General features: G+C 39.9%; 100 protein-coding genes, 1 rRNA gene and 1 pseudogene (1 of these 102 running past the window's edge). 49 read left to right on the plus strand and 53 right to left on the minus strand.

All coding sequences use genetic code 11. The features are described from left to right. The first annotated feature begins 3 nt into the window (after positions 1 to 3). The 5 genes from rrf to GM920_RS18760 all read left to right on the plus strand — a co-directional run bounded on the left by rrf (position 4) and on the right by GM920_RS18760 (position 4,642). Positions 4 to 115 (plus strand): 5S ribosomal RNA (rrf, locus tag GM920_RS18740). A gap of 235 nt (positions 116 to 350) precedes the next feature. Next, positions 351 to 1,457: an N-acetylglucosamine-6-phosphate deacetylase gene (gene nagA / locus GM920_RS18745; protein ID WP_182960355.1), complete on the plus strand. Its 1,107-nt coding sequence runs from the start codon at positions 351 to 353 to the stop codon at positions 1,455 to 1,457. Between the two features lie 38 nt (positions 1,458 to 1,495). Then, positions 1,496 to 2,203 (plus strand): UMP kinase, encoded by a 708-nt coding sequence (pyrH, locus tag GM920_RS18750; RefSeq protein ID WP_062550771.1) that lies wholly within the window; start codon positions 1,496 to 1,498, stop codon positions 2,201 to 2,203. 40 nt (positions 2,204 to 2,243) lie between these two features. Next, the gene (gene frr, locus GM920_RS18755; RefSeq protein ID WP_182960357.1) at positions 2,244 to 2,807 is read left to right on the plus strand and encodes a ribosome recycling factor; all 564 of its coding nucleotides are present in this window, start codon (positions 2,244 to 2,246) and stop codon (positions 2,805 to 2,807) included. Between the two features lie 86 nt (positions 2,808 to 2,893). Further along, a complete protein-coding gene (locus tag GM920_RS18760; protein ID WP_182960359.1) occupies positions 2,894 to 4,642 on the plus strand; it encodes an ABC transporter ATP-binding protein in 1,749 nt (582 codons plus the stop codon). Positions 4,643 to 4,679: 37 nt separating this feature from the next. On the opposite strand, the gene GM920_RS18765 is transcribed toward GM920_RS18760, so the two are convergent. The 6 genes from GM920_RS18765 to GM920_RS18790 form a co-directional block, all read right to left on the minus strand. Further along, complete coding sequence (locus tag GM920_RS18765) at positions 4,680 to 5,954, minus strand: MFS transporter (protein WP_182960361.1); 1,275 nt, start codon at positions 5,952 to 5,954, stop codon at positions 4,680 to 4,682. A 62-nt stretch (positions 5,955 to 6,016) separates the two neighbouring features. Further along, entirely contained in the window at positions 6,017 to 6,649 is a 633-nt protein-coding gene (locus GM920_RS18770) for a thiamine phosphate synthase (RefSeq protein ID WP_182960363.1), read from the minus strand. A 6-nt stretch (positions 6,650 to 6,655) separates the two neighbouring features. Next, positions 6,656 to 9,085, minus strand: a complete 2,430-nt coding sequence (locus GM920_RS18775; RefSeq protein ID WP_394367965.1) for a TonB-dependent receptor — start codon at positions 9,083 to 9,085, stop codon at positions 6,656 to 6,658. A gap of 444 nt (positions 9,086 to 9,529) precedes the next feature. Continuing rightward, on the minus strand, positions 9,530 to 10,060 hold the full coding sequence (locus GM920_RS18780) for an AAA family ATPase (RefSeq protein ID WP_182960367.1): 531 nt from the start codon (positions 10,058 to 10,060) through the stop codon (positions 9,530 to 9,532). After that, positions 10,044 to 10,661: a nicotinamide riboside transporter PnuC gene (pnuC, locus tag GM920_RS18785; protein ID WP_182960369.1), complete on the minus strand. Its 618-nt coding sequence runs from the start codon at positions 10,659 to 10,661 to the stop codon at positions 10,044 to 10,046. The genes GM920_RS18780 and pnuC overlap by 17 nt, the downstream gene beginning before the upstream one ends. A 58-nt stretch (positions 10,662 to 10,719) precedes the next feature. Then, positions 10,720 to 11,244, minus strand: coding sequence for a hypothetical protein (locus GM920_RS18790; protein ID WP_182960371.1), 525 nt, complete (start codon positions 11,242 to 11,244; stop codon positions 10,720 to 10,722). A 355-nt stretch (positions 11,245 to 11,599) separates the two neighbouring features. Here GM920_RS18790 and GM920_RS18795 point away from each other — a divergent pair, with 355 nt between their 5' ends. Next, the gene (locus GM920_RS18795) at positions 11,600 to 11,917 is read left to right on the plus strand and encodes a carboxypeptidase-like regulatory domain-containing protein (RefSeq protein WP_182960373.1); all 318 of its coding nucleotides are present in this window, start codon (positions 11,600 to 11,602) and stop codon (positions 11,915 to 11,917) included. Between the two features lie 233 nt (positions 11,918 to 12,150). Continuing rightward, on the plus strand, positions 12,151 to 14,967 hold the full coding sequence (carB, locus tag GM920_RS18800) for a carbamoyl-phosphate synthase large subunit (RefSeq protein WP_182960374.1): 2,817 nt from the start codon (positions 12,151 to 12,153) through the stop codon (positions 14,965 to 14,967). Between the two features lie 84 nt (positions 14,968 to 15,051). On the opposite strand, the gene GM920_RS18805 is transcribed toward carB, so the two are convergent. From GM920_RS18805 to GM920_RS18835, 7 genes are all read right to left on the minus strand, one after another. Continuing rightward, positions 15,052 to 16,011, minus strand: coding sequence for a DUF3137 domain-containing protein (locus GM920_RS18805; RefSeq protein WP_182960376.1), 960 nt, complete (start codon positions 16,009 to 16,011; stop codon positions 15,052 to 15,054). Further along, the gene (locus GM920_RS18810) at positions 16,011 to 16,568 is read right to left on the minus strand and encodes a LemA family protein (protein ID WP_182960377.1); all 558 of its coding nucleotides are present in this window, start codon (positions 16,566 to 16,568) and stop codon (positions 16,011 to 16,013) included. Before GM920_RS18810 ends, GM920_RS18805 begins: the two co-directional genes overlap by 1 nt. A gap of 164 nt (positions 16,569 to 16,732) precedes the next feature. Then, positions 16,733 to 17,200, minus strand: a complete 468-nt coding sequence (locus tag GM920_RS18815) for a DUF4920 domain-containing protein (protein ID WP_182960379.1) — start codon at positions 17,198 to 17,200, stop codon at positions 16,733 to 16,735. Between the two features lie 394 nt (positions 17,201 to 17,594). Continuing rightward, positions 17,595 to 18,971, minus strand: a complete 1,377-nt coding sequence (radA, locus tag GM920_RS18820) for a DNA repair protein RadA (protein ID WP_182960381.1) — start codon at positions 18,969 to 18,971, stop codon at positions 17,595 to 17,597. Between the two features lie 125 nt (positions 18,972 to 19,096). Continuing rightward, complete coding sequence (locus GM920_RS18825; RefSeq protein ID WP_062550759.1) at positions 19,097 to 20,647, minus strand: Rne/Rng family ribonuclease; 1,551 nt, start codon at positions 20,645 to 20,647, stop codon at positions 19,097 to 19,099. A 250-nt stretch (positions 20,648 to 20,897) separates the two neighbouring features. Beyond that, positions 20,898 to 21,770, minus strand: coding sequence for a tetratricopeptide repeat protein (locus tag GM920_RS18830; protein ID WP_182960383.1), 873 nt, complete (start codon positions 21,768 to 21,770; stop codon positions 20,898 to 20,900). 6 nt (positions 21,771 to 21,776) lie between these two features. After that, the gene (locus tag GM920_RS18835; protein ID WP_062550757.1) at positions 21,777 to 22,079 is read right to left on the minus strand and encodes an HU family DNA-binding protein; all 303 of its coding nucleotides are present in this window, start codon (positions 22,077 to 22,079) and stop codon (positions 21,777 to 21,779) included. 172 nt (positions 22,080 to 22,251) lie between these two features. On the opposite strand from GM920_RS18835, the gene mutY reads away from it, so the two are divergent. Both mutY and GM920_RS18845 read left to right on the plus strand, forming a co-directional pair. Continuing rightward, positions 22,252 to 23,304, plus strand: coding sequence for an A/G-specific adenine glycosylase (mutY, locus tag GM920_RS18840; protein WP_182960385.1), 1,053 nt, complete (start codon positions 22,252 to 22,254; stop codon positions 23,302 to 23,304). A gap of 11 nt (positions 23,305 to 23,315) precedes the next feature. Next, positions 23,316 to 23,744: a single-stranded DNA-binding protein gene (locus GM920_RS18845; RefSeq protein WP_182960387.1), complete on the plus strand. Its 429-nt coding sequence runs from the start codon at positions 23,316 to 23,318 to the stop codon at positions 23,742 to 23,744. A gap of 256 nt (positions 23,745 to 24,000) precedes the next feature. Here GM920_RS18845 and glmS read toward each other — a convergent pair whose 3' ends face one another. The 3 genes from glmS to GM920_RS18860 form a co-directional block, all read right to left on the minus strand. Continuing rightward, positions 24,001 to 25,839, minus strand: a complete 1,839-nt coding sequence (gene glmS, locus GM920_RS18850; protein WP_182960388.1) for a glutamine--fructose-6-phosphate transaminase (isomerizing) — start codon at positions 25,837 to 25,839, stop codon at positions 24,001 to 24,003. A gap of 74 nt (positions 25,840 to 25,913) precedes the next feature. Further along, entirely contained in the window at positions 25,914 to 27,389 is a 1,476-nt protein-coding gene (locus GM920_RS18855; protein WP_182960390.1) for a DUF4270 domain-containing protein, read from the minus strand. Between the two features lie 23 nt (positions 27,390 to 27,412). Next, positions 27,413 to 28,237, minus strand: a complete 825-nt coding sequence (locus tag GM920_RS18860) for a glycogen/starch synthase (RefSeq protein ID WP_235964579.1) — start codon at positions 28,235 to 28,237, stop codon at positions 27,413 to 27,415. Between the two features lie 154 nt (positions 28,238 to 28,391). On the opposite strand from GM920_RS18860, the gene panC reads away from it, so the two are divergent. The 3 genes from panC (at position 28,392) to GM920_RS18875 (ending at position 30,865) form a co-directional block, all read left to right on the plus strand. Beyond that, positions 28,392 to 29,231, plus strand: coding sequence for a pantoate--beta-alanine ligase (gene panC, locus GM920_RS18865; protein WP_182960394.1), 840 nt, complete (start codon positions 28,392 to 28,394; stop codon positions 29,229 to 29,231). 46 nt (positions 29,232 to 29,277) lie between these two features. Further along, complete coding sequence (gene panD / locus GM920_RS18870; RefSeq protein ID WP_062550751.1) at positions 29,278 to 29,628, plus strand: aspartate 1-decarboxylase; 351 nt, start codon at positions 29,278 to 29,280, stop codon at positions 29,626 to 29,628. A 97-nt stretch (positions 29,629 to 29,725) separates the two neighbouring features. Further along, complete coding sequence (locus GM920_RS18875; RefSeq protein ID WP_182960396.1) at positions 29,726 to 30,865, plus strand: acyl-CoA dehydrogenase family protein; 1,140 nt, start codon at positions 29,726 to 29,728, stop codon at positions 30,863 to 30,865. Between the two features lie 293 nt (positions 30,866 to 31,158). Here GM920_RS18875 and GM920_RS18880 read toward each other — a convergent pair whose 3' ends face one another. Continuing rightward, entirely contained in the window at positions 31,159 to 31,506 is a 348-nt protein-coding gene (locus tag GM920_RS18880; RefSeq protein WP_182960398.1) for a phage holin family protein, read from the minus strand. 18 nt (positions 31,507 to 31,524) lie between these two features. Here GM920_RS18880 and GM920_RS18885 point away from each other — a divergent pair, with 18 nt between their 5' ends. The 5 genes from GM920_RS18885 (at position 31,525) to GM920_RS18905 (ending at position 38,283) form a co-directional block, all read left to right on the plus strand. Continuing rightward, positions 31,525 to 31,959, plus strand: coding sequence for a hypothetical protein (locus GM920_RS18885; protein ID WP_182960400.1), 435 nt, complete (start codon positions 31,525 to 31,527; stop codon positions 31,957 to 31,959). A 175-nt stretch (positions 31,960 to 32,134) separates the two neighbouring features. Next, a complete protein-coding gene (gene rimP, locus GM920_RS18890) occupies positions 32,135 to 32,599 on the plus strand; it encodes a ribosome assembly cofactor RimP (protein ID WP_182960402.1) in 465 nt (154 codons plus the stop codon). A gap of 2 nt (positions 32,600 to 32,601) precedes the next feature. Beyond that, positions 32,602 to 33,837, plus strand: a complete 1,236-nt coding sequence (nusA, locus tag GM920_RS18895) for a transcription termination factor NusA (protein ID WP_182960404.1) — start codon at positions 32,602 to 32,604, stop codon at positions 33,835 to 33,837. Positions 33,838 to 33,953: 116 nt separating this feature from the next. Continuing rightward, positions 33,954 to 37,019, plus strand: coding sequence for a translation initiation factor IF-2 (gene infB / locus GM920_RS18900; RefSeq protein ID WP_182960406.1), 3,066 nt, complete (start codon positions 33,954 to 33,956; stop codon positions 37,017 to 37,019). Positions 37,020 to 37,134: 115 nt separating this feature from the next. Continuing rightward, positions 37,135 to 38,283: a glycosyltransferase gene (locus GM920_RS18905; RefSeq protein ID WP_182960408.1), complete on the plus strand. Its 1,149-nt coding sequence runs from the start codon at positions 37,135 to 37,137 to the stop codon at positions 38,281 to 38,283. A 5-nt stretch (positions 38,284 to 38,288) separates the two neighbouring features. Here GM920_RS18905 and GM920_RS18910 read toward each other — a convergent pair whose 3' ends face one another. Together GM920_RS18910 and GM920_RS18915 are read right to left on the minus strand one after the other, a co-directional pair. Further along, on the minus strand, positions 38,289 to 39,080 hold the full coding sequence (locus GM920_RS18910) for an alpha-1,2-fucosyltransferase (protein WP_182960410.1): 792 nt from the start codon (positions 39,078 to 39,080) through the stop codon (positions 38,289 to 38,291). 117 nt (positions 39,081 to 39,197) lie between these two features. Continuing rightward, a complete protein-coding gene (locus tag GM920_RS18915) occupies positions 39,198 to 40,217 on the minus strand; it encodes a glycosyltransferase family 2 protein (RefSeq protein WP_182960412.1) in 1,020 nt (339 codons plus the stop codon). A 213-nt stretch (positions 40,218 to 40,430) separates the two neighbouring features. Here GM920_RS18915 and GM920_RS18920 point away from each other — a divergent pair, with 213 nt between their 5' ends. Together GM920_RS18920 and GM920_RS18925 are read left to right on the plus strand one after the other, a co-directional pair. Next, a complete protein-coding gene (locus GM920_RS18920) occupies positions 40,431 to 41,165 on the plus strand; it encodes a hypothetical protein (protein WP_182960414.1) in 735 nt (244 codons plus the stop codon). A 10-nt stretch (positions 41,166 to 41,175) separates the two neighbouring features. Then, on the plus strand, positions 41,176 to 41,988 hold the full coding sequence (locus GM920_RS18925; protein ID WP_182960416.1) for a glycosyltransferase family 2 protein: 813 nt from the start codon (positions 41,176 to 41,178) through the stop codon (positions 41,986 to 41,988). Between the two features lie 6 nt (positions 41,989 to 41,994). On the opposite strand, the gene GM920_RS18930 is transcribed toward GM920_RS18925, so the two are convergent. Genes GM920_RS18930 through GM920_RS18940 form a run of 3 tightly spaced genes read right to left on the minus strand, consistent with a single transcriptional unit; the run spans position 41,995 to position 45,752 of the window. Beyond that, positions 41,995 to 43,110 carry a glycosyltransferase WbsX family protein gene (locus GM920_RS18930; protein WP_235964580.1) on the minus strand — a complete coding sequence of 372 codons (1,116 nt, stop codon included), beginning with the start codon at positions 43,108 to 43,110 and terminating at the stop codon, positions 41,995 to 41,997. After that, positions 43,103 to 44,923, minus strand: a complete 1,821-nt coding sequence (locus GM920_RS18935) for an ABC transporter ATP-binding protein (protein ID WP_182960418.1) — start codon at positions 44,921 to 44,923, stop codon at positions 43,103 to 43,105. The genes GM920_RS18930 and GM920_RS18935 overlap by 8 nt, the downstream gene beginning before the upstream one ends. A gap of 31 nt (positions 44,924 to 44,954) precedes the next feature. Then, positions 44,955 to 45,752 (minus strand): glycosyltransferase family 2 protein, encoded by a 798-nt coding sequence (locus tag GM920_RS18940; RefSeq protein WP_182960420.1) that lies wholly within the window; start codon positions 45,750 to 45,752, stop codon positions 44,955 to 44,957. Between the two features lie 185 nt (positions 45,753 to 45,937). On the opposite strand from GM920_RS18940, the gene meaB reads away from it, so the two are divergent. Next, positions 45,938 to 46,828: a methylmalonyl Co-A mutase-associated GTPase MeaB gene (meaB, locus tag GM920_RS18945; RefSeq protein WP_182960422.1), complete on the plus strand. Its 891-nt coding sequence runs from the start codon at positions 45,938 to 45,940 to the stop codon at positions 46,826 to 46,828. A gap of 6 nt (positions 46,829 to 46,834) precedes the next feature. Here meaB and GM920_RS18950 read toward each other — a convergent pair whose 3' ends face one another. Together GM920_RS18950 and GM920_RS18955 are read right to left on the minus strand one after the other, a co-directional pair. Next, positions 46,835 to 47,710, minus strand: a complete 876-nt coding sequence (locus GM920_RS18950; RefSeq protein ID WP_182960424.1) for a glycosyltransferase family protein — start codon at positions 47,708 to 47,710, stop codon at positions 46,835 to 46,837. 66 nt (positions 47,711 to 47,776) lie between these two features. Then, entirely contained in the window at positions 47,777 to 48,439 is a 663-nt protein-coding gene (locus GM920_RS18955; RefSeq protein ID WP_182960426.1) for a glycosyltransferase family 32 protein, read from the minus strand. A gap of 445 nt (positions 48,440 to 48,884) precedes the next feature. On the opposite strand from GM920_RS18955, the gene GM920_RS18960 reads away from it, so the two are divergent. The 5 genes from GM920_RS18960 to recG all read left to right on the plus strand — a co-directional run bounded on the left by GM920_RS18960 (position 48,885) and on the right by recG (position 53,857). After that, positions 48,885 to 50,210, plus strand: a complete 1,326-nt coding sequence (locus GM920_RS18960) for an OmpA family protein (RefSeq protein ID WP_182960832.1) — start codon at positions 48,885 to 48,887, stop codon at positions 50,208 to 50,210. Between the two features lie 79 nt (positions 50,211 to 50,289). Then, entirely contained in the window at positions 50,290 to 50,424 is a 135-nt protein-coding gene (locus GM920_RS23940; protein ID WP_316822084.1) for a DUF6728 family protein, read from the plus strand. 22 nt (positions 50,425 to 50,446) lie between these two features. Next, positions 50,447 to 50,833: a RidA family protein gene (locus GM920_RS18965; protein ID WP_182960428.1), complete on the plus strand. Its 387-nt coding sequence runs from the start codon at positions 50,447 to 50,449 to the stop codon at positions 50,831 to 50,833. Between the two features lie 3 nt (positions 50,834 to 50,836). Then, positions 50,837 to 51,748 carry an EamA family transporter gene (locus tag GM920_RS18970; RefSeq protein WP_182960430.1) on the plus strand — a complete coding sequence of 304 codons (912 nt, stop codon included), beginning with the start codon at positions 50,837 to 50,839 and terminating at the stop codon, positions 51,746 to 51,748. Positions 51,749 to 51,751: 3 nt separating this feature from the next. Further along, a complete protein-coding gene (recG, locus tag GM920_RS18975) occupies positions 51,752 to 53,857 on the plus strand; it encodes an ATP-dependent DNA helicase RecG (RefSeq protein WP_182960432.1) in 2,106 nt (701 codons plus the stop codon). Between the two features lie 8 nt (positions 53,858 to 53,865). Here the strand turns inward: recG and GM920_RS18980 are convergent, their stop codons facing one another. Then, positions 53,866 to 55,083, minus strand: a complete 1,218-nt coding sequence (locus GM920_RS18980; RefSeq protein ID WP_182960433.1) for a serine hydrolase domain-containing protein — start codon at positions 55,081 to 55,083, stop codon at positions 53,866 to 53,868. Between the two features lie 279 nt (positions 55,084 to 55,362). Between GM920_RS18980 and fumC the strand changes: the two genes are divergently transcribed. Genes fumC through GM920_RS19005 form a run of 5 tightly spaced genes read left to right on the plus strand, consistent with a single transcriptional unit; the run spans position 55,363 to position 59,148 of the window. After that, positions 55,363 to 56,760, plus strand: a complete 1,398-nt coding sequence (gene fumC, locus GM920_RS18985; protein ID WP_182960434.1) for a class II fumarate hydratase — start codon at positions 55,363 to 55,365, stop codon at positions 56,758 to 56,760. Positions 56,761 to 56,779: 19 nt separating this feature from the next. After that, the gene (locus GM920_RS18990) at positions 56,780 to 57,274 is read left to right on the plus strand and encodes a fumarate hydratase (RefSeq protein WP_235964581.1); all 495 of its coding nucleotides are present in this window, start codon (positions 56,780 to 56,782) and stop codon (positions 57,272 to 57,274) included. Between the two features lie 37 nt (positions 57,275 to 57,311). Further along, positions 57,312 to 58,118, plus strand: a complete 807-nt coding sequence (locus tag GM920_RS18995) for a S1/P1 nuclease (RefSeq protein ID WP_235964582.1) — start codon at positions 57,312 to 57,314, stop codon at positions 58,116 to 58,118. A gap of 5 nt (positions 58,119 to 58,123) precedes the next feature. Next, the gene (locus tag GM920_RS19000; protein ID WP_182960436.1) at positions 58,124 to 58,573 is read left to right on the plus strand and encodes a low molecular weight protein-tyrosine-phosphatase; all 450 of its coding nucleotides are present in this window, start codon (positions 58,124 to 58,126) and stop codon (positions 58,571 to 58,573) included. A gap of 11 nt (positions 58,574 to 58,584) precedes the next feature. Then, positions 58,585 to 59,148: a DUF1543 domain-containing protein gene (locus GM920_RS19005; RefSeq protein WP_182960438.1), complete on the plus strand. Its 564-nt coding sequence runs from the start codon at positions 58,585 to 58,587 to the stop codon at positions 59,146 to 59,148. Positions 59,149 to 59,281: 133 nt separating this feature from the next. Here the strand turns inward: GM920_RS19005 and cphA are convergent, their stop codons facing one another. Further along, a complete protein-coding gene (cphA, locus tag GM920_RS19010) occupies positions 59,282 to 61,897 on the minus strand; it encodes a cyanophycin synthetase (protein ID WP_182960440.1) in 2,616 nt (871 codons plus the stop codon). Positions 61,898 to 62,168: 271 nt separating this feature from the next. Between cphA and GM920_RS19015 the strand changes: the two genes are divergently transcribed. The 4 genes from GM920_RS19015 to GM920_RS19030 all read left to right on the plus strand — a co-directional run bounded on the left by GM920_RS19015 (position 62,169) and on the right by GM920_RS19030 (position 66,954). Further along, positions 62,169 to 63,044 (plus strand): cyanophycinase, encoded by an 876-nt coding sequence (locus tag GM920_RS19015; RefSeq protein WP_182960442.1) that lies wholly within the window; start codon positions 62,169 to 62,171, stop codon positions 63,042 to 63,044. 28 nt (positions 63,045 to 63,072) lie between these two features. Beyond that, entirely contained in the window at positions 63,073 to 63,915 is an 843-nt protein-coding gene (locus tag GM920_RS19020) for an isoaspartyl peptidase/L-asparaginase (RefSeq protein WP_182960444.1), read from the plus strand. 20 nt (positions 63,916 to 63,935) lie between these two features. Continuing rightward, positions 63,936 to 64,619, plus strand: coding sequence for a hypothetical protein (locus GM920_RS19025; RefSeq protein WP_182960446.1), 684 nt, complete (start codon positions 63,936 to 63,938; stop codon positions 64,617 to 64,619). Between the two features lie 172 nt (positions 64,620 to 64,791). Then, positions 64,792 to 66,954: a carboxy terminal-processing peptidase gene (locus tag GM920_RS19030; protein WP_317171569.1), complete on the plus strand. Its 2,163-nt coding sequence runs from the start codon at positions 64,792 to 64,794 to the stop codon at positions 66,952 to 66,954. A 66-nt stretch (positions 66,955 to 67,020) separates the two neighbouring features. Here the strand turns inward: GM920_RS19030 and GM920_RS19035 are convergent, their stop codons facing one another. Continuing rightward, positions 67,021 to 67,956, minus strand: coding sequence for an SPFH domain-containing protein (locus GM920_RS19035; protein ID WP_182960450.1), 936 nt, complete (start codon positions 67,954 to 67,956; stop codon positions 67,021 to 67,023). Positions 67,957 to 68,104: 148 nt separating this feature from the next. Between GM920_RS19035 and GM920_RS19040 the strand changes: the two genes are divergently transcribed. Next, complete coding sequence (locus GM920_RS19040; protein ID WP_182960452.1) at positions 68,105 to 68,290, plus strand: hypothetical protein; 186 nt, start codon at positions 68,105 to 68,107, stop codon at positions 68,288 to 68,290. 1 nt (position 68,291) lies between these two features. On the opposite strand, the gene GM920_RS19045 is transcribed toward GM920_RS19040, so the two are convergent. Together GM920_RS19045 and GM920_RS19050 are read right to left on the minus strand one after the other, a co-directional pair. Beyond that, positions 68,292 to 69,395, minus strand: a complete 1,104-nt coding sequence (locus GM920_RS19045; protein ID WP_182960454.1) for a CapA family protein — start codon at positions 69,393 to 69,395, stop codon at positions 68,292 to 68,294. A gap of 79 nt (positions 69,396 to 69,474) precedes the next feature. Next, positions 69,475 to 70,029, minus strand: coding sequence for a C40 family peptidase (locus tag GM920_RS19050; protein WP_182960456.1), 555 nt, complete (start codon positions 70,027 to 70,029; stop codon positions 69,475 to 69,477). Positions 70,030 to 70,256: 227 nt separating this feature from the next. On the opposite strand from GM920_RS19050, the gene pdhA reads away from it, so the two are divergent. From pdhA to hisS, 3 genes are all read left to right on the plus strand, one after another. After that, entirely contained in the window at positions 70,257 to 71,252 is a 996-nt protein-coding gene (pdhA, locus tag GM920_RS19055; protein WP_182960458.1) for a pyruvate dehydrogenase (acetyl-transferring) E1 component subunit alpha, read from the plus strand. Positions 71,253 to 71,282: 30 nt separating this feature from the next. Further along, positions 71,283 to 72,926: a 2-oxo acid dehydrogenase subunit E2 gene (locus tag GM920_RS19060; RefSeq protein ID WP_182960460.1), complete on the plus strand. Its 1,644-nt coding sequence runs from the start codon at positions 71,283 to 71,285 to the stop codon at positions 72,924 to 72,926. A 75-nt stretch (positions 72,927 to 73,001) separates the two neighbouring features. Beyond that, positions 73,002 to 74,387 (plus strand): histidine--tRNA ligase, encoded by a 1,386-nt coding sequence (hisS, locus tag GM920_RS19065; protein WP_182960462.1) that lies wholly within the window; start codon positions 73,002 to 73,004, stop codon positions 74,385 to 74,387. On the opposite strand, the gene GM920_RS19070 is transcribed toward hisS, so the two are convergent. The 6 genes from GM920_RS19070 to hutU all read right to left on the minus strand — a co-directional run bounded on the left by GM920_RS19070 (position 74,377) and on the right by hutU (position 80,728). Further along, positions 74,377 to 74,862, minus strand: a complete 486-nt coding sequence (locus GM920_RS19070) for a nuclear transport factor 2 family protein (protein ID WP_182960464.1) — start codon at positions 74,860 to 74,862, stop codon at positions 74,377 to 74,379. The genes hisS and GM920_RS19070 overlap by 11 nt on opposite strands. A gap of 11 nt (positions 74,863 to 74,873) precedes the next feature. Further along, positions 74,874 to 75,266: a response regulator transcription factor gene (locus tag GM920_RS19075; protein WP_182960465.1), complete on the minus strand. Its 393-nt coding sequence runs from the start codon at positions 75,264 to 75,266 to the stop codon at positions 74,874 to 74,876. A gap of 265 nt (positions 75,267 to 75,531) precedes the next feature. After that, positions 75,532 to 76,977: an SDR family oxidoreductase gene (locus GM920_RS19080; protein WP_182960467.1), complete on the minus strand. Its 1,446-nt coding sequence runs from the start codon at positions 76,975 to 76,977 to the stop codon at positions 75,532 to 75,534. Then, positions 76,974 to 78,278: an ABC1 kinase family protein gene (locus tag GM920_RS19085; protein ID WP_182960469.1), complete on the minus strand. Its 1,305-nt coding sequence runs from the start codon at positions 78,276 to 78,278 to the stop codon at positions 76,974 to 76,976. Before GM920_RS19085 ends, GM920_RS19080 begins: the two co-directional genes overlap by 4 nt. Before the next feature lie 5 nt (positions 78,279 to 78,283). Continuing rightward, positions 78,284 to 78,937 carry a TetR family transcriptional regulator C-terminal domain-containing protein gene (locus GM920_RS19090; RefSeq protein WP_182960471.1) on the minus strand — a complete coding sequence of 218 codons (654 nt, stop codon included), beginning with the start codon at positions 78,935 to 78,937 and terminating at the stop codon, positions 78,284 to 78,286. 138 nt (positions 78,938 to 79,075) lie between these two features. Beyond that, positions 79,076 to 80,728: a urocanate hydratase gene (gene hutU, locus GM920_RS19095; protein ID WP_182960473.1), complete on the minus strand. Its 1,653-nt coding sequence runs from the start codon at positions 80,726 to 80,728 to the stop codon at positions 79,076 to 79,078. Between the two features lie 48 nt (positions 80,729 to 80,776). On the opposite strand from hutU, the gene GM920_RS19100 reads away from it, so the two are divergent. Both GM920_RS19100 and GM920_RS19105 read left to right on the plus strand, forming a co-directional pair. Next, positions 80,777 to 81,136, plus strand: a complete 360-nt coding sequence (locus GM920_RS19100) for a hypothetical protein (RefSeq protein WP_182960475.1) — start codon at positions 80,777 to 80,779, stop codon at positions 81,134 to 81,136. A 285-nt stretch (positions 81,137 to 81,421) separates the two neighbouring features. Then, positions 81,422 to 83,764: a TonB-dependent receptor gene (locus GM920_RS19105; RefSeq protein ID WP_182960477.1), complete on the plus strand. Its 2,343-nt coding sequence runs from the start codon at positions 81,422 to 81,424 to the stop codon at positions 83,762 to 83,764. A gap of 81 nt (positions 83,765 to 83,845) precedes the next feature. On the opposite strand, the gene hutH is transcribed toward GM920_RS19105, so the two are convergent. Continuing rightward, positions 83,846 to 85,351, minus strand: a complete 1,506-nt coding sequence (gene hutH, locus GM920_RS19110; protein WP_182960479.1) for a histidine ammonia-lyase — start codon at positions 85,349 to 85,351, stop codon at positions 83,846 to 83,848. Positions 85,352 to 85,436: 85 nt separating this feature from the next. Between hutH and GM920_RS19115 the strand changes: the two genes are divergently transcribed. Continuing rightward, a complete protein-coding gene (locus GM920_RS19115) occupies positions 85,437 to 86,426 on the plus strand; it encodes an alpha/beta fold hydrolase (RefSeq protein WP_182960481.1) in 990 nt (329 codons plus the stop codon). Here the strand turns inward: GM920_RS19115 and GM920_RS19120 are convergent. Together GM920_RS19120 and GM920_RS19125 are read right to left on the minus strand one after the other, a co-directional pair. Beyond that, on the minus strand, positions 86,421 to 87,200 hold the full coding sequence (locus GM920_RS19120; protein WP_182960483.1) for a M90 family metallopeptidase: 780 nt from the start codon (positions 87,198 to 87,200) through the stop codon (positions 86,421 to 86,423). The genes GM920_RS19115 and GM920_RS19120 overlap by 6 nt on opposite strands. Before the next feature lie 3 nt (positions 87,201 to 87,203). After that, a complete protein-coding gene (locus tag GM920_RS19125; RefSeq protein ID WP_182960485.1) occupies positions 87,204 to 88,217 on the minus strand; it encodes a Gfo/Idh/MocA family oxidoreductase in 1,014 nt (337 codons plus the stop codon). 117 nt (positions 88,218 to 88,334) lie between these two features. Between GM920_RS19125 and GM920_RS19130 the strand changes: the two genes are divergently transcribed. Beyond that, the gene (locus GM920_RS19130) at positions 88,335 to 88,703 is read left to right on the plus strand and encodes a hypothetical protein (RefSeq protein WP_182960487.1); all 369 of its coding nucleotides are present in this window, start codon (positions 88,335 to 88,337) and stop codon (positions 88,701 to 88,703) included. A 76-nt stretch (positions 88,704 to 88,779) separates the two neighbouring features. On the opposite strand, the gene GM920_RS19135 is transcribed toward GM920_RS19130, so the two are convergent. From GM920_RS19135 to GM920_RS19165, 7 genes and pseudogenes are all read right to left on the minus strand, one after another. Then, positions 88,780 to 89,460 carry an OmpA family protein gene (locus GM920_RS19135; RefSeq protein ID WP_182960489.1) on the minus strand — a complete coding sequence of 227 codons (681 nt, stop codon included), beginning with the start codon at positions 89,458 to 89,460 and terminating at the stop codon, positions 88,780 to 88,782. Between the two features lie 181 nt (positions 89,461 to 89,641). Continuing rightward, positions 89,642 to 90,340 (minus strand): ABC transporter ATP-binding protein, encoded by a 699-nt coding sequence (locus GM920_RS19140; RefSeq protein ID WP_182960491.1) that lies wholly within the window; start codon positions 90,338 to 90,340, stop codon positions 89,642 to 89,644. After that, positions 90,337 to 91,815, minus strand: coding sequence for a DUF5687 family protein (locus GM920_RS19145; RefSeq protein WP_182960493.1), 1,479 nt, complete (start codon positions 91,813 to 91,815; stop codon positions 90,337 to 90,339). The genes GM920_RS19140 and GM920_RS19145 overlap by 4 nt, the downstream gene beginning before the upstream one ends. Before the next feature lies 1 nt (position 91,816). Next, complete coding sequence (locus GM920_RS19150; RefSeq protein ID WP_182960495.1) at positions 91,817 to 93,097, minus strand: replication-associated recombination protein A; 1,281 nt, start codon at positions 93,095 to 93,097, stop codon at positions 91,817 to 91,819. Between the two features lie 249 nt (positions 93,098 to 93,346). After that, a pseudogene (locus tag GM920_RS19155) lies at positions 93,347 to 94,558 on the minus strand (DEAD/DEAH box helicase); the annotation flags it as partial. Between the two features lie 122 nt (positions 94,559 to 94,680). Then, on the minus strand, positions 94,681 to 95,463 hold the full coding sequence (locus GM920_RS19160) for a DUF4197 domain-containing protein (RefSeq protein ID WP_182960498.1): 783 nt from the start codon (positions 95,461 to 95,463) through the stop codon (positions 94,681 to 94,683). Continuing rightward, the gene (locus GM920_RS19165; protein WP_182960500.1) at positions 95,450 to 97,402 is read right to left on the minus strand and encodes a YfbK domain-containing protein; all 1,953 of its coding nucleotides are present in this window, start codon (positions 97,400 to 97,402) and stop codon (positions 95,450 to 95,452) included. Before GM920_RS19165 ends, GM920_RS19160 begins: the two co-directional genes overlap by 14 nt. 99 nt (positions 97,403 to 97,501) lie before the next feature. Between GM920_RS19165 and GM920_RS19170 the strand changes: the two genes are divergently transcribed. Beyond that, a complete protein-coding gene (locus GM920_RS19170) occupies positions 97,502 to 98,080 on the plus strand; it encodes an RNA polymerase sigma factor (protein ID WP_182960838.1) in 579 nt (192 codons plus the stop codon). After that, positions 98,073 to 99,305 (plus strand): carboxypeptidase regulatory-like domain-containing protein, encoded by a 1,233-nt coding sequence (locus tag GM920_RS23945; protein ID WP_182960502.1) that lies wholly within the window; start codon positions 98,073 to 98,075, stop codon positions 99,303 to 99,305. Before GM920_RS19170 ends, GM920_RS23945 begins: the two co-directional genes overlap by 8 nt. A 157-nt stretch (positions 99,306 to 99,462) precedes the next feature. Here GM920_RS23945 and GM920_RS19180 read toward each other — a convergent pair whose 3' ends face one another. The 6 genes from GM920_RS19180 to GM920_RS19205 form a co-directional block, all read right to left on the minus strand. Then, positions 99,463 to 100,473, minus strand: coding sequence for an inorganic phosphate transporter (locus GM920_RS19180; protein ID WP_182960504.1), 1,011 nt, complete (start codon positions 100,471 to 100,473; stop codon positions 99,463 to 99,465). 12 nt (positions 100,474 to 100,485) lie between these two features. Then, positions 100,486 to 101,127, minus strand: a complete 642-nt coding sequence (locus GM920_RS19185; RefSeq protein ID WP_062550694.1) for a DUF47 domain-containing protein — start codon at positions 101,125 to 101,127, stop codon at positions 100,486 to 100,488. 146 nt (positions 101,128 to 101,273) lie between these two features. Further along, positions 101,274 to 102,299, minus strand: a complete 1,026-nt coding sequence (locus GM920_RS19190) for a sensor histidine kinase (protein ID WP_182960506.1) — start codon at positions 102,297 to 102,299, stop codon at positions 101,274 to 101,276. Between the two features lie 34 nt (positions 102,300 to 102,333). Beyond that, positions 102,334 to 102,981, minus strand: a complete 648-nt coding sequence (locus GM920_RS19195; RefSeq protein WP_182960508.1) for an HD domain-containing protein — start codon at positions 102,979 to 102,981, stop codon at positions 102,334 to 102,336. Positions 102,982 to 103,041: 60 nt separating this feature from the next. Next, entirely contained in the window at positions 103,042 to 103,302 is a 261-nt protein-coding gene (locus GM920_RS19200; protein WP_182960510.1) for a helix-turn-helix domain-containing protein, read from the minus strand. 118 nt (positions 103,303 to 103,420) lie between these two features. Then, positions 103,421 to 104,605: a THUMP domain-containing class I SAM-dependent RNA methyltransferase gene (locus GM920_RS19205; protein WP_182960512.1), complete on the minus strand. Its 1,185-nt coding sequence runs from the start codon at positions 104,603 to 104,605 to the stop codon at positions 103,421 to 103,423. 72 nt (positions 104,606 to 104,677) lie between these two features. Here GM920_RS19205 and GM920_RS19210 point away from each other — a divergent pair, with 72 nt between their 5' ends. The 3 genes from GM920_RS19210 to GM920_RS19220 all read left to right on the plus strand — a co-directional run bounded on the left by GM920_RS19210 (position 104,678) and on the right by GM920_RS19220 (position 107,889). Beyond that, on the plus strand, positions 104,678 to 105,043 hold the full coding sequence (locus GM920_RS19210; protein WP_062550689.1) for a DUF3127 domain-containing protein: 366 nt from the start codon (positions 104,678 to 104,680) through the stop codon (positions 105,041 to 105,043). A 312-nt stretch (positions 105,044 to 105,355) separates the two neighbouring features. After that, positions 105,356 to 107,194, plus strand: coding sequence for an ATP-binding protein (locus GM920_RS19215; RefSeq protein ID WP_182960514.1), 1,839 nt, complete (start codon positions 105,356 to 105,358; stop codon positions 107,192 to 107,194). Then, the gene (locus GM920_RS19220; protein WP_182960516.1) at positions 107,194 to 107,889 is read left to right on the plus strand and encodes a response regulator transcription factor; all 696 of its coding nucleotides are present in this window, start codon (positions 107,194 to 107,196) and stop codon (positions 107,887 to 107,889) included. The genes GM920_RS19215 and GM920_RS19220 overlap by 1 nt, the downstream gene beginning before the upstream one ends. Here GM920_RS19220 and GM920_RS19225 read toward each other — a convergent pair. Next, entirely contained in the window at positions 107,886 to 108,659 is a 774-nt protein-coding gene (locus GM920_RS19225; protein ID WP_182960518.1) for a GLPGLI family protein, read from the minus strand. The two genes, GM920_RS19220 and GM920_RS19225, sit on opposite strands and share 4 nt — an antisense overlap. 82 nt (positions 108,660 to 108,741) lie before the next feature. Then, entirely contained in the window at positions 108,742 to 111,549 is a 2,808-nt protein-coding gene (locus GM920_RS19230) for an outer membrane beta-barrel family protein (protein ID WP_182960520.1), read from the minus strand. Between the two features lie 208 nt (positions 111,550 to 111,757). Between GM920_RS19230 and GM920_RS19235 the strand changes: the two genes are divergently transcribed. Continuing rightward, entirely contained in the window at positions 111,758 to 113,281 is a 1,524-nt protein-coding gene (locus GM920_RS19235; RefSeq protein ID WP_182960521.1) for a sulfatase family protein, read from the plus strand. A 222-nt stretch (positions 113,282 to 113,503) separates the two neighbouring features. Next, positions 113,504 to 115,343: the 5' portion of a helix-turn-helix domain-containing protein gene (locus GM920_RS19240; RefSeq protein ID WP_182960523.1), read on the plus strand. Its footprint extends 443 nt past the window's final position; 1,840 of the gene's 2,283 nt are visible here — the first part of the coding sequence; it begins with the start codon at positions 113,504 to 113,506; its stop codon lies off the right edge, out of view.

Raw genomic sequence — 115,343 nt, forward strand, 5'->3', positions numbered from 1 at the left:
TATTTAGGTGCCTATATCGGCGGTGTCTACCTCTTCCCATTCCGAACAGAGAAGTCAAGCCCGCCAGAGCCGATGGTACTGCGGTAACACGTGGGAGAGTAGGTCGGTGCCAAATCTTAAAGTAAGCCTGTAGGAAACTACAGGCTTTTCTTGTATATAACCTTTTTTCTATCGGTTTAGTTCCCGGCTGTTTTATTCGATAATCTGTTAGCCTTTGAATTAGCTGATTCCAGTCGGGTGTTCCAGCATATCTCAGATAGTGCTTTTTAGCTCATTCCTTTTTTCTTGTTTCAATTCTATTGATATCTAAAGTCAGCGCTTATCTTTGGTAATCCTAAATACATCCAATTATGATTGCAATAACCAATAGTCAGTTTTTTAGTGACGATCTCCTCATAAAAGGTCAAACCATTTTTATTGAGAATGGAAAGATTAGTCGGATTTCAGATGAGATCATACCAGAAAGCTATCAAATTATAGATGCCTCTATGAATTATGTCTGTCCTGCGTTTATTGACCTTCAGATTTATGGGAGTGGTGGAAATCTCTTTTCCGCTTATCCCACAGCAGAAACTTTAAGACAGATGGACGAAGACCTTTTGTCTAAAGGAACAACCAGTTTTTTGGCCTGTGTCGCAACAAATAGTCCGGAAGTAGTTTATCAATGCTTAGATGCAGCAAAAGCTTACCGTAATGAGGCTAAGGGCTTCTTAGGACTCCATCTGGAAGGACCTTACATTAATCCTAAACGTAGAGGAGCACATATTGAAAAGTATATTTACAAAGCGACTTTGGAAGAAGTAAAGGAATTGTTGGACTATGCTGATGGTACGGTTAAAATGATGACCATAGCGGCTGAGTTACAAGATAACGAGGTAATTAATTATTTAGTGGATCAGGGAATCATTTTGTCATTAGGGCACAGTGACGCTGATTTTAAGCAGGCTACAGCGGCTTATAACAGCGGATTTAAGACAACTACACATTTGTTTAATGCAATGCCTTCAATTCATCATAGGGCTCCTAATTTGCCTGTAGCGGTGATGAATCACCCAACTGCAATGGCTAGTATTATAGCCGATGGCTGTCATGTTGACCTGGAGGTGGTGAAGATGACTTATAAGGCTATGAAAGATCGTTTGTTTCTAATTACAGATGCAGTAACGGCATGTGGAATTGGACCTTATCAACATGAATTGAGAGGAGATAAATTCGTTACCGCTGATGGGACTCTGTCCGGCTCAAATATCACGCTCTTACAAGCGGTTCAGAACTGTGTCAAACATTGCGATATTCCAGCAGGAGAAGCCTTTAAGCTCGCTTCAAAAAATCCGGCACTATTAATGGGTATTTTAACAGAAAAAGGGACATTAGATGTAGGTAGCGATGCTGATTTGCTGTTTTTATCTAGCGAGCTTGACCTAAATAAAGTTTTTGTAAAGGGATTGCACATTTGAACCCTGATTAATTAAAACAAATAGTTATTTTTGGACTCATGAAGTATAAACGGATTCTCCTGAAATTAAGTGGCGAGTCGCTGATGGGCGATAAACAATATGGCATTGACAATGAGCGGGTTAGACAGTACGCTGAAGACATTAAAGCAGTACATGATGAAGGCCTTGAAATAGCAATAGTTATTGGAGGTGGTAATATTTTTAGAGGTTTAAGTGCCGAAAAATCCGGCATGGACCGTGCACAAGCTGATTATATGGGAATGTTGGCGACTGTAATCAATAGTATGGCACTTCAAGATGCATTAGAAAAAGTGGGGCTTAAAACCCGCCTGCTTACCGCAATTAAAATGGAACAAATTTGCGAGCCATTTATCCGTAGAAGAGCAGTGCGTCACCTTGAAAAAGGCCGTGTAGTAATCTTTGGTGCTGGAACTGGTAACCCTTATTTCACAACAGATTCTGCGGCAGCTTTAAGAGCAATCGAGATTAAGGCAGATGTAGTCTTGAAAGGAACACGCGTTGATGGTATTTATACTGCTGACCCTGAAAAAGATCCAACAGCTACTAAATATGAAAAGATTTCTTTCAAAGAAGTTTACGATAAAGGATTAAATGTAATGGATATGACAGCCTTCACCCTGTGTGAAGAAAATGAACTTCCAATTATCGTTTTTGATATGAATAAGACAGGTAATTTTATGAAAATTGCCAAGGGTGAAGAGATTGGTACACTTGTTAAGGTCTGATTCTAATAAATTTTATATTTTTGGTTAAATTTTACAAAACATGAATGACCTCATAAAGAAACAACTACAAGATGCTCAGGCAAACATGGACAAGGCTATTGACCATTGTGAAGCTGAATTGACAAAAATCCGTGCTGGAAAAGCCTCCGCAGGGATGTTAGACGGCATATTTGTAGATTACTATGGTAGTGCTACTGGCTTATCTCAAGTGGCAAGTATCAACACGCCAGATGCACGTACTATTCTCGTTCAGCCTTGGGAAAAAAACATGTTAGTTCCTATTGAGCGCGCCATCATGGAAGCAAACATTGGAATTAATCCTCAGAATGATGGTGTAGTGATCCGTCTGGTTGTTCCTCCACTAACGGAAGAACGTAGAAGAGATCTTGTTAAAAAGGTAAAAGAAGAAGCGGAACGCGGGAAAATTACTATACGTAATATCCGGAAAGATGCCAACGAGAAAATTAAGAAACTAAAAGGTGAAAGCGTCTCTGATGATGAAATCAAAACTGGAGAAGGTGAAGTACAGAAAATAACCGATGCATACATAATCAAAGTTGATAAACATGCAGAAGCAAAAGAAAAAGATATCATGACGGTTTAAGACCAGATTTATAATTTACTTGTAATTTAAAGGGAATGGGGCGAATGCTTCACTCCCTTTATTTATTTTTGGCTAGATTTAAATAAATGAAATTACTACTTGAATATTTACATGGCCATAAATGGGTGGTTGCATTAGCGCTTTTATTGGCTGCAATCAATATTGGCTTTTCCTTACTAGACCCCTACATCACAGGAAGAATAGTGGATGAGTTTATTCAAAAGAAGGATGTGCTGAATAGAAGTGAGTTCGTTTGGGGAGTACTCGGATTAGTTGGCCTAAGTGTAGGTGCAGCTATGGTGTCGAGAATCGCCAAAAATTTTCAGGATTACTTTACTAGTATTGTTGTACAAAAAGTTGGCGCAAGTATGTATGCCGATGGACTTAAACACTCTCTTGAATTGCCTTATCAGGTATTCGAAGATCAGCGAAGTGGAGAAACACTTGGGATCTTACAAAAGGTAAGGCTTGATTCTGAAAAATTTATTACAGCGTTTATTAGCATTCTCTTCGTCAGTCTGATTGGGATGGTATTTGTAATCGTTTATTCGGTTACAGTAAGTTATAAGGTGACACTAGTCTATTTCTCTGCAATTCCAATCATCAGTTTCGTGAGTTGGTACTTAAGTAGAAAAATCAAAACTATTCAAAAGACTATTGTTGCTGAAACAACTGCCTTGGCAGGTTCAACCACAGAATCTTTGAGGAATATAGAACTGGTGAAAAGTCTCGGCCTTGCCAACCAGGAGATAGAGCGGTTGAATAGAACGACTTATAAGATTTTGGGATTGGAATTAAGAAAGGTTAAATATGTAAGAAGCATGAGCTTTGTGCAGGGGACAACGGTCAATTTTGTCCGTAGTACTATGGTCGTGGTTTTATTGATTCTTATCTTTGAAAATACAATTTCTGCAGGGCAATATTTTTCTTTCTTATTCTATTCTTTCTTTCTCTTTGGGCCTTTACAGGAACTTGGAAATGTAATTCTTTCCTGGAGGGAAGCAGAGGTTTCTCTTGGAAATTTTAAGAAAATTTTAAGTACACCAATAGATGAAAAACCCATAAATCCAGTTCAATTAGGGAAAATTACCAGTCTTGAGTTTAAAGATGTAAACTTTAGACACCTAACAGGTAAGCATAATGCCTTGAATGATATTAATTTCCGTACCCATAATGGGGAGACAATTGCATTTGTGGGACCGTCTGGATCTGGAAAAACTACCTTGGTTAAGCTATTGGTTGGTCTTTACCAGCCAATAGAGGGTGATGTTTTGTATAATGATACCTCCAGCAAAGCAATTGATTTGGATATGCTGAGAGAAAAGATCGGTTTTGTAACTCAGGATACTCAATTGTTTTCTGGAACAATTCGTGAAAACCTACAGTTTGTGAGACCCGAGGCAACTGATGAAGATTGCTTGAGGGTGATGAAACAGGCTGCCTGTAATAACTTGTTGGCACGTGCAGATAAAGGTTTGGATACCGTGATTGGTGAAGGTGGGGTGAAGGTTTCCGGAGGAGAAAAACAAAGGTTATCTATTGCCAGAGCATTATTGCGAAGACCAGATATTCTGGTTTTCGATGAAGCGACCTCTTCTCTAGATTCTTTAACAGAGGAAGAGATTACCGCAACGATTCGTGATATTTCGTTACAAACGAATCATATTACGATTTTAATCGCCCACAGACTTTCTACGATTCGCCATGCAGACCGAATTTTTGTTTTGGAACGTGGACATATTATTGAGCAGGGTAAACATGAAGACTTATTGGCCGAAACAGGGTTGTATTATGCCATGTGGAGACAACAAGTTGGTGAAAGGGTAGAATACTAGCTTCATGGAATATCCATAAGCTTAGAAAGGGATGTGGTTAATTTTGTTGGTCATTTATCTCCTGTAAAGTTAACTTCATCATTCCTTTGGTTTTCATGTAGGTGATTCCGGCTACTAAGATGGTCATGCTTCCTCCGAACACAACTGCAGGGACAGTTCTCATAAGCTTCGCTGTTAGACCTGATTCAAACGCTCCAATCTCATTAGAAGAGCCAATAAACATACTGTTTACTGCGGATACCCTACCGCGCATTTCATCAGGGGTGAGTAATTGCATAATTGTAGAGCGAATAATAACACTGATGCTGTCGAAAGCACCTTCCATGAATAAAAACACAAGGGTAAGGTAGAAATTTTTTGATAAGCCATAGCAGATAATACTTGTTCCAAATCCAGTTACTGCAATCAGTAGGTTTCTCCAGGGTTTGTTCATTGGAGAGAAACGGGTCATGGCCAACATAGTGATCACTGCACCACTGGACGCAGCTGCACGCATAAAGCCCAGTCCTTCGGAACCAACATTCAAAATGTCATTGGCAAATACAGGAAGTAAAGCCACTGCTCCGCCGAAGAAAACGGAGAAGAGATCTAAGCTCATCGCGCCCAACATCATTTTATTTTTAAAAACAAAGTGAACGCCCTCAGTTAGACTTTTCACGATGCTCTCTTTAGGGATATAGGTAGGATGATGAGGTCTTAAGAAAAAGATGCAGATAAGGGCAATGCCGATTAAAGTAAGTATAACACAGTATGTCGCAGTAATGCCATAGAATCCATAGATCAAACCACCTACGGCTGGGCCTAAAATGGATGCGGCCTGCCAGCTGGAGCTGTTCCAGGTACTGGAATTTGGGTAGAGTTTTTTAGGGACGATTTGTGCCATCAGTGAGAAGGTTGCCGGACTGAAAAACCCTCTGGCAATACCAATTCCAAATACCATCAAATACATAATGGGCACGATATAGTCTACTGGGACATAAGGATGCATCCGATTGGTGGTCACGACCAGCATAATCAGTGAGCAGAGAAATACGCAGCTAAATATTTTTAGTAATATCCCTCTTTTCTCAGATTTATCGGCTACATAACCACCGTAAAGAGCAATTCCTATTGCAGGGATGGCTTCACAAAGGCCGACTAGACCGAGGGCCAATGGATCTTTGGTTAGGTGATAAATATGAAATCCAATGATGACAGCTTGCATTTGATATGCAAACGTAAAAAAGAAACGCATTCCGAGGTAAGATCGAAACTCCCTGTATCGGAGTGCGGCGTATGGATCTGGTTTTTCTAAGGGTTTATGAGCTTCCAAGAAGGTTTTTTTAACAAATGTATGTTATGATGTTTCAATAACATACACTTGCCAAAAAAATATTACATGATACTGTCATAAAATGCGCTGTAGGCAGCGCGCATATCTTCTGCTTGATTGATCGCAGAAGATGCCGCTATTCCAAAAATGCCAGTCAGCATTAATGGATCTATATCACTTAAGGTGACTCCGCCAACAGCAAGTACAGGTAGATCAATTTCTTTCGCTTTTAGCGCTTTTATTGCCTTTTCATATCCTGAAACTCCTAATAATGGAGCATTGTTCGGTTTTGTTGTGGTTGTGAAAAATGGTCCGAATCCGGCATAATCAACCCCTTCTGAAGCTAATCTGATTAAACCTTCTAGTGTGTTAGATGATCCACCAATAGTGATCGCTTCTCCCAATTGCTTACGAATCTTCACAAAATCAGCATCCATATCTTCTATGTGAAAACCTTGAATGTCTGCTTTTCCATTTAGATGAATATGATCTGTAACGATCAGGGTAGCCCCCCAATCATCACAAATTGCTGCAATTGCATTTATATCGTTTAAAAGTTCCTCATCGTTTTTAGTTAGACAACGGTACTGAATCCATTTTGCCCCGGCGCTGCAGGCAATATTTGCCTGCTCAATATGGCTATGCTGATGGATATCGTGAGTTATGAATTGTAGCTTTTCGATGAATTTCTTCATAAGGTGTTAAAATTTGAAATTTAGCGAAAGTAAAAAATTAGTTCCGGCCTGGGCGTAATAAAAATTCTCTGTAGTGATATTACCTTGGTAAGCACTGCTATAGGTATAACCATTACTTTCGTATTTTTCATTGAAGATGTTGTTCACCAGTAGCCCAATATTGATGTTTTTAATGCCTTTAAGCTGGAAATCATAACCTATTCTTGCATTGTTTACCCAATAGGCATCTAGTTTTCTACTTTCATTCTGCGTATTGTCCAGGTATTGTTTACCCACAAATTTGCTTTGTAAAGCGGCCGCAAAACCTTTAAATGGTTTATAAACCAGCTCTCCTGCAATGACAGATTTTGGAGAGAAAGAGATATCTGTGTTTTTGTAGTTGGAAGTGATCAGGGTTTCTGAACCATCATCTTCATATTGGGTTACATAATTAATATAGTTCTGGATTTTATTCCTGCTAAATGCGGCATTGGCATTGATGGCAAATTTTGAGCTTAGGATGTAAGAAGCATCTAATTCAACCCCTGTACGGTAACTTTTATCTACATTCTGACGGTAAGCATCTGCAAATTCATTGATCTCTCCTGTAAAGATCAATTGATCTTTATAGAACATCCCATATGCATTCAGGCCCAGGTTAAGCCTGTTTTCTTTATAACGGTAACCTACCTCGAGATCATGAAGGCGTTCTGATTTTGGCGAAGGTAAACCTACTTTTAAGTTGGTGAAATCATCACGATTAGGTTCTTTATTTGCCACACTAAAGGAAGTGTAAACATTGCTTTTCTCATTTAAGAAATAAGTAGCCCCTACTTTAGGGTTGAAAAAATGGTAGGTATTGTTGAAATCAAGTTCTCTCAAGTTTTTATCTTTTCCAGTGATTTTATAGTCGACAGTCCGGTATTGGAGGTCGGCAAAAAGACTCAATTGATCAATTGGGCTATAGCTGACTTTACCAAAGGTGTTAAAATCATTTTTGTTTCCTTTACCATCATAATAGTGGTCGGTATTGTTGCTGGTGGAAGGATATTTCGCCCATATTACTTCTCCGAAATGTTTTCCTCTATATTCATTATAGGCTCCTCCAAGCGTGAAATTCAAGTTAGCTTGTGGCTTATAGCTGAATGCATAAGTAGCGCCATAGAAATCATTATCTAACCAACGGCGGCGAATCAAATCCGTTCTTTTTTGAAGCGCTCCATCTGCATTCATCGGGGGTAAACCGTATTTACTTAGTTTTTGATCGAATTTAAACTCTTCAAAATAACCTTTCCCATCGGTATAATGTAGGGCTGCATTGAATGAGAACTGTTCGTTAATCTGTTTGGCATAAAGTGCCTGATAATGATTTTGAGCGTAGTTATCGGTCTGATCTTTATAGGTGAACGAGTTGTAGGTTCTGTTTCCGGAATTTAATAGATTCTGTTTTTGTATTTCATTAAATCCCTGGCGATTGCTGAAGTCGAGCATTCCCTGTACATCACCTTTTAATCGAGCTTCAGGAATACCATCCCAGGCCTGGTAAGTCTTTTCTATTCCGGAGAAAACGTTCAGGCGAAGTAATTCATTTTTACCATAGTAAGCACCGGAAAGGTAGTAAGATTTTAAATTTGAGGCTGCACGGTCAATAAACCCATCAGATATGATTCTGGAAAGGCGGCCATCGAAACTCCATTTATTGTCAATCAGTCCTGTTCCCAACTTTACGGTATTTTTTAGCGTATTGAATGAACCGTATGTATTGTTTAATTCTGTGTAAGCGACTTCTGAGGGAGCGCTGGTCTGAATATTTAAGCTTCCACCAAAAGCTCCGGCACCATTTGTAGAAGTACCTACACCACGCTGGATTTGTACATTTTCGATAGAAGAAGCAAAATCCGGCATATTTACCCAGAATATGCCCTGACTTTCACTGTCATTGTAAGGAATCCCATTAATAGTCACATTGATTCTGCTGGCATCACTACCTCGAATTCTGATGCCAGTATAGCCTACACCGGCACCGGCATCGGAGGTTACCACTACTCCGGGGGTATTGTTTAAAATAAACGGCAGATCTTGTCCAAAGTTGTTCTCTTGAATTTCAGCTTTGCTGATGTTTTTATAAGTAGTGGCAGATTTATCGTTGGCACGCGTGGCGGTAACGATCACTTCATCTGCAAGAAAAGCAGCGGGTTTAAGGCCGATGTTTTCCAGCATATCAGATTTTAGTTCCAGGTTTTTCTCGGTCGTCTGATAACCAATAAAACTTACCAACAGCGTATAACTTCCTGCTTTAAGATTTTTTAGCTGGTATTTTCCCTGACCGTTTGCGGTGACCCCAAAAGATTTTCCTTTAAGTCGGATGGTTGCACCCGGTAATGCCTGATGGTTTGTTTCGGACACAACTCCCGAAATCGTAAACTGTGCCTTTGTTAAAACAGGCAACAACAACATAGCTAGCGCTATGGTCAATAATTTTTTCAATTTTTTGTTTTTTTAGTTAAACCACTGTAAGTAGGGGCACTTACAGCCCAGTTAAACTCCATAACTCCAATCCCTCCGCCGGCATTATCCGGATCAGGTGCATATATCGGTTTTTCGATATAATGGGTATGCTCTCAGCCTGTTTTTGTGTTTTTTACAAAACAAGGCACCCCTTTTTGATGAGGCAAAGGTATTGATAAAAATTGAATCTCTTATAGTGGAAGACTTGTTACGGATTTTTATCCTGGATTTTTGCTGAAAGAAGGGTTAATTATGGCAATCTGACTGGGTTGGGAAGTAAGAGGCAGAGGACTGAAAAACAAATGATAGCATAATGAAAATTACAGTCCACATAAATGAAAAGTTCTCTTTTGAAATGGCTCTAGAAAGATTCAGCTACCTTTTAGAAAAGATCTACTGTTCTTTTAAAAAAGACGCCACAGCGGCAATGGCATTGCTTAATCTTTCCTCTGTTCCATTAATCACGACATAATTTGCAGTTAAGTTTTGTAGTTCCTGATGCCATACCTGCATGAAATGTTCCCGTTTATGGGGGAAATCACGAAGTGGATCTTCTTGCCAGGGCAGGTCAATGTCCATAAGAAGATATAAATCATAGGTATGAAGGGGCAGTGCATTTAGCACTATTTCCGGCGTGTTTCCAAATACCTCATCACTCCAGACTTTTACCGTAATAAAAGTAGTGTCACAAAAGATCAGGTCTTTTTCTGCGATGGCGAGTATGGATTCTTCCAGAGCTAATTGTCCGTGATACATATTTACTTCATCCTGTAAGTTGCAGGGGTTCGTTAAAGCAGCACAATAATAACGTGCATATTCGGGTACCCAAAGCGTCTGGTAATGTTTGGCAAGTTGTTGTGCAATAGTTGATTTTCCTGTGCTTTCCGGGCCAACGATGGCGATTTTTTTAATTTGTTTGTTCACGGTACGTTTTCCTCCAGTCTATATATCCTTTGATGGCAATGACGACCAGGAAAGCATAAAATATGGCACTTAAATTTAGATTTTTGTAAATGTATAATGGGATATAGCAAAGATCGACGACAATCCAAAGAATCCAGTTTTGCAGGATTTTTCTGGTCAGCATTAGTTGTGCGACAAAGCTTAGTGCGGTACAAAATCCATCTTCGTAAGGCACATTGGTATCTGTAAAATGGTTCAGAAACAGTCCGAGCGCAAAAGATAAAATGATCACGGATCCAATGGCCAGCCACCAACCTTTTTTCGATAGCTTGGTTACGGGCTTATCATGAACCTGCTTTTTTCTGATCCAGAAATACCAGCCATAGAAGGCGGTAAAAAGGAAGTAGAACTGTAAGGCCATGTCACCATACATCTTCGCGTCTAAGAATACCCAGGCATAAGCGATGACACTGATGATCGAAATAGGCCAGCTCAGGACATTTTCTTTTGTGGCTAGGTAGATGCAAATAAATCCGGATACTACCCCAAGCCATTCCAGCCAGGTGGTATGAATAAATTGATCAGCAATTAGCTGAAAAAACGAAGACTCAAGAAGTAACATGAACCAAAAGTAGTTATCCTAAAATTATTTGCATCATAAAAGCTGTACAGGAATGCCGTTAATTGTTTGTTTTTGGAGAAGTGTTAAAGCTCAAAGACACACGAACGCTAACATCGGTTGTCGTTTTTTCTCTTAATACATACTCCATTCTGATACTCAGATTAGTTCCTTTCACATAATTATCCAGGAAACGGGAATTGTCAATATCCAAAACCAAACCTGTACCAATATTTTGTTGTACATCAGTCCTGGAGGCAACCATTACTTCTTCGCCTTTTTCATTGGCTACATAAAGTTTCACAGATTTGAACATGCCTAAACTTTTGCTGGCAGGATTACTCGCTTCCATTTTTGCAGAGGCGATTCTGATCTCTTTTACATAATTTGTGCCGTTTTGATTTCCAAAAACCTGGTCGAAGCTCGTTGCGGCAGAGCTTGTAGAGATCGTTGAATTGCTTTTTGTGCCTGCTGGAATAACTACCGTTGCATTATAAGGGAACGAAGATTTTATCAGGGATTGTACTGTAGCACAGCTGGAAAGCATGACAACTGCTGCGACTACTACAGGGAATAATTTTTTCATTGGATTATACATTGTTCTCATTTGATATGGCATATTTCAGATAGGAACGGCAAATGTTGTTCCAAATTGCGAGACAGGGCATTTTATGGCTCCAAATAAGAATAGAATAGTGACTATTGATTGTCGAAGTTTATCATAGACCGCTGTTTATTTCATGAGAACATACACTAAAATAAGGATAAACCGTTTAAAATAAATGGGGGAATTATTAGTTTAGTATTTAAACTACTATAATGACATGTTAATCCAGAAAATTCATTCAGCTCTTGGCGGATTAAAACATAATTCTGTACCACTTGTAGTTATCATAGTATAAAAGTAAAATCTATATATTTTAAATCTAAAATTGATCATAATGAAGAGGCTTAAATTGAATTTTATCGTATTAGCAGGACTTTCATTTGGTTTACTGGCATTCAACGCCATCAGAGAAGGCGGCATTCAGGGGAAAGTAAGTCCTGCTGAAGGAGCTTCTCAGGTATTGGCCATTGCGGGGAGAGATACTTTGCGCGCAACAGTTAATAATGGAAGTTTTATTTTTAGTAGGGTTAAACCACAAACTTACACCATAATGGTAAAGGCAAATCCACCTTATAAAGACACTTCTGTGGAGAATGTTGCAGTGGTGGATAGTGCTACAACAGATGTTGGAGAGATCAAATTGCTGCAGTAATTTATAAGTAAATGATTAAAGGGGCTTTAGGCTAATTTCTAAGACCCTTTTTTATTTGAACTGTTTTTTTAAAAACAGCATAATTTTAAGGAGTAAAAACGTAACTTTGCATCCCGACGGAAGAGTCGGGATATTCCCCTCATACAGCAGAGAAAATCTCTAGACTATTCTGGTCTTTTAGAATGCAATTTTTACCAATTTCACTTATATAACTTTAGACTTTTTAAAGCCTTATGCCTAAAGACACCTCCATACGCTCAGTATTAATTATCGGATCGGGACCTATTATCATTGGTCAAGCCTGTGAATTTGATTATTCAGGATCTCAAGCTGCCTTATCCTTAAAGGAAGAGGGGATTGAAGTTTCGATCATCAACTCTAATCCTGCAACCATCATGACCGACAAGGTGATTGGGGACCATGTGTACCTTTGGCCTTTAACGGTAGACTCCATTGAGCAGATACTGATCGAGAGAAAAATCGATGCAGTTTTGCCTACCATGGGTGGACAAACCGCTTTGAACCTTTGTAAAGAAGCAGAAGAGCGTGGTGTCTGGGAAAAATATGGTGTTAGAGTAATCGGGGTAGATGTTGCCGCGATTGAGAAAACTGAAAACAGAGAAGCCTTCCGTCAGTTAATGATTGACATAGGTGTCGGTGTTGCTCCGTCTAAAATTGCAAACTCCTTCCTAGAAGGTAAAGAAGCAGCTCAGGAAATCGGTTATCCACTGGTAATTCGTCCTTCTTATACATTAGGGGGTTCAGGTGGTGGTTTCGTGCACAAGAAAGAAGAATTCGACCATGCTCTACAACGTGGATTAGAAGCTTCTCCAACGCACGAAGTATTGGTAGAGAAAGCGGTAATCGGATGGAAAGAATATGAATTGGAATTGCTTAGAGATAGCAATGACAATGTGATCATTATTTGTTCTATTGAAAACTTTGATCCAATGGGAATCCATACCGGAGACTCGATCACAGTAGCACCAGCAATGACTTTATCTGACCGTTGCTATCAGGACATGCGTAACCAGGCCATTAAAATGATGCGTGCCATTGGTACTTTCGCTGGTGGCTGTAACGTTCAGTTCTCTGTAAATCCTGATAATGATGATATTATTGCGATCGAAATCAATCCAAGGGTATCACGCTCTTCGGCATTGGCTAGTAAGGCAACAGGATATCCGATCGCAAAAATCGCTTCTAAATTAGCCATTGGTTATAACTTAGATGAGATCGAAAACCAAATTACAAAAACAACTTCCGCATATTTCGAGCCTACATTGGATTATGTAATCGTGAAAGTACCTCGTTGGAACTTTGATAAATTCAAAGGTGCGAACATGGAACTGGGATTACAAATGAAATCAGTAGGAGAGGTAATGTCTATCGGACGTACCTTCATCGAAGCACTACAAAAAGCTTGTCAGAGTTTAGAAATTGGCAGAGCTGGACTAGGTGCAGACGGTAAACATAACAGAAGCATCGAAGAGATCATGCACGGTTTGGAGCATCCAAGCTGGAATCGCTTGTTCTTAATTAAAGATGCGATGACTATGGGTGTTCCTTTGGAATCTATTCGTAAGGTAACAAAAATCGATAAATGGTTCCTTTCGCAAATTCAGGAATTAGTACACCTTGAAGTAGAGCTAAAAAGATATTCTCTGAATAACATTCCTAAAGATTTCTTCTTCACGTTGAAACAAAAAGGATTCTCTGATATCCAGATCGCTTACCTATTAGGTAATGTGACGGAAGATGAGGTATATGACCGCAGAAAATCTTTAGGCATCAAACGTGTATATAAGATGGTTGATACTTGTGCAGCAGAATTCGCAGCGCAAACACCATATTATTACTCAACATTTGAAGAGGAAAACGAATCGATCCCAACAGATAAAAAGAAAGTAGTTGTATTGGGTTCAGGACCTAACCGTATCGGTCAAGGGATTGAATTTGACTACTCATGCGTGCATGGTTTACTAGCTGCTAAAGAAAGCGGTTTTGAAGCGATCATGATCAACTGTAACCCTGAGACAGTTTCTACTGACTTTAATATGGCTGATAAGTTGTACTTTGAGCCGGTATTCTGGGAACATGTTCGTGAGATCATCGAATTGGAGAACCCGGTTGGGGTGATCGTTCAGTTGGGTGGCCAGACAGCTTTGAAAATGGCTGAAAAGCTTCATGAAAACGGCATTAAAATTATCGGTACCTCTTACAATGACATGGATGTTGCGGAAGATAGAGGTCGTTTCTCAGATTTGCTTAAAGAATTAGAGATTCCTTATCCAAGATACGGTGTTGCTGAAAACGCAGAAGAGGCGATTATTGTTGCTCAGGAAGTTGGATACCCAGTATTGGTAAGACCAAGTTACGTGTTGGGTGGACAAGGAATGAGTATCGTGATCAATGACGAAGACCTGGAGAAAGCTGTAGTTAAATTACTTGGTGATCTCCCTGGAAACCGCGTATTGATCGATCATTTCTTAGATAGAGCAGAAGAAACAGAGTCAGATTCCATCTGTGATGGTGAAGATGTGCATATCATCGGTTTGATGGAGCATATTGAGCCTGCAGGTATTCACTCTGGTGATTCTAGTGCAGTATTACCTCCATTCAGCTTATCAGAAAAGGTAATGAACGATATGGAAACTTACTCTAAAAAAATCGCGAAAGCACTTAATGTAATCGGTTTACTTAACATTCAGTTTGCAGTAAAAGATGAGAAAGTTTATGTGATCGAAGCGAATCCAAGAGCTTCAAGAACAGTTCCTTTCATTGCAAAAGCTTATGATGTTCCTTATATCAATATCGCTGCTAAAGTGATGTTAGGTGTAAACAAATTGAAAGACTTTACGATTGAAAGAAAACTGAAAGGTTATGCGATCAAAGAACCTGTATTCTCTTTTGACAAATTCCCTGAGGTGGTGAAGGAATTAGGTCCGGAGATGAAATCAACAGGAGAAGCAATCAGGTTTATCAAAGACCTGGAAGATCCTTACTTCAGAAAGTTAGTTAAAGACAAATCGATGTACTTATCGAAATAAAATAAAAAAGTCCCGAAAGGGACTTTTTTATTTTACATGATTTTTAAGGTAAGATACTTTGATTGCCTTACTTTAAAAATCATGTTAATCTCTCCCCCAGATTCGGGTATTCAAATCTAAAGTTTCAATAACCTTGTAGATATGGCGTACCAAGTCCAGGTCTTCCTTCATCAAGCCTTCGGTCATCAAGCTTTCAAATAATGGGGCTTCGAAATAATTCCTGGATAAAGGAAAGGCGATGGTTATTACATTTCCGACAAAGGAAAGGCTGATGCTATCTTCACACCTGTCATTTAGCAGGGATATAGATTCCATCATCAACGGTGTCAGAATGTACCTCGCTTCTATCTGATCCGAAGAATAGGTAGCAAAATGCTTTTCAAATTCGGGATTTTCTAATCTAACACGCTCTTTTGCGCCTGAAAAAAACGGAGTATTGCTCCCAAACCATTCCGCAACATCACTTCCAAAGGCTTTGGATTGAACCACTGTTAGCTCTTTAAAGTTCTTGTTAAAATCGGCTTGAAAGATCACGCCGCAAAAAAGTTCATGCCAGGTTTCTTGGGTCGTACCTTTTTTAGTGATTGTGAGTTCTTTATACTGCGCGTGTACTTCCGAAAAGCTAAATCTCGTTTTTCCAGAATTACCAGATACCCGGTCTTCACTCCTATACTTATCAGGCCTTTTCTTGAACAATAAAGAACCGAAAAATTCATCTTCAGACAATCCTCTTTTAGGGTCTATTTCCAGGCTTTGGTCTATCATTTTTATCGCCTGTGCGACTAACTTTTGTTTAAAATCCAGGCGATATTGATCTACTGCTCCCGAATTTACCGATATTGCTATGAAACCAGCAAAAAAACAAATGATGCCAATAGCGATAAGGGGGAGTATCGTAAACGTAAAGCCGAGTATAGCGATCGGTATGCCGGTAAGGCAAATTGCGAGATGAATCACTCTTTTCTTACGTAAGTTTATTCTGGTCGCTTCTAAAGCAGTCAGCACCTCCATTGTAGCGGAATCTAGGTGCGATATATTCTCCATTAGCTATTAAAGAGATCTTTTGCGTTAACGTTATTACGTTCGGTTTCTGAAATAGATAGCAATGGTTTGGCAGTATAGTTCATCATTCCTGCAATGATGCTACCGGGGAACATCGTAATTGAATTGTTGTAATCTGTAATCGATGCATTATAACTCCTTCTGGCAGCCGCAATTTGTTCCTCGCTCTCTCTCCAGGTAATTTGTAGGTTTGAAAAGCTCTGGTCTGCTTTCAAATTAGGGTAATTTTCAACATTAACCATTAGCCCTTTTATTTCATGGCTGAGTTCCTGATCTATGTTGAATTTTTCTTCTTTACTTAAGCCAGGATTGCTGATGCGGCTACGTAGGGACACAATTTTGGTCAGTATATCGCCCTCGTATTGCATATATTTTTTCACAGTTTCAACGAGGTTTGGGAGCAGGTCAAAACGCTTTTTTAGCATCACATCAATTGCCGAAAAGGCATTGTCTGTTTGATTCTTTTTGACGATAAGCGAATTGTAGATCGAGATGCAAGTAATTGCGATGACAACAAAAATGATAAGCGCAATGATCATAAAACAAAGTTAAGAGGTTGAATAAGAATGGAAGATATAAATTTTCCCTTAAGTATCCCTAATTTCAATTTTAAAGAGGATAAAAAAGACAAGCCCTGCTCTTATAGGAGCAGGGCTTGTCTTCATATTAAATAAGGTATTGGAAATAAGAGCTAAGCAATAATCTACTCCAATATGACCACCCCTTTAGCTTCAAAAGCCAATTCTTTTTTAGGCGCGGTAATTTTAGCAACCTCTGCAGCAGATTTATGCGCATCTTCTGCATAGTGGCGTAAGGTTTCCACTGAAATTGTTTGTTTTTTTGCAATTCCATCAAGAGCTACTTTTTTTCCTACGATGTCCATTGGCATAAAGAATCCATAATCTTTGAAGGTAATGCGCATGGCCTCACCTGTAGGAGTTTTTAGTGTCATCCAGCAGCCTTTCTTTTTACAAACTTCCACCACCTCTCCTGTGATTTTCATTTCTGCTGTTTTTTGATCACCCATAGCTGCATCTATTTTCGAAACGGGTAGTAAATTTCCAGTGGTCACACCCGTGCCAAATGATTTGCCGGGGATTCCTGCTGTGTCCTGTGCTATTGCCCAAAAGGACAACGCACAAAAGCCCAGGCTTAAAAGTATTTTTTTCATGAGGTAAGATTAAAGTATTGAAATTCTATTGGTTAACCGTAAAAATATCAAATTTTATTTGGAATGGAAATGATTCAGAAAGATTCAAAACAAAAAAATCCTCGTTATCTATCGATAACGAGGATAATCATCCCTATTGTTGTTAAATCATAAATGATTAACATTTTATATTAGACAACTTATAGGCCGAATTTTTAAAAACCGCACCTATCTGGTTAACTGTCTGAAAATCAGTATAATTATAATTGATCTTTGTTTTTTCTACCAATCGTAGGTGAGGAATAAAATCCCCAATATGTAGAAAAAGTACCGATGTTTTCTACATATTGGGGAAATTTATCCATGTTTGGAAAATTTATGAGCCGGGAATATATGGCCTATCTGCAAGATTTGTTTATCCAAATAGCAAAGAAAATACATCCTCAATTTTGCTTACCGGGCTTAATTCAATTTTATACCTTTCGGTGATCAGACCTTTCATATTGTAATTAGAGATGAAAATTCTTTCAAATCCTAATTTTTCTGCCTCGGATATCCGTTGCTCTATCCTGTTAACGGCTCTGATTTCGCCGGAAAGTCCAACTTCAGCGGCAAAGCAAATTTTGGAAGAGATAAAGATGTCTTCATGAGAGGAGATGATTGCCACTAAAATTGCGAGGTCAATTGCAGGGTCTTCCACTTTAATTCCACCCGCGATATTTAAAAATACATCTCTGGTGCTTAATCGGAATCCACATCTTTTTTCCAATACTGCAAGAAGCATATTCATCCGCTTGGTGTCAAATCCATTAGATGAGCGCTGAGGCGTTCCATAAGCCGCGGCACTCACTAAGGCCTGGGTTTCGATTAACATTGGCCTGGCGCCTTCTAAAGTGGCAGAAATTGCAATTCCACTCAGCTCCTCATCCCTTTGTGATAATAAGATCTCTGAAGGATTGGAAACTTGCCTTAGCCCGGTGCTGTGCATGGCATAAATGCCTAATTCTGCAGCTGCGCCAAATCGGTTTTTAATAGAGCGTAGAATGCGGTATACATGGTTACGATCACCTTCAAATTGTAGGACGGTATCGACCATGTGCTCCAGTATTTTAGGGCCCGCAATTGCACCATCTTTTGTGATGTGACCAATTAAAAATACTGGGGTATCAGTTTCTTTAGCAAATCTTAGCAGTTCGGAGGTACACTCCCGTACCTGGGACACGCTTCCTGGCGTCGCTTCAATATTTGCGGAATGCAGGGTTTGAATAGAATCTACAATGAGCAGGTCTGGTTCGAGTTCTTCAATCTGTTTGAAAATATTTTGGGTAGAAGTTTCTGTAAGGATATAGCAGTCTGAAGTAGGATTGGAAGTGATCCTTTCCGATCTCATTTTAATCTGTTGTTCACTTTCCTCTCCAGAGATGTAAAGAATCTTTTTACCCGGGATATTTAGTGCCAGTTGGAGCATCAATGTCGATTTTCCGATCCCTGGTTCTCCGCCGATTAGAATTACGGAACCGGCGACTAAACCACCACCCAATACTCGATCCAACTCCTGATCACCGGTTAAAATCCGTTCCTCGCTGATGGAAATAATATGATCTACTTTGTTCGGTTTGTTGACTCTTGTACTGGTTGTAGATGTTTTCCAGGCCGGTACTTTAGAACTGGCCTTTTCGATTACTTCTTCTACAAAGGTATTCCATTGATTACATGATGGACATTTACCGAGCCATTTTGCGGCTTCATGTCCGCAATTCTGACAGAAATATGCTGATTTAGTTTTAGCCAATTGATTGGAGTTTTAATGAGGTACGAATTTAGGATAATTCAGTATAAATTGGGTTTAAAAATCCCTTTAAAGCAAACAGGCCTGTTCCAAGAGGAGCAGGCCTGTTTAAAGAAATTTAACCGTGATTATAATTTAATCTCTTCGTCTTTAGACGAGATAAAATGGAATTCAGTGAGGTTATAAGAAGGAACCGCTTTGATTTTGATTCTTTGTCCGAATTTAAAGAACCATTTCCATTGTAAAGATATGAACCCTTTTTTGATGTAAGCCTCAATATAAGGGTGTACACAAAGTGTAATATTTTTTTCGTTTTGCTCCTGCAAAATATAGGTCAGATTGTTCTCGATGTCATCCATCAATACAATACTTGCCTTAATTTCACCCGTACCGTCACAGGTTGGGCATTTTTCACTGGTTACGATGTTCATCTCCGGTCTAACGCGCTGACGTGTGATTTGAACAAGGCCAAACTTACTTGGAGGAAGAATGGTATGTTTCGCACGATCCAGGAGCATTAGTTCCTTAAGGTAGTCAAACAACATCTTACGGTTAGCAGGCTTGTGCATGTCGATAAAATCGATCACTACAATACCACCCATGTCACGTAAGCGTAATTGTCTCGCAATTTCTTTTGCCGCTTCTTTATTTACCTGAAGGGCATTTTCTTCCTGGTTTTCTTTGCTTGCAGTTCTGTTACCGCTATTCACGTCAACAACATGCAATGCTTCGGTGTGTTCTACCACAAGGTAGGCACCACCCGCCAGGTTTACTGTTTTTCCGAAAGCATTTTTAATTTGCTTTTCAATACCGAAATGTTCAAATATTGGTTCTTTATGCTTGTAGATCTTAACGATCTTCTCCATCTCCGGAGAGATTTCATGCACATAGGAGCGAATGTCTTCAAACAAGTTACTGTCATTCACATAAACGTTAGTGAAGTCGGTACTTAAAATGTCACGGATAAGCGTGGAAGTACGGTCCATCTCTCCCCAAACACGTTTTGAAGGCTCTGCATCGGGCAGCTTCTTAATGAAGTTCTCCCATTTAGTAACAGAGTCCAAAAGGTCTTTTTGAAGTTCGGCAACGCCTTTACCTTCAGAAACCGTTCTAATAATCACTCCAAAGTTTTTCGGCTTGATACTTTCAATAATCTTTTTCAGGCGATTACGTTCCGTATTGCTTTTAATCTTTTTGGAAATCGAGATGACATTAGAGAAGGGAACCAGCACAATATAGCGTCCTGCTATAGATAAGTCTGAACTTAAACGTGGCCCCTTTGTTGAAATAGGTTCTTTGGCGATTTGAACTGGTAAGACAAGATTCTTGCTGACCACTTCAGAGATCTTTCCAGCTTTGTTAATGTCTCCTTCTAGCTTGAAATTATCTAATAAAGTTCCGCTAACAGAGCCATTACGCTTGATTTTAGTAAGCTTAATTAAAGATTGTACTTGTGGACCAAGGTCGAAATAATGCAAAAAAGCATCTTTTTCGTAACCCACATCAACGAACGCAGCATTTAGACCGGGCATAATTTTCTTTATGCGGCCCAAATAAATATCACCTACGGCGTAGTTGTTATTGATGTGTTCCTTATGAAGTTCTACAAGCTGTTTGTCTTCAACTAAAGCTATGGTTACTCCCGAGGGAGATGAATCTATAATGAGTTCCTTTACCAAAAGCTACAGATTTTAAGGCTATTCGCCTTATTAACACATGGACAATAAAAAAAATATTGCTACCAACAATTAAGGCTACGATCAAATCCTAGCCTTAGTTGTTGAGCAAAACATGAAGAAAAATTATTTTTTCTTATGTCTGTTTTTTCTTAAACGTTTTTTGCGTTTGTGAGTAGCCATTTTATGTCTCTTTCTTTTCTTACCGCTTGGCATAATTTTTGGGTTTTAAATATTTTCGTAAATCTGTTTATTATTTTTTATTCTTTAACGCATTCACTTTATCATCGATAAATTTTGACAATGTCGCGTTTGCAGCTAATTTTTTACTCTTTTCGTAAGCTTCAATAGCTTCCGTGTTTTTTCCAAGGTTTTCATAGGCCGTTCCCAAATAGAAGTAAGCTTCTGGGGAAGGTTTCATGGCAATAATGTTTTGGAACCTCGTTATTGCTTTATCAAATTGTCCCGACTTCATCGCAAAAGTACCTAAGCTCATATTTGCTTTTAAGTTCTTAGGGTCTTTCTTTACAACGTCCATTAACATTGCTATTCCTGACATTGGAGCGCCCATTCCATTAACGATGGTAATTCCAAGACCTGTTTTAGCATCATTACTGTTCGAGTCTATTTTTACCGCATTGGTATAAGCGAAATTCGCTTTTTGCAATAAGGCAGGTAATAATACACTGTCACGGGTATTGTCAAATGCCTTCATAAATGTATCTCCGGCAGTCAACCAATTATTTAATGTGGGTTCTTTGCTCGCAACAATTTCCAAATATAAGGCACTTGGAACCGTTTGCTCTAAATCATCCCATTTCTTTGCTAACAATTTTGCCTCTGCAGCTTTTTTATCTTCAGAAGCGCTGGTATATGCATTTTCAAGGGTAACGATTTCAGCGGCTAAACTCGCATTGATGGTGTTTTTAGCGACAGTTGAGACCTCTTTAAGATTGATTTCTGCTGTTGCCGGGGCTTGTGAAGCCATTGGTCCACCTGCAGCTTTACTGTTGGTTTCTTCCTTTGGTTTTACTAAGCCTTTAATATCCCTTGTAAACAAAAACGCTACAAGCAGTACAACTGCTCCTATCAATATGGCTTGTTTAGTTCGGATATTTTTTATCATAATGAATTAAGCTTCTACGCTAACTATTTTTGAATTATTTTTCACTTTATCAACAAATACTTTTGCTGGTTTAAAGCTTGGAACGAAGTGTTCCGGGATAATAATTGCAGTGTTTTTAGAAATATTCCTTGCAGTTTTTTGTGCTCTTTTTTTAACAACAAAACTACCAAAACCCCTAACATATACATTTTCTCCACCAATCATGCTGTTTTTGATGACCTTGAAAAATGCCTCAACGGTTTCTTGTACATCTACCTTTTCAATTCCTGTTTTCGTTGATATTTCTGAAATAATATCTGCCTTAGTCATATTCTCTGTTATTAATTTATAGTGTGTTATATACTTTATAAGTGTTTTGGGGTTGCAAAAGTATTGCTTTTTAATGAGATAGGAAAATAAAAGATGATTTATTTGCAGCCGATCGTATCACTGAATTGCAAGTTTTAGTAAAAATAAATATTTAGGGTGTATTTTTGTGGTTATGAGTTTTCAGAGAGAAATCGTTAAATGGTATACCATCAATAAAAGGGAACTTCCCTGGAGAGACACTACCGATGCTTATGTGATTTGGCTGTCTGAAATTATTTTGCAGCAAACGCGCGTAGAGCAGGGGCTCCCTTATTTTCAGCGGTTTTTACAAAACTATCCTACGGTTAATGATTTTGCCAATGCTACAGAGGCTCAGGTGCTTAAGCTATGGCAGGGATTGGGGTACTATTCCAGAGGCAGAAACATGCTGTTTACAGCAAGGTTGATTCAAGAAAATTATGCTGGTGTTTTCCCAACAAAATATGAGGAACTGATTCTATTAAAAGGTGTAGGCGAGTATACCGCAGCTGCGATTTCGTCCTTTTCCGCCAATGAATCCAGAGCGGTTTTGGATGGCAATGTTTTTCGCGTATTGTCCAGGTATTTCGGCATCGAGACTGCCATCAATAGTACGGATGGGAAAAAGGAGTTTACAGCGCTGGCTAATGCTTTAATCATCGATCAGAATCCTGCTATATACAACCAGGCCATCATGGAATTCGGTGCACTTCAATGTAAGCCGAAATCTCCGGACTGCCTGAATTGCCCGGTACAGTCCGGTTGCTATGCGAGGGCGAACGCTCGCGTAAATGTATTGCCGCTGAAGTTGAAAACGTTGAAAAAGAGAATCCGTTATTTCAATTATTTTGTGTGTCAGGAAGGCGAAAATCTACTGGTGAAAAAACGGATAGCTGGAGATGTATGGCAGGAATTATATGATTTCCCCTTAATAGAAACGGAAAAAAATTACCTTAAAACCCAAGAAAGTTTTCTGCCGGAATTAAAAAATAACTTTGGCCCGGACTGTTTAATTACTCCAATATCAGAACAAAAGCATTTATTGACTCACCAAACTATATATGTTCAATTTTTTGGTTTAGACAATTATATCATTAACTTTAATAAGAATGCAGAAATAAAATGGGTTTCCCTGGCAGAATTTGAGGAGCTGCCTCAACCTAAAGTAATTGCAAATTTTATGAATTCCAATTCAATTAAACAGTAAAAATAGATTCCATGTCAGGTATTAACAAAGTTATTTTAGTCGGACATTTAGGCAAAGATCCTGAAGTTAGACATTTAGAAGGAGGGGTAACTGTAGCTAGTTTTCCATTGGCAACATCAGAGACCTATAACAAAGACGGTAAGCGTATTGAGCAAACGGAATGGCATAACATTGTTTTATGGAGGGGGCTGGCAGAAGTAGCCTCTAAATATTTACAAAAAGGGAAATTGGTCTATATTGAAGGAAAACTACGTACGCGTTCTTTTGAAGACCGTGAAAAGGTAAAAAAATACGTGACTGAAGTGGTGGCGGAAAACTTCACTATTTTGGGGAGAAAGAGTGATTTTGAGCATACGCCAGTGACCACCGAAAACACTACGCCAAAGAGTGAAACAGAATATCTTGATCCGAATGAGGTATCAGGAGATCTGCCATTTTAAATGGCGCGCTTAACCGGTTAGGCGCAAAAAGGGCAATACTGGATGTTTATGAAGATGCAATTCAAGAATTGCGTCAGGTGATTGAATGCCTTTCCGACGAAGCGCAGCATATGGCGCTGGAGCCGCCATTTTACAGGTGTTACAGCATATCCGACAAATTGAAAAGCTTAAAATCCGATTGGGTATCTTATAAAAAATGGCTGGACGCTTTCCTAAATAAAGGAAGCATCCAGCCATTTGCTATTCGTGGCTTAATTTATTCTACGGTTACTGATTTCGCCAGGTTTCTTGGTTGATCAACATTACAGCCACGCATTAAAGCGATGTGGTACGACAACAACTGCAATGGTATTGTCGCTAATAAAGGTAAGAAAGCCTCGCTAGAGTCCGGAATCTCAATGCAATAATCTGCCATCTTCCTTACTTCTGTATCTCCTTCGGTAACAATTGCAAGAACAATTCCTTTTCTTGCTTTTACCTCCTGAATATTGCTGATGACCTTCTCATAGGAAGAATTTTTAGTCGCAATCACGACTACAGGCATTTCTTCGTCAATTAAGGCGATAGGACCGTGTTTCATCTCAGCAGCAGGATAACCTTCGGCATGAATATAAGAGATCTCCTTAAGCTTTAAAGCGCCTTCTAGAGCCACAGGAAAACCACTACCTCTTCCAAGGAATAGGCAGTTTCTTGAATCTTTGAATTTCGCAGCAATTTCCTTGATTAAATCATTGGATTCTAGTGCTTTTTGAATTTTATCAGGAATGCAATCAAGTTCTGTTAAAAGTTCCACCAATTGAGAATGGGTGATGGTGCCTTTTTGTTGTGCCATGTAGAAAGCCATTAAGGTCAGTACAGTTACCTGAGCAGTAAAAGCTTTGGTCGAAGCTACCCCGATTTCTGGTCCGGCGTGAGTATACACACCTGCATGTGTTAACCTTGGGATAGACGAGCCTACCACATTACAAACGCCAAAAATGGTTGCGCCTTTTTCTTTTGCCATTTCAATTGCGGCCATGGTATCTGCCGTTTCACCAGATTGAGAAATGGCAATTACGATATCTTTTTCGGTGATGATTGGATTTCTATAGCGGAATTCAGAGGCATACTCTACTTCCACCGGGATCCTTGCATACTCTTCAATCAGATATTCTGCAACCAGACCGGCATGCCATGACGTGCCACAGGCCACAATGATAATACGGTCGATATTTTTCAGCTTATCGGCATATTCTTTAATTCCTCCTAGTTGTACAATACCTTCATTTGGATAGATCCTACCGCGCATACAATCACGGATAGAGCGGGATTGTTCAAAGATTTCTTTGAGCATAAAATGCTCGTATCCACCTTTTTCCAGCATCTCCAGCTTCAGTTCCAATGCCTGGATGTAAGGCGTTTGGATCACATTGTCCAGTCTTTTGATCAACAATTCGTCGCGTTTAATGAGCGCAACTTCATTGTCATTCAGGTAAATCACGTTTTTAGTATACTCAATGATTGGCGTTGCATCAGAGGCGACAAAATATTCATCCGTGCCTACACCAATTACCAGCGGACTACCTTTTCTTGCTGTAATCAATTGATCTGGCTGATCCTCGTCCATTAAAACAATGGCATAAGCACCAGTAACCTCATTTAAGGCAAGTCTTACTGCTTCAAAAAGATCCGTGTTTTCATTCTTGTAAATCTCTTCGATCAAGTGTACGAGTACTTCTGTATCTGTATCACTTTTAAATATATGTCCTCTATGAATCAATTCTTCCTTTAAGGTGGCATAGTTTTCTATGATCCCGTTATGGATAATTGATAATTTCCCGCTGTTAGAAGTATGGGGGTGAGAATTACGATCAGAAGGGGCGCCATGTGTTGCCCATCTGGTATGTCCGATACCGATAGTTCCGGAAAGATCTTTCCCTACGGAGAAATTTTCCAGTTCCTGGACCTTTCCAGCTTTTTTATAAATATTTAACCCGGTTTCATTGATGAGTGCAATTCCTGCACTATCATAACCACGATACTCTAATCTTTTCAGTCCTTTTAGGACGATTGGCCAGGCTTCCCGATGACCAATATAACCAACAATTCCACACATAAAAATTATGTTTTAAAAAATAAATCCCCCGAAATTAACGAATCTCGGGGGATATGAATATGGTTGTTGTTAAATTATTTTAATTTGGTATAGAAGATATTAAGCTTCATTCGTTTTGTTCCGGATGCTGCATCTTTTATTGGGCTGAGTAGGATGGAGCGTTCTGCGGTGGTAGCGAAAGGGCTTACAGAAAAATCAGCATCTAAATTTGAGGCTGGTGAGATGAAAGTGCCATAATCCTGGGTTTTTCCATCTACTAAATCCTGTATGTAAGCCGTGATGCTAAAAATATAGCGTCTGTTGACAGAATCAAAATACCCGCCAAATAAGATTGGAGATTGAAGCGCTCTTAGGTCGCCATAATAGGCTGGACTTGAGTTTGTTACCGAACGGTCATTGTCAGGAACATTTACCAATAGTCCTGCAGCATTTAATCTAGCTAGCCTTAATCTTGGTGCAGGTTTAAAGTAGGTGTCATCTTCTGGAGTAACATCAATAACGAGTTCTGCTTTGTTGATGGAAACCTTTGAGCCGCCAAGTAAAGCCTTAAAGCCACTAAAATCAAAAGAAATCTTGTTTTTTAAACCGGTTAAACCTTGAACATATGTTTTTGAGTATGCTGTGGCTGAAGGGTTATCGAGTTGTGTTTTAATTGCTGTTGCATTTGAATAATCATGCTTTACAGAAGCTGCAATTGGAGCTGTGGTAGAATTAATCGGGAAAATGGCAGAAACAGTGTCTCTCGTTAAAGCAACAGTCCCAGCTTTTCTGTAATAGATCTGAAGTTTAGCCCCATTGTCTGCGTTTCCATCTGAAGGAGCGGCAAGATTGAAAAAAGACATGGCTCCTGATCCCGATGCACTGGTTACATTTACATATAAGCCATTAAAGTTACGCACGAATAAGTCATTTCTGGAGTAAGCACTGGTGTCCAGGTTGACAATTCTATTTTGAATCTTTTGAGCATCTAACCTGATCCTCAATTGAGGGGCTACTGTTGCTGCTGTATCCGGCTTGCCGGTAACGATATTGGTTACTTTAAAGGGAGTTGTTGGGCGTTGCTGATGATTGATACTTTCTCCTAGAAGGCCATTGGCGCCGGTAATTGTTTTTGCTCCCCAGTCTACAGAGGTTAGAAAGCTGCTTTGCAAGCTTAGATCCACGTCCATTTGTTTCACTGTAAAAGTGAAACTCTGCGTAGAATCTCCGTAAAAATTTTTGGAATAAGGCAATACCAAAACAGCCGAATCTACTTCTACTCCTATTCCAAAGCGATAACCTGTCGAAGGAATGTTTACTGTCATGGCCGTACCAGCTTCAGTTTTTCCAAAAACAGGATCATTCATGAGGCCTATTGGAAATCTACTTAGACCAACGCCGGAAACAGGATCGTCTACAACTGTTTGAGAAGTTAGGGAGGTATTCTCGTACAAATCTCCGGTAATGGTTGAGCCATCTGGTGACAGACCAATCGTGTTGTTATCTTTACACGAAGAAAAAAGAAAAAGACCTATCAACATGGTTAATAAGTCTTGTTTTGTAAATTTCATATTTAAATTAATAATACCTGAGTTTATGCTATAGAAACCAATTCTTCATCCGATATCTCTTCATATAATGAATAGAAGTTTTCGAAATCCTCGGTTAAATTAAAGGCTAAAGTTGGTTTATTAGAATCTTTAACAAATTTTAACACATTTGCATCAATCTTATCATGTGCTAATACCACTGCGTCTGAGTAAGTAATGGCGCCAATATGTAAGGTGTTACAATCTGCATTTTCGAACATTTTCGTGTCCTCAAGTGTCATCGCATTCATTACTGCTTTCTTATGTAAATCAGCATGAAGCTTTTCTGTAAAGCAGTTCTCATAGATAGAGTAGACTACTTTAGCATTTTTGAAAGTAGGGTCATTCTTGTAAGAAGTCTTGATGTAAGCAGGGACTAATGAAGTCATCCAACCATGACAATGAACGATGTCTGGTGCCCAACCTAGTTTCTTAACAGTTTCCAATGCGCCTTTGCAAAAGAAGATTGTTCTCTCGTCATTGTCCGCATAGAATTTTTCTTCTTTGTCTCTGAAAACGTATTTGCGTTGGAAATAATCTTCATTATCCAGGAAATACACCTGCATACGAGCAGCTGGAATAGAGGCAACTTTAATAATTAACGGGTTGTCATTATCATCAATGATAATGTTCATTCCTGAAAGGCGTATCACTTCGTGCAATCTGTTCCTTCTTTCATTAATGTTCCCGAATCTAGGCATCAAAATGCGGATCTCAAATCCTTTATCTTGCATCGCCTGTGGTAGTTGACGGGTAATTTCTGAAATTTTAGTGAGTTCAAGGAAAGGCGACATCTCGTGTGTAACAATCAGTAGCTTCGTTTTGGCCATCTCCATATTCTGTAAATAAATAATTATGTTAAAGAAAAGATTATCAAGGGGCAAAGGTAAGCAAAATAATAACATTTATCAATTATATAGGCAAGATGTTTTGTTTGGAATGGATAATTAACCAACTTTGCCCTTTGAAATTTTATAGGCTAGTTTGAAAGTTATAAACACCATCGCAGCGTTAAAGTCGTTGCTTGAACCAATAAAATTGGGTCAACAGAAAATTGCTTTAGTGCCTACTATGGGTGCTTTGCACAAGGGACATGTGTCTTTAATCAAGATTGCACAGCAACACGCTGATGTAGTAGTTTGCAGCATTTTTGTAAATCCAACTCAGTTCACCGATCCAAAGGATCTGGAGAAATATCCCCGCCCCTTAGAACACGACATGCAAATGCTTTTAGCTGCAGGATGCGATGTCGTATTTATGCCTTCTGTAAAGGAAATGTATCCTGAGCAAGAGGAATGGCACATTGACCTGGGCCCGGCAGAGTTTTTACTCGAAGGGGAATTCAGAAGAGGTCATTATCAGGGAGTCACTCAAATTGTGAACAAGCTGTTTAATGCGGTAAATCCTGATGTTGCTTTCTTCGGACAAAAAGATTTTCAGCAGGTGTTGATGATTGAAAATATGGTGGCTTATTTTAAGCTTCCGGTTCAAATCATTTCCTGCCCGATTATTAGAGAAGATGATGGCTTGGCGATGAGTTCGAGAAACATTCATTTGACGGCGGAAGATCGTGAACATGCTTTAGTGTTGAGCGCAGCATTGAACTATGTAAAAGATCATTTTAATGACCTGAGTATTCCGGTATTGCTAGAAAATGCTAAAGACATGATCTCAGCGATTCCAGGAGTGGAGTTGGATTATTTTACCATTGCAAACGGGAAAACCCTGCTTCCAGAAACCGATAAAAATCAACCGGATTTAGTGGCGTTAGTGGCCGCAAAAGTAGGTCAGACGCGGCTTATAGATAATATGCTGCTCAATTGACAATCCATTACTATACAGTATCCACAACATTTTGTAACTTTGTATTATGATTATCGAGATATTAAAATCGAAAATACACCGTGTTAAAGTAACACAGGCAGAATTGAATTATGTAGGTAGCATTACCATCGATCAGGATCTGATGGATGCTGCTCAGATTATTGCCAATGAAAAGGTGCAAATTGTTAACAATAATAACGGAGAACGTTTTGAAACTTATGTAATTAAGGGCGAACGCGGAACGGGTATTGTTTGCTTAAATGGAGCCGTGGCCAGAAAAGTGCAGGTCGGCGATATTCTTATCATTATGTCTTTTGGCTCTCTGCCGATCGAAGAAGCGAAGAAATACCATCCTGTTCTTGTTTTTCCAGACGACAATAATCGCCTTTTAAAATAGCAGGAAAGTATATCGTGTAAAATAATACTATGCAGCCATAGTAATCTGATCTAGAAATACTAAATTTGGCAGTACGTATATTTTTATCTATATAATTATGCTATTTCAATTAAGTGAAGAACAATTGATGATTCAACAGGCTGCAAGGGATTTCGCACAGAATGAGCTTAAGCCCGGAGTTATCGAAAGAGATGAGCACCAGAAATTCCCTGCCGAGCAAGTAAAAAAACTAGGCGAACTTGGATTTCTTGGAATGATGGTTTCAGAAAAATATAATGGCAGCGGGCTAGACGCGCTATCTTATGTCCTGGTGATGGAAGAATTGTCGAAAGTTGATGCTTCTGCCTCCGTGGTTGTTTCCGTAAATAATTCCCTGGTTTGTTATGGACTGGAGTCTTACGGTTCTGAATTTCAAAAAGAGAAATACCTGAAACCTTTGGCTTCAGGTGAAAAAATCGGCGCTTTCTGTTTATCAGAGCCGGAGGCCGGGTCAGATGCCACCTCACAGCAAACCACTGCTGTCGATATGGGCGATTATTACTTGTTAAACGGTACGAAAAACTGGATCACGAACGGGAATACCGCTTCTACCTACCTGGTGATTGCGCAAACCGACCGCGCTTTAAAACACAAAGGAATCAATGCTTTTATTGTGGAAAAAGGGATGGAAGGCTTTACTGTTGGTCCGAAAGAAAATAAAATGGGAATTCGTGGTTCTGATACGCATTCACTCATGTTCAATGATGTTAAAGTGCCTAAAGAAAACAGGATTGGCGAGAATGGATTCGGTTTTACTTTCGCGATGAAAACCCTGGAAGGCGGGCGTATTGGTATCGCTGCACAAGCCTTAGGGATTGCTGCAGGTGCCTATGAACTTGCTTTAGCTTATTCCAAGGAACGTAAATCTTTTGGTAAAGCGATTGCAGAGCATCAGGCAATAGCCTTTAAATTGGCAGACATGGCGACCAGTATCGAAGCGGCAAGGATGTTGGTGTATAAAGCGGCATGGTTGAAAGATCAGGGTCAGTCTTATACCCTGGCGGGTTCTATGGCTAAGGTCTATGCTTCGAAAGTAGCAATGGACGTTACCGTTGAAGCTGTTCAGATTCATGGAGGCTATGGCTTTGTGAAAGAATATCATGTGGAGCGCATGATGCGGGATGCTAAAATTACCCAAATCTATGAGGGGACTACTGAAATTCAGAAAATGGTGATCTCCAGGGAGATTTTGAGATAAAATTTTTCCGATTAAAATAGAAAAAGGACGGCCATGATGGGCTGTCCTTTTTCATTAAAACTGTTTTTCCTGCTACCAGGCTGTTGCCTGGTTGCTACTCTGGAAAAGGCCGGGTAGTGGTTTGGTACTGGTCGGGTTTCGGATAGGGTTCAGTAAGAGTTCACAGGGAACATGTCCGGCCTTGCTTAGGGGGATTGGTACGTCAAGTCTATCGGAACCCTTTCGATAGGCCCTGATAGATGCGCGCGCTTCCCAACCACAACCAGGATATCATCTAAGTGTTTTTACCCGAATTAATTGTCCTTGGTTCCAAGTATGCTGCCCAGTACTCCCTTAACTACCGCCACCACAATGGCCAATAATGCTGCCGCCCAGAATCCACTGGTATTAAAGGTGGTCATCATGTTGTCTACCAGCAAAATCATAAGAACGGTGATGATGAAGGAAACCAGTCCGAGGGTTAAAATATTAATAGGAAGGGTGAAGATCCTTAATATGGTTCCAATGGTGGCATTGGCCAAAGAAATCAACACTGCAGCGAGGACGGCAGTCCAAAAGCTATCTACATGTACACCCGGAATAATTTTTGCGCCCAGAAATACTGCGAGTCCCAATAATAAAATTTCTACAATAACCTTCATAATGCTTAATTTAGTAAGATGTTTAAATACTTTGTCAGGCCAATCATGCTGGGCTGTGCCAGTCTTTTCTTTGCCGGATGTTCCGATGCAAATAATAAGCCACTTTCTATAGATTTCTCTAGAGACAGTTCAACGATTGTATTTTCCAACATTGATCCCCGGGGCTTATTGGAGTTGAATGAGCTGAAAAACCGGGATTCCGTTTTGGCGGACTTAGTTTCGGTCTTGCAAACCCCTTCAGAAAAAGATTCGCTTATCCGGGAACAAGCAATCCCTGGAAAGTTCATGCTGAGTGACAGCAGTCTTGTGTTCAGTCCGATACAGCCTTTTGTAAAAGGACGCGAATATCTGGTCATTACCCATTTGAATATTCAATTCGCTAAGCCGGAAGAAATTGTCAAAGGAAAATTAAGCTATACCATTAAGCCACAACAAAAGGTGTTGAATAGGTAATAGACTGCCTTGTTGCCCTTGGTTTCGCTCTCGTATCTTGCTGAAAAAGTTGCACATACCTTACACTTAACATCATTTCCATTTTTATTATGTGAAAATATTTCATACCTTTGCACTGTAATAGAGGGCAAGAGGGGACAGGAGTCCCCTCTTTTCTTTTATTAGCAAATTGGTTATGCAAGCAGAAAAAAGAGTAACAGAGTTAGTTGAAGAGAAGATTTCGGATAGGCCGGAGTTGTTTTTGGTAGAAGTTAAAATGCTTCCAAACAATAAGCTTATTATTCATGTTGATGGCGATGAAGGGATTAGTATCCAGGATTGTGCAGCGATCAGCAGACATGTAGGTTTTCATTTGGAAGAAGAAAATACCATCGATAAAGCTTATAATTTAGAAGTATCCTCACCGGGTGTTGGTGAACCACTAAAACTTAAAAGACAATATGTGAAAAATATTGGCAGAGATTTAAGTGTGAAGCTAAATGGTGGAGAGATTAAAGAAGGCAAGTTGCTTTCTGTTGAAGATAACGGCATAACCATCGAAGCGAAGGTTAAAGAAAAAGGTAAAAAGGCGACGCTGGAAGAAACCAGTATCGACTTTAGTAGTATAACAGAAACAAAGGTTTTAATTTCATTTAAATAAAAATGAGCAATATTAATTTAATCGATTCATTTCAGGAATTCAAAGAATTCAAGAACATCGACCGTCCTACAGTGATTAGTGTGCTGGAAGAGGTATTTCGCAGTATGTTGCGTAAAAAATACGGTACAGATGAGAATTGTGACGTCATCGTTAACCCGGACAACGGGGATTTGGAAATCTGGCGTACTAGAAAGGTGATGGAGGATGGTTTTTCTGAAGATGATGACCTGGAGATCGAACTTGCTGAAGTAAAGCGCTTAGATCCTGATATGGAAGTTGGCGACGATTACATTGAGCAAATCACCTTAGAGAGCTTTGGACGTAGAGCAATTTTAGCTGCACGCCAGACGTTGGTGTCTAAAGTATTAGAATTAGAGAAAGACGAGATCTTCAAAAAATATAAAGATAGAGTTGGTGAGATTGTAACCGGAGAAGTTTATCAGGTTTGGAAAAAAGAAACATTGGTGCTGGATGATGAAGGCAACGAGTTGATGATGCCAAAAACGGAACAAATCCCGGCTGATTATTTCAAAAAAGGGGATACTGTTCGCGCGGTAATCCTTAAAGTAGATATGATCAATGCAACTCCAAAAATTATCATTTCAAGGATTGCCCCTGAATTCTTACAACGTTTGTTTGAAATTGAGGTTCCTGAGATTTTTGACGGCTTAATTACCATCAAGAAAATTGTGCGTGAGCCAGGAGAAAGAGCGAAAGTTGCAGTAGAGTCTTATGACGACAGAATTGATCCTGTTGGTGCATGTGTGGGTATGAAAGGTTCAAGGATACATGGTATCGTTAGAGAACTGAAAAATGAAAACATTGATGTGATTAACTTCACCAACAACGTTTCATTATATATTACCAGAGCATTGAGCCCGGCAAAAATCACTTCTATTAAGTTAGATGATGAAACGAAACATGCTTCGGTATATTTGAAACCAGATCAGGTTTCTTTGGCAATCGGTAGAGGTGGTCATAATATTAAATTAGCTGGTAAATTAACCGGTTATGAGATCGATGTTTATCGTGAAGCAGGCGAAGAAGATGAGGATGTGGATATTGAAGAATTCTCAGACGAAATCGACAGCTGGATCATTGATGAATTGAAATCAATCGGTTGTGATACCGCAAAAAGTGTGCTTTCACTTTCCATTGACGAGTTGGTAAAACGTACCGACCTTGAAGAAGAAACCGTCAAAGAAGTGATGAGTATATTAAAATCAGAGTTTGAATAAAACGTTAACTTGAACAGTCAAAATTATGTGGCCATTAAAAACAAATCACATACCCATGAAATAAACAAGAATAAACGTTACTTTTGTATAAGAATTAAAGAAAAAATAGGATATCAATGTCAGACGACAAACCAATAATTTTATTTAAAGCAGTTAAGGAACTTAACGTAGGCATCGCTACGGCCGTTGAGTTTTTAGAAAAGAAAGGCTTTTCTGTTGAGAATAAACCCACTACTAAGCTCTCCCGCGACATGTATAATGCGCTGTTGAAAGAGTTTCAGGGCGATAAGATCGTAAAAGAAGAAGCCAATCAGATTGTTATTGGTAAAATTCGTCGTGATGAGCCGGAAGCAGCTGAAAAAGCTGCAGAAGCACCTAGAAAAAATGTAGAATTCGAAAATGAAGGCATCTTAATTAAGAACCTTCATTCGTATACTCCTCCTGTAGAGAAAGCTAAAGAAGAAACTCCGGCAAAACCGGTGGCTCCTGTAGTGGAAAAAACAGAAGAGAAACCTGAAGAGGGAGCATTGCCGGGTGTGAAAATAGTAGGGAAAATCAATTTAGATGATTTAAACACTAAAACCCGTCCGGTAAAGAAAGACGAAGCACCAGAAGTGCCTCAGCCAGTGGCTGAAGTACCTAAAGTTGCGGAACCAACACCAGCACCTGCTCCAGCGGAGAAAGCACTTGTAGAAGAGAAAGCAGTTGAGAAACCAGTAGAAGCTCCAAAAGTGGAAGTGGTTAAACCTGTGGAACAACCTAAGGTGGAAGAGACTCCAAAGCCTGTTGAGCAACCTGTTGCTAAAATAGAGCCAGAAGTAAAAGAAACTCCAAAACCAGTGGAAGCACCAAAAATAATTGAAACGCCTAAAGTAGCGGAAGCCCCAAAAGTTGAGAAAACTGATGGTGTGGAAGTAATCAAGGCACGTTCTGTAAAACTATCAGGACCAAACATCATCGGTAAAATTGTATTGCCGGTAACACCTGATCGTAAATCATCACCTGTAGCCTCATCGGCAGACAGCAATGATGCAAAGAGAAAGCGTAAGCGTAAAAAGACTCCAGGCCATCCTGGCCAGGGAGGTCATACTTCCAGTGGAAATCAAGCGGCACCTGGAGCTGCAGGTACAGGCACTACAGCGCCTAAACCAGCACCTACTTTTACCAACAGACCTGATTTCAGGAACAATACGAATAACACTGCCAACAGGCCAAACTTCAGGAACAACAAACCGGGATCTCCTGGTAATGGTCCTAAAGAAGAACCTACGGAAAAAGAAATCCAGGATCAGATTAAAGCAACACTTGCACGTTTAAGTGGAGCAGGTAAATCTGGTAAGTTCGCACAACGTGCTAAATTACGTCGTCAAAAACGTGATGATGTGGCACTTTCTGCAGACGAAGCTGCGATGGAATTAGAATCACAATCCAAAGTATTAAGGGTGACGGAATTTGTTACGGCAAATGAGTTGGCTACGATGATGGATGTGCCGGTAACAAAAATTATCGGAACTTGTATGAGTCTAGGTATGTTCGTATCCATTAACCAACGTTTGGATGCTGAAACATTAACTATTGTTGCGGATGAATTCGGTTACGAAATTCAATTCGTGAAACCGGATGATGAAAGCGATATTCTAATCGAAGAAGAAGATAACGAAGAAGATTTGGTCCCAAGAGCACCGGTGGTGACGATCATGGGTCACGTCGATCACGGTAAGACTTCCTTGCTGGATTATATTCGTAAAGCAAACGTAGTGGCTGGTGAAGCCGGTGGTATTACACAGCACATTGGTGCTTATATGGTAACCACACCTACAGGTAAACAAGTAACTTTCTTAGATACTCCGGGTCACGAAGCCTTTACAGCGATGCGTGCACGTGGTGCGAAAGTTGCCGATATTGCCATCATTGTGGTTGCAGCGGATGATGCAGTAATGCCTCAGACTAAAGAAGCAATCCAACATGCTCAGGCAGCAGGCGTACCATTGGTATTTGCCTTTACCAAAATTGATAAACCGGGTGCAAACTCAGAAAAAATACGCGAGCAATTATCAACAATGAATATCCTTGTAGAGGATTGGGGAGGTAGTTTCCAATCTCAGGAGATTTCAGGTAAGAGCGGACTAAACGTAGACCTGTTATTAGAAAAGGTATTATTAGAAGCAGAAATGCTGGATCTTAAAGCCAACCCTAACAAACGTGCTACAGGTAGTGTAATTGAAGCAACCTTAGATAAAGGTCGTGGTATTGTAACTACGGTTCTTGTTCAGGCAGGTACTTTGAAAATCGGTGATCCGATCTTAGCGGGTAGTTATAGCGGACGTGTGAAAGCGTTGTTTAACGAACGTGGTCAGAAAGTTGATAAAGCAGGCCCATCAGTACCAGTACAGGTATTGGGTATGCAAGGAGCGCCTACTGCTGGTGATAAATTCAATGCATTAGAAAGCGAAGTTGAAGCAAGAGAAATCGCTAACAAACGTCTGCAGTTAATGCGTGAGCAGGGTCTTCGTACTCAGAAACACATTACCTTGGATGAGATCGGTCGTCGTTTGGCTATCGGTAACTTTAAAGAGCTGAACCTGATTGTTAAAGGTGACGTGGATGGATCAATCGAGGCATTATCTGACTCATTATTGAAACTATCTACAGAAGAGATTCAAATCAATATCATTAGTAAAGCGGTAGGTCAGATTTCTGAATCTGATGTATTGTTAGCTTCTGCTTCTGATGCGATCATCATCGGTTTCCAGGTTCGTCCTTCCCCAGGAGCGCGTAAGCTTGCTGAGGCAGAACAAATCGACATCAGACTTTACTCGATCATCTACGATGCAATCAATGAGATTAAAGCAGCGATGGAAGGTATGTTGGCTCCAGAATTTGAAGAGAAAATCACCGCTAACGTGGAGATCAGAGATACCTTCAAAATCACTAAAGTGGGTACAATTGCAGGATGTATGGTATTGGATGGTACGATCACTCGTAACAGTAAGATCCGTATCGTTAGAGATGGTGTAGTAATTTACACAGGTGAGCTGGCTTCATTGAAACGTTATAAAGATGACGTGAAAGAAGTATCAAGAGGCTACGAGTGTGGATTGAACATCCAGAACTTTAACAACATCGAAGTAGGCGATATCGTTGAAGCTTACGAACAAGTTGAAGTAAAAAGGAAATTATAATCCTGAAATTTAATATAAAAAGGTGCTGTCCGCTTATGGATAGCACCTTTTTTTGTTTACAAGAAAATAGATTTTAGTCTTAACTTAGGTAGAAATTTTAGGGGCAAATTTCATCATGAATATCAAAAGAAGCTTAAAAAAACTCTTCAGAAAGCGTTCTGCCGGAGATAACGGATACCTGATTAACCTTTATCAAACTAATTATGAGAGGCGCGTGTTGATTTCCTATATCATTGGTCCATTTTTAGGCGCAAATGGATTCATGCATCAAAACTACATTACTTCACATATTGTAGCGGAAAGTTTTTCAGAGCTAGGTTACGATGTGGATATTGTAGAATATTCTGCCAAGGGACTGAATATAGCTTATGAGAATTATGCGGTGATCTTTGGTATGGGCGAAAATTTTGAGCGTTCATTTTATCATCCTGCAAGGTCTATTCGCAGAATCCATCTGATTACGGGTGCCCATGATGATTTTCATAATGCGATGAGCTTAAAGAGTGTGAAAGATTTTTATGAGCTATCTGGCTTATGGTTAACCAGGGAGGCAAATGTTCAGCCAACTTGTAATTACTATGCGATGTTTAACGCTGATGCAGCTATTATTCTGGCAAGAGGAACCATTTTTGAGGATTGTAATGCGCGATTTGTGAATAAATTATATCCGCTAAATAATAATATTCTGGGTGTATTTAGTACTCTGGCGCCTAAAACAGTCGAATCCAGAACCTCAAGTTTTCTATTTTTAAGTGGGGGAAGGCAAATTACGAAGGGACTTCATCTTTTGATGGAGGTGGCACGTACACGCAAGGATTTGAAATTTTATGTAGTAGTCCCTTCAATAGATGCTGATTTACGGGATCATTATCTGGATCTTTTGGAGGAAGGCTCCAATGTCCGCTTGTTTGAGCGCCTTAGGATGGATTCTGAACAGATTAAAGATATATTAGCGGCTTGTAGCTATTCGATTGCTCCGAGTTATGTAGATGGGCTTCCAGGAGGTACTATTGAGCCCATGTCTGCGGGATTGATTCCAATTGTAAGTAAACATTGCGGTTTTGCATCGGAAAAATTCATTTTTGAAATGGAGGATTTATCAGCTGTTGCTTTGGAGAATACCATCAATAGGGTATTGGAACTGAAAGATCTTGAATTTGCTGAACTGAGCAGGCAGGTGAAAAAGTATGCCATTGATAATTTTTCACCAAGCTGTGTAAAGCAAGAATTAATGGGGATTTTAAAATCCGAGCAATTAAACTAGTCAGTTTATAGCTGAATCCAGTTGGGGGGCAGTATGCTGTTTCCTGCATATTGTGGATCACTTACCCATTTTTTCGGACCTATAATTATCTTATCCGGGTTCTGGTTAAGCCAGGCAGCCCACCAGCTGAAACTGCTGTTTGCAATAATATGATGTTTACACTGACTCATTAGCTGCATATCTATATAGCTATCTTGTCCTTTATTCCAGGAAATAAAGGTAGCATCAGTAAGCTCTAAATTTTCCTTACACCAGCTGATGTCATCTGAAAAGATGAAAAATCGGGGGCTGAGAGTTTTTTTTTGCATGAGTGCAATGGCTTGTTGATAGTATTCCTTTCCACAGCAGCCTCCCAGAAGGGGGTCTTTCAGATAATCTCCTCTTCTGATGTGTACTGCAATACTATTTGCATCCTTTATTTGTTGGAGTACCTGTTCATTTTCTTTGTTTAGTGGTAACTTAAAAGTAAAGGCTGTTTTTATTTCTTCCGCAATATCGATGAAGTAGCCCTGATTTTGCCAATAGCCCCAATAATATAAAAATCCTGAATTTTGAAAGACCTCGGGATCAAATGAAAATGGAAGGTCATCTCTTTTATACGCATTTTTTAAGTTCAATAGCCTCCGTAGTTTTCTCAGTACCCAGTTTCTATTGTCTGTATTATAAAGGTCATTGATAACCGGTGTAAATCTGGTCAGTTGGATATCAAAAATACGTTCTAGCTCCAGGCCATTATGCAGGGCATAATCCTTAAATCCCGTCAGATCAGCGCGAACATCCGGAAATCTTTTTTCCATTGCCTTGTATAGTGCATATTGAAACATTTGGTTACCGAGGCCCCCTAAAAAACGAATGATTTTCATTGATGATCGTATGGTTTATTTGTAATAGGATAAGTTAATAGAAGCGTAATTTTACGATGAGAACCTACCTATGCCTTTAATTGTGAGCTTGAATATTTTTCGAAGTTGCCGGCCATTTACATAAGACCATTTGAAGAGGTTTTTGTCGAATAGCAAGGGAAAAGCATTCATTTTAGCTTTCTTTAAATAAATGACATCAAACCATTTTTCAAACAGCATTTTTTCAAAATCGATCAGCGGGTATTTTTCAAGTTTACGATTTGTAGACTTTAATAGTTGGAAAAATTTTCGATAGTCAGCTAGGTCATAACGCTGGAATTCGCACATTAAAATGCTGAAAAGAAGGTCTCCCATGTGCTGATGATCAGGGATATTCAGGTAGGATAATTGATTTCTTTTAATTTCTTTCAGTTTTAATTTTGCAGTTTCAGCTTTAAGTCCTGAGATGTTGTTTTCATGTATTCTATATTTAACAAGAACCTCGTCCAGGTTTCCAACCGGGTATTTTTCAGCCATTCGCACAAACAGTTCATAATCTTCTGCAGGAGCGTATTCCTGATAACCACCCAGTTCTTTTAAGACTGATGTTTTATACATGACGGAAGAATTGATGAAGGTATTTTCGAATAACAAAGTCATTTTAATTTTATCGGCTCCGATAGGTACCCTCAGCTCATTATTTTCGACTGCTTTACCCTTATTGTTGATGACGGTGCCATGGCTGCCACATAAAGCGTATTGTGGGTTTTGTTGAAAGAAGTCATATTGAAGCTCCAGACGGTTCTTTGCTGCAATATCATCACTGTCTAATATGGCAATAAATTCACCACGAGCCTCGGTCAGGGCCACATTTCGTGTATAAGTCAGGCCCCTGTTTTTATCGTTGTGAACCAATCTGATCCGATCATCATGGAATGTTTCTATGACCTCAATGGTCCGGTCTGTGGATCCATCATTTACAATTAATAACTCAAAGTCATTAAATGTTTGGTCAAGAATGCTTTGTATGGAATCGCTTATATAGTCAGCCGCATTAAAGGCAGCCATGAAAACGGTTATCTTAGGAGTCATGATATTGTATTACTAATTATACCAGATACATTTGGAATCAAATATACAGTTACATTATTTAATGTCGGTTTTTTATCGTTCTTAAAGCGCTGGATGGATATAAATCGCTTAACTACCTAACAATTTTCCTAATTTTGCAGCATTCATTTCTAGCTACTAATAAATAGTGGAACCTGGATATGGATTTTATTTTACTAGTGCAACATTTTTATCATGAAATATAATTATATCTCCTTTAGTTTATGGGGCGATAAGGAAATTTATACTGTAGGAGCGGTAAGAAATGCAGCATTAGCCAGGGAAATTTATCCAGGTTGGAGGGTCATTGTCTATTATGATGATACGGTCCCTGCAATGATTATTCAGAAATTGAATGATCTGGGTGTAATTTTGATGGATATGACTCATTCGGGTATTTATGGGTTGTTCTGGAGATTTTTGGCTGCAGATATATCAGATAGCGGACACGTGATATTCAGGGATACGGATTCTCGTTTATCCTTGCGCGAAAAATTGGCGGTGGAGGAATGGATGAGTAATAACGATCTCATTCATGTGATGAGAGATCATCCGGTTCATGATGTTCCATTTGGTGCTGAAAAGTTGTCAATTCTCGGAGGAATGTGGGGGATAAAAAGTGGAGTTGTGGAAATGACAAAGGCAATCCATGAATTCTGTAAGGAAAGGCCAGATCAATATGGTATTGACCAATCTTTTTTAGAGAACCTTTATAAAGAATTTCAGTATTCCATGACCGTGCACGATGAATTTTTTGATAAAAAACCTTTTCCCTCCAGAAGGGAAGGTTATCGGTTCATAGGCGAAAGAATTGATGAAAATGAGGCTCCTTTTGGTGAGGATTGGAAAGAAATTAGAGCCTGGAATAAAATACAAAATCCTTCTTTGTTCCAAAAGATTAAGACCTGGATTAGAAAAATTTTAAAATAATTTGTTGGAAATGACTTATAGTATTATTGTTCCTACCTTTAATTCTGAAAAAACACTAAGTGCTTGTTTATCCAGTATTATTAACCAAGGATGTCAAGATTTTGAGATTATTATTAGTGATGGGCTTTCTACCGATTCCACTTTAGCTATTGCCCGGAATTTTAATGATGACAGGATCAAGACTTTTTCAGAACCAGATGCTGGTATTTATGATGCGATGAATAAGTCCATAGAAAGAGCGAAAGGAGATTGGTTGTTGTTTTTGGGCAGCGACGATCTTTTGTTTGATGCCGAGGTCCTTGAAAAAGTGAAGAATCATTTAATGGTTACTGATGCAGCTTTTGTTTATGGGGATGTAAAAATGGTTGGGGATACCCCATGGGCAAAAGATGGAACTTTGTATAAGGGAGAAACAACTTTGCCAGGCCTATTTGATGCTAATATTTGCCACCAGGCTATTTTTTATGCAAAAAAGGTTTTTGTGGATCGAAAGATCGGTTATGATCTAAATTATCGGATTTGTGCAGACTATGACCTTAATCTTTTTTGTGCATCCAGGTATCCAATCCAGTACGTCCCGGTTACTATTGCCTATTTTAACAGTGGAGGGATGAGTACGGTGGTTCCAGATGTAGTTTTCAACCGAGAGAAATGGTTAAATATTGTAAGTTATTTTCGTGAAAAGCTATTTGATGAGGATCTGGGATCTAGTACAAAGGAGCTAAAAAAAACCTGGAAACGCTTTTTTAAACGTTTCCAGATTGGTATGTCGATCCTATCGTTTAGGATATATTGGTATCAGCGGTTTAAGAAGCCGCATTAAATGGTTTTATTCTTCTATTCCTTTTTTTAAGGCTTCAAGGTATTGAGTTCCCCACTCTTCATCGGGTTCCAAATGGCAACCTTCTCCCCACTCATTCCAGGCATTTATAAATAGCAACTGCTCCTGTTCAGGAAATTTTTCCCGGGTATGTTTTGCCAGGTGCCTGATCCATTTTTCAAAAAGCTTTGGTTCGGAGCCCAGGTAAATTGTTGCATGGATTTTTCTTCTTGCTGAGTTATCCCAGGAAGGAAAAGCACATCTAAAGTATTTATATGGTCTCTCTGCTTTATTGATCAAACTATTTACCATGGAGGCATAAGAATAAATGCCGTTTTCATGATGAACAGATTTCTTGATCCCTGTTTTGTGCATTAACTTATGCAGCAGGTATTTAGGGTAGTTGTTCTTTTGAACTTTCTTTCCTTTAAATCCTGAGTCCGGAGCGAACTCCATTGCGGCATCAAATCCATGTTCTGCAGGGTCAATATTTTTTAAATGGTTTTCTACCCTGATGAGATAAAGATCATCAAAGCCAGCTTTTTTAGCTTCATCACGCCATAGTTTTGTCGCAGCCTTAATATCTGGATGAAGCTCTGTGCGGTACATTAGAAAAACAGGTTTATTGTCTATTTTAATATATCGCTCATCTTTGAAGAATGGCATGAGATAATCTATATGCTTTTTATCGTCTTCAATAGAATAATGCTGTTCAATTAATACTTGTTTGTCCTGCCCATCCCAAGTACGAGTCCAGTTTTCATTAGCCCAACATAAGCAGAATGGCATATCAGGTTTACCTGCAGCTAACATATTATGTAAGGGCTTCTCCAGTAACAAGTGCCCGCTAAACCAGTAATGATAAAAGCAGAATCCCTCAATTCCATAGGACTTGGCCAACTCCGCTTGTTTTTCCAAAACGCTATTATCGCTCAAGTCATAATAATCTTTATTTACAGGGACATGTGGCTGATAATGCCCTGCGAAATAAGACTTAGATTTTTTTACATTGGTCCATTCTGTAAATCCTTTTTGCCACCACTCATCGTTTTCCGGGATGGTGTGGTACTGTGGAAGATATATGGCAATGGGTTTCAAATGAGACATTTTTTTATTCTTAATCATTAAATGTTTGTAACTCGATCAGTTTATTATAAAGACCTTTTTGTTGTATTAATTCCTGATGACTACCGCGTTCAACAATAGCGCCTTTGTCAATCACAACAATAAGATCAGCATTCTGAATGGTACTCAATCTGTGTGCAATGACGATAGATGTTCTATTTTTCAGTAGTTTGTTGAGCGCATCCTGAACCAGTCTTTCGGATTCGGTATCCAGTGCAGAAGTTGCCTCGTCCAATAACATGATTGGTGGATTTGCCAATACGGCTCTGGCAATACAAATACGTTGTCGCTGTCCACCAGAAAGACGGCCACCTCTATCTCCAACAAAGGTCTGGTAACCATCTGCTGTTTGGACGATGAACTCATGTGCATTAGCAATTTTAGCCGCATGAACTACTTCAGCCTCTGAAGCCTCCGGATTTGCAAAAGCGATGTTATTAAATATGGTATCATTAAAGAGAAAGGATTCCTGATTAACTATACCCATTTTAGCGCGAATGCTCTCCACAGTCAGGTCAGTATAGTTTATCCCATCTATTTTGATTACACCGGATTTGGGGTCATGAAATCTTGGAATCAGATCCATCAAGGTACTTTTTCCACCTCCGGAAGGTCCTACCAGAGCAACAGTCTTTCCTTTAGGAATTTCTAAAGTAATGTCTTTTAATACCGGCGTCTCTTTGTAACTAAAGCTTACCCTTTCAAAAGAAACTGAATGATTGAATTCTTTTAGTTCAATAGCGCCTGGTTTATTAACCATTTCTGGTTTGGTATCAATCAGGGCCAATACTCTTTCTCCAGCAGAAATCCCGGAATGAATTCCGCTAAAGGAATCACTGATGGCTTTTACCGGCTGCATAACCTGTGAAAACACGGCGATATACATGATGAAATCTGAAGCGGTAAACTCCTTACTTCCACTAATGACCAATCCGCCACCATATAATACGATAATGACCACGACCATAATTCCAAGCGTTTGGGAGACAGGTGAGGCGAGCTGTTGCCTTCTAACCATTTTTCTATTCAGGTTAGAATAGAATTGATTTTCAGCATCGAATTTATCTTTGATTCTTTCAGTTGAGTTAAAAGCTTTTATGATTTTGATTCCGCTTAAAGCCTCATCAAGGAAACCGATCATTTTTGCGAATGACTCATGCGCAGCAGTAGCCTGTTCTTTAAGACGTTTAACAATTCTACTGATAATAAAGCCTGATACAGGGATCACCAGCAATGAAAATAAAGTTAGTTTAACCGATATGCTAAATAACACAAAAACGTAGAAAAGTAATTGTACCGGTTCTTTAAAAACAACCTGCAAGGTATTGGTAACCGTGAATTGGACCACTTGGACATCCGAAGAAACCTTTGAGATAATATCCCCCTTTTTCTCGTTGTTGAAAAAACCGATATGAAGGTTCATCACATTGCTGAATACCGTTCTTCGGAGATTCAGTAAAGTATGAACCCTAAGGTCTTCCATGAAACGCTGGGACAAATACCTGAAGAAATTGGCAAGTACCACGGAGACAAAAATTACGGCACATACGATTTTTAAAGCTTCCGGCTTTCCAAGAGTGATGACGGTTTGGTTGATGTAATTTTTAAATTGCGCAAGCAAGTCCCATTGTCCTGCAACCTTCATAACTCCTGTAGAGGCATTCTTGTCAAAAAAAAGCGTGTCTAGCAGTGGGGCTAGGAGGGTGAAGTTAAAGGTGTTAAAAAATATAGCCAGTAGTGTAGCAATAACATATGGGATGGCGAACTTTTCTATAGGTTTCGCAAATGACAGTAATCTAAAGTAAGTCTTCATTTATAAATTTAAATAAAAGGTGTAATCAACATTATACTTGCGCATAGCCGTCATTGTTAGTGGTTGATTTTTCAGCTAGTGTTTTTCGGTAAATAATATCATTGGGAACGGTATTGGCTCTGGAATTTATTTTGTGAAATATATGGAAAGCAAGGGCTGCCATTTTCAAACGCTTTCTTTTGATTCCTGCGTGTAATAAACGTGCTCCAAACTCATAGTCTTCACCTCCCCAGCCTTCGAAACTGTTATAATAACCATTAACAGCAATATAATCTTTTTTCCAGAAGGCTAGATTACACCCTTTAATATGAAATGGATTTGATGGATCTAATACAAAGATGCCACTTAGAAGGGGAAATCTTAAAGCATTGAATTTGCTGTATAACCCAGAGGAGAATATCGAAAAGTTGATGTCTTTGCTCGCTAAGATCTCCTGAGATTTTTCTTCTGTAATCATAGCCCTGCTGCCCTGAACAAAATATCCCGGCTGCGCAGCTTTCAGGTGGTCTTCAATAAATTTAGGATGAATAATGATATCTCCGTCAATTTCTATAATGTACTCTGAATCGATGTTTTTAACAGATTTATTTAAAATCAAGCTTTTTCTGAATCCTTTATCTTCATGCCAAATATGCTTGATTGGAAGATTGAAACTGGTTTTGAACTTTTCTATGAGTTGTCTGGTTTCTTCTTTAGATCCGTCGTCAGCGATAATGATCTCATCTGGCATTCTTGTTTGTCTGACTACACTGGCCAAAACCAGTTCCAGTGCTTCCGGCCAGTTATAAGTAGAAATTAATAAAGCAACGGATATGGATTTATTTTGCATTCAAATATTGATTCTATAACTAATCTGCAAAAATACATGATTTAATTGTTTAATATAAAAGTTTTTATTTGGCAGGATGCTCCTGATTTATGGTTGTTGGAAAGCAGTCCTAAGGGAGATTTAATTTCATGTAATCTTTTGTTAAGGAATTAATATTCTGCTTATTTGCATCAAAAAAATAACAAATGAAAACCATAAGCCAATTCTTATCTGGGATTAAGAAGGGCGATTTCCTTTCTTTAGCCCGGGTATTAACCATGGTGGAAAATGATCTTGAGGGAAGTAAGGAATTGTTGAGCATCATTCAAAGTAATGTGAGCACACCTGTCTTGGGCATCACCGGACCTCCTGGTGCAGGGAAAAGCACTTTGGTAAATGCTTTAATCGATAAGCTTGTCCTTCAAGGGAAGAAAGTCGCGGTATTAGCAGTAGATCCAACTTCCCCTTTTAATTTAGGCTCATTGTTAGGTGATAGGATCAGGATGTCCGCTCATTTTAATAAGCCAGGTGTTTTTATACGATCAGTAGCAACGCGGGGCTCTGTGGGTGGCTTGTCTGCCAGGATTATTGAGATGGTGGATGTTTTGAGGGCTTCGGATTTTGACTACGTAATTGTGGAGACGGTTGGCGTTGGCCAGTCTGAAATAGAAATAGCTGGGTTAGCTGATTTAACAATTGTTGTTTTAGTGCCAGAGGCCGGAGATGAAATCCAGCACATAAAATCAGGCTTGATGGAAATCGGAGATGCCTTTGTGGTCAATAAAGCGGATCGGGAAGGTGCTTCAGGTTTTGCTAATAATCTAACGAAAATGCTGCGTCAGCGTAAACCTGTTATTCCTGTATTTAAGACTGTAGCAGATAAAGCTGAAGGGATTGATGAGCTCTTAAGTTGGATAAATGCGGCCGGACAGGGAGATCATTCCAGGAAAATATTTCTATATACAGAAAAGGCTTTCAGGCTGATTCAGGAGCATAGAATGCGGAATGTAGGAAAGGTTGAACTTCAGCAAAGAATCGCTGAAGCTTTTAGTTCAGATGACTTCAATTTGTATCGGTTTGTTAGCCAATATGATTAACTCGGATTATTTGATCCTTTTATAGTTTTTGTATTCCATTAGGCGGAGGCCGGTTAGCAAGTATATCTTTTCTAGAACTCTCCTGCGGAGACTAAGTTTTTTATGTGCTTTAGTAGGGTCAAAATCAAATTTCCAGTTGACCGTATTTATGCGGTTCTGCATAACCGCAGGGTGTGTGCCTGTGAAATGAATTAATCGATCTGCATTTCCATAATCAAAAGAAGCGGTTTCCGGAATCACTTCTGTTGTTGCATTTTCATCATAGAAAGTATTGAAATTCTGTTTTTTTCTCAGCAGGCCAAAAGGTGGTTTTACCCAGCCATAATGATTGATGTAGGCATCTATTAGTTTGACTTTTATCTTCCTTCCATCAATGCGAAATCCCTGTGCATCTCTATAAGATTGTACTGAGAGATTTCTTCTGACAATCCGAACTTCTCTTCTATACCATCTTCTGGATTCTGCGATGTAATCATATGACCCATAAAAGTGGCGGTAATTAAATAAAAGACCTTCTATCTGTTTGTTTTGCAGATTGTCTTCCATTTCTTTCCGGATCAGGGGTAAATCATCCTCATGGACACATTCGTCACCCTGAATGTAAAATGCCCAATCTACATCCTTAGAGATGGCTGCGAATGCTTTGTCAGTTTCTAAGGCGAAAACGCGTCCACCCGCCCTCAGGTTGTCGTCCCAGACGGTATCGATGATTTTTATTTTTGGAGATTTTATTTCTTCTATGAGCCTTCTTGTACCGTCTTCACAGTTCCCAACGGCAACAACAAATTCATCGCAAATAGGAAGGATTGAGTTAATGGCTTCTACTATTGTATAGTCATTAATCACTGCATTTCTAATAAATGTAAAACCGGCAACTTTCATAGTTTCTTTTATGATCTTCTAATAGGACAAAGGTAATATAATTCCTGGGAAGGTGTTTTCAGGAATTTAACCCTGTTTCGGGCGAAGAACGGGCTTCGTTAACTGCATTTTTTTCCAATGTTCTCCATCCTTATATAAGGAGAATTTACTAAACAGATATTTAAATTTCAGATGACCATCATAGTCTACACCAAGTGTTCTGTACTTTATGGTGGGGTCTTCTTTTAATGATTCAATAATGGCTTTTGTATATACAGTAGGGCCAGTCATCTGATGTACATCATGAGGATAAGTATCATGATCAATGTTTTCGCAAACGAGGTCAATGGTTTTTTGAAGGAAGGGATGGCCTGGTTCAAATATTAATGCCCATTGTACATATAGTGAGGGATTCTTTTCGCGCGAAATGATGGCAGCGTCATCAGGTTTGATAAAATCATCCAGCTTTCCATTGATGGCGCTGTCGATGTCTATATAGACCCCGCCTTTTTTTAATAAAACCGCATATCGAAAGAAGTCTGCCTTAGCAGCACCTATATTTAATCGATGATACTTCTGAAGTAGATCCTGCCCAAACTCCTTCAAAAGGAAGTTTTCTATTCTTTGATCATCATAGAACTCATAAAGATATTCAGGGTTCTTCTTTCTAAATCTTGCAATATGCCATCGGGTTAATAGCGGTAATTTTGAAGATTTGAAGGTTTGATGTATAATTTTCGGAATTGCCATGAATTTGCTGGATGAGGGTTGGACAGCTGGTTTTGCTTTGAAAAGCAAATGTAGGGAATTGTATTGAAAAAAGGACTTGGACAGCAAGTAGGGACAGGACAGTTTTTGTCAAAACTGGAGCGTTTTATGCCATTAATTTTAAAGTGGTGTGTTTTTTACACTTTGTCCTTATTTTTAGGGATAAAGACGTTTTTTGTGTGGTTAAAGTTGTTTATTTCGTTGTTTTACAGCGTGTTTAATTTTTTTAAAACAAAACGATCTGCTCATTTGTATATTCTTATTTGGAAAAACATCAGGTTATAGCAGCTTTAGATTTACCCGATTAGTCATGTCTGGAAACTTTGGAACGGAGTTTGTATATCTATTGTGGGAATTTAAAAAATTGTTTAGTTTTGCTACGCAAAAAATTATACAATTAATTTGTTTAACCTTAAAAAAGAAAATTATGAATTATTCTACTTTAAAAAAGGGTGTTGCAGTCTCTTTCGTAGCATTAATGGGAGCGACGACTCTTGCTAATGCACAAGATGCTCCAGCTACTTCTTCTTCAGCCAAGGTATTTGGTGGAAGATCTCAGTACAGATCATGGTCTATTGGTGTTAACGGTGGTGTTTTATCTCCATTCTTAGCTATCGGTGGTACTAATGATTTTAACCGTGCTGATGTAAACTTAGGTTACGGTTTATCTGTAAGAAAACAACTAGGTCATGCATTCGGTTTAGAAGGTAACATTTTCCGCGGAAAAGTTTCTGGTACAAACAAACAAGTTGCAGGTGCTTTACCTTCGAACATCAAAGGTTTCGAAACTGAAATGCAATATGCTGTTGACTTAAGAGGTGTTGTTAACGTTGCAACTGTAGATTTCTTACGTCGTGAGAACTCAGTAAACTTCTTCGTAACTGCTGGTTACGGTTTAGTTGCTTACAACCCAATCGTTGACGGTCAAGACAACAAAGGTAAATTCGGTAAAGACGGTGATAAAGACTTCGTAAAAGAAGCTTATATCCCAGTTGGAGCTGGTGTTAAATTTAAAGTATCTGACCGTGTGTCATTTAACTTAGGTTACACTATGCACTTCATCGATGGTGATAATTTTGACGGAGTATATGCTAAAGCAACTACTAAAGATAAATTCTCTTACGGATATGCAGGTCTAGAATTCTCTCTAGGTTCTAAATCTAAACCAAACCTTGACTGGGTTAACCCATTAGCGTTAATGTATGATGAATTGAAAGATCCTTCATTACGTCAAGAAGTTGAAGCTTTAAAAACTCGTGTATCTAACGTTGAAAAATCTGTTGAAGATTTGAAAAAAGATTCTGATGGTGACGGTGTTGCTGATCAATTCGATAAATGTCCAGGTACTCCAGCAGGAGTTGCAGTTGACGGTTCAGGCTGTCCTCTACCTAAAGTAGAAGTTGCTGTAGTTGATGCTAGCAATGTAACTGGTTTCGAAAGAATCCAATTTGAATTTAACTCTTCAGTTCTTAAAACTGATTCATACCCTACTTTAGATAAATTATCTTCTGTATTGCGTGATGGTGGTGGTAAAGTAACTGTTAACGGTTATGCTTCAAGCGAAGGTACTGCTGCTTACAACTTAAAATTATCTAAAGATAGAGCTAACTCTGTAAAAACTTACTTAGTTAACTCTGGTGTTAGTGCTAAACAAGTTGTTACTAAAGGTCATGGTGAAGCAAATCCAATCGCTTCTAACGATACTGAAGAAGGTCGTATCCAAAACCGTCGTGTAGAAACTGCTAGAGACTAATTATCTCCAAGTAAATATTAAAAAAAAGAGGGCTTCATTTTTGAAGCTCTCTTTTTTTTATGCCTACATTTGTGGACGTATGTATCTATTTAGAAAAAAAGATCCGAATCGACCAACCAATATCAACCTTAAAATCATGCACGTCATTAACGCCGTTGCAATTGCTGTTTTTGTAGCTGGACTGCTCTATAAGCTGATCAGCTGGCTTTTTTAGAACAAAATAAACCTATATAATTATGAAGCAAATATTCAATACTGACGATGCACCAGCTCCAATTGGACCTTACAGCCAGGCTGTAAAAGCAAATGGGTTCTTATTCTTATCAGGCCAGATCGCAATCAATCCACAAAATGGTGAATTAACCATGACTTCGATCGCTGAAGAAACTCACCAGGTGATGAGAAATATTAAGGCCGTATTATTGGAAGCATCTTATACATTCGGTGATGTCATTAAAACCACTATATTCTTAACCGATATGGCTTTGTTTAATGAAGTGAACGAAGTATATGGTTCTTATTTTGATAGCAAAAGCAACTTTCCAGCACGTGAAACTGTTGCCGTGAAAGGCTTGCCTAAAGGCGTTAACGTAGAAATTTCTATCATCGCTTCTAAAGGATAAGTTTTGGGGAAATCTAATCTCAGGTTCTTCTTTGCTGGCATCCTATCTTTCGCTATCTGGGGTTTTTTCTCCATTCCTTTGAGAAACTTAAAGGCTTTCCCTTCGCAGGAAATTCTTTATTACAGGATCTTTACCTCCCTGGTTTTTCTATGGATCGCGATATTGGTTTTTAGGAAAAAGCAAATTAAAAAAGACCTGGATTACCTGTCCGGTTTAAGCAGAAAGGACAAACGTACGGTAGCCTTGCAAATCGCAGCCTCGACCGTCCTGCTCACCTCAAACTGGTACACTTATATTTATGCAGTAAATAATGTCAGTCTTCAATCGGCAGCCTTTGCTTATATGGTTTGCCCATTGATTACTGCGTTTGGCGGATTTGTGCTCCTTAAAGAACATTTATCGCGGTTAAAACTGATCTCCCTGGCCATTGCTTTAGGGAGTATCATCCTGCTGGCCAAGGGCTCATTTGTGGAAGTCATGTGGTCTGTGAGCATTGCCTCGCTCTATGCTTTCTACCTGATCATTCAGCGGAAAATGCAAAACCTGGATAAGCTCAATGTATTGGCCACACAGATTGGCCTTGCCGTAATCCTGATGCTGCCTTTTTATCTTTTTCAACATGGCGGGGTTCCTGATTCTGCCTGGTTCTGGGGTAATATCATTGTGGTCGCAGTATTCTTTACCATCATCCCTCTTTTCCTCAGCCTGTATGCGCTGATCGGAATTCCTTCTTCCACCTTAGGGATCATCATTTATGTGAACCCAATTATCGCTTTTAACGTCGCGATCTTCTATTTTAATGAACAAGTAGATTCCAATAAACTATTGGCTTATTTTCTACTGCTGGTCTCTGTTATCGTATTTAATTGGAGCATCATTAAAGATATCCTTACCTTTAGGAAAAAAAATATTTAACCTTTGTTTGCTTCCAGTTTAGATACCACCATAGAATATCTTAAAGGCGTAGGGCCGAAACGTGCGGAACTCCTGCAAAAGGAGCTGCGTATTTTCACCTACGATCACTTGCTGAATTATTTTCCTTTCCGTTACATCGACCGAACCCGCTTCTATAAGGTAAATGAGCTGAATAGCGAATTGCCCTACGTACAGGTATTGGGTCGGATTACTGGTAAAGAACAGATTGGAGAGAAGCATAAAAAGAGAATTGTTGCCCGTCTTACCGATGAAACAGGTTCTATTGAGCTGGTCTGGTTTCAAAGTCTGAAATATGTAGACGAGAATGTGCAACGTGGTAAAGTATATATCGTTTTCGGGAAGCCAACCGCTTTTAATGGAGGTTTTAGCATCTCCCATCCGGAATTGGAAAATTACCCAAGGCCAGCCACCATCACCGGAAACCTTAGGCTACAGCCGGTATACAACTCTACAGAAAAGCTAAAAAAATTCTTCCTGGATAGTAAAGGAATTCAGAAACTCCAGACCCTGGTGATCGAGCAGAACCTCGCCGAGGTGAAGGAAAGTCTGCCAGCCTATATTCTGGATAAGTATCAAATGGTGACTAAAAAAGAAGCGATTCTGAGTATCCATTTTCCAAGGGATGTCAAAGCGTTAAAAGGCGCGGAACGCAGATTGAAATTCGAAGAGCTTTTTTATATACAACTTCAGCTGTTGCACAATAAACAAATCAGAGAGTGGAAGTTTAAAGGGCATCCGTTTAACACTGTAGGAGAGAGTGTAAATACCTTTTATAAGGAAATCTTGCCGTTCGAATTAACAGGGGCTCAGAAGCGGGTAATTAAAGAAATCAGGACGGATACGCAACGTGGTGTTCAGATGAACCGCCTCGTACAAGGTGATGTAGGAAGTGGGAAAACAGTGGTCGCGCTGATGAGCATGTTGTTGGCTAAGGACAATGGGTTCCAAGCCTGTATGATGGCGCCTACAGAGATTCTGGCACGTCAGCATTATGAATCTATCACTTCGCTTTTAGATGGCCGCCTGGCCAAAATAGGAATCCTTACTGGGAGTACCACCAAAAAGCAACGTACAAAATTGCATGAAGAACTGGAAGCCGGAGAGATTGATATTCTGGTAGGGACACATGCGCTGATTGAAGATAAGGTGGTGTTTAAAAATTTGGCTTTAGTGGTGATTGATGAGCAACATCGTTTTGGGGTGGAACAAAGGGCCAAACTTTGGCGTAAAAATGCCATTCCCCCTCATATTCTGGTGATGACGGCAACACCTATTCCACGCACATTGGCCATGACTTTATATGGAGATCTTGATGTTTCTTCAATAGATGAATTGCCGGTAGGAAGAAAGCCAATTGAAACCCGTCATTTTGTGGAAGGTCAACGGTTACGGATGTTTGGTTTTATGCGGGAGGAGATCGCTAAAGGCCGCCAGGTATATGTGGTATATCCGTTGATCAAGGAAAGTGAGAAACTGGATCTTCTGAATTTGGAAGCAGGAATAGAGCAAATGAGCTATCAATTTCCCCGACCGGATTTTCAAATAAGTATTGTTCATGGGCAGATGAAGAATGCGGAGAAGCAGTTCGAGATGCAACAGTTTATTGACGGTAAAAGTCAAATCATGGTCGCAACTACCGTGATTGAAGTAGGCGTAAATGTGCCAAATGCATCGATCATGATTATAGAAAATGCGGAACGTTTTGGTTTGTCGCAACTCCACCAGTTACGTGGACGTGTGGGCAGGGGTGCAGAACAGTCTTTTTGCATTCTGATGTCCGGCAATAAGCTAGGTGCAGATGGTCGTCTTCGATTAGATACGATGGTGAAGACCAATAATGGCTTTGAAATTTCTGAGATTGATTTGCAATTGCGCGGTCCAGGAGACCTTACTGGTACGCAGCAAAGTGGTGTATTGGAATTGAAATTGGCCAATCTGGCAACAGATCAATTGATTTTACAGGAGGCAAGATCTACTGTAATTGATATCCTCGCGGGAGATCCACAGTTGGAGCTCCCGGAAAATAGTCTTTTAAAAACATACCTCGCCAAAAGAAGCCGAGGCATTGCTTTAGATAAAATTTCTTAATTCAGCATTTAATCTTCGTCACTGCCAGGTAGTGATCCTGTACCCGAGTAGGCTCCTTTTCTAATAATTGGCATACCAAGATGTTTATAAAGTTCGTCTAAGTGCATTAAACTGCCATTGGTTAGGTTGCCCAGGAAGATAACCACAATGTTTTTTTGCACATCACGTACATAGATGTGTCTGAAACCGTGCCACCATCCAGTATGGTAAACTACTTTTCTTCCTTGCTCACCATCAAACATTCTCCATCCGTAACCGTAATTGAAATGGCCATTGATTGGTTTGTTATGTCCTTGATATGCAGAATCCAAGCTCGGTTTTGTAAGTAAGCGCCCGTTTTTCAAGGCTTTGTCGTACAATACTAAATCATGTAGCGTGCTGTAAATTCCTTTGTCGCCAACTGGTCCATCCAGAAAGTTCTGTACAACAGAATACTTCCAGGTACGATCATGACCTACCACATCAACAGGGATTTTAGGATAAACAGTGGTGGAGTAAACATGTGTATTTTTCATTCCTGCGGGTTTGAAAATATGTTCCATCATATAGTCCGCGTAAGGTTTGCCGGTCACCTTTTCGATGATGGCAGCCAATACCATATAGTTGGAGTTGTTGTAATGAAAACGAGTGTCTGGCTTGGTATAGCGGTTAGGCTTATATTCGGCAATCAGATTCATCACATCATTGTTGCTCATTGGTTTTTTCTTGTCCTTCCAGATGCCATCGGTAAAGTAAACATAGTTCATCATTCCGCTGCGGTGGGTAAGGAGCAATTTAACATTGATCCCCTCATATGGGAAGTTCGGATAAAATTTCTTGACATCATCTGTCAGTTTTAATTTCCCCTGTTCAATCAATTGCAAAATCGCCGTTCCGGTAAATGTTTTAGTGATGGAAGCCAGTTCAAACTCAGAATTGATTTTTAAGCTGTCGCGGTGTAAGTAATCAGCCCATCCGATTGCTTTTTCATATAAAATCTTGCCGTCTTTTGCAACCAACATATTGCCATTGAACCCATATTTTTTATGTAAATTTTGTACAAAGTCGGCAATCCATTTATCGCCCTTGGCAGGGTTGTAAACCAATAGCAAGCTGTCGGCCTTGTCATCTTCTACTGTCCGCTCTTTACTAGGCTCAGCAAGCACAGCGGGTTTTTTAGAATTTGAACAAGAAAAGAATAATAAAGTGGCTACTGAAGCTACGGCTAGAATATTACGATAAGTCATGAATAATGATGGTGCTTTAAACGCCCGAAAAATAAGGAATATTAACCTTTTAAACGTAAAAGAGTTTTAAACATTATCAGCAGCTATTATTTAGCTTACGAAATTGTATACATTTGTTCAAATGAGCGTTTTATAAAGAATTTTTGCCGATTCCAAAATTGAAAAAGATTCCTTCACTGTTGCTATCAGGTAAATTTTTCTTTACAGCGGAAGGACATTGGAGAATAGCGCTACCATTAAATTATAAAAAACTAAATTTGTCATCACAAAAAAAACACTATGAATTTTAGAACTGAACACGATACCATGGGTGAAGTGCAGGTACCTGCCGATAAATATTGGGGGGCTCAAACTGAACGTTCACGTAATAATTTTAAAATAGGTCCTGAGGCTTCGATGCCAAAAGAAATCATACATGCTTTTGGCTATTTGAAGAAAGCAGCAGCATTAGCAAATACAGAGTTAGGCGTGTTGACAGCGGAAAAAGCAGCGTTAATTGCTACAGCTTGTGATGAAGTGATTGCAGGTGCTTTAGATGAGCAATTTCCTTTAGTAATCTGGCAAACAGGTTCTGGAACGCAAAGTAATATGAACGCAAATGAGGTAATTGCCAATCGTGCACATGTACTGAATGGCGGTACGCTTGCAGATGCAACGAAAGTTCTGCACCCAAATGATGATGTGAATAAATCACAGTCTTCAAATGATACTTATCCGACGGCAATGCATATTGCTGCTTACAAACAAGCAGTAGAAATTACCATTCCAGGGTTAGAAAAATTACGACATACTTTAAGTGTGAAAGTTGCTGAATTCAGTGACATTGTAAAAACTGGTCGTACCCATTTTATGGATGCTACACCATTGACACTGGGGCAAGAATTCTCAGGCTACGTTCAACAAATTGACAACAGTGTTAGAGCGATTAAAAATGCTTTAGTAATGATCTCTGAGCTTGCGCTTGGTGGTACTGCTGTGGGTACAGGACTGAATACACCTAAAGGATATGATGTATTGGTAGCTGCGAAAATTGCAGACCTAACCGGACTTCCTTTTGTAACGGCTCCAAATAAATTTGAAGCATTGGCAGCTCATGACGCCATGGTGGAATTGTCTGCAGCTTACAAACGTACAGCGGTTGCGCTAATGAAAATTGCTAACGACATCAGAATGTTGAGCTCTGGTCCACGTTGTGGTATTGGTGAGATCATTATCCCTGATAATGAGCCAGGATCGTCTATCATGCCGGGAAAAGTAAATCCTACGCAACCAGAAGCTTTGACTATGGTTTGTGCACAGGTAATGGGTAATGATGTGACGGTAGGTATTGGTGGTAGCAACGGTCATTTTGAATTGAATGTGTTCAAGCCGGTGATTGCAGCCAATGTATTACAATCTGGACGTCTGATTGGTGATGCCTGCGTTTCATTCAATGATAAATGTGCGGAAGGTATTTTACCAAATCTACCGGAAATTAAAAAACACCTCGAGAATTCTCTAATGTTGGTTACGGCGTTAAATCCTCACGTAGGCTATGAAAATGCTGCTAAAATTGCTAAGAAAGCGCATAAAGAAAACAAAACTTTGCGTTCAGCAGCAGTAGAGCTGGGCTTACTTACTGCCGAGCAATTCGACGAATGGGTGCGCCCGGAAGATATGGTTGGTAGTTTAAAATAATTTATAAAAATACCCGGATATGTGGAGATTGATGTTATCCCTTTTACTGACTTCAGCTGTGTTTGCTGCTTGCAGCAGACTACCGAATGTTCAGGGGAAAGGTGAAGCTTTTTTGCAGGGTGTTTGGAATCAGGATAGTATAGCCCATAAGGAGCAATTGCTGAACTATACGCAGCATAAGTTTAAATTTACCTGCGACTCGTTCTATGTAGATTTAACCACCCACTCTAAGGTGAATTACTATGCTGATTCTTGTTTTAACAATGGCGTTTGGAAAGAATATGCCAAAGGAGTTTATGAGGTCCGCAATGACAGCCTGATTCTGGAAGGCACCTATACAAAAGCCAATTATAAACAAAAGGTGACAGGCTGCTATCAGATTGGAAGATATGTGAGGAGCTTTATTGTCAAATCCTTTGAATCAAATAAATTGTCTCTGGTGAATGCCAGTGATCAAAGGGAATGTAACCTAATCTTGAAAGAGAAGATTGTTTGCGAGCCTAAAGCATTGTAAGTTTAATAAAAAACGCCCTCTAAAAATATTAATTCTAATGAACACAAAGTCGATCAAAAGATCATTGAAAGTGGCCTTAACCGTAGCGGTTATGGCTTACCTACCTTTAAATGCGAATGCATGGGGAATGCTTGGCCACCGTATTGTTGGACAAGTTGCTGAAGCGCATCTTAGTAAGAAAGCGCTTAAAGGCGTAAGAGGAATATTGGGCTCAGAAAGTCTGGCTATGGCTAGCAATTGGGGAGATTTCATCAAATCGGATACCGCTTACAATTATTTGTACAACTGGCACTTCGTAAACCTTCCGGGTGGACTGGATAAACAAGGTGTATTTAACTTCCTGGATACAGACCATGATGCTAATGTATACAATAAGGTGATTGAAATGACTGTTATCCTGAAAAATCACGAAAGTACTGCTGCTCAAAAATTATTGGCGATGCGTATGTTGGTTCACATGGTAGGTGATCTCAATCAGCCAATGCACACTGCACGTAAAGAAGATCTAGGGGGTAATAAAGTATATGTGACCTGGTTTGGTGAGAAATCTAACCTGCACAGGGTTTGGGATGAAGCACTGATTGGTTACCAACAATTGAGCTACACAGAATATGCAGCTGCAATTAACCATCCTTCTAAAGAACAGCTGACTGCTTGGAAAAGTAATTCGTTAAAAGACTTCGTGTATGGTTCTTATGAAGCTTGCAATAAAATTTATGCTGAGACTAAGCCAGAAGCTAAGTTGAGCTACAAATACAATTATGATTTTGCAGGTTTGCTGGATACGCAGTTGTTGAAAGGTGGAATTTGTTTAGCCAATATCCTGAACGAAATTTATAGCTAAGAAATATGAAAATATTGATGGTTTGTCTGGGCAATATCTGTCGTTCTCCCTTAGCGGAGGGCGTAATGCGCCATTTAGTGGAAGAACAAGGTTTGGACTGGGAGATTGCATCTGCTGGAACCGGTGACTGGCATATCAATGAACCTGCCGATAAAAGAGGCATCGCCATTGCTAAAAAGTATGGCTATGACATCTCTAAGCAAAGAGCCAGACACTTTAATCCGGATCATTTTGAAGCATTTGATAAAATTTTAGTGATGGATCAACAAAATGAAAAAGATGTGCTGAAACAGGCGGATCACCTACACCATCGTGAAAAAGTGATGCTCTTTTTACCAGACAACCTCGAAGTTACAGACCCCTATTTCGATGATAAACTGTTTGAGCCAGTGTTTCTGCAAATTGAAGAACGCTGCAGACAGATTATTGAGGAAATCAAAAAAGAATCCATATAACTCATTACGCCATGGAATCACCCAAACTGTTTATGTTAATGTTAGGTTGTAAACCGGCAGCACGTCGGATTGAACAACATGATATGCTTTTCTCTATCGGGACCGCCTTAAAGGATCTGAAACAAGAAATCCTTGACTTTTGGCCTGAGGGAGGAGAGAAGATTCATGTGGATGCCTGGCGTGAAGTAAATACAGTAGATGGGTACAAGATTGAAGTAGTACCTACGGCTGCGCTCAAGGAGCAAGAACAACAGCATAAGCTGTTTTTTATGAACCTTGGTGGTTATAAACCTAACGTGTTTGATGAACCCCATTATAAGATGCTTATCGTTGCTCCTGATCTGGCTAACGCCATTCAGCAGGCAAAACAAACTGCGTTTTATAAACATACCGGTTTTGAAGGTGCAACTTCTCATATCGACGACAAATACGGCGTAGATGTAGATGATGCTTTTGAGGTGGTTGATGTGCTTCCCGAATCACTTAAAAATAACTACGAGTTGAAAATCACCTCAGAGGAAGGGCTATTGGAGGATGAAATACACCTTGGGTATTTTAAACTGAGCAGACTTTAAGAAGCAAGTCACAATTTTATAGAATTGAATTAAATACAAAACGGGGATTCTTCTTTGAAGACCGATGAATGTTTGCGTTTTCGCAAAGATTCGAGGTTGAAAAGAGAAATCCCCGTTTTAAACTCTAAGGTTTTTACACCCCAAATTCTTTATCCAGGTAATCTGTTACTTTAACAATCGCATCGTCAATTGTATCACTTAAAATAGTGAAGAATGAGCCAGAACGGGCAGTTGCCATCATATATTTCAGACAGTCATCCCCATTGTTATTAATGATGATGTCCATATCTGGTTTCACTTCACGAATTCCTGTAATCAATAAGTCGATCAGTTCTTGTGGAGGTCTGCCACGTAGATATTTCTCCTGACAAATGATGATTTTATCAAACATCTGAGCAGAAATTTTCGCAATTTCCAGGTTGTCAGAATCTCTTCGGTCACCTGTGGCTGAAATTACACCGATATGTTCTGTGGCGTCAACCGTTTTCAAGTAAGATTTAATGCCATTAAAACCATCTGGATTATGAGCAAAATCTACCATGATTTTGAACTCTTTGAATTTGAACGTATTCATCCTGCCTGGTGTTTGTGCAGCAGAAGGGATGAACGTTTCTAATGACATTCTGATGTCCTCAATTTTATATCCCCAAAGGAAGGTCGCCAGTGTTGCAGCCAAAACATTTTGAATCATAAAGTCGACGCTACCGCCAAAGGTCAATGGCACATGAGTTACCTTTTCTACCCTGATTTTCCAGTCTCCTTTTTTAACGGTAATGTAGCCGTTTTCGTAAATGGCAGCAATGCCACCTGCTTTACAATGTTCTACAATCACTGGGTTCTTCTCATCCATACTGAAATAGGCAATGTTACAATCGGCAGCATTGGCAATTTTAATACAATATTTATTATCTGCATTTAATACACCCCAGCCACTTCTTTTCACAGATCCTATGATCACGGATTTCACTCTTGCAAGGTCGTCCAGGGTATGAATGTCGGAAATGCCAAGGTGATCTTCCTGGATATTGGTGATGACGCCGATATCACAATGGTTGAAGCCCAATCCTGCTCTAAGGATTCCTCCTCTTGCAGTTTCCAGCACGGCAAATTCTACAGTTGGATCTCTAAGAATAAACTCCGCACTTACCGGTCCTGTGGTGTCACCTTTCATCAGCATCGTGTTTTGTACATAGATTCCATCAGAGGTGGTAAAACCTACTCTGGTACCATTGCTTTTTACAATATGTGCGATTAACCTGGTGGTGGTGGTTTTACCATTAGTCCCAGTCACGGCAATAATTGGAATTCGTGTAGATTTTCCTGGAGGGTATAACATATCAATCACCGGTGCAGCTACATTTCTTGGCAAACCCTCACTAGGGGCAAGGTGCATTCTGAATCCTGGTGCAGCATTAACTTCCAGCACTACGCCGCCATTTTCTGTAAGCGGCTGTGTTAAGTTTTCTGCCATGATATCGATACCACAAATGTCAAGTCCAATGACCCTGGAAATGCGCTCAGAGATGAATACATTTTGAGGGTGAACAAGATCTGTTACGTCAATTGAAGTGCCGCCTGTACTTAAGTTGGCTGTAGACTTCAGGTATACAATTTCTCCCTGAGGAGGAACGGTTTCCAGTGTATATTCTTTTTTAGCCAGTAAATCCAGGGTATCCCGGTCTACTGTGATTTCGGTTAGTACATTCTCATGTCCATAACCTCTTCTTGGATCAAGGTTTTCTTTGTCGATCAGCTCCTGGATAGTCAGCTGTCCGTTCCCGGTTACATGTGCAGGAACGCGCAATGCTGCGGCCACCATTTGATGGTCGATCACGAGGATCCTGAAATCATAACCTGTGATGAACTTTTCAATGATGACTTTCCTTGAATAGTTTTGTGCGTATTCAAAAGCGGCTCTCGCCTCTTCATCAGTTTTTACGTTAATGGTTGCACCTTTCCCGTGGTTTCCATCCAAAGGTTTAAATACCATCGGATAACCCACAGCCAAGATGGCATTGTCAAGATCTTCCGGATCCCAAATTGTAACTCCTTTGGCAACGGGAATTGCTGAATCCTGAAGTAAACGTTTGGTCTCATCTTTATTGCAGGCAATGTCTACGGCGATAGAGTTTGTTCTTTCGGTCATCGTTGCACGGAAACGGACTTGATTTTTTCCGTAACCCAATTGTACCAATGAACTTTTATTTAATCTGATCCATGGAATGTCTCTGGAAATGGCCTCATCAACGATGGATCCCGTACTAGGACCCAGACGTTCCAATTCCCTAAGTTCACGCATTTTTTGAATGTCATGTTCCAGATCGTAATCTGTACCAGCAATCAGTGCTTCCGCAATTTTTACAGCAGCTTCTGCGGCATAAAGACCTGCTTTTTCTTCTAAATAGCTGAATACAACATTGTAAATTCCCTCAGTTTTTGTTTGACGTGTTCTGCCAAATCCGGTGTCCATTCCGGCAAGTGTCTGAATTTCTAAGGCGATATGTTCAATCACATGGCCCATCCAGGTCCCTTCTTCAATCCTCATGAGCAAGCCTCCGGGTTCGCCTTTTGAACAACGATGTGTATACAGGGTAGGTATTAGTTTTTCGATTCTTTCACCAAATCCGTCAATCAAATTGGTAGGATACTGTTCCATCTCCTCCAGATCCAGTCGCATTTGAATTAATTTTTTTCTTTTGATAGACCATATGTTCGGTCCGCGTAGCACCTGTATGCCTAGTATTTTCATTGTAGATTTGTTATTTTGTGTTGGTAGTGACCATATTACGGGGAAGTTATCAGTTTCTTGGATAGGGTCGAACGGAGACATTAAAGTAAGAATATTTTCGGAAAAAATAACTATCAACGGGGTTAAATCCTGGGAATAAATTTTAGGCGAAATAACGGACGGATTATTGTGCTAAATCGAAATGTTGGATAGGGAAAATATTGATAAATAATTCATTGATATTGGGCATTACCCTATATATTTGAGATTTTTAGAAACGAAAAGATTTATAATGACTCCGAAGGGTAAACTAATAATTATAGGTGGTGCAATCAACACTGGAAGTTTCACTGAAACAACTTTTGGATTGCCAGAGAATATGAATTTCTTTGAAAGAGGAATTCTAAAGAAAATTACGACGGAATCAATAAAAGGTACTGCATCTCGTTTTGAAATCATGACTACGGCATCCTTAATTCCTGAAAAAGTGGGAGAGGAGTATATTAAAGCTTTTGCGCAACTGGATGTTCAGGATGTTGGCGTATTAAATATTATCAGCAGGGAGCAGGCCAATTCTGAAGAGAATTGTGCCAGGGTTAAAGCTGCCGATGTGATCATTTTTACGGGTGGTGATCAATTGCGCTTATCTTCTATTTTTGGAGGTACGGCCATCCATCAGATTTTGCTGGACAAGTATCAGGACGAAGCCGTGGTGATTGCAGGGACTTCCGCCGGCGCTGCTGCAAGTTCTAAAAATATGATTTATCAAGGAAGTAGTAAGGATGCTTTGCTGAAAGGTGAGGTTAAGATTACTGGTGGACTTGGTTTTATTGATGGGGTGATTGTAGATACCCATTTCGTACAGAGGGGTAGGATTGGCAGGTTATTATATGCAACAGCAAGTAGTCCAGGGATTCTTGGAATTGGCTTAGGGGAAGATACCGGGCTTTTTATTTCAGATGGGAATGTGATGGAGGCCATTGGCTCTGGCATGGTCATCCTTGTGGACGGTCGAAATATGACAGATACTAACCTGACTGATGTAGAAATGGGGCAGCCTGTTTCTATTAGTAATATGACGGTTCATGTGATGTGTGATGGCGATATTTATGACCTTCATGAACATAAACTAACCATTCATCATCCCAAAGTTGTTCCCGTAGATTAAGATCCGTACATATCTCTAAATCATTAAGATGAAAATTATTATTCATGGCGGATTTTTCAGCGAGTCTGGAACTAACCAGGAAACTAAAATAGCAAAGCAACAAGCTTTATCTGACATCGTAAGTCAATCATATACCTACTTAAATACCCATACGGCATTGGAAACAGTGGTGTATGCGGTAAGTTTGTTAGAGGACAACCCGCTTTTCAATGCCGGGTTGGGATCACAGATTCAAAGCGATGGTGAGCTGCGGTTGAGTGCTTCCTTAATGGATGGTAAAAGCCAGAAGTTTTCTGGAGTCATCAATATCCAAAATGTGAAAAATCCGATTAAGGTTTCTGAAAAGCTACTCAGTTATGACGATCGTGTGCTGAGTGGTGTGGGTGCATTGGATTTTGCCAGGACGCAGGGATTTGATTTCTTTGATCCGGTGATTCCCCAGAGAAGACAGGAGTATGAGGATAAATTAAAGCAATCTTCCAGATTGGGTACTGTAGGATGTGTGGCTTTAGACACAGAGGGGAACCTCGCTGCGGCAACATCTACCGGAGGAAAAGGATTTGAAATCCCTTGTCGCGTAAGTGATTCTGCCACTGTAGCAGGGAATTTTGCCAATGAATATGCAGGCATCTCTTGTACTGGTGTTGGGGAAGATATTGTCAGTGCTGCACTGGCGGCTAAAATTGTGACCCGTGTAACTGACGGCTTTACATTGAAGGAGGCCTGCGATAAATCTTTTGTAGAGCTGAAGACATTTGAGGGTTTTGCTGGAGTGATTGGTATTAGTTCCTCTGGAGAAATGTACCATACCGATTCTCATCCCTATATGGTTTGGGCTTCATTTGACGGTAGTTTACAGGTGTTTAACTAAATTTGTTATATCTTTGTAAGATGAACAAACTTTGTTTAGTTATTCTTTTCCTACTCTTTTCAGGAAGGGCAATGACACAAACCAATACTTTAATTCTTCAAGAACCACCAGTAACGAGCGGAGCCATTAATATTGTGACCTCTAATTTGGAAGAGGCAGATGGCAATACTTATTTTGCTGAAGCCCTGAAGAATGAGAGAAGAGGTGATCTGAATGATGCCCTGAATTTATATGCTAAAGCCGCATTTGAATTCAATACCGCCAAACTTTTTGTTCGTTACGGAGAAGCATTGCTGAAATTGGGAAATGTTCACCTTATGATGAACCATTATACCGAAGCGGAACAGGTCATTCTAAATGTAGCCCTGAAAAACTATTCCAAAATTGGCAGTAAAACCGGTCAGATGGAAGCTTACTACCAATTGGGCAGAATTTATTTTGCCGCTAATAAATTGACACAATCACTTTGGTTCTATACCCAGCAGGGGATCCTCGCCAAACAGATCAATAACAATACTGCTTATATAGAGTCTGTTATAGGCATCGCTCAGGTGAAAATCAAGAAAAAAGAATATAATCTCGCTTTAACTGACCTGAATAGGGCAGAGCTGCTGTTAAAATCAATAAATAATGGACAGTTAAAAAGCAGAATTAAGGAAGCGAAAGCTTTAATTCCTTCAAAATCAATCGCTAAGAAGTCATAGTTCAAACCTGAAAAATTATCATCAGGCTTGGGTTTTTGTATAAGTATTTTAATTACTTTTGGTAAGTTTACAGAAAAGAGACGGTAATAATACTGTCTCTTTTCTGTTTATTCGTGATATTGGTATCATATTAGTTGTGGATTATAAAATGGATTTTAAATTATTCAAAGAAATGTTAAAAAGAACATTACTGGTCATCTTTACTGCTGCTGTATTGGCATGCCAAGCTTCCCCTAAGCCACAACCATTAGTTCAGGGCGTAAGTAATATTGTTCCTGATGAACGTCAGGCGCTTGTAGTTAGAGAGGTTGTGAGCTTGATTGAAAACTATAACTACAAAAAGATAAAGCTCAATGATTCTATTTCCTCTTTGATTCTTGATAAATATATCAAGGATCTGGATCCGTATAGATATTATTTTCTGGCTTCCGACATTAAGGAATTCGAACAGTTTAGATATTCCTTAGACGATGATTTCAGAAATGGCGATCTAAGTGCACCATTCTACATCTTCAACGTTTATTTGAAAAGATATAATGAATGGTTGACTTATACACTTGCTCAGGTAAAAGGTAAATACAACTTCGATGAAAATGATGCTTATGTATTTGATCGGGAAAAGATGCCTTGGGAAACCAGTGTAGCGGGTTTACAAGACATCTGGAAGAAAAAAGTGAAATATGATTTGGTGAACCTGAAAATTGCAGGCACTCCGCCAGCGAAAAATATAGAAACACTGACAAAAAGATATGAAAACCTGAGGTCTCAGACGAATAAGGTAAACAATCAGGATGTGTTTCAAATTGTAATGGATGCGTTTACAGAAACGATTGATCCACACACCAATTATTTTAATCCGGCAAATGCTCAACAGTTCAATGAGGATATGGCGCGCTCTTTCGAAGGAATTGGTGCCAGACTTAAACTGGAAAATGACATTCTGAAAATTGATGAAGTGATTCCTGGAGGCCCGGCTTTCAAAAGTAAATTGCTAAGTGCTGGCGATCGTATTGTGGGGGTTGCACAAGGTGATGGTGAATTTGAAGACATTATCGGCTGGAGAATTGACAATTCAGTTTCTAAAATTAAAGGCCCTAAGGGAACTAAAGTAAGATTGAAAATTATTCCTGCAGGACGTGAACTTTCTTCTAAGCCGGTCATTATTGAATTAATGAGAGAACGTATTGTGATGGAAGATCAATCGGCTAAGAAAACAGTGAAAACGGTTATGTCTGATGGTAAACCTTATAAAATCGGGATCATTAGAGTTCCTGCTTTCTATGCAGATTTTAAAGCCGCAAATGCAGGTGATCCGAATTATAAAAGTACTACCCGTGATGTGAAATTGTTGATTGATACGCTGAAAAACAAAGATAAAGTGGATGCTATTGTGATGGACTTACGCGCCAACGGTGGCGGTTCATTGGTAGAAGCAATTGATTTGACCGGCCTGTTTATTGATAAAGGTCCGGTAGTACAAGTTAAAAATACAAAGAATGAAATTGAAGTAAATGAAGATAGTAATCCTGGTGTAGTCTGGAATGGGCCTCTGGGTGTAATGGTAGACCGACTGAGTGCCTCTGCTTCTGAAATCTTTGCCGGTGCAATACAGGACTATGGAAGAGGAGTAATCATGGGTACGCAAACTTATGGTAAGGGTACTGTCCAGTCGTCCATTGACCTAAACAGGTTGGTTAATCCTTCTATATTGCAAAGAATTGCCGCCTTGGTAAATAAGGACGCTAAAACAACGCTGACCACCAAAGACGGTGCACCAATTCAATTGGGGCAAATCAACTTAACCATGGCTAAGTTCTACCGTGTAAATGGTAGCAGTACGCAACACAAAGGGGTAATGCCAGACGTTCAGTTTCCTTCTCTTTATCCTTTGAATAAAATCGGTGAAGATACGGAACCTTCAGCACTGCCTTGGGATGAAGTGCCTAAATCAAACTTTAAACCTGTAGCTGATCTGACTCCTTTGAAACCGGAACTGGTAAAGTTGCATGAAGAAAGAATGGCGAAATCTTTGGATTATAAAACCTTGGAACAAGATATTGCAGACATGAAAAAACGTGATGGTGAAATCTCTATCACTTTAAATGAAAGCAAACTTAAAGCAGAACGTGATAGTCTGGAAGCAAAATCTTTAGATAGAATCAATAAGTTAAGAGCTTCAAGAGGCTTGGCTCCAGTTAAAAAAGGAGATAAGGTGAAGAAAGAAGAGAACGTTGACTTTATTGAAGATGAAAGTTTACAGATCATGGCCGACTTGATCAAGTTAACTGACCCAAAGAAAGCGGAGTTGGTGAATAGACAACCAGCAGCTTTCTAATCAAATAATAGCTTATAAAAAAAGGGATGTCATTACTGGCATCCCTTTTTTTATTAAAATGAGGAATTACAATTGTTTGTCGTCCTTGTTTTTCTGGATTTGCATGGCCATCATTTCTTTCATGGTTTTATTCATGCCTTCTGTTGAACCATCCAGGAATACCACATTGCCTTCAGAGTTCTCTGCGAAATGTTTGATGGATTCTGTCCACATGGTAAATAGAATCACAGAGATGTCCAGGTTCGCCTCTTCCATTTCCTGGGCTGCTTTGGTCATTCCATGTGCAACTTCTGCACGGAATAAAGCGATACCTTGTCCACGTAACTGAGCAGCCTCTCTTTCTGCCGCTGCGGCAATTTTGATAGCGTTACCATCTGCTTCTGCGCCTTTGGTCTTCGTAATCAATAAAGCCTGACCTTCATTCTCTGCAGCTGCTTTTAAGTTGTTTGAAGCCACAACTCTACTCATCGAACGCATAATTTCTTCATCGAAGGTAATGTCATTCAACTGAAGATCCTGCAAATGATATCCCCAACTTTCCAAAACCTGGTCGATCTGGTGTTTTACATGGTCCACAATTTCATTACGCTGCGCCAACACATTGGCTTGTCGTTGTGTAGCAACATAGGCTCTGATCGATCCCTCAATGGTCCGGATCAATGCCTGCATAAGGTTAGTGGCATCCACAAACTTAAAGGCTACGTTCTTGATGGTCTCTTCGTCGTGGTTAAGCACAGAATATAGCAGCATGGCCTTAAAGTATACATTGGCCTGATCCTGGGTAACGGCCTGGAAGGAGAGCTCTACAGAGCGATTCTGTATGGAAATTCTCGATTGAATGTTTTCAAATAATGGGATTTTGAAACTTAAACCCGGTCTTAGTAACCTCCTGTATTTTCCAAAAATAGTAACTACAGCAATGGTACCCTGTTTTACCGTCACGAAGGAGCTGATTAAAATAACTAGTGCGATAAACACTATAATGTAAGGTGTAGGATTCATAATGAAGCGTATTTGATGTATATATTGGCTTCAAGGTACGAAGAATTCTGATTTTCAAGTCATATGGAGTTATACTCGCAATATAGGAGGACTGTGTAAGGAGTTGAGGCATAGATTTTGCCTTATCATTATAAATAACACAAACCTTATGAATGTAAAACGTACTTTCGGAACAATATTGACCATATTGGGTATTGCAGGCCTTATTTATGCAGGTTATGGTTTCGTGAAGCATAGTCTGCAAAGCAGAGAGCTGATCGTCACTGGAATTATTGGGCTGATCTTTTTTGTATCCGGTATTGGATTAGTGAAAAATACCAAAGACGAAGCTTAAACTATTTTTTGCGCCCGATTTTACCATTTTCAGAGAAGTCTAGCTGGTGATCAGGAAAATCGGTATCGGTAAGCGTTTTTATTTTATAAAATGCCGCATCCTGATCATCCAGCCTCAGGCGATTGATCTTGTCCTGTTTTACAGATACGACCTCCGCAGACAGAAAATCACCCTTCCCGTTTAACTTAATTTGGAGGAGTGGTGCAATGCCATTAGGCCCTTTCAGGCTGAACATTCCATAAGTACAGAAGTTACCCAAACTGTAAGCGATGAATTTATTTTTATACAATTCTACTGCTCTGGTGACGTGTGGACCATGACCCAATACGATATCAGCACCTGCATCAATCACGCCATGGGCAAAGCGATATACATCGCCCCGGTTTTCCTGGTAGAAAATTTCATTTGCTCTTGGAACATGCTCAAATTTTGCACCTTCCGCTCCGCCATGAAAAGAAACAACAACAATGTTTACCTGTTGTTTTAAACGGGATACTAATTCTTTTGCTGCCGCTAGGTTGTTTATCGAAACGGTATTTTCATTTGGTGCAAAAGCACATATCGCGTATTTTACACTATCTATTTCGAAGATCTGGAAAGGGTGGGATTGTAACCCTGCATAATTAATTTGTAAGGAATCCAGGATCTTCATGGTGGTTGTCCGGCCTTTGCTGCCAAAATCACCAACATGGTTGTTGGCAATACTCAGGACATTAAATCCTGCTTCTTTAATGATTCCAGCATAACGCTCGGGCATTCTGAAAGCAAAACAGCTGTTACTTACAGTGTCTTTACATTTGGTAGATTTTCCATTGTTCAAAAAGCAACCTTCGAGATTGCCAAAGATCAGGTCTCCTTTTAAATAAGGAGATACCGCCTGGAAGCTGTTTATTGCATCGTCTGCCGGAAGGTTTGCTTTGGTAGGGTAGGCAGAACCCAGCATGATATCGCCGACGGCAGTTATGCTGATCGTGTCTTTTATAACCTTAGGGATAGTATCCGTGTGAAGTAGGGTGGTGCTTGGTACACTCGCTCGGTTTCCTTCGCAACTAAATAACCATAAAGTGGATAAAAAGAGTAAGGCAAGCGTGTTTAGTGGTTTCATGAGTAAGCGTTTATTTTTTTCATAAAAAAAGTCCTCCCGGTATGATGGGAGGACTCAATGTCTTTTCGTTTGTGAAGGATTATTCCTCCATCAGGTCATTCTTTACCGGGTCCAAAATTCGGCCACCCTTGTAAAAATACCTTGAATAGTATGGATCGTTTAAATTACTAATCACCACCCCACGACTCGAAGAGGCGTGAGCGAAGCGGTTGTCGCCAAGAAAAATACCAATGTGCGTAATGCTACGGCTTTTGATCTTAAAGAATACCAAGTCTCCTTCTTTTAGTTCGTCTTTTGGCAATGGATCTACCATGCTAAAGATGTCACGAGAATTGCGGAGTATAGTAGTGTTGAAAACTTTATCGTAAATCGCTTTTGTGAAAGCAGAACAATCAATTCCTTTTTTGGTATTTCCACCGAATCGGTATGGAGTACCTATCCATTCGTAAATGAATTTGTAAAGTTTGATGTTAGAAGTTGCATCTACTGCAACACCCATTACCTGAGAAAAATATTGGGAAGCTAAATTATCAGGATCTTCTAATTTATTGGTTTCTTTTGATTTTGTCTGTGCATGGACGGCCGAGAGGCTGCACGCGACAATTAGGGTAGAAAACAAAAATTTTTTTATCATACTCTTAAGTTTGGGTATTAGACACTTACACTTAAACGTACACCACTAAGGCTTATTGTCCGGTGCCAAAACTATGTATTTTACAAATGTTATCCAAATGTAAATGGTTTAAAAGTAAAAGTTATCCACATTTTTTGTAACCTTAGTGTTCATTTTACAGGTATTTCTTCTATATGTTGCAATAAAAAAGTAGATTTGCTCTTGTAAATAAAAACCAATACCCAAAAATGAGTGCAGTAGAAATTAATAAAGATACCTATCTGAAGTGGTTTGAGTCGATGTTGCTGATGCGCAAGTTCGAAGAAAAAACAGGTCAACTATACGGACAACAAAAAATCCGTGGTTTTTGTCATCTATACATTGGTCAGGAAGCTGTCGTAGCAGGTGCTATTTCAGCGTTAAGACCAGAAGATTCTATGATCACCGCATACCGCGATCATGCACATGCCCTTGCAAAAGGTGTGAGTGCAAACAGCATCATGGCTGAGATGTACGGTAAAGCAACAGGATGTTCAAAAGGTAAAGGTGGTTCTATGCACATGTTTAGCAAGGAGCATAACTTTTACGGTGGACACGGTATCGTTGGTGGGCAGGTTCCATTGGGAGCAGGTATCGCTTTTGCTGAGAAATATAAAGGCACAAAGAATGTAAACGTTTGTTACATGGGTGATGGAGCTGTTCGTCAGGGCGCTTTACACGAAGCTTTTAATATGGCGATGTTGTGGAAATTGCCAGTTATTTTTGTTTGTGAGAATAATGGTTATGCAATGGGTACTTCTGTAGAACGTACTACAAACATGACTGATATATATAAAATAGGTTTAGGTTTTGATATGCCATGTGCTCCTGTTGATGGAATGGATCCTGTAGCAGTTCACACTGCAATGGATGAAGCAGCTCAACGTGCTAGAAATGGTGATGGACCAACATTCCTTGAAATCAGAACTTACCGTTACCGTGGTCACTCTATGTCTGACCCAGCTAAATACCGTTCTAAAGACGAATTGGAAGCTTACAAATCGAAAGATCCAATTGAGCAGGTAAGAGAAACTATTCTTAAAGAAAAATATGCTGATCAAGCATGGATCGAAGAGATCGAAGCAAAAGTGAAACAAATCGTAGATGATTCTGTTAAATTTGCGGAAGAGTCTCCATGGCCGGAAGCATCAGAATTGTTTACTGATGTATACGTACAAACAGACTATCCATACGTACAAGATTAATTTAGAACGCATTTCATTTAATAATATAGAATGGCTGAAATAGTTAGAATGCCCAAAATGAGCGATACCATGACCGAAGGTGTGATGGCTAAGTGGCATAAAAAAGTTGGCGATAAAGTTAAAAGTGGCGATGTAATGGCCGAAGTGGAAACCGATAAGGCAACCATGGATCTGGAATCTTATTGGGATGGTACCGTTTTATACATTGGTGTAGAAGCAGGTCAATCTGTTCCTGTGGATGCAGTTATCGCTGTAATAGGTAAAGAAGGAGAAGACTATAAAGCGGCATTAGCGGCAGAAGAAGGTGCTGCGGCTCCTAAAACTGAAGCGGCGCCTGCTGCAACAGCTGCTCCGGTTGAAGATAAAAAAGAAGCAACAGCAGGAATTACTGACGCTGATCTTGAAAAGATCGGTGTAACAGTAATCAGAATGCCTTTGCTAAGTGATACCATGACTGAAGGCGTTATCGCTGAATGGCATAAAAAAGTTGGTGATAAAGTTAAAAATGATGATATCCTTGCTGATGTAGAAACTGATAAGGCAACTATGGAAGTAATGGGTTATGCAGATGGAACTTTATTGCATATTGGTGTGGAAAAAGGTGCTGCCGCGAAAGTGAATGGCATTATGGCAATTGTTGGTCCGGAAGGAACAGACATTAGCGAATTCCTTAAACAAGGTGATGCACCTGTAAAACCTGCTGCCGATAAAAAAGCAGATGCTCCTGTAGCTGAAGGTGTTCCAGCAGCAGAAACTACAGCAGCTCCTGCTGAAGGTTCTGATCGCGTAAAAGCATCTCCTCTTGCAAAAAGAATTGCGAAAGACAAAGGTATTGACCTTGCTAAAGTTGCAGGTAGTGCTGATGGCGGACGCATCATCAAAAAAGACATTGAGAACTTTAAACCAGCAGTAGCAGCGGCGCCTCAGGTAGCAGCAACTGCAGCACCTGCTGAGAAATCAGCTTCGGTAAGTATTCCAGTGTTTGTTGGTGAAGAGAAATATACAGAGAAACCAGTTACTCAAATGCGTAAAGTAATCGCTAAGCGTTTATCTGAAAGCTTGTTTACTGCTCCTCATTTCTACTTAACTATGTCAATTGATATGGATGGTGCAATTGCTGCACGTACCAAAATCAATGAATATGCACCGGTAAAAATCTCTTTCAATGATATGGTGTTAAAAGCAGTTGCGATTGCTTTAAAACAACACCCTAATGTAAACTCTTCTTGGTTAGGCGATAAAATTCGTTACAATGAGCATGTGAACATTGGTGTGGCTGTAGCTGTTGAAGATGGTCTATTGGTTCCTGTAGTTCGTTTTGCTGATGGCAAATCATTGTCGCATATCTCTGCGGAAGTGAAAGACTTTGCACAACGCGCTAAAGCTAAAAAATTACAACCATCGGATTGGGAAGGATCAACTTTCACCATTTCTAACTTAGGAATGTTTGGAATTGATGAGTTCACAGCGATTATTAACCCACCTGATGCATGTATTCTTGCAATCGGCGGAATCTCTCAGGTTCCTGTGGTTAAAAATGGTGCCGTGGTTCCAGGAAACGTAATGAAAGTTACTTTAAGTTGTGACCACCGCGTAGTGGATGGTGCAACTGGTTCAGCTTTCTTACAAACACTAAAAGCGTTGTTAGAAGAACCAGTAAGACTATTGGTTTAACGAATAATTAAAATAATCTTAAAAGCTGCTTCGGCAGCTTTTTTTATGCCTGTTACTTTTTGTACTTTTGTCCTTATGTCGAATATTAAACCTTCTCTAGTTAAAGGAACCCGTGATTTTTCACCCCAGGAAATGGTCAAACGCAATCATATTTTTGATACCATAAAAACGGTATTTAAAAAATATGGCTATGCCGAAATACAAACCCCAACGATGGAAAACCTGAGTACTTTAACAGGTAAGTATGGAGATGAGGGTGATAAACTGATCTTTAAGGTGCTAAATAGTGGGGATTACCTTTCTAAAGTTAAACCAGAACTATTGGCAACAGCCAACTCAAATGCCATGATTTCCTCGATCTCTGAAAAAGCATTGAGGTATGATTTAACGGTGCCCTTTGCCCGTTACGTTGTGATGCATCAGAATGACATTTCCTTGCCATTTAAGCGCTTTCAGATTCAACCGGTATGGAGAGCTGACCGACCGCAGAAAGGTCGCTACAGAGAGTTCTATCAGTGCGATGTGGATGTGGTAGGATCAGATAGCTTATTGAACGAAGCAGAATTCGTATTGATATACCAGGAAGCATTGTGCAACCTGGGACTAAAGGATTTCACAATTAAATTAAATAACCGCAAAATCCTTTCAGGAATTGCAGAAATTATAGGTAAACCGGAATTGATCATCGACATGACGGTAGCCATTGATAAATTGGATAAAATTGGCCTGGATGGCGTAAGTAAAGAGCTGTTAGAACGCGGATTTACTGAAGGGGATCTGGAAAAATTAAAACCAGTAATTTTATTGCAAGGAAGCAACGAAGAGAAACTGGAAAGTCTGCGTACGGTATTGGCGGATTCGCCAACGGGAATGAATGGGATTGCCGAGATCGAAACGGTATTTAAATATTTAAAAGGATTGTTGCAAACAACTCCAGAACTTCGTCCTGATCTCGAGCTGGATATAACTTTGGCTCGTGGTTTAAACTACTATACCGGCTGTATCTTTGAAGTGAAAACCAATGAAGCTGCAATGGGTAGTATTGGTGGTGGTGGTCGTTATGATGATTTGACCGGGATGTTTGGTTTAAAGAACTTAACAGGTGTTGGGATTTCTTTTGGTGCAGATCGCATCTATGATGTTTTATTGGAACTGAATCTCTTTCCTGAATCTGTTGCCGCGGGAACAAAAGTTTTGATCAGTAATTTTGATGAAGCAGCAGAATTATATGCGCTGCCGATCGTACAGCAACTGAGAAATGCCAATATTGCTGCCGAACTTTACCCTACTGCTGCAAAGCTGAAAAAGCAAATGAGTTATGCAGATGATAAAAATATCCCTTTTGTGATATTAATTGGTAGTGATGAGTTGGAAAGTGGCCTTTTAACACTAAAAGACATGCACAGTGGTGTACAGGAGAAGCTATCCCTGGCCGAAATTGTTGAAAAAATTAAAGATTAATCCCCGGATTTTTTCTGGATATATAAGCGGCCAGTTTAGCACTGGCCTGCTTTCTTACCTTATTTCTGAGGAAGGACGTCCAACCCAATAACATTCCTGTAAGCCCAAGCGCCTGCTTCGACCATTTATAGAAGTCGAACTGGTCCTGGTGTTGGATGATTTTTCCGTTTTCGATGACAAAATGTGCATCAACCTGATTTAAAACTTTATTCCCCGTTGCCGAAAAGGTATAATACGCATCCCAATGTGCCCTGGCCCCATTTTCTATAGACTCAACTGCGCTGAATTCAATACGCATATCTTTTCCGCTTTGAATCAGCATCGCCCACATCGAACGGAGCTCTTTTGCATTCAGGTTGGTAAATACAGGGTCACTGAAAGTTGCCTGATCACTGTAACATTCCTGCATTCCAGTAATATCTTTATTTTGAAAGGCCGTATAGAATTTGGTGATCAGTTCCTGATTGGCGTTCATTGTTTTAAGATTTAGTAAACTTTTCCTGCGAGGATGCCCTCAATTCTATCCAGTAAATCGTCGATGTCAAAAGGTTTAGCCAGGAATCCATTTGGTTTAAAAGCACCATGTTGAATATTGGATTCGGTATACCTGGCGGAAATCATGAGCACTGGAATTTCAGCAGTACTGGCATCAGATCTGAGTTGCGTTAGTAGCTCTCTGCCGTCCCCATCAGGGAGCATAATGTCCATAATGACAAGGTCTGGTCTGGATTGTTGGATATGCGTCATCATGTTGATGCTTTTATTCAGGCCAGTTACTTTATACGCTTCGCTTTGTAAAATCAGAGTGATGACATCAAGAATGGCATGATTGTCTTCAACGACGAGTATGTTTTTGTAAATTTTAGAGCTTTTTGCCAAAATCGAGGGGGTTGGATGTAATACAAATATATTTAACAGGATTGATTTGTTTACAAATTTCTTGGTTTTTATCAACAGATTTTGGTAAAAATCTTTAGCTATAGGCAATAGACTGCAATGAGGGGCGTTGTCCGGAATAAAGTAAGAAATATTGCTTTATTGTAGCAAAAAAACAACCCTTAATGAAACCTTTTGTACTTTTCTGTGTCTTAGTATTAAGTTTTAGGTTTTTAGAGAAGGTGCAATTGTGGCGATTGTGCCTTTTTTATTGTCCTTTGAATTGGGTAATTTCTTTGGCCATACCATTGAAAAGGAAAATGTGAAATGGAAACATAGCATACCAGTAAATTCTTCCCCACAATCCTGAAGGCCGAAAGGTGGCAATCTGAGATAGAAAATAATGCCCATGGAATTCAACAACTTTAAACTCTAGCCAAGCTTCTCCTGGGACTTTCATTTCTGCAAAGAGTAATAAACGCTTGTGCTGCTGATCTGCCAGTAGAACGCGCCAGAAATCGAGTACATCGCCAGCTTTTAGTGAAGTGTTACTTGTTCTTCCCCTGGAAGTACCTACACCGCCCATTAATTTATCGAAAAAGCCCCTTAAATTCCAAAGCCAGTTGGCGTAATACCAACCCCTGTCTCCTCCAATGCTCCAGATGTTTTCAAAGACCTCCTGTGGATTTCGTTCAAAAGGCATTTTAACTTTATATTCTAAGGTGCCATTTTGTGGAACTTTGACCTGATCCATAAAGCTAGTGTCGAGATAACCGCGGTTTAAGGCGTCTTTCCAGCTGGAAACAATAGAATTTTGCTCAATTTTCTCGAAAGCAAGTCGGAGGTTTTCTTGGTAAGGCAAACAATGACCGGGAACAACGCTATGGATATTATTTTCTTTGCATATGACCTCATTTTTCATGCTGTCTACCAGGCTTCTTGCTAAGGTATACGGCACTGAAGTAACCATGTTCAACCATAGGGAAGATAAACGGGGAGTAAGTAAGGGTAAGGTGATGATGAACCGTTTTAAATGGCGAACTTCTGCGTATTGCAACATCATTTCTCTATAACTCAGAATGTCGGGTCCGCCAATGTCAAAAGTCTGCTGGATGGCATTTTTATTTAACAATACACCACTTAAATAACGGAGTACATCTCGGATTCCAATTGGTTGGCATTTTGTTTTGATCCATTTTGGAGCTACCATGACAGGCAGTTTCTCCGTCAGGTCTCTGATAATCTCAAATGAGGCACTTCCAGAACCGATAATGATCGCAGCTCTTAATATAGTAAAGGGAGTTCCAGATTGCTTTAATACTTCTTCTACAGCCAATCTGGAACTTAAATGTTCCGATAGTCCGGGATCATTGACAATTCCCGTAAGGTAAATCACCTGTTTACATGAAGTCGTTTTGAGGGCATTTACAAAATTTTGCGCGGATGTAGTTTCCAATTCGGAGAATCCATGTTCTTTGGCAGACATCGAGTGTACCAGGTAATAGGCCACATGAATATCGGTTGGAACAGCGCGCAGTGTTTCAGGATTTAGCAGATCTCCGGTGATGATTTGTACCTGATCACCAAAATCAGAAGCCTCCGAAAATCGCCTTTTATCTCGCACCATACAGACTACTTCATGGCCTGCTGCTAGAAGAACAGGGAGTAATCGGGTACCGATATAACCATTAGCACCTGTCAACAGGATTTTCATTTTAGCGTATGGGGTTGAAAAGTATCCGTATGTACTACTGATTTTAGTTCCTGCAGGATGGTGTATAGGCCAAAATTGGTTCGGTTTACATAGATGAAATGTTTCACTCCTCTGGCCTGTTTAAATTCAGGCATTGTGGCTACTTTCTCAGCATATTTATACAGTTGTTCAAAGAATTCAGGCTTACTAAAATCGAAGGTTTTGCTCGTATAAGGTCTGGCAAATAACTCAATCATTTCACGGTATGCTTTATAATAAAATTCGACCTGATTTTCTGTATCCTCAGGATGGATCATCTCCAATTGACGGAAGGCTGCAATTGTTTTCGCTTTGTCCTGGAGCACATCACTTGAAATTAAGGAGAAAAACGGATAGTAAAAATCATCTGGCATTTCTTTGATACAGCCAAAATCAATCACCCCTAATTTCTCATCTGGGGTAATCATGAAGTTTCCTGGATGCGGATCAGCGTGCACTGCTCTCAGCTCATGTTGCTGGAAGTTGTAAAAATCCCATAATGCTTGTCCGATTTTATTTCTTAGGGCTTGGGAAGGATTAGTTTTCAAGAACTCTTTGAGGTGTAAGCCCTGAATCCAGTCCATGGTGATGATTCGTTTTTTGGAAAGTTCCGGGTAATATTTTGGGAAGACCACATTTTGGAGGTGACTGCATGCTTCAGAAAATTCGATAGACCTGCGCACTTCAAGTTCATAATCTGTTTCTTCCAGTAATCTTTCTTCTACTTCTTTGATGTAAATATTGAGCTCTTTTTCATTCATTCCCAATAAACGAAAGGCAAAAGGTTTTACCAATTTCAGGTCCGAAGAAATGCTGTCTCCAACACCTGGGTATTGAATTTTAACGGCTAAATTCTTTCCATTGAGTTCCGCTTGATGTACTTGCCCAATGGAGGCCGCATTGCTGGAATGAAGGTTGAATTTATCGTAAATCTGCTCGGGAGTCTTTCCAAAGTATTTACTGAACGTTCGAACAATGAGTGGTCCGGAAAGGGGAGGTGCATTGTATTGGGACTGTGTAAACTTGTCGATATAGGATTTTGGAAGGATATTTTTATCCATGCTCAGCATCTGGGCAACTTTCAAAGCGCTGCCCTTGAGTTCACTCAGCGATTTATAAATGTCGGTTGCATTATCCTCATTTAGCTCATCTCTGCTCAGATCAGGGTTGAAAAGTTTTTTGGAATAATGCTTAATATAATTACCGCCAATCTGGATTCCTGTTTTTACAAATTTCGCTGATCTCTGTCCTTTCGTTACCGGAATACGCTCTTGTTCTTTCATGAATTTTATAGTCCCACCTTTTCTTTAAAGTTTCCATTTCTGGAAAGAAATTTCCCATATTCCAGGAGATTGTCTAGCGGAGAGCGCTCAAAAAGGTCGAAAGTTACATTCACTCCTTTTTCAATGACTTCATCAGTTTTTTCGAATCCGGCACTGTCATCTGTGGTCCAAAAGTTAATGATAAAGCCAAATTGTACCCATACTGCATCTTTATATCGCTTACTTAAAAATTTTCGGTTGGCCAATTCTCCACTTTCTAATCCTTCATTGATGACGCCTTCTGAAAAATTCTCAAAAATAGGTTTAACGCCAGATAAAACTTCTGGTGTGCCAAACTTATTCTGGTGTTTTTTTAAGCTATAAATGATGAAACTCCTATGCTTTCTTAAAACTTCTACGTAACTGTAAAAGAAGGAAAGGATTTTCTCTCTTGAGGAGTATTGGTTCCAGACCTCCTGCGATTCAATTGCAGTAATGGTCTCGAGTGTAAGCTCTACCCATAAGTTCTTCTCAATACTTTCGAAAGAGGGGTAGAAATCATAAAAGTCAGTCTCCGCAATTTTTAGTTTCTTGACGAAGCTGTAAACGGATGCTGGTTGTTCACCGTTTAGGAGCACATAATCAATGTACCCGTTTTTGATTTGCTGAGCAGTTGCCATTTCTTTTTATTTAATAAACGTTAAAGCGGTCTGCTTAGTTTCGCAGACCGCTCAATTTAGCTTATTATTCGATCACGGTTTTGTAATAAAAACGTAGGGCGATAAAAAGAAATAAAATGAATTAAGAAAACACAAGGGTTATAAGCCTAGTCTATGCTTTCTTAAAGTATCTTTTGCAATATCATAACCTGCATCGGCATGTCTGATCACACCCATGGCAGGATCATTATGCAATACACGTTTGATTCGGATTGCGGCATCTTCAGTACCATCGGCAACGATCACCATTCCAGCATGTATAGAATACCCGATGCCGACGCCACCACCATGGTGTAAGGACACCCAGCTGGCACCACCAGCAGTATTGATCAGTGCGTTTAAGATTGGCCAGTCAGCTACCGCATCAGAACCATCTAACATAGCTTCCGTTTCCCGATTTGGAGAAGCTACAGATCCTGTATCTAAGTGGTCTCTACCAATTACCAATGGTGCTTTCACCTTGCCATCAGCCACGAGTTTATTAAAAGCCAGTCCAGCTTTCTCTCTTTCACCTTGTCCGAGCCAACAGATTCTTGCCGGCAAACCCTGGAAAGCGATGCGTTCCTGCGCCATTGTAATCCATTGTTTCAAACTCTCATTCTCTGGGAAAAGTTCCAGAATTAGTTTATCTGTTTCATAAATATCTTGTGGATCACCGCTAAGTGCTGCCCAACGGAAAGGTCCTTTTCCTTCGCAAAATAATGGACGGATATAGGCAGGAACAAAACCGGGAAAGTCAAAGGCATTGTTTACGCCTGCTTCCAGTGCTCTTCCGCGTAGGTTATTGCCATAATCAAAGGTAATGGCGCCACGACTTTGCAACGTTAACATCTGGCGAACATGTTTAGCCATCGTTTCGTAACTCTTTTTTACATAGTCTTCCGGATCTGATTTGCGCAATTCATTGGCCTCTGATACGGTTAATCCTTCTGGGAAATAACCAATTAATGGATCATGCGCAGAGGTTTGATCTGTCAGCGTATCCGGGGTAATGTTGCGGTCGATTAACCGTTGAAGTAGGTCTACTGCGTTGCAAACGACACCAATCGACAATGCTTTCCCTTCTTTTTTATAGTGTAGGGCTTTATCAATAGCCGCATCGATGTCATGCTCAATTTCGTCAATATAACGGGTTTCCAGGCGCTTTTGAATGCGCCATTCTTCCACATCTGCAGCGAGGCAAACGCCCTGATTCATGGTAATCGCCAAAGGTTGCGCCCCACCCATACCACCCAATCCTGCAGTTACATTTAATGTGCCTTTCAGATTGCTGTTGAAATGTTTTCTGGCGAGTGCAGCGTAAGTCTCATACGTTCCCTGAACGATTCCTTGCGAGCCAATGTAAATCCAGGACCCTGCGGTCATCTGACCATACATCATCAGTCCTTTATCTTCTAGCTCATCAAAATGTTTTTGCGTAGCCCATTTGGGAACCAGTTGTGAGTTGGAAATTAATACTCTTGGGGCATCTTTATGCGTCGGTAAGACGCCGACAGGTTTCCCAGATTGGATCAATAAAGTCTCCGTATCTTCTAAATTTTGAAGAGCTTTAATGATTAATGCTAAAGCTTCCTTGTTTCTGGCAGCTTTTCCACGGCCTCCGTAGACGATTAGGTCTTCAGGGCGCTCGGCTACATCAGGGTCAAGGTTGTTCAGGAGCATACGTAAAGCAGCTTCCTGTACCCATCCTTTACAAGTCAATGTATTTCCGGTTGGGGTTTGTCTTTTACTTAAATCTAAACTTAAATCCATTATGCGGTCATGTAAGGGCAATGTTATAAAACAAATGTATGTAATTATGTGAGATTGCGTATTTTAGCTTCGAAATTGAAACAGCGTCGGCAACATATCCATAAAATAATATCCATAGCCTTGCTTTGGGTGTTTGCGATAGCTTTGACGCCATTTAGTGCCTTCCATCATCATGAGGAAGAAGTACAATGCCAAAATGAAAAAGTTTGTACCCATAAATTACATGTGGGTAGTCATGTGGAAACCTGCCTGGTTTGTGCCGCACATTTTGAAAAAAACTACCTTCAGGAACAAACTCAATTTCAGGTTTACCTGGAAACCATACCTGTCATCAAGCATTATGCTTTGTTAACGGGATCTTATACCGAACTCATTAGCACCTCACTTCGAGGACCCCCTGCCGTATAGTCATTTTCTTTGCCCTTAAGGATATTACCTTGTTATTTGATCAAATAATGGTCAATAGCGATTGGTAATGCGCGTATACATTGTTTTATTAGGATTTTTATTTGCTTTTCAATTGGTTCAGCGGTTTGTCTGAACTCTTGTATGCGGCCCTAATTTCAAAACTGTGATACTGATCGAAGGGACTAAAATCATTTTCCAATTAACATTTGTTATTTATAAAATCGTTGACCTCGGTTAACGTGATGTTTTGCACTTTTTTAACAAAACATGATACACTCGAAACACATGAAAAAGATACATCTAGTATTAATGGTCTTACTATATACGTTATTCTCGGTTCCCGTATTTGCCTCGGGATGGACAAAAAATCCCTTTGGAGGGATAGGGTTTAAGACTGGACTGGCGGAATTTAAAGGTAAAGTAACTGATGCCGACAACCAAGAGCCGCTGGTTGGTGCAACTGTTTATATCAGTGACTTAAAAGCGGTTACCAGTACCAATGCAAAGGGGGAATTTACTTTAAAAAATATCCCTACAAAAGGAAGGTTCCTATTGGAAGTCCGCTTCGTTGGCTATAAGACCTTTTCGCAAATGGTAGACCTGAGCACGCTGAATAAGCTGAATATCACACTTCAACCTTCTGCGATAGAAAGTGCAGAAGTTGTTATCACTGGATCACCCTTTAGCTCAAATAATAAAACCAACAGCTTATCCGTAGTCTCGATAGGGAAAGATAAGCTGGCACAAGCGGGTGGAACAAATTTGGTAGATGCCATTTCAAAGGTTCCCGGCATCTCGCAAGTCAGCACTGGAGGTGCAATTTCCAAACCAACCATTCGCGGCTTAGGCTATAACCGTGTATTGACTATGGTAGATGGTGCAAGGGAAGAAGCGCAGCAATGGGGAGATGAGCACGGTATCGAAGTGGATCAATTCTCTGCCGCCAGGGTGGAAATATTAAAAGGCCCTGCAAGTTTACTTTACGGTTCTGATGCATTGGGTGGAGTGATTAATATTATTGATGACCTTGTCCCTCCTCCGGGAACGTTTAACGGCGATTTTACAACTTCTTATGCAACAAATAATGGACTGTCTGCCTCCTCATTGATGCTGCAGGGAAATGACAATGGTTTTGTGTATCGGGGTCGTGCTTCTTATAAAAATGCTTATGGTTTTGCCTATAAAGATGCTGTAGTTCCAAATTCGGGTTTTAACGAATTTAATTTGAACGGGATGGTGGGCTTAAATAAAAGCTGGGGATATTCTCATTTGACATTCTCTCGCTTCCATACTAATATAGGTTTGGTAGAGCACGGGCCCAACGAGCAGGGCCAGTATGTAAATGATGAAGGTGAAGTGATTAGTAAAGCAGAAGCCCAGGAGCGTAGAATTGGATTACCTTTCCAGAATATTAATCATTATCGAGCAGCATTAAACAGTAATTTTATTCTGGGTAATGGACAGTTGAAAACAACTTTTGCTTTTCAGCGTAATATGAGAAAGGAGTTTGAAGAAAGTACAACAGAACCAGGACTAAATTTGAACCTGAACTCTTATACCTATGATGTAAAATACTACTTTCCAAATGCAGGGAAATGGGAACCAGCAATTGGTGTTCAAGGTATGTACCAGAACAATGTGAACAAAGGCGACGAGTTTTTAATTCCTGATTATAATAGCAACAATATTGGTGCTTTTGTATACCTGAAACGTAATTTCGAAAAAGGAGCCATCAACATCGGTGCACGTTATGACTACAAGAAGGTGAATGGAAAAGGACTAGATGTAGCTGGGGAACCTTTATTTACGGCTTTCGATAACCAGTTTTCGAACGTTTCGGGATCAGTAGGCTTTGCCTATGAGGTGGCAAAAAATCTGGTGCTTAAAGGAAATGCAGGGTCAGGATTTCGCGCACCAAATATTGCGGAATTGGCTGCCAACGGCCGCCATGAAGGTACATTTAGGTATGAAATCGGAAATTCAAAGCTAAAACAAGAAACCAGCTTACAATTTGACCTTGGATTGGAATACACTGCTAATTCTGTTACTTTCGGACTAAACGCTTATGCCAATCGCATTTATAATTACATCTACGCAGGGAATTTCAATAATGAAACTACAGGTGTTAGCGATGGAAATGGGATGACAGAAACATTGCCCGTCTACCGTTTTGTACAAACTAATGCAGACCTGATTGGAGGAGAAGCATCTTTGGATTTCCATTTGATAAAATCACTACATTTTGAAAACTCTTTTGCTTATGTGAAAGGAACGAATCGTGCAGACGATCAACCTCTGCCTTTTATCCCTGCAGCATCCATTAATAATGAATTGCGTTTTGAACCAACGGTAAAAGGACTTTCGGGAACTTATATGAAAGTTGGCCTAACCAACGTGTTGAAGCAATCGCGTTTTGATAGCTTTGAAACCGAAACGGAAGGTTATACGCTATTAGATGCAGGAATCGGAACTACCATCAATACTAAAAAAGGGAAATTGAATGTTTGGGTAACCGGACAAAATCTTTTGGATAAGAAATATTTTAACAGCTTAAGTCGGTACAAAATGGAAGGGATTTACAATACCGGACGTAATGTAATATTTGGCATTAGTGTGCCATTCTTATAAGAATCATATAGGATAGAAATAAACATAAAATGCCCCCAAATTTTTGGGGGCATTTTTATGGAGTAATGAATATGTAATAGGCTATTCCTCCCTATTCAATAGGACCTCTTTTGTCCTTAAAAAGGCTACAGAGGCGGCGATATCAACTGCCAATAAACGATCGGCCTCATTAAAAGAAACAAGTTCCCTATAAGCGGATAATAAGTTTTCTATAGCTTTAGAGGAACGCGCAGGTTTTCTGAGGTCTAAAGCCTGTGCTGCAGTTAGTAATTCTATCGCTAAAATTCTTTCCAGGTTATTCACCACCCTTAGGCATTTTGTTGCTGCATTTGCACCCATGCTCACATGGTCTTCCTGGCCATTACTGGAAACAATGCTGTCTACTGATGCCGGTGTACACAGTTGTTTGTTCTCACTGGCAATAGATGCTGCGGTATATTGGGTGATCATTAACCCAGAATTTAACCCGGCATTTTTTACCAGGAAGGGAGGTAATCCTCTTTGTCCGGAAATCAATTGAAAAGTCCGCCTTTCAGAGATGGAACCTAGCTCTGAAAGGGCGATGCAAAGGAAGTCTAGTGTTAAAGCCAGTGGCTGACCATGAAAGTTTCCTGCAGAAATAATGCGGTCTTCCTCAGGAAAAACATTGGGGTTATCGGTTACAGAATTGATCTCTGTTTCAAATACCGATTGGATATAATTGATACTGTCCTTACTTGCCCCATGGACCTGTGGCACACAGCGAAAGGAATAAGGATCTTGGGTCTGCTTGCCAGCTCTGCTGATCAGCTCGCTTCCCGAAAGCCATTTGCAAATATTTGCTGCAGTATGAACCTGTCCAGCATGTGGTCTAATCACATGGCTAAAAGTTTCAAAAGGATCGAGTCTGCAATCAAAACCATCTATGGACATTGCGGCAATAGTATCTGCCCAATTCATTAGGCTTTGTGATTTCAATAAGCAAAACACTCCGTAAGCACTCATAAATTGGGTTCCATTGATTAAGGCGAGTCCCTCTTTAGATTGTAGTTTTAAAGCTTCCCAACCTAATTTATCATATAGTGTTTTGGTGGTTATTTTCTCTCCCTGGTACCAGACTTGTCCTTCTCCGATGAGTGGTAAGGCCAGGTGTGCAAGAGGGGCCAAGTCGCCAGAAGCACCTAAGGAGCCCTGTGTATAAATGATTGGTAAAATATCGTGGTTGTAAAAGTCGACCAAGCGCGAGACCGTAGCCGTAGCAATGGCAGAATGTCCATAACTCAGTGATTGGATTTTTAAGAGTAACATCAATCTTACGATCTCTGGAGCAACCTCTTCACCGGTTCCACAGGCATGAGATAAGAGTAAGTTGTGTTGTAGTTGAGAAAGCTTCTCTGCTTCGATTTCAACATGCTGTAAATAACCAAACCCGGTGTTTATACCGTAAATTGGGCCCTCATGGCGCTTTAACTTGGCATCTAGATAGCTCCTGCATTCTTCTATTTTTGCGATGGCTGCATCGGATAATTGTAGCAATTGTTTTTCGGCGATGACTCTGGAAATTTGATCCATAGTTAACCGCTCCAAACCTATTTGGTGACTGCTCATACATTTTATATTTCCCCAAAAATATAAATAATGCTTAAGTTTAGAACTTTCAGTTCCTAATATTGTTTTCCCTAAAATTACCATTATGTTTTATAAGAAAGTAGCCCTCTATCTGTGCTTATTTTTCAGTGCCACAGCGTGTTTGGCACAACAAGCAGATACCCTCTCTATCAGCTTAGAAAACGTTAAATACCCTTATCCGGTCAAGTATTTCTCTATCCATACCGAAGGTCAGGATTTAAATATGGCCTATATGGATGTGGCACCAGTTGGTAAAGCCAATGGTAAAACGGTTGTTTTGTTACATGGTAAAAACTTTGGTGGATACTATTGGGGCAGTACCATAAAAGCATTAACCGATCGTGGATTTAGAGTATTGGTGCCAGATCAGGTTGGATTTGGCAGGTCTTCCAAACCATATATTCATTATAGTTTTCATCAGTTGGCACGCTGGAATAAACGGTTGCTAGATACTTTAGGCATCCAAAAAGCAAATATCCTTGGCCATTCGATGGGTGGGATGTTGGCTACACGTTTCGCGTTAATGTATCCTGAAAATACAGAGAAGTTATTGTTGGAAAACCCGATTGGCTTGGAAGATTATCGCAATTTTGTCCCTTATGTTAGCACCGACCAACAATACCAAACGGAATTAAAGGCGACAGCAGAGAGCGTTAAAAAATACTACCAAAGCTCTTATTTCACTGTTTGGAAACCAGAATATGACGAATTGGTTCGCATTGCTGCTGGTATGACTAAAAGCGCAGATTTCCCAAGATTGGCTAGAGTGAATGCCATGACTTATACCATGATTTATGAACAACCGGTAGTTCAGGAATTTGTTAACGTTCGTGTTCCTACAGTGCTTTTCATTGGAAAAGAAGATAAAACGATTGTAGGAAAAGGATTGTTAAGTCCTGATCAGCAAGCTTTACATGGACAATATCGGTTTTTAGGCAAGCAGACGGCAGCTAAAATTCCGGGAGCTAAGATTGTGGAGTTTGAAGGCTGTGGGCACATTCCACATATAGAAGTACCCACAGAATTCAATGTTGCATTATTGGGTAGTCTATAAAGACTTGCCCGCCAGGTCTTGTGAGAATATCCCGGATAAGCTTTCGTAAAGTTCCGGGTGTTTCGATTTAAACTGATCTGGCTTTTCAAAGAAATACTCGGATACTACCGCAAAAAACTCCGCTTCATTGGTGATCGCATAGGGGTTAATGTCTGATTTTCCTCTTTCAATTCTTTTCATTTCTTCATGGATCATTCGAACCCATGGTACCACATACTCATGTTTGATCAGGTTTTCAGGAACACCATCGGTAGCGCCATCTGATTTATCCAGCAAATGAACAAATTCATGGATGGCCGTATTTTCTTTATCTGCGGCATTGGAAAAACCTTTGATCAATGCTGCTCTGGATAAAATCATTTGACCGTTCATATAACCAGAACCGACCATTCCTAGAATATTTCTGGAGCTGCCTTCATATTGGAAGTCCTCATTAAAAGTATCAGGATATAAGAGCACATTCGTCAGGTTGCGGTAATGCCAATCGTCGAAGCCAAATACAGGGATAACTGCACTTGAAGCGATTAATAATTTATCCAAAACTGTAACCGGAGTGCCTACGCCTTCAATTTTCACCTCTGCCAGAAACGCAGAAATACGTTGCTCAAACCGCAGGCGATCATCAACGGTGAGGTGTTGGTAATAAGTTACGTGTTGGAATAATAGCTGCTTATCAGCCTCGCTTAAACTTACATAATTGTGGCGGTTGTCTTTTCTAAAGATAAAATAGATGACCAGAAGCAAAATTGGGATCAGTATAAAAAATGCCTGCATCGGTTAAGCCTCCAATATTTCCAGTTGTGTAATCACTTGTTCTTCCGTTACCGGATAAGGTTTTTCATTTACAATGGTCTGATAAACTGATTCAAAAAGTGGAAGATAGCTTCCTTTTAAAGCAGGGATAATTTGTGTCGTCCTATGGCCGGTTTCATCTAATAGATATAATTTGCCTTCGGTTCCCGGCTCTTCAATCCCATAAGCAGGGTCATTTACCTTCATTCCTGCTAATAATTGAGCTTCCTGAGCATCTGCCCTCACCTTATGCAAAGAGCCATTAGTTCCATTGATCACAAAAGCAGGTAAGGCTTCTACCACCATCATATTGGAATGCACGAAGACATTGACACTATTCGGATAACTCAAATGAATAGAGAAATAATCATCTACCTGTGTATTTACACGGTTTTTACCCAGAATTTTATGGAATGATTCCGGTTTACCAAAAATACTCAAAGCCTGGTCTAGCAAATGTGGGCCAAGGTCGTACATCAGGCCAGATGCCGGAATCGGATCCTCTTTAAAGCTTTTTATACCTATTGTAGAACGATAACGGTCGTAGCGGAAATGTACTTCACTTAATTTACCGAGTTTTCCACTTTCTATCACTTGGCGGACGGCTGTAAAATCACTGTCCCACCTCCTGTTTTGATAAAAAAGGACTTTCTTATCCAGCTCTTTTGCCAATGCAAGAATCTCTTTTGCCTCTTCAGCAGTTGCTGTAAATGGTTTTTCTACTAGGATATGTTTCCCCGCTTTTAATGCTTTCTTAACATACTCATAGTGGGTGTAATTTGGTGTATTGATGATGATCAACTCAATCTGCTCATCTGATATTAAATCTTCAATCGTGTTGTAGCTGATGATTCCTGGATAATCTGTGGCCGCATTTTTCTGATTTCTCTCAGTTACGGCATGAAGTGTAAATCCGGGGTGTGCATCCACAAAAGGCGCATGAAATACTTTGCCGGACATTCCGTAGGCCATAAGGCCTGTTATTATTTTTTTTTCCATAGGTACAAATCTCTTTTTTAACTGATCAGCTGATATAGGCTAAAGTAATAAAACCGCTGGCTAAACCCTTAATTTTATTGTAATAAAGCGCAGCCGCTTAATTTGTATCTTTGCCTTATGAAACCTGCAGAAATACATGCAAAATGGAAAATTTTGCAACAAAAGATAGCTCAGGAGTTTGATTCTGATGTACCCGACCTAAAGGTGATGCTATTTTTAATCGGTGTGCAGGAGTTAGGCAAAGGACCTGGCAAGTATAGTAAACGACAAAAGGAAGAGTTAATGCATATCGCAACCTGCCGTTTGTTAAGTGAAATGGGGTTTTATGAACTGGAAGGATTAGACCAGGATGGATGGCCACATTGGAAACTCTTAAAACCCGTTCCCTCATTTGCGATGATGGAGCAGGAGTTGCTACTGAAATCGCTGACAGTATCTTATTTTGAAGATATCTACGGTACTGCAGAAGAACAAGAAGCAGAATAAAATCTAATCACATAAAAAAACCCGAAGTACGAAGTACGACGGGTTTTTACTTTATAGGTAGATGTGGATGTACTAATTATTTGCCTTGTTGTGTTGCTTGTTGTTTCAACTGATCATTGGCAACAATAACTACCTCAACTCTACGGTTGGCAGCTCTTCCAGCTTCGGTGCTGTTGTCAGCAATTGGCTCAGACATACCTTTTCCGATAGTGATTAAACGTGCTGCTGGAACACCCTGAGATACTGCATAAGCTTTAACAGCTGCTGCTCTTCTCTCAGAAAGAGCCATATTATAAGCCTCTTTTCCTACGTTGTCAGTATGGCCAATTACTTTAATATCCGTTCCTGGATATTTAGTAAGAGAAGCAGCTAGTGATTGTACATTGGTTTTAGCAGCAGGGGTTAAATCAGATTTGTCGAATCCAAAAAGGATACCACTATCAAACTTCACAATAATACCTTCACCTTCACGAATTACTTCAGCATTAGGGATCGCATTCTGAATCTCTGCAGCTTGTTTATCCATTCTTTTTCCAATAAATCCACCTGCAGTACCACCAACAGCAGCACCAATGATAGCCCCAACAGCAGTATTACCTGCTTTTTTTCCGATAAGAGCACCTAGAACACCACCTGCTGTAGCACCAATACCTGCGCCCTTTTGTGTTTTAGTTAAGCTATCACAGCCTTGGAATGTCATTGCACCCATTGCTAATGCGATACTAAATGCTGCTATTTTAAATTTTGAAGTAACCATAGTTTTATAATTTATTTTACTCAGACCGTTAATCAAACGGAATGCCAACTTTCGTGTTTTGTAAAATTATTGTGTCATAGGAATAATTTAACAGGCAAATGTCATCAAAAAGCAAAGCCAGGTAGGGAAACCTGGCTAAAAAGAGAAAAATACTGACTATAATTCTGTACAATGCCAGTCTTTACTCTGCAAAATAAGCTTCCAATTCGCTTAATGTATTTTCTGTTTTGTGTATATCTTTAATAATCAGTCCTTTTTCCATTAAGATGATCCTGTCACACACGTCAGTGACATGGTTCAAATCATGACTGGATATCAGTGTCGACATCTGACGTTCTTCTTTTAGCGAACGGATTAGTGTTTTTAAGCGGATCTGTGTTGTTGGGTCCAGGTTTGCAAAAGGTTCATCCAAAATCAACAATTCCGGATTTTGCATGAGGGAAGCGGCTATCCCTATCTTGTTTTGATTTCCTTTCGAGAAGTCTCTGATGTACTTGCCCTTATTCAAGATCTCTCCATTAAAGAAATCTTGAAATTGTAGAAGGTAATCGGAAACATGCGCTGCGGTCATCTCATGGAGTCCACCGATAAACATGAAATATTCTTCTGAGGTGAGGTAATCAATCAGAAAACCCTCGTCAAGGTAAGAAGCAGTATAATTTTTCCATTGGTCATGTCGATCAACTAGTTCCCCTTTAGAGCGAATTTCTCCGGCAGTAGGTCGGATTAGGTCCAATACCATCCTAAACATTGTGGTTTTTCCTGCGCCATTGTTACCTACAATGCCCACTGTTTCCCCAGCATTGATCTGTAGGGATTCAATATTGACCACGGTTCTGTCACCGTAAGTCTTTTTTAAGTTTGAAATTTCTAAAATCATGATTTTTCTCTAAAGCCAGCTGCAATTTTGTATTTTCTCTTATTAAACTCTTTAACTAAAAAATCTACCCAAAACCCACGGGTCAGAAAGGCGGCAAGGCCGCATAACCCTAAGGCCAGTATCCCCCAGTAAGGATGGCCAGTTAGTGAAAAAGGAAGGAAGATCAAGTATGGACATAAAAAATAGGGGATTCCCAATACCCACTGACTAGCACCTACACCTTGGTAATTAAAAGCCGCACCTTTACTAATATCGATGGCTTTAAAATTTCGCGTGGCAAAGTACAGGACAATGACGGTTCCTATTCCGATATTATAAAAATACGCGGCACAGTGAACCACTAGTATTTTCCAGCTCATGAATCCATATAAACAGGATAACAGTGTGATGAATGTGGAGAATAATGTGAATAATAGGAACTTAGCCCTGATGAAGTCTTTGATGTCAATTTTATTCGCCATCAGGCCGTCGAAATGTGCAGCCTGCCAGCCAAACATAAATTGGCCGTACATGCTGATGGTATTTCCTGTCATAAAAACTGCGGCAAAAAGAATAAAGGCAAGCTTGTCTTTGTCTAGCACATCTTTTTTATAAAACAAGAAGCCATAAAATAATAAAAGTAGACTCATAGTTACTGCAGAGCGACTTCTTTTATTCCTTAGGATAAGCTTGATTTCGAGAGCAACCAATGCACCAACCTTTCCAAAACGATCCAAAAAAGGATAGTCTGTGCTGGACTTCTTCTCTTTACTACTGCTCAGCTCCTCTACATATAGGTTGCTGCGCAGATACCTGGCATTTCCTACAAACATCATGACTGCAAATGTGGTAAAACCCAATGCGGCGAAAGGATGATCGGCAATAAAGCTAAAGACCTCGTTTGAAATCGCGGCAATAGAAAATATTTTAAAATACTCCAGTAATCCGAGTCCAACAATACACAATAATAGAATTGGAACTAGTTTCAAGTTTTGAATACTCAGTCTTTTAACATATAATGCCGCATAGTTGTTAAAGATCATCAACGAAAAGATGGCAATCACATACATTAATGCAGTTAATGGACCATAAACTCCAGATATTGCTGTTGCGCAGAATGGCAGAAACAAAAATAATGGTAATACGTTAAACGCAGAAAACAACGCACTTACATTTAAAAAGTTAACAATCTTTCTTTTTGGGATTCTCAAATGAAGGTAGGGGACAATGCTCATGGTGGGCAAATCCTGCAACTGTATCCTCATGAGGAAATCAATAGCGAAATAGTAAAGAATTAAACCGTTAAAAACTTCAAATACATCTTTTTTTGGGAAGATCTGAGTAATAAAACCTTCCAATCCGATCCCCAGGAAAATTGCAACCCCCAGTAGATATAAGACTACAAATCCGATGAGCAACTGCGTAGCAATTGTTCCACCTTTATTTTTTGAACGCCAAAAGGCTTTCCATTGATGGTCCAGAAAGGTTGAAAGCATATTAATAGTTGTATTTGTTTTTCCAGTTTTGTCTTAGTTTCTCCCTCAGCTTATCTTCCGCAGGGTTCTTTCCTGGGTCATATAACTTAGTGCCACTTAACGATTCAGGAAAATACTCCTGTTCTGAGAAATTTCCTTCAAATCCATGTGCATATTGGTAGTCTTTACCATAGCCAATATTTTTCATCAGCTTCGTTGGCGCATTACGAATATGTAATGGGACTGGTAAATTGCCAGTTTGTTTCACCAAAGCCTGTGCTTTATTTATCGCCTCATAAGATGCGTTGCTTTTCAGGGAGGAAGCCATATAAGTTACGGCTTGCGAAAGAATGATTCTTGACTCAGGATAGCCGATTACATTGACTGCCTGAAAACAATTATTGGCCATTAAAAGTGCGTTGGGATTGGCATTGCCGATGTCCTCAGATGCCAGGATCAATAACCTTCTCGCGATAAAAGAAGGATCCTCACCACCTTCAATCATCCTAGCCAGCCAATACACAGCTGCATTTGGATCACTTCCCCGAATACTTTTTATAAAAGCCGAGATGATGTCATAATGCTGTTCTCCAGCTTTGTCGTATAAAGCCAGGTTCTGCTGGGCATGTTTTAAAACATTTTCATTAGTGAGCACAATCGAATCTCCACCAATGCCATTAATAGCAATTTCCAACACATTTAACAACTTTCTGGCATCACCGCCAGATAAGCGGATTAATGCCTCGTGTTCTTTAATCGTGATCTTTTTGTCTTTTAAAACGCTATCCTGTTTGATTGCAGTTTGTAATAAACCGGAAAGTTCTTCCTCATCTAGGGATTTTAAAATATAAACCTGTGAGCGCGATAGTAAAGCGGAGATAACTTCGAAAGAAGGATTTTCTGTAGTAGCTCCAATCAGCGTAACCAATCCTCTTTCTACGGCACCTAATAGGCTGTCTTGTTGTGATTTGCTGAAACGGTGGATCTCATCGATAAAAAGAATCGGAAGACCCATGAAACTATTTTTGAGCGCTGCCGCCCGGTCGATCACATCCCTAATGTCCTTCACGCCGGAATTGATGGCGCTCAGATTAAAAAAGGGACGGTCTAAAGTTTGGGATATAATATAAGCAAGTGTAGTTTTCCCAACACCAGGCGGGCCCCAAAAAATCATTGATGGGAGTTGCCCGCTTTGAATGGCTTTACGCAATACGGCATCAGGACCTACTAAGTGCTGCTGACCCACATATTCATCCAGATTTTGAGGGCGCATACGCTCTGCTAAAGGAGGTAGGTTTTGCATAATTAGTAAATTTAATTCCTATTCTTTTGTTGGAGCTGCTGTGCCTGAAACAGGGGTTGCAGTGCCGGGCGCAGGAGTTGTTTTTGTTTTTACACTGATGGGAGCAGGAGTTTCCTTAACAAGAACATTTGCAGGAGCAGGTGTCGCTGTTTCCGTGCCTGCAGCAACCGAATGAGCAGTAGACGGACTTTCTGATCTCCCTGAAACAGTTGTACTAGAACCTGCATTTGCTGAACCTTTTCCTTTAGGTTTTTTGCCCCAAACTTTACGCTGTGGCTTCTTACGGTCATATTTCTTTTCTGAAGATAGACCATCGGTTGCATCCGCCGTAACTGGTCCTAAATGTTCAGGAAGTGGCATTCTGTCTATAGTCTTGTCAATTAGCTTTTCAATATTCGCAAATTTACGCTTGTCTTTTTCATTCACCAAGGTGATGGCAGTACCGGTAGTTGCGGCTCTGGCCGTTCTTCCAATCCTGTGGATATAATCTTCCGGATCATGGGGTACGTCATAATTGATGACCAAACTAATGCCTTCTACATCAATTCCTCTAGACAATACATCAGTTCCAATTAATACCGGAACACGTTTATTTTTGAATTCCGATAAAATCGCCTCCCTTTCTTTTTGTCCCAGATCTGAATGAAAAGCCTCTGCTTTGAATCCTAGTCCTCGGAAAACCTTACCCAGATTCTTCACTTTTTCCTTCGTAGAAGCAAAAATCAGAATACTCGGGAAGTCTACATTTTTCATCAATTCGGTCAGTAATTTTACTTTCTGAGAGTCATGAACAAGGTAAGCTTGCTGGTTAATTCCCGCTGCAGGTTTAGAAATCGCAATACTGATTTGTTCAGGCTCATGAAGTAATCTACCCGCAAGGGTTCTTATTTTTGGAGGCATCGTTGCAGAGAACAATACCGTTTGTCTTTTCTTTGGAAGGAAGCTCACGATGCGCATAATGTCATCATAAAAGCCCATGTCCAGCATCCTGTCTGCCTCATCTAATACCAGGTGCTGCAACTGATCTAGTTTCAGTAGTCCTGAAGAAAGATGGGAGATTAAACGTCCTGGAGTGGCAATGATGATATCAACACCTTCGCGCATAGAGCGTTTTTGCTGCTCATAGGCTATCCCATCTCCACCGCCATAAACCGTTAGGGAGCTGATGTTCGTGAAATAGGAAAGTGCTTCTACCTGTAAATCTATTTGCTGTGCAAGCTCACGTGTAGGCGCCAATATTAAGGTATTGTTGTGACGGTTTTCTGTCATGCTGATCATATTCATGATCGGCAAAAGGTAAGCGCCGGTTTTTCCTGTCCCTGTTTGCGCGCAGGCAATTAAATCTTTTTTATCTAGAATTAGCGGAATAGCGGCTGTTTGAATAGGTGTCGCATTGCGAAAACCCATGGCTAATAAACCCTCTAATAAATCAGGGTTAAAATTAAAATCTTTGAAATCCAATATACTTCTATGTTGTTAGTATTATCCTATAAAAGTAACCTTTTATTCATTAGTTGTCTAATGTTTTTTATAAGGTTTAGTAGTTGCATGGGCTTGATTATTAATTTATAAGCCCATGTGTATTATTTTTTCTGGTCGGCATAACCAAATACTTTTTGTAAAATCGGTGTTGATCTTGCGCCAAGATTGTCTCTGATTTTAAGCTCTTCCTGTGCCACCTGGATAAACATCCCGTCGATCGCTTTTTGAGCGACATAATTGGAAAGGTCGGTGTTTACCGGTTTAACCATCGGGATTTTATTGTACTGTTTGGTGGCATCGCCCCAATATTTTGCCGCGCCAACTTTGCTCAAGCTGCTGGTGATGACCGGTTGGAATTTCTCCATCAACTGCGAAGTGGTTACTCTTTTGAAGTAGTTGGTTGCAGCATCCTGCTGACCCAATAAAATATTGGTCGCATCGGCAATTGTCATCTGCTTAATGGCCGAAACAAAGATCGGTTTTGCCTCTTTCGCGGCATCCTCCGCAGCTCTGTTTAAACTCAATACCACATTGTCAGCTAAGGAACCTAAGCCAATGCTACGTAAGGTCTTTTCTACCTTTTCTGCTTCTGGTGGGAACAGGATTTTTACAGCAGCATTGCCCATAAAACCGTCTTTGGCGGACAGTAGATCTGCACCTCTGCCGATCCCTAACTCTAAAGCTTCTTTAATCCCAAGGCCGATTTCGGAAGTGCTGGGAGTGCCTGATGTGCCGGTCAGGGTATTTGATTTATTGCTTGTTGCCGGTTTTGTGGCTGCGGTTACTTTTTTTAAAATATTACCAAGTTTTGTTTGACTTTGAGCTTCGATACTGCTAAGACTAATTAAGCAAGTGGCGATCAAATAGATGCTATTTTTTTTCATTGAATTTGTTTGTGTTTTCAATACTAAGCAAATCTTTGGCCAATAAGGCGGTCGACTTTACTAATTTTATAAACTCTGCACGGTAACCTTCTGTATCCTTACCCTGTGCATCCTGCGCAAGGCGAATCACCTGCGCAAAATTAGCTCCTTGTTTAAACTCCGATTGGCGTAATAACAGGCCAAACTCTGCCACAGCGGCAGCAAATCGGAAATTATCACTGGCACCGCTAAATGGGAAGGACGTATCTAACACTGCTTTTTGCAGCAACTTGCTTTTGTCGCCATCAGGTTGTTTATAGCGAAGTTTTACGGTTAACATTTCCGGACTGCTGCTGTTGCTGCCTAATATTTTATTCTCCTGATACTTTAAAGGATCAATAGAAGGAGTAAAGCTACTTTTAACGCCATAAGGAATAATTTCATAAAAAGCAGTGACCGTGTGTCCGGCACCCATTTCACCCGCATCTTTACGGTCGTCATTAAAGTCTTTGTCTTCCAACAAGCGGTTTTCATAACCGATTAATCGGTAGGTCTGAACTTTCGAAGGGTTAAATTCTACCTGTAATTTCACATCCTTTGCGACGGTAAATAAAGTGCCGCCAAACTCATTGATCAATACTTTTCTGGCCTCTGTAATGTTGTCGATATAAGCATAGTTGCCATTGCCTTTATTGGCAAGCGTCTCCATTTTGCTGTCCTTGATGTTGCCCATTCCATAACCCAATACGGTTAGGAAGATCCCGCTTTTTCTTTTTTCTTCAATTAGTGTTTCCATTTCCTTGTCGCTGGAAAGGCCAACGTTGAAATCTCCATCCGTGGCAAGGATGACCCTATTGTTCCCCTTTTTGATGAAATTTTCTGCTGCGACTTTATAGGCCATTTCTAAACCTTGTCCGCCGGCAGTGGCACCTCCTGCCTCTAATTTGTTCAGCGCATCTTTAATGGTTGTAGTTGCAGAACCAGGTGTTGAAGGAAGAACCAAAGCCGATCTTCCGGCATAAACCACAATTGCCACTCGGTCTTCAGGACGCAATTGATCTGTCAATAATTTGAAAGAAGAAACGAGTAAAGGCAATTTATTAGGTTGAGCCATTGAGCCTGATACATCTATCAGGAATACCAAATTGGCAGCCGGCAAGCGGTTTGTTTGTATTTTCTTTGCCTGTAAGGCGATTTTTACCAGTTTATGCTGGGGATTCCATGGTGCCGTGGCGATTTCGGTCAGGATATTTACCGGATCAGCTCCGCTTGGTTGCGGATAGTCGTAATCAAAATAATTGACCATTTCCTCAATCCTGACCGCATCTTTGGGAGGCAATCCACCGTTGTTCAAGTAACGGCGTATATTGCTGTAAGCCGCCCCATCTACATCTATTGAAAAAGTAGAAAGCGGCGTTTTATTGGGCGCCAGAAAGGTGTTCTCCGCAATAGCCGCATAACTTTCTGTATTTCCATAATGGCCAATGATATTCATGCCCATTCCCAGGTGACTATCATACTTTTTTTGTCCGTAATTAGGACTGGCCAGGCCACGTATCATAATAGTCTTTTGTGGGCCTTTTGTCAGGACCATATTTGAAGCATTTGCCTGTGCACTCTGGTTGATGATGCTGATTTCGTTCATGATAGGTTCGTGTTGCTCCATCCCTAAGCTCATTTGAACATTCAATATGGTTTTCTTAACGATGCTGAGTCGTTGGGATAGATAGCCGGATTTATCAAAGCATAATTCCTGATCCCCATTTTCTAAAAGGATCACATAATGACCATCTTTATCGGTCCATACTTGTTTACTGCCAGAGATATTACTGACCCGTACACCGGTAATAGGTTTTTTATGACCAATCTCGGTTACTGTGCCTTCTATTTTTTTTAATGCTGCAGCATTAAATCCAAGAAGTATAAGCACAAGGAAAATGGGGAAGAATAGCTTTTTCATAATTTCGTTGATTTACAGAATGATGTAAGCTTTAAAGAATTTCCACACCTTTATCAGAAAATATTTTTATACTTGATCGAATTATGTTCCAGACGCCAATTGAAATTTATTAAAAACAATACCAGAATCCAGGAGCAGGATGATGCTGCTTTGATTGCCCGATATAAAATCAGTGGCGACCTGGGGGCATTGGGCCAACTTTACAATAAATACATGCACTTGGTTTTTGGGGTTTGCCTCAATTACCTGAAAGATGAAGAGCAAAGTAAAGATGCAGTCATGCAGATCTTCGAAGAACTGGTCGTTAAATTAAAAATCCATGAAGTGCAGAATTTCAAAAGCTGGCTTCATGTGTTATCCAGGAATTACTGTTTAATGGCCATCCGTAAAAATTCCAAGCATACAACCGTCTCTATGGACGAGACTTTTGTGGAAAACACAGAATTTGTGCATCTTGATATAGATGATACAAAGGAAGAGCAACTAACGGTGATGGAGCGGTGTATCGAGAAATTACCAGAAGAACAGCGCATCAGCGTGCAATTGTTCTATTTGGAAGAGAAGTGTTATAAAGAAGTTGCAGATCTTACCGGATATGATATGTTGAAGGTAAAGAGCTATATCCAAAATGGAAAGCGGAACTTGAAAATTTGTATAGAAAAAAATAGTGGTGAATAACGATTGGTTAGATATAGGAGTCTTAGAGGATTATCTGGACGGTAAGCTTGACGCAAAAGCGATGAATAGGGTAGAGCGTGAGGCACTGGAAGATCCCTTTGTAGCCGAAGCTTTGGCCGGACTTAGTGCCTCGCCTAAACGGTCATTGGCGTCAATTTCTTTATTACAAAAGCAGTTGAAGGAACGGGTTGCCGAGCATCATGTGGCTAAGAAAACAAAAGTAATTACCTGGCAGCGGTTGAGTATTGCGGCAACTGCAGCAGTATTGTTTATTGGAGTGAGTATTATCTTCTGGATGAAAGAAGTGGCACAACAAAATCAATTGGCCAAACAAGGAAAAGAAGTTGAGGTCAATATAAAGCCCGAAGGTTCATCGGTTGAAATTCCTTCAGCAGATGCTGTTTCGGCTTCGACAACCAAGGAAGCATTGGTGAAAAATAAGAATAATGATCCTTCAGTCGCCGCTAGCGCATTTGCGGGATCATCAGTAGCTGGCCAGCGCAAGAAGGAAATAGTAGATAAAGCATTCCAGAAGGCAAAAACCAATAGCTATGCCGCAAATACAAAGAAAAAAGCAACAGCTAATTTAAATGAAGTTGCGATACCCGTAGCAGAACAAACAGAAACCGCAGCTATAGTCATGGCCGCAACGCAAAGTGCTTATGCCAGTCCGATGGCAAAATCTGCACGAATGAGGGCAGTGCCAGCTCTATTGTTAGCGGGGAAAGTAGTTTCTGAGCTAGATGGAAAACCTGTAGCTGGTGCGGCGGTGAAAATTGTACAAGGAACAGCTGGAAATGTAACAATGACAGATGCCAACGGTGAATTTAAAATACCCGCAGATAGCATCATGAAAGACTATACCCTTGCGGTAAGTCACCCTGGTTTTGCGCCTAATAGATTAGTTGCCAGATTAAATGAACCGATTGGTGTGACCTTAAAAAAGGACCTGATGATTGGGGCAGCATTCATCCCGGTGGGTGGCTGGGATAAGTACAATCAGTATCTGGAGCAGAACAATCGCCTGACGAAAGCGCATACGCTTGGTGCCACAGTACAGGTCAGCTTCCTGATTGGAAAAGATGGTAAGCCTTATGATTTCAAAATACTAAGAACCCCTGGAGCGAAGTATGATAAAGAAGCCATCAGGCTGATTTCAGAAGGACCTAAATGGGAACAGCCATTTAATCCAGAAGGAAGAGTACAGTTAGGGGTTAAATTTTAATTGGCATCTTATCAAGATCAAATTCCTGTCAGGGAGCAGTCCTGAAATTCATAGACATAAAAAAACCGGAACAAGTGTTCCGGTTTTTTTATGGGAGATACTCCCAATATGATTTTTGCTAGCTGCTTTTGATCAGCAACGATTCAAATTTGACGTATTAAAAGAAGAGGTGGATTACACTGTAAACAAGTGCTGCAAGTGTAGCTGATACCGGAATAGTCAGTACCCATGCCCATAGTAAACTTACTGTAACTCCCCAACGTACTGCGGATACTCTTTTCAATAAACCTACCCCAACGATAGATCCTGTGATCGTATGCGTAGTAGATACTGGAATACCAAAGTGTTCTGTGATTCCTAAGGTTACGGCACCAGCAGTTTCTGCGGCTACCCCTTCAAAGGCGTTCACTTTTGTGATTTTAGAACCCATTGTTTTCACAATTTTCCAACCACCACTCATGGTACCTAATGCGATTGCCGCATAACAAGAGATTGGAATCCATTCTGGCATGGTGTCACCAGTTTTAAGGACATTTGCAGCAACCATCGCTACGTAGATGATCCCCATTACTTTTTGAGCATCGTTACCACCATGCGTAAAACTTAGGGCAGCAGAAGAGATCAATTGAAGTCTTTTGAACCATTTCTCTGCAACAGATGGGCGTGCATTTTTGGAAATATGTAGGATAATAATAGATATAATCACGGAGATCACCATACCGATCACCGGAGCAAGCACAATAAAGGCCACTACTTTCAGAATTGGCGCAAGGTTAATTGCCGACATTACGCCGACTCCTAATGTTGCTGCTTTCGCCATACCAGCTCCAGCAAAACCACCAATCAGGGTATGCGATGAACTGGAAGGAATACCGAACCACCAAGTAAAAAGATTCCAGGTGATGGCAGCTAAAAGGCCGGCCAGGATCACTTCTAGTGTGATAAAGTTTTCCACTACCGTTTTCGCAATTGTATTGGCTACTTTATGGTCAGTGAAATAAAAATATGCAGCGAAATTAAAGAGAGCGGCCCATAACACTGCCTGAAAAGGCGATAATACTTTCGTTGATACAATGGTTGCAATAGAATTTGCTGCATCGTGAAAGCCATTGATATAATCGAAGGCAATTGCCAGGACAATTACAACGACCAATAAGGTAGTTACCATTTTTTTGAAGGATTAAGCGTTCTTTACCAAAATAGATTCCAACACATTTGCTGCATCTTCACATTTATCTGTAGCCATTTCTAAGGTCTGCAGTACTTCTTTTTGTTTGATTAATTCAATTGCATTAGTCTCAAATTCAAATAAACGAGCAATCGCAAGGTTCGTTACATAGTCAGCTTGATTCTCACCGCTATTGATTCTCACACAAGCATCAGCAATCACACGGATGTTTTTGAAACTTCTCAATTCTTTAATTGCCTTATCCAAATCGGTACACATCTCAACCAGCAATTCTGCTAATTTGATCATCGCATCACCAATATGAACAATATTATACAGCTCAATGTTACTCGCAGATGCATGAATATAATCCGCAATATCATCAACGGCACTCGCTAATGCATGGATATCTTCTCTGTCGAATGGAGTAATGAAGTTTTTGCTTAATTCTAAGAAGATAGAATGGGTAATGTCGTCACCAACATGCTCTAAACGTTCCACTTCTTTAATGTATTCTTTTCTTCTTTCCAGATCTGTTGCACTAAGGGCAAGCAATAGGGCTTCAGAAATTTTCAATACATTACTACCTGCCTGCTCGAATAATGGCTGGAATTTTTTGTCTTTTGGCGTGAAGAACTTAAAAATGCTATTCATCTGTTATATTATATTTTGTTTTAATTGTTAGATGAAAACCCGCATAATGCCCTGGCCATCCTACTTATAAAATATGATACAAAAGTATGAGTGTAATGTTAAGTTAATGTTAAGTGTTAAGTTATTTTATAAAAGCTTTGTCATTGTTAACCAATCTTTTGCAAAGTGAAGGCAAAAGTGGTTCCAATTTGTAAAGTGCTTCTTACCGAAATAATCTGTTGGTGTGCCTCCAGGATGTGTTTTACGATGGCCAGGCCTAGTCCCGTACCACCCTCTTGTCTGGATCTGTGAGAATCGATTCTGTAGAAACGTTCGAATAAACGAGGGAGGTGTTTTTCCTCAATTCCAATCCCATCATCGGTCACTTCAATCAGATATTGGTCATGAAGTTCGAAAATTTTAATGGCAGTGGAACCATTTTCCTTTCCATATTTGATGGAATTTTGAATCAGGTTGATCATGACCTGACGAATTTTTTCCCTGTCGGCATTTACATAAGCCGGGTGTGTGTATTTATCCTTGAAGGAGATTGTGATGTTTTTTGTTTTTGCCTTGTCTTCAAGGCCTTCCATAACCTCTTTAGCGAGCAACACAAAATCAAATTTTGTATAGTTTATCGGAATCTCTCCGGTCTCTAACTTTGAAATGGAATCCAGATCGTTGATGAGATAGCTTAAGCGTTCTACATTGTTCTCCGCTTTTTTCAGAAACTTAACTGCCATTTCCGGATCATCCGTCAAGCAGTCTTGTAAAGTCTCAATATATCCTTGTATGGCAAATAAGGGAGTTTTAAATTCATGAGATACATTCGACAGGAATTCTCTTCTAAACTGCTCCTGTTTTTTCAGGATATCAATTTCGCGTTTTTTCGCACCTGCCCATTCTTTCACTTCTTGTTCCACGTCATTGATGGGGTCGCTGCTAACATATTCTCCCAATGCATCTTTTAAGTCTCTTCCTAATTTTAAATTGTGAATCAGTTTATAAATCAGCACGATTTTAGAATAGATGTATTTTTCCAAGAGATAATAAAATACAATGAAACTGGTCATAAAAGCCACCCCAAAAGACACCGCCATAAAATACCAGCTTTGTTGGAAATAGAAATTGACCAAACCAATCGATAGGCCTACTGCAAATGCAGCAATTAGAACGAGGACGCTTAACTTCATGCAGGCAATTTACAATTTAGATTTAAATTCCACGTTAAATCTTTCCTTCCCATTCTTTATAGAAATGATCCAGGTAAACGAGCATAAAATCATGGCGTTGTGCTGCAATTTCTTTTCCGGTATTTGTTTTCATGAGGTCTTTTAATTTCAAAAGCTTTTCATAAAAATGATTGAGGGTAGGCGTGGTCGCAGTTTTGTATTCTTCCTTACTCATATTGAGATTGGGCGCAATTTCTGGGTCGTATAAAACTCGGTTCTTATAACCCCCATACGTAAATGCACGGGCGATCCCAATGGCACCAATGGCATCCAGGCGATCTGCATCCTGCACAATATCCAGTTCCTTAGATTTAAAGGTAACTGTACCTAAGCTGGCTTTATAGCTTAAATTCCTAATGATTTGTTGAACATGATGTATTTGTCCTGGATCGAGACCTAGTGTGCTTAAGAAATCTCCGGCTATTTTTGGACCAATTTCTTCATCACCGTTATTAAATTTAGGGTCGGCAATATCATGCAACAGCGCAGCCAAGGCTACAAGAAGCTCGTCACCTTTCTCCGTTAAATTGATATGCAGGGCATTCTTGTACACACGCTCAATGTGAAACCAATCATGCCCGGCTTCCGCCCCTGCTAATGTTTTTTTAACAAATGCGATGGTTTTTTCCAGGATGCTATTCATATAATTCTGCTTTGTTGCAAAAGTATCTGAAATCATCCGATAAAAAAATGATGTGGAGAATTAACCGGAAACCCTAAGGGCATCTACGAATTCTGCAGGTTTAAAATAAAGTAATTGATTGGGTTTGACATCCAGAATGTTGGCAATCTGGCATAATCGCTCTACAGTTAGCTTACTGTGACCCAGCTCGATTTTACTGTAAGCATTTTGAGAGATGTGTAATTTTGCAGCAAGATACTCCTGTGTTAAGGATTTGATTTTCCTGATCTTTTTGATCGTTGTAGGAATTTCTCTAACGTTAATCTCGATTTGGTCATTCATAGTTTGGGAAGTTTAGTTTACGTTTATTCTATTATCTATTTCTAGATGTATAAAGGTATAAACGTAAACTAAACAGGAATAGATTTAAAAAAAGAAAATAAAACACATTTTCTCTAATCTACGCTTTAATCTCCTTTGGTTCAGCTCTCCTGGTACCATCATATAACTCATATTCGAGCATTCGACAATCTAGTTTGCCATTATAGAATTCGATCTTCTTGGTGGCTTTAAGGCCGATTTTCTTTGCCAGGTCTGGGTTTCCGGTAAAAATATAACCGAAATAACCTTTACATTCTTGTTTCATGAAATCACCTACTCTTTTGTAAGTTGCTTCTAGAACGGAATGTACTCCTAAGCGCTCTCCATATTCCGGGTTAAAAACTACAACACCTTTTCCGCCTTCAGGAACTTTAGTTTCTGCGAAGTCACAAACTTCAAAAGTGATTAATGTATCAACACCAGCGGTTTGCGCGTTTTTGCGACTCACTTCAACGGCATCTTCTGAAAGATCTGTTGCAATAATTGTTAGGTCTATATTTTTAATCACCTGTTCTTTCAGAATACGGCGCTCTGCAAAGAATACCTCCTCATCATAACCTAGAATGTGCATAAAACCGTAATTCATACGGAATAGTCCGGGACGACGATTTGTGGCCAGTAAAGCGGCCTCAATTGCCAGTGTTCCTGAACCACACATCGGGTTAACAAATGGTGATTTTTGATCCCATTGTGTACTCATGATTACACCCGCTGCCAATGCTTCTAACATCGGTGCTTTTCCAGGGATTTTACGGTAGCCATGTTTGGCCAGGGTTTCTCCGGAAGTATCCAAAAAGATGTCTGCCTCACTGTCCTTCCAGTAAAGGTGTACCACTGCTTTATTGGCGTCTGATCCTGAATTTGGACGGATTCCTTTTTTGTCTTTAATGCGGTCTACAATCGCGTCTTTTACTTTTAGATTGGCAAAAAGAGGCGTCGTGATGGTTGGGTTATCCACATTTGAAGTCACGGAGAAGTATCCCGAGAAATCAATCAGTGATTCCCACTCCATATCCACCAGCTCCCGGTATAATTCTTCCGGGTTATTGGCTTTGAAGCTTTTTAAGCAATATAAAATCTGACTGGCACACCTCAGGTTTAAATTCAACTTGATGCACTCAGTAAGGGTTATATTCAACTCCACTCCCGTAGGGAAGTCCCTAACAATAGTGTAGCCCAGGGCTTTAACCTCTTCCTGTAAGTATGGCGATAATCGCTTGTTGCAGGTTAGTATAACCTTGCTTTTTGTGTGGAAAACTTGCATAATATATTGTGCGAAGTTATCAATAAAAATATAGAGATTTGAACTTTGTACGAGAATAAAACAGTAATTGTTATGGAAATAAAAGGAAAAGTGCATGAAATTGGTGCATTACAACAGGTGAGTGAGACTTTTAAGAAACGTGACCTGATTATAGAATACGCAGAAAATCCTACTTATCCTGAATACATCAGGTTTGAAGCTTTACAAGATAAAACAGCTTTATTCGATAGCTTAAAAACTGGTGATGATGTGGAAGTTTCTTTTAACTTACGCGGTCGTCCATGGACTGATAAAACAGGAAAAACATCATATTTCAATAGCTTGGTGGTATGGCGTATCAATGCCTTAACTCCAGGAGCAGCTGCAGCAACGCCAGCTTATGCTCCACCAGCAGATTTGAACAATGCTCCAGGTGAGGAAGACGATCTTCCTTTCTAAAGATCTTTTTTAAACGATAGACAAATTGACCACGAGCCTGTCCGATTTATTCGGACAGGCTTTATTTTTATCGGACTATTCCCTTTGTCATTTCCATACCGGAGCTAGCCTTCATTGAATAGGTAATATCCCAAGTTCAGGTTTAGTGACGTTTGGTTTTGATTGCCAAAACGATTATTTTTCTTAAAGCATATTTCGAATGAAAAGGAGTAGGATTAGTTTAATCCGGGTAATTTAAGGGCAATCAGCGTGTTAAAAAGTGTTAAATAAGCAGGTTTTTGCCAGACCTTATCTATTTTTGGATGTTATAGAATGAAGAAAAGAAGCCTTTGGTTGATCACCGCTCTAATGACCGTCGCTTTGTTAGGGGTCTTTGTAATGCAGTTGTATTACATTAGGGAGGCTTATGCTTTAAAATCTCAACTTTTTGAACAGGACGTGAGCCAGGCCTTAAATGCCGTGGTGAACAAGGTGCAGAAGCGTTACGCTGCTACTCATTTGTATAAGAAGGAAGGTCAGCTGAAAGAAGAACGAGAAGCAGAACTGAGAGATAAAGCGCAGATCCTGGTTGAATTTAAGGAACAACATAAGGCAAAGGAAGAACGCCGGAAACTGGAGCAACAGAAGAAAATTATTGCTGATCTGAATATGCAGGACAGTGTGATTCGAGTTACTTACCTCAGGCCGATGATCGTCACTGAAAAGGAATACGCCTCGATGTCCAGCCTGGATGACGATAAAAAATCGCCCCTGCAGGTAGATATGAATTTTGGCGTAGATAAGTCCGGAAACGTCGTTACTGCCAATGTTAATCAGGTCTATATCCCAGAAAAAGCACAAACTTTTAAAGTATCAACCGATAAGCTTCCAGATAGCATCCGCTACCTGGCCTTTAATCCATTTAGCAAAAAACCGCTGTTAATTACATTGCCTAGGATTTCTCCGGATATGGTCGCTAAGTTTAAAAGCGAAGATGAGATCGAAAATCAGAAATTTAAAAGAGCCTTTAAAGATCTTTTAAAAGACACGGTGATCATTAAAGCCAATAGCTTGAACTACCTCGAAGACGTAGCTAAGGAAATGCGTCAGGAAAATGTGCCAATAGCGGAGCGGGTACCTAGAGATGTGCTGGATACCTTGATCCGAACGGAACTCCTAAATAGGAACATCAAACTCGATTACGATTTCTGGGTGAAACTGGCCAGTAAAGATTCTGTTGTCTACCGTAAAGTTTCTCAGGGAAGTGCAGTGCCGACTCCGGCAAATCTGCATAAGGTAACGCTGTTTAGTGATGACATCTTTAGAGATCCGGGGATGTTATTTGTCACCTTCCCAAAAGAAAACTCTTTAATCTTTAATAACCTGAGCGCGACCATGGCTTCCTCGGCTGCTTTATTACTCGTACTTGTTTTCATTTTCTCTTATACCATCTATACCATTTTAAAGCAAAAGAAAATCTCAGAGATGAAAACGGATTTCATCAACAACATGACCCATGAGTTTAAAACTCCTGTAGCGACCATTATGATTGCCAGTGAGGCACTAAAAGATCCGGAGATTACAGAAGACAAGAACAGGGTGAAAAGATTGGCAGGGATCATCTATGATGAGAACGTGAGATTGGGAAATCATATCGAAAGGGTATTGAGTATTGCCCGTCTGGAGAAGAAAGAATTAAAGCTCGAAGAAACAGAAGTGAATGTAAATGAACTGATCCTCGTAGTGGTAGACAGTATGGATTTACAGCTGCAAAAGAAAGGAACAGACCTGCGGTTGAATCTTGATGCCAAGCAGCCTTTAATCTTTGCTGATGAACTACACCTTTCCAATGTTATTTATAACCTGATTGATAACGCGAATAAATATAGTATCGGAACACCGATAATTACGATTGCTACACGAAATACCCAAAAGCACCTGATTATTGAAGTCAGTGACGCGGGGATTGGCATGACAAAAGAAGAAACAAAACGTATTTTTGATCAATTCTATAGGGTGCCTACCGGAAATTTACATGATGTGAAAGGATTTGGCCTGGGCTTGAATTATGTCCAGGACATCATCGAACAAATGGGAGGGCACGTCAAGGTGCATAGTGAAAAAGACAAAGGTACTGTATTTGAAATAATCTTACCCCTAAACCGTAACTAATGAAAAAAATTCTATTGGTAGAAGATGATCCGAATTTGGGGTTGCTTTTGCAAGATTACCTGCAATTGAAAGGAAAATTTGAGGTGGTGCTCTGTGTGGATGGAGAAGAAGGCCTGAAGGCTTTTTCAAAACAAGAATTTGACCTTTGTATTTTGGATGTCATGATGCCTAAAAAGGATGGGTTCACGCTGGGAAAAGAGATCAGAAAGATCAACCAGCAGGTGCCTATTATTTTTGCTACCGCAAAGGCCATGATGGAAGATAAAGCATCGGCATATGATCTGGGTGGAGACGATTACATCACCAAACCTTTCCGTATAGAAGAATTATTGCTACGTATTAATGCACTTTTAAAACGAGTGACGATTAAAGAGGCTGCTGATGTGGCGCCAGTAGAAACGCAATTCCAGATTGGAGATTATACCTTTGATTATACCACCCAGCTGATTCATTATAAAGGACAGCAACAAAAGCTAAGTACCAAAGAAGCGGAGTTACTACAATTACTTTGTTTGAAGAAAAATGCGGTTTTGACCAGGGAAGAAGCCTTGTTGAGCATCTGGCATGACGACAATTATTTTAACGGTCGGAGTATGGATGTATTCCTAAGTAAGTTAAGGAAGTACCTTAGGGAAGACCCTAAGGTAGAAATCCTCAACGTGCATGGAAAAGGTTATAAATTACTTGTCAATTAGATCGTGAGAGCCTTCATTATGGTTTGAGCATAAGTACCCCAATCTTTTACCACCCCCTTTAGGGTGTCATTTAATCCTTTATTATTTACTGCCTTGCCTTTCACTGGAGCTTTTAATTCTGCTGCGGTGACTGGCCTGTCTTTTACTGCGGTCGCAAACCAACTGATGTTTTCATGTGGTAAAGCGACGCCCAGAATCATCCCCGGTAAGCCATTGAAAGATTCCGGACCTCCGGAAACAGGGATTTTATCCGTATAAAATGCCACCACATAAATAGAGTCCATCATCACTGCATTGGCTCTTCTACATTCAAATCCAGCAATTTCCCGCGTCTCAGAAGTGAGCTTCCAATTGATTTTTCTTAAGCTGTCTTTCACCAGGAATATTTCTTCAAACACCTTCTTCTGTGTAATGGCACTACCGGTAGCGAAATCACCAAAAATGGTGTTAATCTGCATGGCATTTGGATCACTACCAAAAAATCCATTCCCGTCTTTTTGAGTGTCTTCTATTGGGGTGTATAAAGATTTATCCTTTGAAAAAACCAGGGTGCTTTTCAAGATTTTGAATTGCGGTTGGTTTTTCTTGTAGGCATCAAAAGCAGGTTGCATATAAGCTTCATTGTCTTTATTGATGCGTTTTTTTAGGGTCGCATACATGTTCATCTTTCTTTCAAATTCAATCACACCGTCAGTGGTGAAGCGTGCATTCTGTGCACGGCTGCCCAGATAGCCAAGTAATATAGTAAGGGTAATTAGTGTCTTTTTCATCAGTATAATATTTGTTTTTTTAATGAAATCAGGCTAAGTGTTATCATTGCGCTGAGTAATCGCTTAGCATGATTTCACGTGGTTATTGTTTTGGTGCTCCTCCGCCCATTTTATTGAAATCCCAGGTCAGTGATGCCATGAAGTATCTTCCAATAGTATTGTATCTTCTTTGGGTAATTAAATTGCTGCTGGCACTTCTGTCAAAACCAGTATTTTGATTTAATAAGTCATTGGCAGCAAGCGATAGCTTTAAATCTTGTGCTTTGAAGAATTTTTTGCTGATGTTCGCATTCCAGATGAAACGCTCAAATGACTGATTAAAGGATTTTGTTTTTGCTCTGTATTCGTACTGCGCATCGGAGCCGAGTTCAATTTTTCCAGGAAGGTAAACGGTGAAATTAGCATTTCCATTGGCTGACCATCCATTGTCATTAAATTCTTTCTGTAAAGAAGAATTGCTAATGGTGTAAGTTGGTCCCGCGGAAATGTAAGCATCATATTTTTTCTCTTTGCGTTTAGAAATACTGATGCTACCATTGTAATTCATGTTATTAGTGGTATTGAAATCTTGGTTAACCATACTGTAACTGGTACCGCCGTTTAAACCTCCATTAAAGCCCGCTTCGATATCTAAGCCCTTAATCTTCCTGTAGTAATTAATATAAGTACCAAAATTTGTTGGTGTTTTTCCATCAATATTGATCGGCTTATGGGTACTCTTACCCTCGTTATCGATCGTGGTTTGATTGGCAATCGCATTAGAGGTAAAACTGGTGTAAACGTTGAACCAGATTGATTCGCCGCTCATCACCTTATAAGAACCAAAATTGGCATTAATCCGACTGTTATACGAAGGTCTTAAATCAGGGTTTCCATCATAAATATTTAATGGATCATTGTTTACCTTTACCGGTTGTAGTTGATTGATGCTTGGCTGTGTAGTATTTCCATAATAATCAAATCGAAGTGATTTCATCTGTGAGAAAGCATATTTGTAACTCAGTGAAGGATTCCAGTTAGTGAATTTCCTGTCAAAACGCTCTTGAGTCAAACCATCTTTTTGTTTGAAATTTACATCAGATATCTTTGTGCCGAAATTTATGGTGGTCTTGTCTTTCTTAAAATTGAAGACCGCCCCTCCCTGATTGGAAATTTGGTTTAGTTTGAAATCATTACTGAATTCCATATCCAGGTCGGTGTACTGTCCAGCCGCATTTTTGTTGTACGATTTCCTTACAGAAGTCCCTTGACTGATATTCAGTCCGTAGTTAAGAACTACTGACCAGGTTTTAGTAATTGGCTCCGTATAAGTAGCATTCGAGCTGAATGCGGCCATGTCGTTGTGGCTGGTTTTGTATTGATCCAACACCTGTTCTCTTGTGAATTCACCATTGATGTCAAAAAACTGATTTAAGGAATAAACATTGCCTTTGTTGTTCTTTTCGGTGTTGCTCTGTCTTAGGTTTAATGAAAACGTACGGCCTTTTTTCTTGAGTTTTTGTGTATAAAGTACATTTGCATTTAGGTCTCTTTGGTCTCCCTTATTGTCAGAGTGACTCAAGCTGTTGTTGATGGCCGTGCTATCGGCACGCTTACTGTTACCGCTACCTTGTGTATCTGAATTGTTGTTCTTTAATAATCCGTCAACACCCACTTTAATAGTCGCATTGGAGTCCAGACTGATGGTATAGGTAGCGTCTAATTTTTGTCGGAACAGGTGCTTCGTAGAGCGTTCAGCCGCATTGCTCCTAATTAATGAAGTTTCTGATCCTTCAGGCAAGTTGTTTTGCGTCTTTGTACTGCTGTTACTAGTTACGTCAATCGCGCCAACTTTATAATTTGTATTGATATTTTCTTTGTCTTTGTTCCATTTATTGGAGAAATGGCCTCCTCCGCTTAGCGTTTTGGGTAAACCTTCGCCATTGTATTGACCATTATAGGAGTCCAGACCATCGTCGCCGCCGCCTGAAGAGAACATGTACATCCCATCATCGCTCATTTGGAAGTTGCTGGTCCCGAATTTGTTATTGTCGCTCCAGGATAAGCCAGTTTTTCCGTTGTTTCCAATGGTTCCATAAGCGGCAACTTTCTTCTTGCCTTTGAATGCATTGACCATCGCTTGTCCGGAATAGAAATCTTCTGTACCACCTCCGGCATCTACTTTTCCGAAATACCCCTGTTTCTTGTCTTCTTTAAGTTTAATATTAATGGTTTTAGCTTTTTGGCCATCGTCAATACCAGTAAATGCAGCCTGATCACTAGTTTTATCGAACAACTGTACTTTATCTACCATATCGCCACGTAGGTTCTTGGTAACCAAGGTAGGGTCATCGCCGAAAAACTCCTCTCCATCTACCAGAACTTTATTTACGGCCTGTCCTTGGGCGGTAATCTTCCCATCTTTATCAATGGTGATGCCTGGAAGTTGCTTCAGCAAGTCTTCAACTTTTGCATTGGGTTGAATGACATAGGCTGCGGCATTAAATTCGGTTGTATCGCCTTTCATCTTGATGGCATTGACATTTCCTTTGATGATCACATCCTGTAGGAGCGTTGATTTAAGTACCAAATTTAACTTGCCAAAATCATGCATCTTTTTAAGAGAGTCTAAACTGAAGTTTTCGACATAATCTGCGTAGCCAGGATAACTCACGAGAAGGATGAATTTTCCGGCTTTCGAAGGAAGAAGTTTAAAAGCCCCATCACTGCCTGTGCGGGCAAATTTGACGAGTGTTGAATCTTTTGCATTTAAAACGGTGATCGTAGTGTTCACCATTTTATAAGTCGCAGCGGTGTCGGTAACTACACCTCTGACTTCATAATTACTTTGCGAGAACACTAAAAAAGGGCAATAGCAGACTAAAAATAGTAAGAGTAGTTTAAGTTTCATTTTTGGTTGTTTGGATTAACCTAAGTTATAACTAAATATTTAGTGATACGTATTTGTAAACAAGGAATTTTGTTAAATTATGTTAAAGAGTAAAAAATGTTCAGGAATTATAATGAAAAGTGTGCTAAACCCTTTTTAATTGTGCTTTAAAAGGGCTTTATGGATTTGTAATATTGTTGTTTATCTTGGCATTCCTTAAACTACACACATGAATAAGAACCTATTAACCCTTTTTTTTATGGCATTGGCAGGTATCGCCTTTGGCCAGCCTGCTAAGAAATCTGCTAAAAATCTACCCAATGTCATTTATATTTGTGCAGATGACCTAGGTTATGGTGACTTGAGTTGTTATGGCGCAACAAAAATTAACACCCCAAACTTAGACCGTCTGGCGGCAACAGGGATTAGATTTACCGATGGCCATGCCACTTCCGCAACCTGTACGCCTTCCCGTTATGCATTCATGACAGGCGAATACCCATGGCGGAAAAAAGGAACAGGTATTTTACCTGGTGATGCTGCACTGATTATACCCACCAATAAAACGACCCTCCCTAACCTTTTTAAGAAAGCAGGATACCAAACCGGGATTGTAGGGAAATGGCATTTGGGTTTGGGAGATGCAGTAGCTAAAGACTGGAATGGAGAGGTGAAACCAGGACCGAATGAAGTGGGGTTTGACTATTCCTTCATCTTTCCTGCTACTGCAGATCGGGTACCAACAGTATTTCTGGAAAATCATAAAGTACTGGCTTTAGAGGCCAATGATCCTATTGAAGTAGACTATGCAAAAAAGGTTGGCAATGATCCAATTGGGAAAGAACATCCGGAATTGCTTAAAATGCAGAGTTCCCCAGGACAGGGGCACAACCAGACCATCGTAAATGGCATCGGTCGAATCGGTTATATGAGCGGTGGTAAGATGGCCAGATGGGTAGATGAAGAGGTTTCCACGACTTTCTTGAATGTTGCTCAGGGCTTTATTGAGAAACATCAAAAACAACCTTTCTTTTTATATTACGCCTTAACTGAGCCACATGTGCCGCGTATGCCAGCTACCAGGTTTAAAGGAAAAAGTGGACTGGGATTACGAGGTGATGCGATCCTGCAGTTAGATTGGACGATTGGCGAAATCATGAAACAGCTGAAATTGCTGGGTATCGATAAAAATACCATGATCGTGTTTACCAGTGATAACGGTCCGGTGTTAGACGATGGATATCAGGATGAAGCTGTGACCAGGCAAAATGGGCATCAACCTGCCGGGGTGTTACGCGGAGGAAAATATAGTGCGCTGGAAGGTGGTACCAGAGTGCCTTTCATTGTAAACTGGCCAGGCCAGCTGAAACCAAAAGTGTCTCCAGCATTGGTAAGCCAGATGGATTTAATCGCCTCATTTTCAAAATTAATCCAACAGCCGATACCTGGTGGTGATGCCACCGACAGTGAGAATTTACTGGATGCTTTAATGGGGAAATCCCAAAAAGGAAGGTCCGTCTTCGTAGAACAAGGGGGGGCGCTTTCTCTTTTGAAAGATGGCTGGAAATACATCAGTCCAAGTAATGGCGGTACTTTTATGCAGGATGTTGGTATTGAAACCGGGAACCTGCCAACCGCACAGTTGTATCACCTGACAGATGACCTGGGCGAAAAAAATAACCTGGCCGATAAATATCCGGAAAGGGTTAAAGAAATGGCCGCGCTCCTGGAGCAGGTCAAAACAAAAAAATAAATGAAAAGCCGGATTCCTAATCAGAAATCCGGCTTTTTTACTTGTGCGGTTCATGCTTATTGAAAAAATTAGTGTTCCGGACCTTGATTGATATCTGGTAATTTTTTATTTACAATTATTTCTTATGACGATTGTTTTTTAATCTTTATTAATTAACAGCATTCTTCTTATCTTTGAGGACACCAATTTGAAGATGGTTTATTTTTAATTGATGCCTTTAATATGTCTGAACAAAACCCCGCCGAGCTTGCCGCTAAATTTGTAAACTATACTTCCAAACACATCTTTCTAACAGGAAAGGCCGGCACTGGTAAAACTACCTTTTTGCGTAACCTGATTGAACTGACCCATAAAAAGGCAGTCATCGCGGCACCAACAGGTATTGCAGCGATCAATGCTGCGGGGGTGACCATTCATTCTTTATTCCAGCTTCCTTTTGGTACGTATCTGCCTAAAGCTCCGGCTGCAGATGGCGATCATTACAATCAGCAGTACAATACCCCCAAATCTATTGTCCGCCATTTAAACATGACTTCCTCCAAAAGGAAGGTGCTGATCGATATGGAGCTGCTGATTATCGATGAGGTGAGTATGCTTCGCGCCGACTTGCTGGATGCCATAGATATGGTGTTGCGTTACATCAGAAGGAACAACACAGCAAGTTTTGGAGGAGTTCAAGTCTTGTTTATAGGTGATTTACATCAGCTGCCACCAGTAGTGAAATCATCTGAATGGAACCTGATGGGGCAGTTTTATAACAGTGCTTATTTTTTTGATGCACTGGCGCTTCAGAACAATCCACCGATTTATATCGAGCTGGAAAAAATATACAGACAGGCAGATCAGTTGTTCATCAACCTGCTCAATAACCTGCGCAACAATGAAGTGACTGCTGAGGATGTCGCCCTTTTGGATAAATATTATAAGGCTGATTTCAAACCAACAGTAAATGATAAATACATTACCCTTACCACTCATAATAACAAAGCGGATACCCTGAACAAGGAAAGGCTGGAAGAATTAAAAGCTTCTTCCTACCTGTATACAGCCAAAATTGAGAATGATTTTTCTGAGTACGCCTACCCTGCAGAGCATATTCTAGAGCTTAAAAGAGGAGCGCAGGTAATGTTTATTAAAAACGACCCTACTGGCGAACAGCGATTTTTCAATGGAAAGATTGCCATAGTGACTGAGCTAAGAACGGATATGATTGAGGTGCAGGCGGAGGGAACAAATGAAAAGATTATCCTTGAAAAATACACCTGGAAAAATATAAAATACTCCACTGATAAGGTAACTGGTGAGATTACCGAGGAGCTGGCAGGTACATTTACACAGTACCCTTTGAAGCTGGCCTGGGCAATTACAGTACATAAAAGTCAAGGCTTAACTTTTGATAAAGCGATTATTGATATTGGTAGTGCTTTTGCTCCCGGACAAATCTATGTAGCGCTTTCTCGACTTCGTTCACTTGATGGATTGATCCTGACTTCTAAGATTTCAGGCTCCGGTATCCGACAAGATCAAAATGTATCCTTCTTTTCAAAAACTAAAGAAAGTCAACTGAGCCTGGATCAACAGATCGTAACAGAGAGCGATGCTTTCCTGAGGTCTTATTTGTTGCAGTGTTTTGACTTGACTCCACTGGATAATTATGTGTACGAACACGTGCATTCTTATACCAAGGATATTAATAAATCTGCCAAGCAAAAACATGTGAAATGGGCTGGTCAGTTGTTGAAAGATCTGACTGAGGTGAAGGGGAATGCCAATAAATTTCTTTCACAGATTCAAAGAATGTATGCGGTGGATACACCCGAAGGTAGAAAGGCTTTGCTGGAAAGAACTATCGCAGCAGAAAATTATTTCAACCCGATTGTTGTGGGCTTTTCTAAACGCATTTTTGAGCGTATGGAGTTGGTGAAACTGGATAAACAGGTGACCGCCTATTTAACCGAGCTTTTGGAAATGGAAGCTTTGTTTTATGACCAATATAAGAAAATAAGAAAAGCAACCGGGATGTTGAATTCTACCATTAATGGGACGGAGTTTACTAAAAAGG

This window comes from Pedobacter gandavensis (assembly GCF_014172405.1).
Lineage (GTDB): Bacteria > Bacteroidota > Bacteroidia > Sphingobacteriales > Sphingobacteriaceae > Pedobacter > Pedobacter gandavensis.

Excerpts from the sequence above, each read along its gene's own strand:
- nagA (WP_182960355.1), top strand. The coding sequence starts at position 351 with ATGATTGCAATAACCAATAGTCAGTTTTTTAGTGACGATCTCCTCATA.
- pyrH (WP_062550771.1), top strand. The coding sequence starts at position 1,496 with ATGAAGTATAAACGGATTCTCCTGAAATTAAGTGGCGAGTCGCTGATG.
- frr (WP_182960357.1), top strand. The coding sequence starts at position 2,244 with ATGAATGACCTCATAAAGAAACAACTACAAGATGCTCAGGCAAACATG.
- GM920_RS18760 (WP_182960359.1), top strand. The coding sequence starts at position 2,894 with ATGAAATTACTACTTGAATATTTACATGGCCATAAATGGGTGGTTGCA.
- GM920_RS18770 (WP_182960363.1), bottom strand. The coding sequence starts at position 6,649 with ATGAAGAAATTCATCGAAAAGCTACAATTCATAACTCACGATATCCAT.
- GM920_RS18775 (WP_394367965.1), bottom strand. The coding sequence starts at position 9,085 with ATGTTGTTGTTGCCTGTTTTAACAAAGGCACAGTTTACGATTTCGGGA.
- pnuC (WP_182960369.1), bottom strand. The coding sequence starts at position 10,661 with ATGTTACTTCTTGAGTCTTCGTTTTTTCAGCTAATTGCTGATCAATTT.
- GM920_RS18790 (WP_182960371.1), bottom strand. The coding sequence starts at position 11,244 with ATGAAAAAATTATTCCCTGTAGTAGTCGCAGCAGTTGTCATGCTTTCC.
- GM920_RS18795 (WP_182960373.1), top strand. The coding sequence starts at position 11,600 with ATGAAGAGGCTTAAATTGAATTTTATCGTATTAGCAGGACTTTCATTT.
- carB (WP_182960374.1), top strand. The coding sequence starts at position 12,151 with ATGCCTAAAGACACCTCCATACGCTCAGTATTAATTATCGGATCGGGA.
- GM920_RS18805 (WP_182960376.1), bottom strand. The coding sequence starts at position 16,011 with ATGGAGAATATATCGCACCTAGATTCCGCTACAATGGAGGTGCTGACT.
- GM920_RS18810 (WP_182960377.1), bottom strand. The coding sequence starts at position 16,568 with ATGATCATTGCGCTTATCATTTTTGTTGTCATCGCAATTACTTGCATC.
- GM920_RS18815 (WP_182960379.1), bottom strand. The coding sequence starts at position 17,200 with ATGAAAAAAATACTTTTAAGCCTGGGCTTTTGTGCGTTGTCCTTTTGG.
- GM920_RS18830 (WP_182960383.1), bottom strand. The coding sequence starts at position 21,770 with ATGATAAAAAATATCCGAACTAAACAAGCCATATTGATAGGAGCAGTT.
- GM920_RS18835 (WP_062550757.1), bottom strand. The coding sequence starts at position 22,079 with ATGACTAAGGCAGATATTATTTCAGAAATATCAACGAAAACAGGAATT.
- mutY (WP_182960385.1), top strand. The coding sequence starts at position 22,252 with ATGAGTTTTCAGAGAGAAATCGTTAAATGGTATACCATCAATAAAAGG.
- GM920_RS18845 (WP_182960387.1), top strand. The coding sequence starts at position 23,316 with ATGTCAGGTATTAACAAAGTTATTTTAGTCGGACATTTAGGCAAAGAT.
- glmS (WP_182960388.1), bottom strand. The coding sequence starts at position 25,839 with ATGTGTGGAATTGTTGGTTATATTGGTCATCGGGAAGCCTGGCCAATC.
- GM920_RS18855 (WP_182960390.1), bottom strand. The coding sequence starts at position 27,389 with ATGAAATTTACAAAACAAGACTTATTAACCATGTTGATAGGTCTTTTT.
- GM920_RS18860 (WP_235964579.1), bottom strand. The coding sequence starts at position 28,237 with ATGGCCAAAACGAAGCTACTGATTGTTACACACGAGATGTCGCCTTTC.
- panD (WP_062550751.1), top strand. The coding sequence starts at position 29,278 with ATGATTATCGAGATATTAAAATCGAAAATACACCGTGTTAAAGTAACA.
- GM920_RS18875 (WP_182960396.1), top strand. The coding sequence starts at position 29,726 with ATGCTATTTCAATTAAGTGAAGAACAATTGATGATTCAACAGGCTGCA.
- GM920_RS18880 (WP_182960398.1), bottom strand. The coding sequence starts at position 31,506 with ATGAAGGTTATTGTAGAAATTTTATTATTGGGACTCGCAGTATTTCTG.
- GM920_RS18885 (WP_182960400.1), top strand. The coding sequence starts at position 31,525 with ATGTTTAAATACTTTGTCAGGCCAATCATGCTGGGCTGTGCCAGTCTT.
- rimP (WP_182960402.1), top strand. The coding sequence starts at position 32,135 with ATGCAAGCAGAAAAAAGAGTAACAGAGTTAGTTGAAGAGAAGATTTCG.
- nusA (WP_182960404.1), top strand. The coding sequence starts at position 32,602 with ATGAGCAATATTAATTTAATCGATTCATTTCAGGAATTCAAAGAATTC.
- infB (WP_182960406.1), top strand. The coding sequence starts at position 33,954 with ATGTCAGACGACAAACCAATAATTTTATTTAAAGCAGTTAAGGAACTT.
- GM920_RS18905 (WP_182960408.1), top strand. The coding sequence starts at position 37,135 with ATGAATATCAAAAGAAGCTTAAAAAAACTCTTCAGAAAGCGTTCTGCC.
- GM920_RS18910 (WP_182960410.1), bottom strand. The coding sequence starts at position 39,080 with ATGGAAAAAAGATTTCCGGATGTTCGCGCTGATCTGACGGGATTTAAG.
- GM920_RS18915 (WP_182960412.1), bottom strand. The coding sequence starts at position 40,217 with ATGACTCCTAAGATAACCGTTTTCATGGCTGCCTTTAATGCGGCTGAC.
- GM920_RS18920 (WP_182960414.1), top strand. The coding sequence starts at position 40,431 with ATGAAATATAATTATATCTCCTTTAGTTTATGGGGCGATAAGGAAATT.
- GM920_RS18925 (WP_182960416.1), top strand. The coding sequence starts at position 41,176 with ATGACTTATAGTATTATTGTTCCTACCTTTAATTCTGAAAAAACACTA.
- GM920_RS18930 (WP_235964580.1), bottom strand. The coding sequence starts at position 43,110 with ATGATTAAGAATAAAAAAATGTCTCATTTGAAACCCATTGCCATATAT.
- GM920_RS18935 (WP_182960418.1), bottom strand. The coding sequence starts at position 44,923 with ATGAAGACTTACTTTAGATTACTGTCATTTGCGAAACCTATAGAAAAG.
- GM920_RS18940 (WP_182960420.1), bottom strand. The coding sequence starts at position 45,752 with ATGCAAAATAAATCCATATCCGTTGCTTTATTAATTTCTACTTATAAC.
- meaB (WP_182960422.1), top strand. The coding sequence starts at position 45,938 with ATGAAAACCATAAGCCAATTCTTATCTGGGATTAAGAAGGGCGATTTC.
- GM920_RS18950 (WP_182960424.1), bottom strand. The coding sequence starts at position 47,710 with ATGAAAGTTGCCGGTTTTACATTTATTAGAAATGCAGTGATTAATGAC.
- GM920_RS18955 (WP_182960426.1), bottom strand. The coding sequence starts at position 48,439 with ATGGCAATTCCGAAAATTATACATCAAACCTTCAAATCTTCAAAATTA.
- GM920_RS18960 (WP_182960832.1), top strand. The coding sequence starts at position 48,885 with ATGAATTATTCTACTTTAAAAAAGGGTGTTGCAGTCTCTTTCGTAGCA.
- GM920_RS23940 (WP_316822084.1), top strand. The coding sequence starts at position 50,290 with ATGTATCTATTTAGAAAAAAAGATCCGAATCGACCAACCAATATCAAC.
- GM920_RS18965 (WP_182960428.1), top strand. The coding sequence starts at position 50,447 with ATGAAGCAAATATTCAATACTGACGATGCACCAGCTCCAATTGGACCT.
- GM920_RS18980 (WP_182960433.1), bottom strand. The coding sequence starts at position 55,083 with ATGACTTATCGTAATATTCTAGCCGTAGCTTCAGTAGCCACTTTATTA.
- fumC (WP_182960434.1), top strand. The coding sequence starts at position 55,363 with ATGAATTTTAGAACTGAACACGATACCATGGGTGAAGTGCAGGTACCT.
- GM920_RS18990 (WP_235964581.1), top strand. The coding sequence starts at position 56,780 with ATGTGGAGATTGATGTTATCCCTTTTACTGACTTCAGCTGTGTTTGCT.
- GM920_RS18995 (WP_235964582.1), top strand. The coding sequence starts at position 57,312 with ATGAACACAAAGTCGATCAAAAGATCATTGAAAGTGGCCTTAACCGTA.
- GM920_RS19000 (WP_182960436.1), top strand. The coding sequence starts at position 58,124 with ATGAAAATATTGATGGTTTGTCTGGGCAATATCTGTCGTTCTCCCTTA.
- GM920_RS19005 (WP_182960438.1), top strand. The coding sequence starts at position 58,585 with ATGGAATCACCCAAACTGTTTATGTTAATGTTAGGTTGTAAACCGGCA.
- cphA (WP_182960440.1), bottom strand. The coding sequence starts at position 61,897 with ATGAAAATACTAGGCATACAGGTGCTACGCGGACCGAACATATGGTCT.
- GM920_RS19015 (WP_182960442.1), top strand. The coding sequence starts at position 62,169 with ATGACTCCGAAGGGTAAACTAATAATTATAGGTGGTGCAATCAACACT.
- GM920_RS19020 (WP_182960444.1), top strand. The coding sequence starts at position 63,073 with ATGAAAATTATTATTCATGGCGGATTTTTCAGCGAGTCTGGAACTAAC.
- GM920_RS19025 (WP_182960446.1), top strand. The coding sequence starts at position 63,936 with ATGAACAAACTTTGTTTAGTTATTCTTTTCCTACTCTTTTCAGGAAGG.
- GM920_RS19030 (WP_317171569.1), top strand. The coding sequence starts at position 64,792 with ATGTTAAAAAGAACATTACTGGTCATCTTTACTGCTGCTGTATTGGCA.
- GM920_RS19035 (WP_182960450.1), bottom strand. The coding sequence starts at position 67,956 with ATGAATCCTACACCTTACATTATAGTGTTTATCGCACTAGTTATTTTA.
- GM920_RS19040 (WP_182960452.1), top strand. The coding sequence starts at position 68,105 with ATGAATGTAAAACGTACTTTCGGAACAATATTGACCATATTGGGTATT.
- GM920_RS19045 (WP_182960454.1), bottom strand. The coding sequence starts at position 69,395 with ATGAAACCACTAAACACGCTTGCCTTACTCTTTTTATCCACTTTATGG.
- GM920_RS19050 (WP_182960456.1), bottom strand. The coding sequence starts at position 70,029 with ATGATAAAAAAATTTTTGTTTTCTACCCTAATTGTCGCGTGCAGCCTC.
- pdhA (WP_182960458.1), top strand. The coding sequence starts at position 70,257 with ATGAGTGCAGTAGAAATTAATAAAGATACCTATCTGAAGTGGTTTGAG.
- GM920_RS19060 (WP_182960460.1), top strand. The coding sequence starts at position 71,283 with ATGGCTGAAATAGTTAGAATGCCCAAAATGAGCGATACCATGACCGAA.
- hisS (WP_182960462.1), top strand. The coding sequence starts at position 73,002 with ATGTCGAATATTAAACCTTCTCTAGTTAAAGGAACCCGTGATTTTTCA.
- GM920_RS19070 (WP_182960464.1), bottom strand. The coding sequence starts at position 74,862 with ATGAACGCCAATCAGGAACTGATCACCAAATTCTATACGGCCTTTCAA.
- GM920_RS19080 (WP_182960467.1), bottom strand. The coding sequence starts at position 76,977 with ATGAAAATCCTGTTGACAGGTGCTAATGGTTATATCGGTACCCGATTA.
- GM920_RS19085 (WP_182960469.1), bottom strand. The coding sequence starts at position 78,278 with ATGAAAGAACAAGAGCGTATTCCGGTAACGAAAGGACAGAGATCAGCG.
- GM920_RS19090 (WP_182960471.1), bottom strand. The coding sequence starts at position 78,937 with ATGGCAACTGCTCAGCAAATCAAAAACGGGTACATTGATTATGTGCTC.
- hutU (WP_182960473.1), bottom strand. The coding sequence starts at position 80,728 with ATGGATTTAAGTTTAGATTTAAGTAAAAGACAAACCCCAACCGGAAAT.
- GM920_RS19105 (WP_182960477.1), top strand. The coding sequence starts at position 81,422 with ATGAAAAAGATACATCTAGTATTAATGGTCTTACTATATACGTTATTC.
- hutH (WP_182960479.1), bottom strand. The coding sequence starts at position 85,351 with ATGAGCAGTCACCAAATAGGTTTGGAGCGGTTAACTATGGATCAAATT.
- GM920_RS19115 (WP_182960481.1), top strand. The coding sequence starts at position 85,437 with ATGTTTTATAAGAAAGTAGCCCTCTATCTGTGCTTATTTTTCAGTGCC.
- GM920_RS19120 (WP_182960483.1), bottom strand. The coding sequence starts at position 87,200 with ATGCAGGCATTTTTTATACTGATCCCAATTTTGCTTCTGGTCATCTAT.
- GM920_RS19125 (WP_182960485.1), bottom strand. The coding sequence starts at position 88,217 with ATGGAAAAAAAAATAATAACAGGCCTTATGGCCTACGGAATGTCCGGC.
- GM920_RS19130 (WP_182960487.1), top strand. The coding sequence starts at position 88,335 with ATGAAACCTGCAGAAATACATGCAAAATGGAAAATTTTGCAACAAAAG.
- GM920_RS19135 (WP_182960489.1), bottom strand. The coding sequence starts at position 89,460 with ATGGTTACTTCAAAATTTAAAATAGCAGCATTTAGTATCGCATTAGCA.
- GM920_RS19140 (WP_182960491.1), bottom strand. The coding sequence starts at position 90,340 with ATGATTTTAGAAATTTCAAACTTAAAAAAGACTTACGGTGACAGAACC.
- GM920_RS19145 (WP_182960493.1), bottom strand. The coding sequence starts at position 91,815 with ATGCTTTCAACCTTTCTGGACCATCAATGGAAAGCCTTTTGGCGTTCA.
- GM920_RS19150 (WP_182960495.1), bottom strand. The coding sequence starts at position 93,097 with ATGCAAAACCTACCTCCTTTAGCAGAGCGTATGCGCCCTCAAAATCTG.
- GM920_RS19160 (WP_182960498.1), bottom strand. The coding sequence starts at position 95,463 with ATGAAAAAAAATAGCATCTATTTGATCGCCACTTGCTTAATTAGTCTT.
- GM920_RS19165 (WP_182960500.1), bottom strand. The coding sequence starts at position 97,402 with ATGAAAAAGCTATTCTTCCCCATTTTCCTTGTGCTTATACTTCTTGGA.
- GM920_RS19180 (WP_182960504.1), bottom strand. The coding sequence starts at position 100,473 with ATGGTAACTACCTTATTGGTCGTTGTAATTGTCCTGGCAATTGCCTTC.
- GM920_RS19185 (WP_062550694.1), bottom strand. The coding sequence starts at position 101,127 with ATGAATAGCATTTTTAAGTTCTTCACGCCAAAAGACAAAAAATTCCAG.
- GM920_RS19190 (WP_182960506.1), bottom strand. The coding sequence starts at position 102,299 with ATGAAGTTAAGCGTCCTCGTTCTAATTGCTGCATTTGCAGTAGGCCTA.
- GM920_RS19195 (WP_182960508.1), bottom strand. The coding sequence starts at position 102,981 with ATGAATAGCATCCTGGAAAAAACCATCGCATTTGTTAAAAAAACATTA.
- GM920_RS19200 (WP_182960510.1), bottom strand. The coding sequence starts at position 103,302 with ATGAATGACCAAATCGAGATTAACGTTAGAGAAATTCCTACAACGATC.
- GM920_RS19205 (WP_182960512.1), bottom strand. The coding sequence starts at position 104,605 with ATGCAAGTTTTCCACACAAAAAGCAAGGTTATACTAACCTGCAACAAG.
- GM920_RS19210 (WP_062550689.1), top strand. The coding sequence starts at position 104,678 with ATGGAAATAAAAGGAAAAGTGCATGAAATTGGTGCATTACAACAGGTG.
- GM920_RS19215 (WP_182960514.1), top strand. The coding sequence starts at position 105,356 with ATGAAGAAAAGAAGCCTTTGGTTGATCACCGCTCTAATGACCGTCGCT.
- GM920_RS19220 (WP_182960516.1), top strand. The coding sequence starts at position 107,194 with ATGAAAAAAATTCTATTGGTAGAAGATGATCCGAATTTGGGGTTGCTT.
- GM920_RS19225 (WP_182960518.1), bottom strand. The coding sequence starts at position 108,659 with ATGAAAAAGACACTAATTACCCTTACTATATTACTTGGCTATCTGGGC.
- GM920_RS19230 (WP_182960520.1), bottom strand. The coding sequence starts at position 111,549 with ATGAAACTTAAACTACTCTTACTATTTTTAGTCTGCTATTGCCCTTTT.
- GM920_RS19235 (WP_182960521.1), top strand. The coding sequence starts at position 111,758 with ATGAATAAGAACCTATTAACCCTTTTTTTTATGGCATTGGCAGGTATC.